Origin of the sequence: Pseudomonas sp. 09C 129, assembly GCF_002843625.1 — a bacterium.
In the GTDB taxonomy this organism is placed as follows: Bacteria; Pseudomonadota; Gammaproteobacteria; order Pseudomonadales; family Pseudomonadaceae; genus Aquipseudomonas; species Aquipseudomonas chlororaphis.
This window is the reverse complement of sequence record NZ_CP025261.1, coordinates 2,671,459-2,784,815: the sequence shown is the minus strand read 5'-3', so window position 1 is coordinate 2,784,815 and position 113,357 is coordinate 2,671,459. Positions and strand designations below refer to the sequence as shown.

Genomic DNA, 113,357 nt, shown 5'->3' with positions numbered 1-113,357 from the left:
CCGCCATGCCGGCGGCGCTTTCCGCGTGGCCGATATTGGACTTCACCGAGCCCAGCGCGCAGGTCTGGCCGGATGCCGTCAGCCCCGTATAGGCACCTACCAGCCCCTTGATTTCAATCGGGTCGCCCAGGGCGGTCCCGGTGCCATGGGCCTCGATGTAGCTGACATCCTGGGCCGCGATTCCCCCACGCTCGAGCGCTTTGACCATGAGCTGGGACTGGGATCGTGGACTCGGTACGGTGTAGCCCGACGTGCGTCCCCCGGCGCCGATCATGCTGCCCTTGATCACCCCGTAGATATGGTCGCCTTCTCGCCTGGCCTGCCCCAGGGATTTGAGCATCACCACGCCCACGCCTTCACTGGCGACGAAACCGTCCGCCCGATCGCCGAAGGCACGGCAGGCATCGCCGTGGGAGAGCATCTGCATGTAGGACAGGCTGGAGAGATGCACCGGGTCGGTAATCAGGTTGACCCCGCCCACCAGGGCGCTGGCGCAGCTGCCGCAACGGATGCTTTCGGCAGCCAGGTGCAGCGCACTCAGGGACGAAGAACAGGCCGTATCCAGCGCAATGCTGGGACCTCGAAAGTCAAAGACGTAGGACACGCGGTTGGCGATCGACCAATAGCGCGAAACCAGCGGATAGTCGCTGTTCATGACGCCGACAAACACCCCGACATCCCCTCCGTTCGAAAGCCCTTGGGGGGTGTAGCCGGCATCCTCGATGCAACTGTAGGCGTGCTGCAGAATCAGCCTTTCCTGCGGGTCCATCAACTCGGCCTCGGCCGGAGAAATATGGAAAAAGACTGGATCGAATTCGTCATGCCCCTCGATGAAACCGCCCCAGCGCGTATAGCAGCCGCCGATCAATTCGGGGTCGCTCGAAAAGCCGGTGCGCCAATCCCAACGCTGCGCGGGAATTTCTTCGATGCAGTGCACCCCCTTGAGCAGGTTGTGCCAGAACGCGGGGAGATCGAGCGCCTGGGGATAACGACCGGCCATGCCGACAATCGCGATATCGTCGTCACGGTTGATTGTCAGCATCGGCAACCGCGGTGCCGCAGACGAGGCCTGTACTGAAGTCGCTGCCCCCTGCTGCGGTGTCTCGAGCAATGGGCCTTGAACGCGGTTGGTGTCGCTAACGTCCGTCTCAGCCCCGAACAGCCTGGCGCAGGTATCGGGCTCGTGAGCCAGGAAATAGTCCGCCACTTCGTCGATGGTCTGGACATCGAACAGCAGGCTGCTGTCGACTTTACCGAACAACTCGCCCAGGGCATTGGTGATGTACACCGCCGAGATCGAGTCAACTCCATAGCGCACCAATGGCGTGCTGTCATCGAGTTGATCGAGCGGAACCTCCAGGGCATTGCTGACCAGGGCTCTCATGCGCAGCACCGTATTGCTGCGCAAATCCGCGCCAGACGACACCGCGGGCTGGCTGCTGGCGGAGGGAGGATCCTCGGCCGTCACACTGCCGAAAAGCCCTGCGTAGACCTGAGGCTGAACCGAAAGAAAATGGTCGGCCAGCTCTTCAATCGTCTGCAAGTCGAACAACAAGGTGCCATCGACCTTGCCGAACACCTCACCCAAGGCGTTGGTGATGTACACCGCCGAGATCGAGTCGACGCCATAACGCACCAGCGGCGTACCGAGATCCAACTCGTCAACAGGCACCTGTAGGGCCTCACTGACCAGAGTCTTCATATGAGCCAACGCCCTGTCGCGCAGATCACGCACCGGCTTTGCCGAGTCTCTCGCTGGCAACGGCGCCAGCCCCCCATTCGCTTCGGCGGGCAACGACGCAGCCAGGGCGGCGACCTGAGGTGCAACAGCCATGGCCGCGCCCAGGGGCTGCGGCAGCAGTGCCTGCATCTGCAGGTCCGCGCGGGCCAGTACCCCGGCCACATCGCTCACCGTGGCGTACCGATCGCCGATTTCCAGCGCACGATCCAGCAGCATGCCCGGCAAGATATTGAGCGCGTTGAAATCGAGCATGCGGATGAAGCCCAGTTGCGAAAGCGAACTGCGCAGCAGGAACTCGACGGCCGCGATGCCCTCGGCGGTATCAATGCAAGCAACGCCGATGTTCGCCATCCGCTGACGATAGTGCTCGGAAGCACCCGCGCCGAACTCGCCCCAGTAGCCCCAGTTCATGATCTTGACCGGGAACCGGCAAACGTTGCGCAAGTGATGGGCAAAGGCATCCTGGAATACCGACCCTGACGTGTAATTGCTCTGCCCCGCGGTCTTGAGGAAGGCCGCCAGAGAGGAGAAGAACAACATGAAGTCGAGCGGTTCATGGCCGAACACCTGCGCCATGTTCACACTGCTTGCGACCTTGGTGCCTAGCACCAGGGCGAACGTTCGCTCCTCCATGCTCAGGACACTCTGATCGTGGAGCACGATGGCCGAATTGATCACGCCATGAATGTGCGCAAAGCGTTGCTTGATCTGCCGATGGGCCTCGGCAAGCGCCGCCGGGTCGGTTGCATCAGCCTGAAAATAGATCGGCACATGAGACAGGTCGCGGAAACTGTCCAGTTCCGCGGTGATGCCTTGCTCCAGGCTGCGCCTGCCAAGCCAGATCACGTTGGCACTGTAGTGTTCGATCAGATAACGGCTCAGGGCCTTGCCGATGCCACCGGCGCCACCGAGGATCACATACACCCCATGCCGACGGAACGCCCAGGCCTCTTTCGCCAGCGGCTCATGGCACGCCATCAGGCATTGCCGGTACCAACGGCCTGCACGCAAGGCCCAGGTTTCCCCCTTCGAGTCGAAGGGCAGCGTCAGCAGTTGCTCCACTGGCCAGGGGCGAGTCCCGTCCAGGTCAATCATCCGGAAACGCCATTTACGCATTTCCTTGGCAAGCACCCCTACCAAGCCGTGGACGGAGGCATGGGCGGCAAAGACCGGCTCGGCCTCGTGCACCGATTGAGCCTGGGATGTGACCAGCGTCAATGACAACTGACGGGTATGGCAGTCTTGCGAAAGCAGCGCCTTGACCAGTCGGAACAGGTTCATCATGCCTGTTTCCTGTTCTTGTATCAGGTCGGCTCCAGGCGTTGGAGCAATCCACAGGATTTCATCGAACGCCCCTGCGCGGGCCAGCAGGCGATCACACGACTCGCGACTGGCCAGCTCCTGATGGTCGGCATAAACGCGCTGCGGCAACAGCCTGGACAGCTCGGCTTCGATTCCATCCTGCGTGCCGATCTGCAATACCTTGAGAGGCGCGGGTGCTGGCGTGGCAAGCCATTCACAAGGTTGCCACTCGACCGCCAAGGACACATTCCTACCCGGCGTGACAGCGACCGGGGCGACCTCGACCGGGACACGTTTCGCCGCAGAGAAATCCTTGATCGTCAATGCGCTGAACAGCGCGCAAAGCCGCCCGTCGACATCGAGCAGCTGGATATCGAAGACCTTGCCGTCCCCTTGCGCCGCATGCGAGACGATGCACCACATCTCGGATGAACAGGCACGATGCAGATCCGCCCGTTCCAGGGCAAAAGGCACCGGTAGCCAGTCGCTATGATCGGCCCCCAGATAAAACCCGATGATCGCCTGGAACGCCCCATCCGCCATTGAAGGATGGAGCTGGTAGCTTGTGTCGAATGGCGCCAGGTTCAGTCTGGCAACTACGTGGTGCACCCCGCGGTGCAGGTATTCAATGGTCTGGTGGCTGCGCCCGTAGTCCAGACCGATGCTCGCGAAGTGGCGATAGCACTCAGCCCCCTCATACCGCCGATGACAGTGCTGGCCAATGAATGCCGGTACATCGAGCGCTGGCGGCGCGGATTGCTGCAGCCTGCCGATCGTGCCCCTGGCGCATGTCAGGTAGTCACCCGAGGCGTCCGTGCTTTCAATGATGAATGACTGATGGGCGCTGTCTTGGACGCTCAGGGTAATACGTGTGTCGAGTACTGCGTCTGCCACTTGTGCCGGCCTGGACCAGAGCAGTTTGTGCAGGCTCAGTGGCGCCTTATCGGGCGTCAATGCCTCATGTGCCGCTCTGGCCATCTCCAGATAGGCAACGGCCGGCAGTATCGGGCTGCCGTTGACTTGATGATCGGCCAGGAAAGGCTCCTGACCGCTGAACACTGAAGAAAACATCAGTGTTCCAGACTGATGCTGTCCGAGCAGGGGATGGGCATGAGGTCCATCTACCACTGGCGACGGGTAAGGTGAAAGCCGGGTATCGGTTTTCAACCAGAGCTTGTTCCGGGAAAACGGATACGTCGGCAGGCTGACGCGAGCCGGACGAACCTTGCCGTACAGGTTCGCCCAGTCGATATCCGCGCCATCGATCCAGGCGCGCAGGCATTGCTGTGGGTCAGCGCCGCCATGGGTGTCCCCGGGCACCGCCGGACGGGCTGTCGATTCGTTTATCCTGCCGTGCAGAATATGGGCAACCTGCTCATGGGCCCCATCGAGGAACTGCTCCAGTGACGCAATCGCCGCATCCACATCCTGGGCCACGAATCCGAGGCGCCAATCAAAGGCCTCCCTGCCCACTTGCAAGGTGTAGGCACACTCAAGCAGCTCCTGGGAGGTAGCGGCACCGCCCGCCTGGAAGAACTGCAACAACTGCCTGGCCTGGAGCTGCAAGGCCACCTGGTTGGGTGCGGACAACACCAGGACTGGAGGCACCTGCTGGCCTTGCTGAGCGACCGCCTGCGACGGCAGATACTCCGCAATGATCAGGTGGGCATTCGAGCCTCCGGCGCCGTATGAAGACAGGCTGGCCATGCGCGGACGCCGACGGCCCTGCTCATCGACCGCACACGGCCATGCCTCCAGATTCCGCTGCACATAGAAGGGAGAGTCGGTGAAGTTGAGATCGGGATTGATTTCATCGGCATACAGCGAGGGTGCCAACTGCCCATGTTTCATCTGCAGCAGGATTTTGCTCAGCGCCGCAACACCGGCGGCGCTTTCGGAATGGCCAATGTTCGACTTGACCGATCCGATTGCACAGAACTGTTTATCCTGGGTATAGGCGCCAAAGGCGGTGCTCAGTCCTTGTAACTCGATCGGATCGCCTACCGGCGTGCCGGTGCCATGCGCTTCGACATACTGGATGTGCCGGGGATCGATACCTGCCTTGTCGATGGCCTCCCTGATCAACGCCGATTGCTGCTCGGCGTTGGGCACGTAGTAACCCGTGGAGTGCCCGCCGTGATTTATCACACTGGCCTTGATGACCCCATGGATTCGGTCACCATCGAGCACAGCCTTGGCCAGGGGCTTGAGCACCACGACACCGACACCTTCGCTGGGAATATAGCCATCCCCTCCCCTGGCGAAACTGCGACAGCGCCCCTTTTGCGAAAGGAACTTGTTGTCCTTGAGCAAGCGGTACTTGTTGGGGTGCAAAGAGAGATTGACACCACCGGCCAACGCCACTTCGCACTCTTGCAATTGCAGGCTCTGGCAAGCCAGGTGGATGGCGGTAATCGAGGACGAACACATGGTATCGAGCGTCAGGCTCGGGCCATTGAAACCGCAGAAAAAACTGACCCGGTTCGCAATGGATGCGGCCACACCATTCGCCGCCGTGCCATCGCTGACCAATGAAGCTTCAACTCCGTAGAGTTGATACTCCTGATACATGGCTCCCGCGAAGACCCCCACCCGGCTTTGCCTGGAATGCCGCTCGGCCACCGACTTGCCCAAGGTCCTTCGGGTGTAGCCGGCGTCCTCGATGGCAGCATAGGCACATTGCAGGAAAAGCCGTTCCTGCGGATCGAGCTTGGCGGCATCCCGCGGAGTGATGTTGAAGAACAGCGAATCGAAGCAATCGGCATCCTTCAGGAAACCGCCCCAGGTATCGCCAGAGCGCTCTCGTTGCGGGTGTCCCTGTTGCCAGCGATCTTCGGGCAGCCTGGATACACAGTCGCGACCTGAGGCCAGGTTGCGCCAGAACTCATCAAGGTTTTCAGCCATGGGATAACGACCGGAGACGCCGATGATCGCGATGTCCTGAAAGTCCGCCTGGGGACCGCCGACCTTCTCGTTATCTGGAAAAAATGCTGGTGTATTCATGATGCCACCCGAAAGTTATTCAAATAGTAGGAGGTTGAGGTTTCCATCGGGCACAGGCCGCCTATACCACCAGGACGGGCCACCGTCGGGCTTCATCCAGAGGCAGGGTTAATGCGACGTTGATTCCGGTTTTGGAACGACGACCTCTTGGCGTGAACTCAGTCAGCCATCAGCGGCTCGCGCGCCCAGTGGTCGAGCACCTTGAGTTCGCCGCTTTCCCAGGCCTGGCGACAGGCTTTGCGGCGGACTTTGCCGCTCGATGTCCGCGGTACCTGGCCGGGAGATACCAGCACCACGGCTTGCGGATTGATTTCGTGTTTCATCCAGACTTCCTTCTGGATATCCATCATCATGTCCTGCAAATTGCCATGACGTTGCGTGCGCTCGACTTCGGCGACAATCACCAGGCTTTCCTGAACGTCATGCTCGCTGACGAATGCAGCGCAGCCATTAGCGACCACCTTGGGCTGACTCGTCACGACCGACTGCTCGATGTCTTCCGAATAGAAGTTGCGCCCGGCGATGATGATCATGTCCTTCAAGCGACCGGTCACGTACAGCTCCCCTTCATGCAGAAATCCAAGATCACCGGAGCGAAGGTAAACCTCTCCCGCCTGATCGCTGACGGACTGGAACGCGTGGTTGCTGGCTTGCGCCTGCTGCCAATACCCACGGGCAACACTCGGCCCCGATACGCAGATCTCACCGACACAGCGCTCGGCGCACGGCGAGGCCGTCTCGGGATCGACAATCAGTAACTTCTGCTGGCCGATTACCGGTCCGACGCTGACCAACGAACGCCATACCGGACTGTCCTGGGCCTGTGGAGTCTCGAATTGCTGGTTGATGATTGCGTGCTTTTCATCCTGCAGAATCTGCCGGTCGACCAGCAGACTGGAAGGCTGTTTATCACCGGCATAGCCGGTAACGATCAATGTGCTCTCAGCCAGTCCGTAGCACGGTGCAAAAGCGAAGGGGTCGAAGCCGCTGGCAGCAAAACGCGAGGAGAACTCAGCCATGGTCCGGGCCCTGACAGGCTCCGCGCCATTAAAAGCATGCCGCCAACTGCCAAGATCCAACGTAGACAATTGCTCATTGCTGATGCGCTGACAGCACATGCTGTAGGCAAAGTTGGGAGCACCGCTGATCGTCGCTCGATACCGACTGATCGCGTCCAACCAGACAAACGGGCTATGGGCAAAGGTTTCCGGTGGCATCAACACGCACGGATAACCAGCCATGACCGGCGCCAACAGACCCGCGATCAACCCCATGTCGTGGTAAGGCGGAAGCCAGCTGACCATGACCTCGCCAGGCTTCCCCCCCAGCCATTCGTTGAGCATCCCCAGGTTGTGTTCAATATTCCGGTTGGAAACCATCACCCCTTTGGGGTTTCCCGTACTTCCTGAGGTGTATTGCAGGAATGCGGTGTTTTCAGGAAGTTGAACCGCAGGTTCGGGCAGCCCCTCGACGTATCGCTCACTTGCCTCAATAGTCAGCAAGGCGGAGTCGGGGACGCCCATTTCGGAAAAAAACTCACCGTAACGCCCCATCCCCTTGGCGTTGCAGAGCAACAAGGAGGCCTGGGCATCGTTCAAAATGCTGACGACGCGCGAGACATGCAAACGATTGCGCGGCGGAAATAAAGGAACGGCAACAGCACCCGCATAAAGACAGCCAAAAAACGCCGTGACGTACTCCGGCCCAGGTTGACAGAGAATCAGGACGCGTTCCCCAACACCCGCTCCGGCAGCCTTGAGCATGGCTGCCACTCGACTTGCGGAACGCTTCAGTTCCGCGTAATCCAGAACCTGCTCCGACACACCCTTCGACGACAAAAATTCGAATGCTCTCTGTGAGGAAGAAGTTCTGGCGCGCTCGCAAAGTTTATCAATGATCGAACTCATAAGTATCACCCCCTTCAGGCAACTATTAAGTAGGTACTCTCGGCACTCATCACTGCTATCGATTTTTTTGGGCAACGACAAACCGTCCATCGCTCATACCAAACGATGAATTAGGCCCAGCTCTATCTCCGTCGCAATGACAGTTAAAAATCACAAGATCATTTATTCACTACAACCAGGGCGCGCCGACTTCCAGATTCAATGAAGACAAGACATCAACAATGGAAGTTACCATTGCATGACATAGTCAATGCCAATGATGTTTTCAGACGAACCCCACCCGCCAGTCAAACTCAAGCGTTACTCGAGTTAAACTTTATAATCTTTATCGTGAAATCAATCGTCGTCCAAGAAGCGCTAATGAGATCACCCAGCGCAACACTGTCTCAATTACGGCGAGATACAGGTATAGAGGCATCCACTCCCAGAACCGGAATGAAAGACAAACCACTAGATACGTAAACTTATCGGATTTTACCGGAAGCGAACCGCTTCCAGCAGGCAGGAGGTAGCAAGGAGCGCTAAAGGGAGAGGCGTCGATGGCGAGCGGATCATTTGCATATTCATGATCTATCGTCACATTCATTGACAAGGCACTAATGGCCTTACGAGCAGGGCATTCCACTTTGCAGCAATACGTCGTTAATCCGCTCCCCATGAAGTAACGCTGAACCAACCCGCGCTGCCACTTCCATGCTACATGCGTCACAGTCAGGACAGCATTTCCATGGTTGATGAAAAGCACCTCAATACCCTGCCTACAACCGGAAAAACGCCTACGCTCAGCCATAACCACTCGAGCGAAGCCTGTATCATACAATGCGTGCAACTGCCCAGGCACCGCAACACGAACAAGAGTCCCACGATGCAACGGTTTAAAGCCCTCTACAGAAAGGCTGTAGATCCGATGTATCAAAGACAAGATCAAAGCCCCGTCTCGATAACCATCAGGCAGATGGGCTTTCATAGGAAACCCCTGAAATTACATCCCTGCATATTTCATGATTCCATACCAGTTAACCGTTGACAGGCATGACAGCGCGACTTCATCAATCTTAAGCCAGTCACATACTTTTCATACGCCATCGTTTTTCAAATCAACCACCAACGACCCAACTCTATCAAAGATACTCTTCAAGACCTTATATAAATCGGCGTTTTTTTATCATTTTTAATCAGTGCTCGCGTCGATACACTCTCATATCTAGACACATCCTCCAGACAGATGGATCGACATATTACGCCTCCGCACTCAACGCGGACTCCTTGCACTGCCGGGAGCGACTTGGGGTACAACCGAATCGACGCCGGTAGCTCTGGGTAAAGTACGACTGACTGGAAAAACCACTTGCCATCGCAATATCCACAATGCTCAGCTCGCTATTAAGGAGCAAATGATGGGCATGCAAAATTCGTCTCTCACTGATCCAGGCCCTGGGAGAGACGCCATACACAACTCCAAAAAGATCCTTGAACGTCGTCAAGCCCATGCCAAACTCCCTGGAAAACTGACTTATCCGCCATTCCTTCAGGAAGTACTGCTCCATAAAAAGCTGCAATCGCTCGACGTTCCTGTTGCTCTGCTGACGCAGTAATGACATCAACTCTGCGCCTTGAGGACCAAAGACAAACAGAATCAGCAACTCTTCCACCTTCAACGATGCCAGCATCGGTGGGTGCTCGTGCACAAGCAAATTCTTCAAACTTTTTACACAATCAGCGAGCAATGGATTGCTCTCAAAAGCGATAATATTTACACCTGATTTTTCCCTCCGCTCAACCTCACCCAGCAATGCGCCGAAGCGCTGGATAAAGCCTTGCAGGAACTGATCTGACAATGGAATCCATAACAAGTCACTTCGCTGCTCCCCAGTTCTCACCAGATAGCTACCCCGCCTGACAACCAATAGCTCGCCAGCTTCAATGTGCCTTGTTACGTTAACATCTCGAATTGTCAGCTCCCCCCTCATCAGAACATAAACACCTTCTACAGAGATGGATAGTGACTGAAACGCAGGAATACACCATCGACACGAAGATACTTTCTGATCAAGCGTGTTAGCACCTTGCATATCATTATAACCCCAACTTGTACAGCACCCCTATGCCGCCATGCTTAAACAGCATGCCAACATCACCCCTATATACTATTACAATTTTTTTGCAGCGCATCATCAACCTGGGCCGACTACGCGCATTCATGATTTAGTGCAATAGCTCTTATTACCCCAGCAGCCGGCAGCGGTGTATATCTTACGCACAAGCAACTATAGATTATTAACCTTTTGGGTAGTACAGACAGGAAGCAGACAGGAAGGCCTTGGACAAATATTTAAATTATTATTGACATTCAACCTGCTCGACATTATTACCAAACCAACAGATAGCATATAGCCATCATCGCCCTTGACCTTAACGGCTCCTCATAAAATGCCAAGCACCATCTAATCATTAAGCGCAGTCTCGCAAGCCACTCCTCTTTTGCCTCTCAGCCAACTAAATCCGGCAACCAAGAAACTACTGCGCCCACCTCTTGTCCATTGAATGCTAACACGCAAGGTACGAAGCACTTTGTCACTGACAGACTTATATTTTAAAAAAAAAGCCACATCTACTCGCAGCCTTTCTCATGAAGTAATCACAAAATCTTACAATGAATCCATCTTATAACTTCAAACTAGCGCTTGATGCATGCTTCATGCTTTACAAGCGTACAGGCTCCCTCTCCACCCAAGCCAAGTACCCCATTGGCAAAGACCCTCTCCCTGGACGGGTCTCCGAACACCCCATTTTTACCCCCAATAAAAGTGGTTTATCGATCACCCTACCCCTCTGCTATCGACAAGGAGAAAACCGGGGCTCGAGCGAATACCTGCCGATCATCCTGCTCTGGTTCTTCTGATCCGCGTCCTCCCCTCGTCTCATCGCCGCGCATGACATGATGCACCGCCCACCCGGGATCAGACCATGAGCCTCTCCCCCTCTTAAACTCCCCACAAGGCCCTACCTGCGCGCAACTTTCGGTTGGCAAGCGCAGCGCAGGATTCGACTGCGGGGACAGGCATAGACCTACGTCGAGGCGAGGGCAATTGATGAAAAATACAGTCGCCACCACAACGAACACCATAAAGGAGACGCACGATGGCGCGACAACCGACACCGGTATCTGCCAAATGACAAATCAACGATGAGGCGCAGAGACGCGTCACAGAGCGGTACCCCAGGAAAAGATCCAGCAGCAGGGGCCATGACGCCTGGATGTGCTGACGTCACGCAGCAGAAACCAACTCGGCGACCAACAAAGCCCACGAACCTCATGAAAACCTGTATTCCCGCCCTGGCGGAAGGATGAGAAAGAGAATCAAGTCATGATTCAGCGAATGCACACCACAACCAGGAAGAAGGTGAGGATTGCAGAGCAAAGGCCTGAAGAGAGAGGATCTTCACTCCTGCGCGAGCCCCCCCCCCCCGGAGAAGGCTACAGCTGTAGGCAGCTCCCGAACCACAAGGACAGAAGCGCAACCAGGCGCCAGCGAGGCCGGCCTGAAAAGTCGAGAAATAACGTAAAAGTCATGCGCATGAAAAAGCCCAACCTGTGAAGATTGGGCTCAGTCATTGAATTATATGGTCGGGACGGAGTGATTCGAACACTCGACCCCTAGCACCCCATGCTAGTGCGCTACCGGACTGCGCTACGCCCCGACTAGGCGTGTTACTGGGTTCGCTTCTTAACGAAGCGCTAAAGAATATATCGCAAGCTTTTGAAATTTGGAAGTATTTTAAAAGCCGAAAATCACTTCTTGAGCACCACCAGAACGTCCTCCAGTTCGGAGATCATCTGACGGATCAATTGCTTGTACTGGGTGGTGTCGTCTTTGGCTTCATCACCGGAAAGGCGCAGGCGTGCTCCACCGATGGTGAATCCCTGATCATACAGCAACGCGCGGATCTGCCGGATCATCAGCACATCCTGGCGCTGATAATACCGGCGATTTCCGCGGCGCTTGACGGGGTTGAGTTGAGGAAACTCCTGCTCCCAATAACGCAGCACATGCGGCTTGACCGCACAGAGCTCGCTGACTTCACCGATGGTGAAGTAGCGCTTGCCCGGAATGACCGGGAGCTCGTCGTTATGACTTGGTTCCAGCATAAGCCTCAACTCGGGCCTTCAACTTCTGCCCTGGACGAAAGGTGACCACACGGCGTGCCGTGATCGGGATTTCTTCACCCGTCTTCGGGTTACGGCCAGGTCGCTGGCGTTTATCCCGAAGATCGAAGTTACCGAAACCGGACAGTTTGACCTGTTCGTTATCTTCGAGAGCGTGCCTGATTTCCTCAAAAAACAGCTCGACCAATTCCTTGGCCTCACGTTTATTCAGGCCCAGCTCTTCGTAGAGACGTTCGGCCATTTCAGCTTTCGTCAGAGCCCCCATACGTCACTTCCTTAACGTGGCGTTCAACCTTTGTTCGAGCGAGGTGAGGATATTTTGCGTCGTGGAGTTCACCTCATCGTCATTAAGAGTGCGCGATGGATGCTGCCAGGTCAAGCCAACTGCAAGGCTTTTTCTATGAGGATCAATGCCTTTACCCTGGTACACGTCAAACAACCTGAGGTCTGTCAGCCATTCACCTGCATTCTCACGGATTACATCCAGTACCGCACTGGCAGCGACATCGCGATCAGCCAGCAAGGCCAAGTCACGACGCACTTCAGGAAAGCGCGACAACTCACGGAATTCAGGCATTTTTCCCGAGGCTACTTCGGCCAGAACCAGCTCGAAAACGAAGACCGGACGGTCGAGACCGAGGGTTTTCGACAACTCAGGGTGGATAGCGCCAATATAACCAACCAGACGACCTTCACGCTCGATGCGCGCGGTTTGACCCGGGTGCAACGCAGGGTGCTTGCCAGGCGCGAAAGTGAACGCATCGAGTGCACCGGCAAAACCCAGCACCGCTTCCACATCAGCCTTGACGTCGAAGAAGTCCACGACATCGCGGCCTTGTGCCCAGCCTTCCGGCAGACGGGTACCGCATACCACACCGGCCAGCATCGGCTCTTGCTTCAAGCCTTCCAGTTGACCGACGAAACGCAGACCGCTCTCAAACAGACGGACACGGTCCTGCTGGCGGTTCAGGTTGTGCTGAAGCGCCTTGACCAGCCCCGGCCACAGCGAGGAACGCATGGCAGCCATGTCGTTGGAAATCGGGTTGGCCAGCAACAGCGGCTCGACTCCCGGATTAAACAACTCGAACTGTTTCGGATCGATGAAGCTGTAAGTAATGGCTTCCTGATAACCGCGGGCCACCAGTAAACGACGCAGCTCTGGCAGATCGCTACGAGCTTCGGCCTTGGCTTGTGGAGCCAGACGTGCCTGAGGGTAGCGAACCGGTAGGCGGTTGTAGCCGTACAGGCGAGCCAGTTCTTCGATCAGATCGACTTCCAGGCTGATGTCGAAGCGATGACTTGGCACCTCAACGCGCCACTGCCCTGCTCCATCGGCGGAAATCTTCAGACCCAGAGCACCGAGCAGACGCTCGACTTCTGCCGCTTCGATTTCCATGCCCAGCATCTGTGTGATGCGCTCGGCACGCAGAGTGACCGGAGCGATCGAAGGCAGGTGCTGCTCGCTGACTGCTTCAATGATCGGGCCAGCTTCGCCACCAGCAATCTCCAGCAGCAAGCCGGTGGCGCGCTCCATGGCTTCACGGGCCAATTGCCAGTCCACACCACGCTCGTAGCGATGCGAGGCGTCGGTGTGCAGGCCATAGGAACGGGCTTTACCAGCGACAGCGATCTGGTCGAAAAAGGCACTTTCCAGGAAAATGTCGCGAGTAGTCGCGGTTACGCCACTGTGTTCGCCGCCCATGACACCGGCAATCGCCAGGGCACGGGTATGGTCGGCGATAACCAGGGTATCGCTGCGCAGGGCCACTTCCTGGCCGTCGAGCAAGACCAGCTTCTCGCCCTCTTCGGCCATCCGCACACGGATGCCTCCGTTGATTTCGGCGAGATCGAAAGCATGCAGCGGTTGCCCCAGCTCCAGCATCACGTAGTTGGTGATGTCCACGGCCGCATCGATGCTGCGTACCTCAGCGCGACGCAGACGCTCGACCATCCACAGTGGGGTCGGCTTGGACAGATCAACATTACGGATAACCCGGCCCAGATAACGCGGGCACGCTGCGGGCGCCAGCACTTCAACCGGACGCACTTCGTCGTGCGCAGGTGCCACAGATAGCACCACCGGACGGGCGACAGGCGCTGCGTAGAGCGCGCCGACTTCACGGGCGAGCCCCGCCAGCGACAGGCAATCACCACGATTCGGGGTCAGGTCGACCTCGATGCTGGCGTCGTCCAGCTCCAGGTACTCACGGAAATCCTTGCCTACCGGCGCATCCACCGGTAGCTCCATCAGACCGTCATTGCCCTCTCCCACCTGCAGTTCTGCCTGGGAGCACAGCATGCCGTTCGACTCGACGCCACGCAGCTTGGCCTTCTTGATCTTGAAGTCACCAGGCAGCTCAGCGCCGATCATGGCGAAAGGGATCTTCAGGCCCGGACGCACGTTTGGTGCACCGCACACGACCTGGAAGGTTTCCGCACCGTTGCTGACCTGGCAAACACGTAGTTTGTCGGCATCAGGGTGTTGCTCGGTGCTCAGCACCTCGCCCACCACCACGCCACTGAAAACACCGGCGGCCGGCGTTACGCTATCGACCTCAAGACCGGCCATCGACAGACGAGCAACCAGCTCGTCGCGACTTACCTGCGGGCTTACCCAGCCACGCAGCCATTGTTCACTGAATTTCATCCTGCTCTCCTGAAAGATTCGTTACGGGCGTGCGACCTAGCGAAATTGCGCGAGGAACCGCAAGTCGTTGTCGAAGAACAGGCGCAAGTCATTCACGCCGTAACGCAGCATGGCCAGACGCTCGGCGCCCATGCCGAAGGCAAAGCCCTGGAACTCTTCCGGATCGATCCCGGACATGCGCAGCACATTCGGGTGAACCATGCCGCAGCCCATGACTTCCAGCCAACCGGTCTGCTTGCAGACACGGCAGCCCTTACCGCTGCACATCACACATTCCATGTCGACTTCGGCGGACGGCTCGGTGAACGGGAAGTACGAAGGACGGAAACGCACTGCCAGTTCTTTTTCGAAGAACACCCGCAGGAACTCTTCGATGGTCCCTTTGAGGTCGGCGAAATTGATGTCGCGATCGATCAGCAGGCCTTCGACCTGGTGGAACATCGGCGAGTGGGTAATATCGGAGTCGCTACGGTACACACGGCCTGGGCAGACGATGCGGATAGGCGGCTGCTGCGATTCCATGGTGCGGACCTGTACCGGAGAGGTATGGGTGCGCAACAGCATGTTCGCATTGAAATAGAAGGTGTCATGCATCGAACGGGCCGGGTGGTGGCCTGGGATGTTGAGCGCCTCGAAGTTGTGATAGTCGTCTTCGACCTCAGGGCCTTCGGCGATGCCGTAGCCGATATGGGTGAAAAACTGTTCAATACGTTCCAGAGTCCGGGTCACAGGATGCAGACCGCCGGAGACCTGGCCACGGCCAGGCAGGGTCACATCGATGGACTCAGCGGACAGTTTGGCAGCCAGTTCGGCTTCTTCAAACAAAGCCTTACGCGTATTGAGAGCCTCTGTAACACGCTCCTTGGCAACGTTGATCAGAGCGCCGACCTGCGGACGCTCCTCTGCCGGCAAATTCCCCAGGGTCTTCATCACCTGAGTCAATTCACCCTTCTTGCCAAGGTACTGAACCCGGATTTGCTCCAGGGCATTGATATCTTCAGCGCTTTGCACAGCCTCTAGTGCTTGAGAGACCAGCGCATCCAGGTTTTCCATGTACAGACTCCAGATACAAAATAGGGGAAGAGCTTGTAGGCTCTTCCCCTATTTATGACGTTTAACACCCGAGCCCACAGAGGTGAGCCCGGGTGACTGTCGGGGGTACTTAAGCCAGAGTGGCTTTAGCTTTCTCGACAATCGCAGCAAACGCCGCTTTTTCGTTCACTGCCAGATCAGCCAGAACCTTACGGTCGATCTCGATGGACGCTTTTTTCAGGCCGGCGATGAAACGGCTGTAGGACAGACCGTTGATACGAGCACCAGCGTTGATACGAGCGATCCACAGAGCGCGGAACTGACGTTTTTTCTGACGACGGTCACGGTAGGCGTATTGGCCTGCCTTGATTACCGCTTGCTTGGCAACACGGAATACGCGGGAGCGCGCGCCGTAGTAGCCTTTAGCAAGTTTCAGAATTTTTTTGTGACGTTTACGGGCAATGACGCCACGCTTTACACGAGCCATGAGTTACTTCCTCTATTCTTGATCCAAAAATTAACGAAGGCGCAGCATGCGCTCGACTTTTGCCACGTCAGACGGATGCAGCAAGCTGCTACCGCGCAGTTGACGCTTACGCTTGGTCGACATTTTGGTCAGGATGTGGCTCTTGAAAGCGTGCTTGTGCTTGATACCGTTAGCAGTTTTCAGAAACCGCTTAGCAGCACCACTTTTGGTTTTCATCTTTGGCATGTTCGGATACTCCGCATTCAGTTGATAAACATAATCAGAAGGCCTGCCGTGCCCTGTTGATTACTTCTTCTTTTTCGGGGCGATGACCATGATCAGCTGGCGTCCTTCCATCTTAGGATGCTGTTCGACCGAACCGTACTCTTGAAGGTCAGCTTCAACCCGCTTGAGGAGTTCCATCCCCAGCTCCTGGTGGGCCATCTCACGGCCGCGGAATCGCAAGGATACCTTGGCCCTGTCCCCGTCACTCAGGAAACGTACCAGGTTGCGCAGTTTTACCTGGTAATCCCCTTCCTCCGTCCCTGGACGAAACTTGATTTCTTTTACCTGAATCTGCTTCTGGTTCTTCTTCGCCGCGGCAATCTGCTTCTTCTTCTCGAAGATCGACTTGCCGTAGTCCATCACACGGCAAACCGGCGGGACTGCGTCGGCGGAGATTTCCACCAGATCAAGCTTGGCTTCTTCAGCAATACGAAGCGCTTCATCAATCGAGACGATGCCAATCTGCTCGCCGTCAGCGCCAATTAACCGAACCTCGCGTGCCGAGATATTCTCGTTGATCGGGGCTTTCGGTGCAGCTCGTTTATCTTGTCTCATTTCACGCTTAATAATAATTACTCCGAATCTGGGCGACCACGCCGGGAAACCGCTTGTGCAAGGAACTCCGAGAATTGGGCGACGGGCATCGAGCCCAGGTCAGCACCTTCACGGGTACGCACAGCGACAGTCTGCGTCTCGACTTCCCGATCTCCAATAACCAAGAGATAGGGAACCTTGAGCAAAGTATGCTCGCGGATTTTAAAGCCGATCTTTTCATTTCTCAAGTCAGACTTGGCACGAAATCCGCTTTGGTTGAGGGTTTTTTCCACTTCGAGGGCAAAATCTGCCTGTTTATCAGTGATATTCATCACTACGGCCTGGGTCGGAGCCAGCCACGCAGGGAACGCCCCTTCGTAATGCTCGATCAGAATCCCGACGAAACGCTCGAAGGAGCCGAGGATCGCCCGGTGCAACATCACCGGATGTTTACGGCTGTTATCTTCGGAAACGTATTCGGCACCCAGACGGATCGGCAGGTTGAAATCGAGCTGCAAGGTACCACACTGCCAGACACGGCCCAGGCAGTCTTTCAGCGAGAACTCGATTTTCGGACCGTAGAACGCCCCTTCGCCCGGTTGCAGGTCATACGGCAGCCCAGCGCTATCAAGCGCGGCAGCCAAGGCATTTTCAGCGCGATCCCACAGCTCGTCGGAACCCACACGCTTTTCAGGGCGGGTAGAAAGCTTCATTTCGATGTCCTTGAAGCCGAAGTCGGCATAGACATCCATGGTCAGCTTGATGAACGCTGCGGATTCAGCCTGCATCTGCTCTTCGGTGCAGAAGATATGCGCATCGTCCTGGGTGAAGGCACGCACACGCATGATGCCGTGCAATGCACCGGACGGCTCGTTACGGTGGCAGGCACCGAACTCGGCCAGACGCATCGGCAACTCGCGGTAGCTCTTCAGGCCCTGATTGAATACCTGCACGTGACACGGGCAGTTCATCGGCTTGATGGCGTAGTCGCGGCTTTCCGACTCGGTGGTGAACATGTTTTCGGCGTAGTTGGCCCAGTGCCCGGATTTCTCCCACAGGCTGCGATCGACCACCTGCGGAGTCTTGATCTCCAGGTAGCCATTGTCGCGCTGCACCTTGCGCATGTACTGCTCGAGCACTTGGTACAGGGTCCAGCCGTTCGGATGCCAGAACACCATGCCCGGCGCTTCTTCCTGGGTATGGAACAGACCCAAACGCTTACCGATCTTGCGATGGTCGCGCTTCTCGGCTTCTTCGATACGCTGGATGTACGCCGCCAGTTGCTTCTTGTCCGCCCAGGCAGTGCCATAGACGCGCTGCAGTTGCTCGTTCTTGGCATCGCCGCGCCAGTAGGCGCCGGACAGCTTGGTCAGTTTGAAGGACTTGAGGAAACGAGTATTCGGCACATGCGGACCACGGCACATGTCGACGTATTCTTCGTGGAAGTACAGGCCCATGGCCTGTTCGTTCGGCATGTCCTCGACTAGGCGCAGCTTGTAGTCTTCGCCGCGAGCCTTGAACACTTCGATCACTTCGGCGCGCGGAGTGACCTTCTTGATGACGTCGTAATCTTTCTCGATCAGCTGCTGCATGCGCTGCTCGATGGCCGCCAGGTCGTCCGGGGTGAAAGGACGCTCGTAGGCGATATCGTAATAGAAGCCTTCATCGATCACCGGACCGATAACCATCTTCGCTGTCGGATACAGCTGTTTGACCGCATGGCCAACCAGGTGAGCGCAAGAGTGGCGAATGATCTCCAGCCCCTCTTCATCCTTTGGCGTGATGATTTGCAGGGTCGCGTCGCTGTCGATCAGATCGCAGGCGTCGACCAGTTTGCCATTGACCTTGCCGGCCACGGTGGCCTTGGCCAGACCTGCACCAATGGATGCGGCGACCTCGGCTACGGAAACCGGATGATCGAATGAACGTTGACTGCCGTCGGGAAGAGTAATAGTGGGCATGGCGCCTCCTCTCCTAGTGGTGACCCCTACCAAAGGTCACGTGGGTTGGGATGAGCCAGTACGCGGTTCGATCCAGGCCGTTCGTGACGAACGCCTGCCTCACAGTGGCAGGAGCCTTGCGGCCAACCGGTAAAACGAACCAGAGTGACTGGAGTTCAAATCAGAAAAAAATAGAGGCATAGACCGCGGTGGGATTGAAACTCGCCCAGAGCCTGAAAACACCCAAGCCGGGCATGCTAGCACAGATGAACGGTCATCGCGCCGTACTTCCCACCGGAACCAGCGTATCCGCGCTTTCTTTCGAGAAAGTGAACTTGGTGTGTACGCAAGGCCTCAAATACACCGAGAATCGCCATTCTTGTACCAATCCCAGGAGAGCTCGACTCATGCGCCTCACCCAACTATTCGCCCTTGCCGCCCCTTTCGCCCTGCTGCTGCCACTGAGCGCGCAGGCCGCCTGGCCAGCCGGGGTACGTGCCGAATACATGAAGGATTGCACGGCTGCCGCCAGCCAGAGCGTTGATGTGAAAAGTGCGGAAAAGCACTGCGCCTGTGGTGCGGACAAGCTCAATGAGAAATTCACTACAGACGAAATCAAACAGCTCATGAGCAAGCAGACTCAACCGGATCCGGCGCTGAGAACCAAGGCCCTGGACGCTATTGCCGCTTGCCGGGTGGTGAAATAAGTCTTTAATGCGCGAGAGACGGTCCTGCTTCAGGCTCGATGCGATCTGAAAACCGGCCTTTTTTCACAATTTACGCAGCTTTTACGGCTTTTTTTATCACCGAATATTTTCAGCGAAAGCCCCTTAAACCGGGGCCTTCAGCCGATCGGAGCAACAAAACGGACTCAACCACCTGGGAATCGGCACGTCCGGGGGGCTCCCAAGTCGAACATTTCGACTATGATAGCCCGGTGTGCCCAGTTGGCCTGAGCAGCACAGTACTACTGAAAATATATGTTTCTTGGAGATACACCATGTCTAATCGCCAAACCGGCACCGTAAAATGGTTCAACGATGAAAAAGGCTTCGGCTTCATCACTCCTCAAGGTGGCGGTGACGACCTGTTCGTACACTTCAAAGCTATTGAAAGCGACGGTTTCAAAAGCCTGAAAGAAGGCCAGACCGTTTCCTTCGTGGCTGAGAAAGGCCAAAAGGGTATGCAAGCTGCACAAGTTCGTCCTGAGTAATTTCTCAGCGAGCTAAAAAAACCCCGTCCATGTGACGGGGTTTTTTATGCAAGGTGCAAAAGCGCTGACGCTATCAGCCGCAGTTGACCCGGGTGACCACCAGATTGGTATCGGTGTTTAGGTTCAGCCGATCGGAACGGTATTCCAGGGTGATCATGTCGTTCGGCTTGAGAATACGGGCGTTCTGCGCACCTGCGCGAGTACGCGCCTGTTCCAGCAGCTCAGGCGAAGCTTTTTTGCCGATGGCGAATTCGACCTCCTTAGCCTCACAGCGGCTATGGCCGCTCTCGGTCGCTACCGGATCCTTATCCGGCGAAGAAGTGCTGCACCCCGTCAAAACGACTGCAGCCAACAAGGTACCGAATGACGCGAGCTTCCAAGGCATGAAGCCTCCTTTTCAAAAATAAGCAGAGATAGTGCGACAACCGCTCTGACTATTGGTTTCACAAACGGACTGGCCAATGGCCTCTTGGCCAGGCAGCGGGCAAGTCTGCATCAGGTACGGCCACGTTTTCATGCAGCAATCGTGACCGGATATGAACAGCCTCAGTAAATATCGATGTAATCGAATGGTGGCTTCGGCCAGTTCTGTTTCAACGCGTTAAAAATCTGCGTCACCCAGACCTCATCGCTGGCCGCTACCCGCCCGACATAACCGGAACCGGCGGCCCAGGTCTCCAGCCTGAACAGCAGGCCGTCGATGTCCGCGCCACCGACCACGCCCGACGAGATATAGGCAATGCCCGCCTTGGTCACTCGCAGCTGGGTATGCACATCGTCACTGGCCGACGCCAGCAACTGGCGCACCGCCTCGAAGGTCAAGGCATCAGGGTTGTTCAAATCGATCTGCACACTGGCACCCTTTGAAAACAGACAATGACCAAGTGTCGCACAGCCCTCCCCTCATGCCTAAGTCGGAGTGCGAAAAGCCCGCCAAGGTGTTTAACTCTACAAAACCGGAAGCCCTCGACAAGCGCCTGTCCGGCCCTATCCTTTCCGAGCTCGCGAGACTTCCATGGCCACCGTGACGATCGACGCCGACATCAAAGCCAAATGGCCCGAAGGCCACTGCTCCTACAGCCCCGGCAGCCCCGAAGAGCTGGCGATCATCGGCATCGACTTACTGATCAGGGAGCTGGGCACCGAAGCAGCCCAGACATTCATCGAGCAGATATTCGAGAAGTATCCCGGCGAGCACTCGGGCACGCCGGGTACAGAGAAGGCGTAACGCCCGACAGGCTGGCACCTGCCGGGAATATCACTTATTTCAGGCGAGCCAGACGCTCGGTCAGCAGATCGAAGAATCCCTGGGCATCGCCATTCTCCACCCAGAACACGTTCTTCTCCTGCTTCAGGCCGTCGTACCAATCGACGATGGTCTGGCCGAAGGTCGGCCCTTCACGGCTGTCGATCACCATGTTGGCCTGGCGCCCGCTGAACAGTTCGGGCTTGAGCAGGTAAGCAACGACGGTCGCGTCATGCACCGGGCCACCCGGGATGCCGTAGTGCTCCATGTCACCCTTGACGTATTCGTTGAGGATATCGCCCACCACCTTGCTGGCATTGTTGTTCAAGGCCGCGATTTTCTGCAGGCGCGCATCGCTGGTCAGCACCTTGTGGGTAACGTCCAGCGGCAGGTAAGTCAGCTTCACGCCGCTCTTGAGCACCACCTCGGCGGCCTGCGGGTCGGCGAACAGATTGAACTCCGCCACCGGGGTGATATTGCCGCCGTTGAAATGCGCCCCACCCATGACCACCACTTCCTTGATGCCTTGAGTGATATCCGGTGCCTGGATCAGCGCCAGCGCCAGGTTGGTCTGCGGCCCCAGCATGGCGATGGTGATGCTGTGGGGCTTGGCGGCGCGCAGGGTGTCGATCAGGTAATTGATCGCACTGCCCTCGGCCAGGCCCTTTTTCGGCTCATGCACCGTGACCCCGGAAATGCCTTCCTTGCCGTGAATATTCTCGGCATAGATCGGCGTGCGCAGCAGCGGCTTAGGCGCGCCGGCGTACACCGGCACCTCTTCGCGCCCCGCCCACTCACGGGCCAGGCGCGCATTACGCGAGGTCTTGTCCAGGCGCACGTTGCCGGCCACCGTGGTCAGCGCGCGGATCTGCAGTTCTTCCGGCGACGCCAGGGCAAACAGCAACGCAACCACATCATCGGCACCCGGATCGGTATCGATGATCAGATCGATTTTTTCTGCCGCATGGGCGCTGGTAGCAGTGAACAGGGACACGAGCAGAACACTCCGGATCAGGTGTTTCAGTAGCTGAGCATAGCGGTGCATGGCGCACTCCTTTGCGTGGTTGAACAGGGAGAGGCAACGCTCAGAACGTCACCCCGGCAATCAAAGCGATGTTGCAATAAGGCTGACACTCCCCCGTGCGAACGATTGCCCGCGCCTGGCGGCTGAGCACCTTGAACTCATCGTGGCTCAACAGCTTGCGCGCGCCCAGCGCCCCCTCGGCACTCAACGCCTCGAGCGCTTGCAGGGTCGGGGATTGTCGATCCAGGATCTCCCGCGCCAGCACATGGCCTTCCACTTGCATCTCGCAAAGCACCACCTGCAAGGTGCTGAGGAAATCCGGAATACCCTGGGTCAAGGCCAGGTCGATCAATTCGACGCCCGGCGGTACAGGCAGGCCGGCATCGCCGATAACCACGATATCGCCGTGCCCCAGGGAGGCAATCAGTCGCGACAGGGCGACATTGAGCAAGGGTGTTTTTTTCATGCGGGAGAGAACGCCTGTACGTCGGACAACGTGGGAATGGAAGGTTGCGCACCTGGGCGGGTCACCGACAGCGCTGCCGCGACCTGACCGAAACGAATCGCCTCGGCCTCGCTCTTGCCGGCGGCCAGCGCGGCGGCAAAACCACCGACAAAGGTATCGCCGGCGGCCGTGGTATCGACCGCCTTGACCTTGGGCGCCGGGAAATGCTCGAAGCTCGTGCCATTGGCGAACAGCGAGCCCTGTGCGCCGAGCGTGATGATGACCTTGCCGGCCCCCGCGGCGATCAAGCAGGCGGCCGCAGCTTCGGCGCTCGCCAGGGAATCCACCGGCAAGCCGCTGAGGGCCGCGGCCTCGCTTTCGTTGGGAATCAGATAGTCGATGGACGCGTACCAGTCCGCCGGCAACGGGCCACTGGCCGGTGCAGGGTTGAGGATCACTGTCTTGCCCAGTTCACGACCACGCTTGAGGCTATGCCCCACCGTGGGCAGCGGCACTTCGAGCTGGCAGATGATTACATCGGCCGCCTGCAGCACCTTGTCGAAGCCGCTGACCACTTCTGGCGTGAGCCGACCATTGCCACCGGCCACGATCACGATCGCGTTCTGACTGCTGTCGTCCACCACGATCAAGGCCACCCCACTGGAGCCCGAGACAACGGTGACGGCCTGGCAATCGATCCGTTCGGCGAGCAACGCCGAGCGCAATTGCTCGCCGTAGGCATCATCACCGACACAGCCGACCATCGATACCTGGGCACCCAGGCGGGCCGCCGCCACCGCCTGGTTCGCCCCCTTGCCACCGGAAACCGTGGCGAACGACTGGCCGATCAGGGTTTCACCGGCACGCGGCAGCCGCTCGGCCCGGGTGACCAGGTCCATATTGAGACTGCCTACTACCACTACTTTTGCTGGCATACATCGATACTCACAATTCGATTCAACGGTACTCGGCGAATGCGCCGGCCACGGGCGCCGTCGACTCGCGCAGGACAATGCTTGGGGTGACGATACGCTGGTCGGTCGGCAATCCAGGGGTGGCAATGCGGCGCAGCAACAGCTCCGCCGCCTGCTCGCCCAGTTGCAGGATCGACTGGCCAACTGTAGTCAGCGCCGGATACACATAACGACTCATCTGGATATCGTCGAAGCCGATCACCGACAGTTCGCTCGGCACCCGGATATTGCGCTCCGCCGCCGCACGCAGCACACCGATGCCCATCATGTCGTTGCTGGCAAAAATCGCACTGGGCCGGTTGCGCTCCAGCAATTGGGCCGCCGCGTGATAACCGCCGGTGCTGGTGAAGTCGCTCTGCAGGATGCGCTGCGCAGGCACCTCCACGCCGACCTCGCGCAACGCCCGCTGGAACCCCGCCAGACGCAATTGCGCCACGCTGGTGTAGTCCGGACCGCCGATGCAGGCGATATCGCGATGGCCCAACTCGAGCAGATGACGGGTCGCCAGGTACGCACCGTATTCGTGATCGATACGCACCAGGTCCGCATCCACCCCTTCCAGCCCGCGATCGACGATCACCATCGGCGTGCGCACGGCGGCCAGGCCCTTGGCCAGCCCGCCGTCGCCACCGGCCGAGGTCACGATCAGGCCGTCAATGCGTTTTTCCAGCAGCACCCGCAGGTAGCTGCGCTGTTTTTCCGGGTCGTCGTCGGAGTTGCAGAGAATCACGCAGTAGCCGTTGCGCTCGCAATAGTCCTCGATCCCTCGGGCCAGCTCAGCGAAATACGGGTTGAGGCTGTTGGGCACCAACAGGCCGATGGTCGCCGTGGTCTTGGCCTTCAGCGAGCGCGCCACGGCGCTGGGCACGTAGTCGAGCTGCTGGATCGCCGCCTCGACCTTGATCCGCACTTCCTCGCTGACCGGACGCGTCTTGTTCAGCACGTGGGAAACCGTGGTGTAGGAAATCCCTGCGAGCGCCGCCACATCTTTGATCGTTGCCATGACTCAGCTCCGCCGGCTTGCGCGCTGGCTGCGATAAGTATCCAGCACCACCGCAATCACGATGACCGCGCCGGTGATAATGCGTTTGGTCGGCTCGGTCGCGCCGATCTGCGCCAGCCCCGCGGCCAGCACCGAGATAATCAATACGCCGAAAAAGGTGCTGATCACCGACCCGCGTCCGCCCATCAGGCTGGTGCCGCCGATCACCACGGCCGCGATCACTTGCAGCTCCAGGCCGGAACCGGCATTCGGGTCCGCAGCTTCCAGGCGGGAAATCTGGAACAGCGCGGCGATGCCCGCCAGCAGCCCCATCAGGCTGAACACCAGGATCTTGTAGGGTTTGGGGTTGATGCCCGCCAGCCGCACCGCCTCCTCGTTGGTGCCGATGCCGATCAGGTAACGGCCGAACACCGTGCGCGTCAGCACTGCCTGGGCGATGAAGATGATCAGCAAGGCAATGATGAACGATGGCGAGATACCGAAGGCGATCGGGTTCGACAACCAGGCGAAGGCATCACCGATATAGGCGGTGCGCGAGCCGGTCATCTGGTAAGCCACGCCGCGGGCCATTTCCAGCACGCCGAGGGAGACGATGAACGAAGGAATACGCCAGGCGACAGTGATCGAACCGGTGATGGTCCCGGCCAATGCCGCGCAGCCCATGCCCAGCAATGCCGCCGGAACCACGCTCCAGCCCCAGCCGAGAATCGCCACGCTGACGGTGGAGGCCGCCAGGGCCAGCACCGAGCCGACGGACAAATCGATGCCGCCGATGATCAGGACAAAAGTCATGCCCACCGCCAGCACCATCAGGTCCGGGATCTGATTGGCCAGGGTGCTGAAGGTGTCGTAGGAAAGAAAGTGGCTGCTCAGTGTCGAGAACAGCGCAATCATTGCCAGCAAGGCACCGGCCAGCCCCAGATAGGTGCCGAGGCCGTAATAGTTGCCGCCACGTTTGCCGGCCGAAGATGCAGTTGTCATGGAAGATCCCTAGGCGCCGCTTCGTTGAGCAACGCATCACGTTTTTGATAGCCGGCGAAAGCGGCGGCAAGCAGTTCATCCTGGGTCCAGCTGTCGCGCTCGAAGGTATCGATCAGGCGCCCGGCGGACAGCACGCCAATCCGATCGCAGATCAGCATCAGCTCCCGCAGGTCGCTGGAGACCACCACCAGCGCCTTGCCCTGGCGGGTCAGTTCGCCAAGCAGGCCATAAATATCGAATTTGGCGCCGACATCGATGCCCCGGGTCGGCTCGTCGAACAGCAGCACCGCGCAATCGCGCTCCAGCCAGCGGCCGATGACTACCTTCTGCTGATTGCCCCCGGACAGTTCGGACACCAGCTGCGCAGGCCCCGAACTGCGAATGCGCATGGCATCGATCTGCCGCTGCGCCAATGCCGATTCGTCACGACCATTGACCAGGCCGCCACTGGAGATCTCCGGCATGTTGCCCAGGGCGATATTGGCGCTGATGGATTGCGTCAGCAACAGACCTTCACCCTTGCGGTCCTCGGTGATCAGGGCAATGCCGTGGGCCACTGCATCGACCGGTGAACGGATATTCGCCACCTGCGCCGGATAACCCAGGGCCACCGTGCCGCTGTCAGCCTTGTCGGCGCCGAAGATCAGTCGCAACAGTTCGGTGCGCCCCGCCCCGATCAACCCGGAAATACCGAAGATCTCACCGCTGCGCACCTCGAAAGACACGTCCAGAACCTTGTCGGAACGACTCAGGCCGCTGACCGTCAGGGCCGGCGCGCCAATCTTGCGCGGGCCGAGATCGATGTGTTCGCCCAGCTCGCGCCCTACCATCAGGTTGACCAGTTGCTCGCTGTTGTAATTGGCCATCGGCTCGACACAGACCAGGCAACCGTCGCGCAGCACCGCAATGCGCTGCGCAACCCGGGCCAGCTCTTCCAGGCGATGGGAGATATAGATGATGGCCACGCCACGGGCCTGTAGACGAGTGATCTGCTCGAAGAGCAACTCGACTTCGCGAGCCGTGAGCATCGCGGTCGGCTCGTCGAGGATCAGCACATGGCAGTCGCCGATCAGGTTGCGCGCGATCTCCACCATCTGCTGGTGGCCAATCCCCAGTTCGCCGACCAGAGTATCGGGGTCGATCGCCTCCAGGCCGACCTGGGCCATGGCTTCGATCGCCGCCTTGCGCAACTGCTTGCGACTGATCCAGCCGCCGAGGCTGGGCAGGTTATCGAGAAACAGGTTCTCGGCCACCGATAGCGTCGGCAACAGGTTGAGTTCCTGCATGACCATGCGGATGCCCAGCTCTTCGGCCTGGGTGCGACTGCCAGGACGGTAAGCTTGGCCGTTGAAGCGCATCTCGCCGGTGGTCGGGGTCACCAGGCCACCAATGATTTTCGACAGGGTGCTTTTGCCCGCGCCGTTTTCCCCGGTCAGCGCCAGCACCTCCCCGCGCATCAGCGTCAGGTCGATACCGGTCAATACCGGTTGCGCATAGGTCTTGCCGATACCGCTGACCGAAAGGACAGCGTTCACAGCGGAAACTGACATAAGAAACTCTCCATGCGCCCGCCTGTTCAGGCGGGCGCCGTTGCGCCGCCAGAAAGATTACTGGGTGACCAGCTCAACCGGAGTTTCGATCACGCCATTGGCGCCACCGTCCACCTTCTCGCCCTTGAGGATCTTCAGCGCCGTCTCGATACCGAAGACCGCCTGCTTGGCGGCGAACTGATCGGCGGTCGCCAGCACGCGACCGTCCTTGAGCATCGGTTTGATGGCATTGATGTTGTCGTAGCCGACCACCTTGACCTTGCCGGCCTTGCCCGCCGCGCGCACCGCCGAGACGGCACCGACGGCCATGCTGTCGTTGCCGGCCAGCAGCGCCTTGAGGTTCGGGTATTCGCTGAGCATGGCGGCGGCGACGCGGTTGCCGGCATCGATTTCCCAGTCGCCGGATTGCAGCGAGACCACCTTGATCTGCGCGGCCTCCATCGCATCCTTGAAGCCTGCGGTGCGCTGCTGGGCGTTGGTGGTGGTGGACACGCCTTCGATAATGCCGACTTCGTCACCGGCCTTCAGGTCCTTGGCCAGGTACTCGCCCACCAGGCGCGCGCCCTTGCGGTTGTCGGGGCCGACAAAAGGCACGCTGATGTTTTTGCTTTTGAGTACGACCGGATCCAACTGGTTGTCGATGTTGATCACGGTGATACCGGCGTCCACCGCCTTCTTGATTACCGGCACCATGGCCTTGGAGTCCGCCGGGGCGATCACCAGCGCGTTGACCTTGGAAACGATCATCTGCTCGACAATACGGATCTGGTTGGCAGTGTCGGTTTCATCCTTGATGCCGTTGGAAACCAGGTCGAAATCGGCGGCATGGTCTTTTTGATAAGCCTTGGCGCCGTCTTCCATGGTGAGGAAAAATTCGTTGGCCAGGGATTTCATGACCAGGGCGACCTTGGGTTTTTCCGGGGCCTCGGCGAATGCCGAAGAGAGGGGAAGCGTAGCGGATGCGGCAGCCAGAACAGCGACAGCGAGAAGACGTCCAGCGAATGGCAGCTTCATGGGTTCACTCCGATCTTATGATTATTGTGAGCAACGCTTGCGCCGGAGTACGCTCGACGACCTTCAGACCCCGATTAACGCGGCTTGAAGCGAACCTGAGAGGTGTATGACTTTTATCGCCCAGGGCCTGCGCAAACGTTTGCGTAAAACCAACTATGCGAACCCTGCCGCTATTTGTCAACGGGGGAGCCAAGCCCATGAGCCGCCCGGAACGCCAGGACAGACGCCCCGTACGACATCACACAATCATGCGGTGGTACTGACCAGTGTGCCTGACGAAGCGTCCTTGCTCAGTTCCTTGACCAGCTTCCCAGCCACTTCCTGCAGCGCGCCGTTGGTATCGACGATCTGGCCTTGAATCGCCATCACCACGGTCGCCTTGGCTTCAGGGGTCGGATAACTCGCCGCCTGGGCAGCGGCCAACTGCTGCTGTTGCTCCTGCAATTGGGCCTGCAGTTCTTTCATGCGCTTGAGCAGCATTTTCACCACCAGGCTTTGATTGTCCCCTTCAGAGCCTTGGGTCTCTGCCTTCTCGGCCTTGGAAGCGGATGCCACTCGCAGCTTGCCCTCTTCATCGACCCCCAGGGCTTGCGCAGCGCTATCGGCGGCGCCCTGGCTCAGAGCCTCGATAGTGGCCGGTGATTTACCGTTGATGGTGATGGCCCCGGCAGCGGGAAAACCGACAGAAATAGACATGTGAGCTCCATAAAGAAACGATCCTTGGAGGGCATCGGCTGCAAGGACCATCTCTTTAATTCAGCATTTTCCTCATGCCAACCAGAACTGTCGGACAACCGAACGCAAATCTTCCGAGCATTCGGAAAACCGGACAACGAAACGGCCATCGAATCCGATAACTAAAAATAAGTTGATATAAATCATTAAGTTAAAAGAGTTTTGCGACCACAGTCCGGCTGGTACAGATCCTGCTGTTCCCTTTCGCCCGCGGCATTCAGATCTGTCTCGGGTGTATCTAGATGAACCTGCACCAGCACCGTCTCACTACTAGAGAGAAAATAATGAAATCTGCTTTCAACACCCTTGTTCCGGGCGCTTTGGCCCTCCTCTTGCTCCTTCCGACTGCATTGCAGGCCAAGGAAGTCGAAACCAAACAGAAGCTGGCCAACGTGGTCGTGCTCGCTACCGGCGGCACCATTGCCGGCGCTGGCGCCAGTGCCGCCAACAGCGCCACCTACCAGGCCGCCAAAGTCGGCATCGAGCAGTTGATCGCCGGGATCCCCGAGCTGAGCCAGGTCGCCAATGTGCGCGGCGAACAGGTCATGCAGATCGCCTCTGAAAGCATCACCAACGAAAACCTGCTGCAACTGGGCCGTCGCGTCGCCGAACTGGCCGACAGCAAGGACGTCGACGGCATCGTCATCACCCACGGTACCGACACCCTGGAAGAAACCGCGTACTTCCTGAACCTGGTGGAAAAGACCGACAAGCCCATCGTAGTGGTCGGATCCATGCGTCCGGGCACCGCCATGTCCGCCGACGGCATGCTCAACCTGTACAACGCCGTCGCCGTCGCCGGCAGCAAGGAAGCCCATGGCAAGGGCGTGCTGGTCACCATGAACGACGAGATCCAGTCGGGTCGCGACGTCAGCAAAATGATCAATATCAAGACCGAAGCCTTCAAGAGCCCATGGGGTCCGCTGGGCATGGTAGTGGAAGGCAAATCCTACTGGTTCCGCCTGCCGGCCAAGCGTCACACCCTGGATTCGGAATTCGACATCAAGACCATCAAGAGCCTGCCTGACGTCGAAATCGCCTATGGCTATGGCAACGTCAGCGACACCGCCTACAAGGCCCTGGCCCAGTCCGGCGCCAAAGCCATCATCCATGCCGGTACCGGCAATGGCTCGGTGTCTTCCCGCGTAGTGCCGGCCCTGCAGGAGCTGCGCAAGAATGGCGTACAGATCATTCGTTCGTCCCACGTCAATGCCGGCGGCTTCGTACTGCGCAACGCGGAACAGCCTGACGACAAATACGACTGGGTCGTGGCCAACGACCTGAACCCGCAGAAAGCCCGCATCCTGGCCATGGTCGCCCTGACCAAGACCCAGGACAGCAAGGAACTGCAGCGGATGTTCTGGGAATACTGATTGGCCCGCCCGACCTGTTCTGGTCGGGCACCGCTCTACCCCGCACTCGCCCGCCCTGGGCGAGTACTCCGCCCCGGTTGGCCTGTCCTCTTCTTTATCCCGCAGATAAAAAACTCAATCGTTTTGCAGCAATCCGCGGATATCGCTGTCAGAAGAACCTCTTGAATTTTAAGCGGTTGCGAAATTTCCTACAGTAAAATACTGTACGCGCATACAGCTTAATAAGGAATGTTCCGTGCCCGCCGCAGCACCACCAAGCTCTTATGAACGCCTCGGTTTGCGCGTTCAGAAAATCATCAATTCGCCCAACGCACAAAAAGCCAAGGCCGCCCTGATCTTCCGTCAGCCCGACGAAGCGGTCGACGAGTGGGAGCGCCTGCTCGAAGAAATCGCCGAAAACGACAACGTCACCCTCGCCTATCGCGATGACGGCGGTGTGCAGATTTTCTGGGTTGTGCCGAAGGAAGACTGAGTCGATGATTGCCCGCTGTTTTGCTGTACTGCTGTTTTGCGTTGCCCTGAATGCCCACGCCGATGCGCCCCGTACCTTCAACGAAGCGAAGAAAATCGCCTGGAAGCTGTACGCCCCGCAATCCACCGAGTTCTACTGTGGCTGCAAGTACAGCGGCAATAGGGTCAACCTCGCCGCCTGCGGCTATGTCCCCCGCAAGAACGCCAATCGCGCCGAGCGCATCGAATGGGAGCACATCGTTCCCGCCTGGCAGATCGGCCATCAGCGTCAATGCTGGCAGCAAGGCGGGCGCAAGAACTGCACGCGCCACGACCCGATTTATCAACGCGCCGAAGCCGACCTGCACAACCTGGTGCCGAGCATCGGCGAGGTCAATGGCGACCGTAACAACTTCAGCTTCGGCTGGCTGCCGGCGCGGTCCGGCCAGTACGGTTCGTGCCTGACTCAGGTCGACTTCAAGGCCAAGAAGGTCATGCCGCGCCCATCCATTCGCGGCATGATCGCCCGGACCTACTTCTATATGAGCAAGCAGTACAACCTGCGCCTGTCGAAACAGGATCGTCAGTTGTACGAAGCCTGGAACAAAACCTATCCGGTACAACCCTGGGAGCGCCAGCGCAATCAGAGCGTGGCTTGTGTGATGGGGCGTGGCAACGAGTTCGTCGGCCCGGTCAACCTGAAGGCCTGCGGCTGATATCCGTCCGGGTTGCCGATAAACGTCCGGGGCATGGACAGCCCCCCCAAGGATGATTGAGCGCCGGCAAGACCGGCCTTGACCCGGCACCCAAAAGAACGGCTTATTGCGCGACGCGGTGCTCGATTACCTGCGGCTCGATATTGCGCTTCTTGGCCTTGGTCAGCTTCTCGACCAGCTCGGCTTTCTTGGCTTCGGCTTCGGCCTGGGAATCGAACGGGCCGATCAGCACCCGATCCTTGCCATCTTCGACGACGACATAGGAAATGATCCCGTGTTCGATCAGCCAGCCGGCCAGATCGCTCGTCGCCTGAGGCAGGGTGCCGGCGACCAGCACATCCCATTGCGGCGTCGTGGCGGTCTGCGGCGGCTGTGCCTGGACAACCGGCGCCACCTTCTTGTCCACCTCGGCATGCTTGCCTTCACCGCATCCCGCCAATGCCAGGACCGCCATCATCATCGCTACTGTGCGCACAACCTACCCCTTGAAAGTCTGAGGCGGCGATTTTAGCACCCCAATCCCCTGCACAAACGCCACAAAATCAGCGCAAAACAAGGAGAATGATATTTATCGCCTCTGTATAGTTGCACCTCGGGAATTAATACAGCGTCTGCGCGTCAGAAAGAGGCACCCACACAGTGGTACTTCGCAGTAATCTATACGCACTACTACCGACATCTGCACTGTCTGAATCAGGTGCCCTACTAAGCAATCAAGGAGAAGATCATGCTGATACTCACCCGCAAGGTCGGTGAAAGCATAAATATCGGTGACGACATCACGATCACCATTCTGGGCGTTAGCGGCCAGCAAGTCCGGATCGGCATCAATGCCCCGAAAGACGTCGCAGTCCATCGCGAAGAAATCTACCAACGGATCCAAGCCGGCCTCACCGCCCCGGACAAACGCGAAACACCTTGAGCGCCATGAGCGGCCAGCCCTTTGTCTCATCACAATGGCTGGCGCAGCGTCATCGTTGATTGATTCCCCGCAGCATCCTCCCCCTCTTCAAATGGCAGCGGCGCAGTTCAGGCCGCCAGCGCCAGCCCTGGCAAAAGTGCACTACCCAAGCCCTTCACTGATAGCGCTCCATCCCGGCAATCTGTCGATACGACTCGGCCGGGAGAAAGCCCTTCCTCGTTTTTGTATAAATACTCAGTAGCGTGGCAATGAGCAGGAGGAGTAATTTCAAGACCTACCGCCTCCGCGAACCCGCCGAGGCTCCCCCCCTTGCCATCGGCAGATGCTTTACGAACAAGGAGCGGTCATATGCAAGAGTTCGCTTACCTTCTGATCACCAACGACCTGAATGCGATGCGGACCATTGCCGCCTGCTCGACGGAGGGGCTCTACGAAGTCAAACGCGGAATATTCACCTTCCGCTCCGAGGCCAACGTCGACTACCTGCACCGCGTGCTGGCTATCGTCAGCGACGAGTTCGGCATCATTCCCGTGCAGCAGGCCGAGTTCAAAACCAACCGAGCCACCATCAGCAAGGCTTTCAGCCAACTCTGCTAGAGCGCGCGGCGCTCGATGACGCGCAACAGCCCGCAGCGAGCCCGAGGACACGCGACTCCTCACCTCATGACTGGCCGAGCATGACCCCACGTGCCATGCCACTGGCCGCCACTACTATCAGCACAATCAGCAGCGCCTGTAGGTGGCTGATGCGCGCAAACAGCGTGGCGCGACCGGTATCGATCGACGCCCCGCGCCCCAGGGCGATTCGCCATTTGATCAGCGCAACCATTGGCCATATTTCGAGCAACAGGATGATGGCGAACAAGGTCATCTTGATGTGAAACAGCGGCTGGTGCAGGTAGTAGTCCGTGCCTTTTTCGTAGCCAGCAAAGGCGCGCAGCAAGCCGGTGATCAACAACACCGCGGCGGCCAGCCCCCAGCCATTGTCGGCCAGCAGAGCCCGGCGCACATCCGCCCCTTCGGTGACCACGCGGCGCAACGCTGTACCGCGATTGAGCACCGCCGCAAAGGCGACAGCAAAGGCCAACAGGTGTACGGCCGCGAGAAACCAGTGCATGAGCATCGCTCCACTCTCCATTGACGGATGACAAAAAATGGCCTGTGAGTATTAGCCCATAACCCGCAGCTTTGCCTTGCCCGACACCCAATAAAAAAGGCGCCCGTCATCGGGGCGCCTCTGTACTACTCCTAGCCGCGCTCACGCACGACGCTGAACCGCCACCTTGGCCCAAAGGGTGAAGGCGACATCCGGAGTCCAGCCGGCGTTCGAGGTGTGCTCTTGAAAACACAGATACAGATTGCCCTGATAAGTCACACCATCATCTTTGCGATAGTGATGATTCAACTGCCATTCCGGGTATTGCGGGTCAGGCACCCCGCCAGCGGTCTTGATGTTCAGGTTGGTACTGGGCAGCGACTGATTACCCTGGGCGTCCGTGGCGCTGACAAAGTAGCTGTACAGCGTATCGGTTTTCAGCCCCTCGTCCGTCAAGGTCAGCGAGGCCGTCTGGGCCACCGGCTTGCCATCGCGAAACAGGGTGTAGAACTCGATCGGACGAACACCGTGGGCAGCACTCCAGCTCAAGGTCACGCTGTTTTCTGTCTGCGCGGGAGAAAACAGGTTGCCCGGCGCCGAAGGTCGCTCCTCGCCGCTGCCACCATGGATCAGCGGCGCATAACGATCACGGAACTCCCAGTTGTAACGGACACCGTACTTGTTGAGGCCGTCATCCCAATTGACCGACCAGGTCATCAGGCCCTTGATCGACAATCCGGCACGATCCAGACGCTTGAAGGCATTGCTCACCGCCGCTGGGTCAATGACATACCCGGTCGCTGCCGCGTCGACGTTGGCCGGCAGACCGATCACGAACTTGTCGGCAGGGATGGCGATATAGCCACGCGTACCGGTGACCAGGCTCTCGGTCAGATAAAACAGAAAGTCTTCCTTCAGCGCGTCGTTGTTCTGGGCAATCCAGGCACCCTGCCCGCCGTTGGCTTCCTGGACCCACAGACCGTCGCCGCCCTGGTTGTAGTATTGCGGCGCGATGAAATCGTAGTAGCCATCCAGCGCCTGGATATAACCGACGTATTTGCCGCCGGTGGCGAGGTAGGGAAACTCCGGCGCCATGCTGATGATGAAGTGCTTGCCCTCGCCTGCATAGTGATCCTTCACCAGCTTGAGCGCCGCCGGCAGCACGATCTTGTTGTCGGCAAAATCGATGGCGCTTTGCTCGAGGTCGATGTCCAGCCCGTCGAAACCATAGGTTTCCACCAGACGGATGATTTCGTGGGCCAGCGCTTGCTCGTTGCCCTTGTGCAACTCGATATGAGCGTCCGCACCGCCAAGGGAAATCAACACTGCCCGCCCCTGGCTGTTGAGCACGCCAACCTGACGCCGGAACTCCTCGTCCGACAGGTTGTAGGGCTTGAAGGTGGGAATGCCGTTGCCCTTCATGAAGGCTACCGCCACCACGTTGTATTCCCTGGGTACATCCACCAGGTCGAGGTTGGCGAACTGCCCCTGCTGGTAGCCGTCACTGGGGCCTGCCGGCCAGTTGTGCCAGAAGCCCATGAGGATCTTCTTGCCTGCGATCGACGGCATCAACGATGCCGAATCATTCGCCTGAGTCTTTACCGCTGCAAAGTTGATCTTGTTCACGTTCTAATCCTTCAGAACCATTTAAAGAGAATGACAACTTCTGCTGTTATTCAAAGTCGACTATTTGAAGTCGACGTCGAACGCCTGATAGAACGCATTGCCAGTGTTGGCGACAATCCACGCCAGAACAATCACGTGGTGGCCTTTCTTGTTCTTGGGCAGTGTCACTTGATGTTCGACCTTGGCCTTCATTTCATCGCCGTGCTGGTCATACGGAACTTGTGTGTAGAAGTCCTTGAAGAAAGCCTGCGGCTCCAGTTGCGCACGGCTGATACGCTGTCTCGTGTCCCAGCCATCTTTGGTGATGAACCAGCTGTAACCGCGGGTCACATGAGGAGCGGTGTACTCCCACTTGACCTGAAACACCTGCCCCGGATCGACGTTGAGCAACGGCCAGGAGAACGAACGCCCAAGCTTCCTCGACATTTCTTCATTGGTGAAGTTGAGGCAGTCACGCTCGTCGGTCTTGCCGCCGCTGAGGATATGCCCATCAGCCGGTGGCACAACGCTGGCGACGTCGCTCTCGTATGGTTTCTGAAAAGGTCCGCCCACCAGGGCCGGGAAATTTTTACCGCCTTCCATCTCATTGACCTGCCAGGTGCCGAGCAGCCCCAGCTCGACGGCGACAGCACCACGGCTGGAGGGGGATACGACACGCCCGTGTTTCGGTTGAACTAATGGCTTATTCATTATTTTTCACTCCTTTGATTAAATGAATCTCCTTCTTGAGGAGAACTTTAAACTAGTCCAAATCAGTGTTTTGTCTACTGATCTCCGCATACAAAATGCCGAGCAAATTGTTACACCTCAACAAAGCCGGGACATCAACGAATAATTACAGCGCAAACCTACAGGAAGAAAGGCAAATAACTTACACAAGCCAATAAATGAGTATTCAACTAGCCTCTTGTTAACCAACCCTTCAAGAAAAACAATGGAAATCTTCAATAAACCATAAACCCGGCAAGAGCCGGGTTCATGATCTGTTTACTGGATAACGTTCAAAAAGGAATTACAGGCAAGTCGCCAATGCGGCCAGTCTACGCTTGGCGACCCAGTTGTCCTGGACCGCGTAATAATTGACGGTGGTACCCGAAGCCTGCCCCCGAATATCGGCAAAGGACTCCGCCGAACGGGTATAGACCGTGTATCCACCCACCTTGGCAGACTCCAGATAGGCCGACGCATCCACACCGAACACCGCTTCGTCCTGCCAGGCAAACTGCACACACTGCGCCACGATTTGCTCCGCCTTGGCCGACGAGAGCACCTTGTAGGGACTCTTCGAACGCGCCTCATTCATCGCCGAGCCGGCACACCCCGCCAGCAGCGCCGCGACCATTACCGCCATCAACACCCGCATCATGCTACCTCGCCGTAAAAACGCGACAGTATCACTCACATGACAAGCCATTGGCATTCGGCTGCGAGAAACTGCTCGCAGACCATTTCGCGCACTGGCCGGAAAAACAAAACCCGCGCAAGGCGGGCTTCTTCATGAATCGATAACACCTCGGTTAAAGGCGGCGTAAAAACGAGCTCACAATACTCTTGGTGGCGGCCGTTGCATCCAGCTCACGGGCAGCCCCATAGGCATGCCAAGCGATGGCCGCAATTTCATTCAAGGGCCGGGCATCCTCGGCATTGGCCACGGCAACCTCGAATACGTGATGCCGTACATTACCGGCGTCGAACTCCAGGATGTAAAGAGGCTCACTGGCATCCAGCCCTGTCTCCTCACGCAACTCACGTATCGCGGCAGCAGCGAGAGACTCCCCAGGCTCGACCTTGCCGCCCGGTAAAGACCATTTTGCGCGATCCTTGCGGACAAAAAGAATTTGCCCTCCATGCGCACAAATCACCGTTGCTCTACTCTTCATACCTGCACCCTACCCGACCACATCCTGCCCGTATTGCGCAGGGAACGTGCATACAGACCGAAAACCGACTTAAAAGTGTCACAAAAATGTCATGAAATGCATAAGCATTAAGGATGCCAAAAAGACAACGGCATAGCCTGGAACAAAACCCTTCCATACAGACGGGCACATTCACTTCAAATAAAAACTGCATGCATCTCTATAGGTATCCGTACATTCCAGGATTGTTGATGAGGAGAAGTCTCGAGACTCTTTCCATGACAACGAGTTTCCAATCCACATGACCTGTTTGTAATGACCGCCGAGATCAAGATGCATATTCAAATATCGGCCACCGGAGGTCACATAGATACAGCTATTTATAAAACCAACTTTATCGACACCTTGGTGAGTCAATACAAAATAGCTTTTCTCGAAGTTGGTAACAGCTTCCATGGCACCGTCAACCAGCACACCTACCCATTCAGCACCCTCACTTTTAGCTGGCGCGCTAAAAATGCCCATCATGCCCTTGATATCTCGCGGCGAAGGACATGATTCCTGATCACCCGGCCAGTCAGGGATATTGAGGTAATTGCTAGCATGCACGAATGTAAATAGCTGCGAACACAGCAACACCCAACCCAACAATCTAGACACGTTCCATTCCTTCGCAAATATCAGAAGGAAGGTTCTATCAACTAGAACAACTTTAGAATGTAGGACGATTCCTAAAATATTAGATTTTTCTCTTAAGACCAGCAGTCTCTACATCGAAGCGCCCGCTCTTGGTGGTCAGTTGCAAAGTGCAGTCACAACGACGCCCCTGACTAAAGCGTGCTATCCACCTGGACCAGGCCAGCCTCCAACGCCGCGAAGATCGCCAGCCTGAAGTCATCGGTGGACCTTGAAAGAACACTATCAGGAAGGGCACGCCGAAAAAGGAGATCGTGTACCTGGAGGCAGGTGCCGACTTGGCCTTTTGAGTGGTGGCTTTACAAAGGTTTTTAAAACCGCGGACAACAAAAAAGGGCCCACCTTTCGGTGGGCCCTTCCAGACCGCCCAGCAGAGCGGATTTTGTTTGGTAGGCGCGATTGGACTCGAACCAACGACCCCCACCATGTCAAGGTCTGCTTGAGCAAGCTGCAAGCGTTGGTGCTCAAGGGTTTCACAGAACGCCCATTCACATTATGAGGCGTCGATAATGGCCACTTTCCGCTTACTTTCATCCGGCAACTGGAACGCTCAGGTACGGATAAAGGGCAAATCTCCCCAGTCGAAAACCTTCAGCACCAAAACTGAAGCAGAGTCATGGGCGAACCACATCGAAGCAGTGACGATGGATCGAAAGCACCACACCATCTATACGCTGGGCATGACGTACTGCGAAACGATGCTCAAGGGCAAAGGTAGCTACGACCACGCACTGAAAATCGTGGAGCATCTGGGCAGACACTTCACGCAACCAATCCAAGACATCACGCCGCAGATGATCAATGACTTCAAGATCATGCGATTGAAGAAGGCGAAGCCGTCAACGTGCAGGACGCAGCTTGCATTTATGTCCCGCTTCTATCGTTTTGCTAAACGCGGATTGCTGATCGACATTCACAACCCTGTGAGCGATATCGCACTACCAAAGCCAGACCGGTCTTCTGACAAAGTGATCCGTGCATGTGAACTTGAGCGGCTTCTGGAGAAACTGTCTCCAACCATGAAGCTCATCGTTGACCTCGCATACGAAACCGCCATGCGGCGATCTGAAATTCTGAAACTGACGAAAGGCTGCCTTCACCTCAAAGAACGCATTGCCGATGTAATCGATGGAAAGAACGGCACTCGATCAGTTCCCCTTACTCATCGAGCTGTTGAGATTCTTCAACTCGCCCAGCTATGGGCCACTGTGGAACGTTATCCACATGGCATGATCTTCACTGTCACACCACATGCTGTATCTCAGGCAGTCCGTCTAGCACGCGTAAAGGCAGGTTTGGACAGTAGCGTCAGACTGCACCAACTCAGGCATACGAGAATCACCAACGTGGCGAAGAAGGGATTCAACAACGCTCAAATCATGATCGTCTCAGGGCACAGGGATACGCGATCCGTCGCACGTTACTCCCACCTAAATGTCAGGGACGTGCTGCACCTCATCGACTGATCAAATGAAACGAGCTGCCACCCGAGATACTAATGGGTGGCAGTTTTCCATTCAAAGACAAGCGGTTAACGGAAACCGCAGGAAGTATCAATGAGTATGACCTTTCTACCTGCGTCGGAAACTCGTTGGAAACCATCGATAAACCTCATCAAAACCCGCATCACTCTCGCCATGCTCCAAGCCCCCCCTTCCGTTCTGCCCAGTGTTTACTGGCTCACATGGCTGTCTGGATTAAGCAGGGCGCTTTCTCTCCGATGGAAACTGGTTTATGCAAAATGGCACGGTGCTATAGGGCTCAGAATGATTAGCGCTCCAAGCCAAACGCGATCACATCTAAATTCAGATCGCAACAACTTCTTGACAAGCGGCCAAAAATCAGTAGAATGCGCTACCTACCCAGCAGGTAGACAGACAAATTAGAAGCCTCTACGCGACCACAGTGCGAACAAATCGCCCAGAAATCGCAGGAGGTTTTTTAATGCCCAAGTTTTGGCTGACCACCACCTGACGGTCAATGCAGATCATGAGAAGAACCCATGAAATACGCAATTGAAGCAACACCAACATTGAGGTCGACGACATCGAATAGCTGAGTTCCTGCTCCTCCGTAGCGAGAAGAATGACGAGCCCGATGCCGACCAATGTGTCGGTATTTTTACGCCCATTTTTAACTACATAGGAGGATTTTATGAGCAGCACTTTTACTGAAAACGACAAGACCATTGGTGAAACGCCGCGACTCGTAGGCAATCACCTCATCTGCCAGATCGCAGCTACAACGACAATCCCCGGACACACAATTCCGTCCGCCAACGACAGTGTTAGCGGGAAGCTTGTGTGTGGAGTTGGGATTAACGATCTCCCCGGACATTCGTCCTACCGTGATCCTAAGACCGGTAAGCTCGTGCTTCAACCAGCGTACTCAACATGGAACGCGGTGATTCATCGCGCCTATGACGAGAAAATCCATGCTCGCTACCCCACTTACATTGGGTGCTCTGTACACCCTGAGTGGCTCAAACTTTCTGGGTTCAAAGCTTGGTTTGATCAAAACCATGTTGAGGGCTGGTGCTTGGACAAAGACCTGATTTGCCCCGGCAATAAAGTGTACGGGCCGGAGCACTGTCGATACGTGCCCCCGTACCTAAACCTCATCGTGACTGATTCCTCAGCAACGCGAGGCGAATGGCCGCTGGGCGTCACCAAGCAGAACAGAGCCGGGAAATTCAGTGCCTATTGCAGAACAGGTGGCAAGCAAATTCGCCTCGGCAGCTTTGACTGCCCCCAAGCAGCACACAAAGCTTGGCAGATGAAGAAGGCAGACGTCATTGATGATGCTTTACGGCGGTACATGATTGAACGAGTGGTGCATCTAGAGGTTGTACGAGCGTTGATTCACTACGCAGACCGGCTTCGAGCTGACGCGACCACAGGCAGGGAAACCACTGGATTCCCTGCTTAAAAGTTTCACTGAATATGGCCGCTGGCGTTCGCTTGCGGCTAACACCACCCAACGAGGCACACGCCTATGAAATAAACTTAAATACAGGAGAACAATCCATGTCGCACCCATTCGTTTTAAATTTGATTCCCACCACCCACGCTGCAAATGATGACGCACCCTCCAGGGCGTCAGCCCTCCTTGATCCTCGCGAAGAAAGAGTTCTCGCACTCCATAAAGCTGGTGTCTCCCGCCGAAAGATTGTTGAAGCAACAGGTGAAACCGAACACTACGTTCGTCGAGTCACCAAAGATGTGCCTGTAACCGAGAAACTTCCAACGACCCCCTCTGAGCGTGCAGTCGCTCGCTGTTACCCGATGGCGATTGGTCGCACTGGAATCAAGGACTACCAGCTTCGATCAGTGATGAGCGAATGCTACGGTGTTGAATGGGACGCTGAAAAAGGTCGGTACAAGGGGCGTTACACTGTCGACCAACTCAAGCGAGTGAAGGAAAGGATTCGTGAGCGCGCTACAGCAGAAGGGCATTCGGCCATCTTCGTTATGGACTGGATCAATGCTGACGCACCACTTGAGTCAAGCACGAGAATCACACAATGCGCTTCCAATCTACAGGATGCCATCCAAGAGGCCGTAGATGAGTTCATGCAGGCATCTGGAATACAGCATGTCGAAGAGGGTCTCGACCTTACACTGGCGAGAAAGAAGCAGGAGTTTGCTGCGCGTCGGCACATCCTGAAGCTGGCGGTCAAAGGGGTATCCAAGGAGCCAGTTGCACGTCTACAGGAGCGAACCATGGATCAGGTCAACCAGTTAGCAGGTACTCCAGACGCTCCCGGCGTGACTGTTGCAGTGACCAAACTCCACCATCCCGAGCCAAAAGGGGATGATGCGTTCTTGGATTACTGCGAGGGGCAAGGTTGGTTGCACCCTGATCATTATCCAGAGGTTGAGAGCGCCATATCAACAGCAGGGTACTGACAGGTAGGATCACCCAGTCACGCCCACCATATATAGAGAGTGGGTGGTGGGTGCTCCGCCCCCACGATATTCCTCCCAGACGGTGACGTCTGAGTGGGATAACTCGCCTTGAAGACAATAGTCGTATCGTCCCGATTCTGGATCAGCACACCAACAAATAAAATGAAATCAACACACATCCAAGCTCTTGATCTGCTCTACCGCAGGTGACGTGTAAAACTGTCAGCATCCGCAGATGGGATACTACCGAATACGTCCCGATTCGTTTTTGCACTGAAAAACAAGATCACAAGCGAAGAGCTGGATTTGTGTAACTTGTTTTTTGTTGGAGTACATCTGAAGGATTTGTCGGCGATCACGCCGGTGCTGACCACTGTTGAAAACTGACGTTTTCAGTGCAAACACTCACTTCAGCGGAGCGAGGAGGTTATCCCAACGAACTCCGCTTTCGGTGCGGGACAACTAGCGCAAGTAGAAGTACAGAAAGACTACAACCAGAATCACGAATATCACCCGACCTTGAAGCACCTGAGAGTTCAATTCGTCATTCTTTATCTGTTTGTAAGTGTCGGTGTCGCTGAGTCCTTGCATCTTATAATCAAGCACCTGGCCCATCTGCTTTTCCAGTCGTGAATTGTGTTTACTGTTACTACCTGCAATGAGCAGCCATACGATCAACCACAGTCCAAACGTCGGAATGCAGAGCAGTAGGTGCAACACATGGTTTGTCGTCTTCTTTTGGCTTGCCAGCACAAAGAGCTTTTCATTCATGGGAAACCTCCATCCGTAAAAGCCTGCAATGGCAGGAAAGAGGACATTTTATCCCAAATTCAGATATCTGAAAACCAGATATAGGTTGGAAGGCCTCCCTTATGTAGCCACCCAACAATGGCCAAAACGATCTACAGACCCGAACACGCTACGCTTTTGTCGCTGCTAAAGAAGCACAGGAAAGCTGCTGGCCTAACTCAAGTCCAGTGCTCAAAGGCCCTGAATCGCCCTCAGTCGTTCATGAGTGACGTTGAAAGCGGTACACGTCGCTTGGATATCGTACAGCTTCGCGACTTGTGCAAAGTTCTGGGAGTTGGTCTTGCAGAGTTGGTGATTGAGTTTGAGACGTCGCTGGAGAAACACTGATCCCATACCTTTTGCCATGGCCCGCTGTTGCGTTCGACTACGCAGCCTTTGGTGCTGAAAAAATCCGATCTTTGCACTCAGGAAAAACCACTCTGCTCCAACCTTCTGAGCAGCAGAGAGGCAAACGCAAGGTGATCCAAGCAGGTGTCGGGATCATCACTCAGGTCGATTTCATGACCTCGGGGATTTCTGATGGCCATTACCGCCCCACTGAAAAGGAAGCTGTAGCCTTTCTGTTCGTCTCGACCACTGGCAGACGATAAGTCAGCAAGAGTGAGTATTGGCTTCGCCTCGTTGAACGCACTCATCATGAGCCTAAACCCCGACTCATCCACTTGGCATAACCGCTGCACCAGCTTGTCTATCAGCTTAAACGCCTCGAAGGTAGCTTCTGCACAGTGCCCATCGTCGAATAGCCCTTTCACTTTTCCGAAAAGGCCTTGATGGATATTTCTGAGATCAAATGGGTGCACAGAATCGACTTTGGCATCCTCTCCGCCATCAAATGCTCCTGTCCTGCGAACTATTCCTTCAAAGACATTAAGGGACATTGCCATTCAGCAGATTCTCTCTGATGCTCTTGAAGATGCGGTCGTAAGTCTCCTGGTCGCCGCCAGCAGGCAAGTTGATCTCTACCCTGACAGTGAGCGCCATAGAGGAAGATTGAGCTACCGGTTGAGTCGATTGAATAGGCAGAGGAATCTCGGCCTTGGGCTGCTGCGGAGTTGTTTTGGCACGTAAAGAGCGCGCTGCACGAACAGAAGTCGATGCGTCAGCAGCCTTGGGTTTGGGTGATCGCGCTGCACCGTCCACTTTGCCGGAAAGTATGCCGAGCGCCTGAAAGGTTGCAGCCTGCTTCTTTCCGACAACGTCACTTGTGCTGTCGGTGTGCCTGAAATACGCAATCAACTTGGTTAACGGAAGCGTCCAAGCATTCTCACCGTGCAACTCAAAAAGCTCGCTGTACGCCGAAGAGACTATTTCCGCGAAGCCTTGCTGAAACTCACTATCTTCATGCTGACTGAAGACGGTGCCGACCTTTTGGCCTTTTTTCCCATCTTCATCTAGCACCCCGAGAAATCGCAGCGTGCTCAATACATAGCTTTCGTTGTTAGGCGCTATTCCAAGCTTTTTCATCGTATCCGAGCCGAACTGGGCAGGGAACGATTTTCTGAGCTGGGAAACGGTCTGTGTCAGCCCTGCAATTCCGGAGTACGGGTGCTTATCTGCCATGATTTTATCCTTGTCATCTCGACCTAGCTGCTGAAGCTACCGAGAACCACATCCGGTGTCTAGCGCGCTAGCAAGAGGCCAGCATTGTAGCTCCGCCTGCACAAAGCCACACCGCAACGCCTGCCCAAACCAGCAGCAAAAAGCGAGGAACTCACTCTTCAAAGGTTCGCTGCTACGCTTTTCTGACCTCAAGCCAAATCGGGACAAGAGCAATGGAACTGAAGGATTTCATCAAGAATAGCCTCTGTCAGATCGCCGAAGCGATTCTTGATGCAAACGAGGAGCTAAAAGGGACAGACGCCGTAGTCAACCCCACGCGGATGCAGACCAACTCAAACAACTCACAAGCCTATGGACGCACCGTAAAGGCGGATGACAATACCTACTTGTCGAAAACTCGAATTGTCGAAAAGGTCGAGTTCGACGTATCTGTCACTACCGATGCAGAGAGCCAGGTAAACGGCGGAATAAAGATTTCAATTGCGTCCGTGAGCGTGAAAGGTGGCGGAGAATCCAGTGACAAAGCGGGCTCAGAGTCGCGAATCAAGTTCTCGATTCCTATGGTCTTCCCTTCTCAAAGAAACTGAAACGCGTAATGGATCGAGGAAGGAGTCGATACCACAGAACTCTCGACCTCAACAGCCGTGAGAGCAGCAACTTCCTTGAGAGGGTACGGGTAGAACGAAGCGTCAGTGATTCGATAAAGAAAATGACAAACCGATAGACTAGTGATAAACGGTTTGTCATAAAACGCCAACGCACGTAAAATGACTTCATTGAAGCGCGTTAGCGGAGCCAGTCAGATGGATGTTGTAGCGTACACACGAGTATCAACAGGCAAGCAAGAAAAGTCTGGTCTTGGCCTTGAGGCACAACTTGACTACATCCGCAAGGCAGCAGCTCAACAAGGCTGGAACATCGTAGCCACATACACCGAGACAGTATCGGGCTCTATTAAGCCAGAGGATCGCCCCGAGATGTCCAAGGCTCTTGCCCACAGGATGCCTATAGTGACTGCCAAGATCGACCGTATCAGTCGTGACGTTGAACACATGGCATCCCTGATGAAGCGTGTACAACTCAAGATTGCAACGATGCCAACAGCCGACAACTTCCAACTTCATTTGTTTGCAGCTCTCGCAGAACAGGAACGTGTGTTCATTCGTGGTCGTATCAAAGACGCTCTAAAGGCCCTCAAGCAACGTGCTGATGATGGTGATCTGGTAAGTCAGGGGAAGATTGCAAGACGTACAGCAGCGCTCGTAAAGGCCAGGGCGAACACTGACACATCAGCTGCTACAGACGCCCTCACGGCGAAGGTGGAAGACCACAGGAAAGAGATTGAGCCACATGTACAAGCATGCCTCTATCGTGGCTGTACCACACTACAGAGCCTTGCAGATTGCTTAAACGAAAAGAGACAACTCACAAGTCGTGGCAACCAATGGACACCAACAACAGTACGTCGCCTGATGACTTCTCTACAGCTCTCGTTCTGATGTGTTGATGGTTTGTTCCCGCAATCAACACACCCCCTCTCATCTTGAGGGGAGCGAGGGTTATTTCTGAAAATCCCAGCTTTTAAAATGGCCACCTCGCATCTCGCTTAGCAGATCAGGTAAGACTTATTTTTCCAGCTAGAAAACCAAACGAGTATCGAAGTGCACTCAATTTCTGGCGGCGGGCCAGCTCAGGTTAGACTTGACCTTGACTGTTGAGATATTGAGCCGCCCCGAAGTACGCCGGGCTAATGTCATCTATATTGACATTGCCGACAATGGAATCAATCAAGTCGACTTCATCACGACCCCAGCTCGTAAATTTGTAAACGATGTACACAGAGTGCTTCTCAAGTCGGTGAGATGGTCGGTTGCTGACGTAGTTATCCCAATTCGGGCCGCTGAAATAGTTAGGTTGCATTGTCTCTGGATTGGAAATTGGATCAAGCCTTGATTGAAATCTTGACCGGATTAGCTTCTCCGACGCACTATAAGTCGTACACATGCTAACGCTGATGATCTTGTCGGACAGTTCTTTGGCTGTGAGGATCAGTCTTGCTGATTGAAGCCATGCAACTCTATCTCTGCGGACTCGGCCATCTTCAGAATCATTAAGTGTTGCGAGTGCCTCCTCAAGACACTGAAGGGCTTGTCTGTAATAGATTTCATCGTCTCTTGTCTCTTTGTCCAGTTCGATACTTGCAAGCTGAGCTTTGATGCTGTCACCCTGCTTTTTAATAGTGACGATCACTGCTATAAAGCCAAAGATTGAAATTATCGTAGACAACACGCCTCCAAAGTAATCTCCGAAGACCCCCCAAGAAGCAGGGTCTTGGCTGAATGTGGAGTGGTAAAAAGTGTAAACCCACGGCACGATGACAACTGCCATACTTACAGCGACTGCTGCAAAAACCCCTATGATGAACTTCTTGTCCATTATCTGTTTTCTCTACTTCAACTGACGCTTTATTTAGATGCACTTTTGTGCGGGATATTGAGAGTATGAGGTTGTCATTTTGAGCCTGGCATCAGCTTATGAGATTCAACTCTACCCGCCAACTCAATCCACCAATCCTGATCGAATTGCTTCAACACCCCACCCACAAAGATTGTATCGTTGAACGACTTGATGTCACGGGGACTAGCTTCTGTGTCCTTCGCCAAACACATTACCAAGTAGCAGGGAGCGCCCTTGCGAATCATTTCAACGTGGGCTCGTCGTTCGCTGTACCCAAAGTTGCTGCTGTCGCTGCCATACTTCTCCAGATGGGTTAGCTGGACGTATCTCACACCATCGTGCGTCTCGCACCGATCCTGCCACACTCTCAGGAACACAGCCCCGTCTTCCCGCACGGCTCCCCAAGACTGCCTCACGATGCGGGGTGGAGCCTTCAAGGCAGAAAAGAACTGTGTGATTGACCTTTCGCTCATACACCACTCCCATTGATCATTTGTTGTACCTGAAACTCTGGTAGATGAATTCTAGGTTCTTGAAGCCGCAGTCGATTAGAAGTCGAGTACATTGCATGTGCTTTGTGCTGGACAAGCCGCAGTTCAACAGCAAGCATCATCCGAAAAACCATTAGATTACTTTTCCTGCCATCGAGCCAAACCGATATCAAAGCGCACCGGGAATTTTGGTGGGGGGCTGCGAGCACCCTCAGCAACAAGGTGGCGGACACACCCCGATCATCGAATACTACGCCAGCAAAACCTCCCGACTGATGCCGATGCTGAATGACGTAGGAGGTCCGCCCGAGTCCACGCGAGCGGTTTTTGAAGCAAAGATCAGGAATGAATAGCCCGCCAATGGGTGCCGTGACTGTGGCTGAGACGCTAGAAACCCAAGCTCGGGCGTGTGGTTTGTACAGTCAGTAATCCACCACAATATCCAGATCATCAGAGAAGTTGCAGCAGTCGAAAGGCTGATCACAACCCCCACCCTCGCCTATCCTCGAACCACGTTCGATGGCGCGTTAATATCCGCCAACCAATTGAGTAAAGGATGAGAAAAGTGAATTCAACGCTAGATGATGGTGGAGACTTCAAGAAGGCCCGAGGATTTTTGCTGACATATTCAGCAGTGGTTTTGGCGCTATGGTTCTTCGGTGCAAATCTAACCGCCTTCAAGCTCATGGGCACCGAGATACATCTTGAGCACCGCACAAATAGCGTTTGGCTCGTGCTTGCCTGCCTCAACGCGTACTTCTGGTTCCGATTTGTTCAACACATACCAAGCGGAGGCTTTCGTTTTGACGAGGCCATGAACCAGCTATACGACCGCTCATTAGCAAGAGCCGCCGTATGGAGAAAGCATTTCGAACTGAGAAAAAGCGTTCAAACCATCCAAAATGAAAAGCACCCAACTCACGAGAAGACAAAATTCAATCGCGGACATGCCTACCTTACATGCTACGAAAGACTGAAAGAGGATCGTAGACAGCAACCGGAGGAAGAAATTGAACTGCACGATTACAGCAGGGAGAAGCGAACTGAGATGCGAGTTTCAGCCCACTACAACTACACCAGAGCCGGAGAGTGGATAAAATTCGGAGATAACGTCCACCTTGATCCGTATATCCCCAGCAGGAGCTTCACCTGGACGGTGAAAACCTACGTGATGCTGAAAGGTGCTTTCATTACGCCTTGGTTTACCAACCACATTGCTCCGCTGCTACTGGGCGCCTTGAGTACACTCATCGCCCTATGGAGTTGGTGGCAGATCAATCATCCCAATATTGCAGGGTAACCTCCACCGCCAAACGTAGCTCTATCGGCGTTCACATTGCCCAGTGTGAACGAACCCGATATTTTGTGAACGTTCTGCATGAAACCCAAGACAACAAAAAAGGGCCCACCTTTCGGTGGGCCCTTCCAGACCGCCCAGCAGAGCGGATTTTGTTTGGTAGGCGCGATTGGACTCGAACCAACGACCCCCACCATGTCAAGGTGGTGCTCTAACCAACTGAGCTACGTGCCTGCTGTGAGGCGGCATTCTACGGAATTCCGGAGGGGTGTCAACACCTTTTTTGCAGCTAACCCTCTGAATATGCGAATTTTTATTTTTTGAGCCTGCCAAGAAGATTTTTCGATGGCTGGTAGGCGTTTTTCAACTCAGGTAGGATCCACGCAATCGTCAAGAATATTAAACAGAGGTTGCAGGATGGCGAACACACCTTACCCACAGTCGTATTACGCGGCGTCAGCCAACGCTGCTCCAGCCCGCCCGCTGCTGCAAGATGATGTGGAAACCGATGTCTGCGTGATCGGTGCCGGCTACACCGGCCTTTCCAGCGCCCTGTTCCTGCTTGAGAATGGCTTTAAAGTCACCGTCCTGGAAGCGGCCAAGGTTGGCTTCGGCGCTTCCGGGCGTAACGGTGGACAGATCGTCAATAGCTATAGCCGCGACATTGATGTGATTGAACGCAGTGTCGGCCCCAAGCAAGCTCAACTGCTTGGCCAGATGGCCTTCGAAGGCGGCAGGATCATCCGTGAGCGGGTCGCCAAGTATCAAATCCAGTGCGACCTGAAAGATGGCGGAGTGTTCGCCGCCATCACCAGCAAGCAGATGGGTCACCTGGAGTCGCAGAAGCGCCTGTGGGAGCGCTACGGCCACACCCGACTGGAATTGCTGGATCAGCGCCGCATTCGCGAAGTCGTCGCTTGTGACCTGTACCAGGGCGGCATGCTCGACATGAGCGGCGGGCATATCCACCCACTCAATCTGGCACTGGGTGAAGCGGCAGCCGTGGAATCCCTGGGTGGCGTTATCTACGAACAGTCCCCGGCGGTACGCATCGAACGCGGTGCCAATCCGGTGATACATACCCCACAAGGCAAGGTCAGGGCCAAGTTCGTCATAGTCGCGGGCAACGCCTACCTGGGCAACCTGGTGCCGGAACTGGCCGCCAAATCGATGCCATGCGGCACCCAGGTCATCACCACTGAACCATTGAGCGATGAGCTAGCAAAAAGTCTGCTTCCCCAAGACTACTGCGTCGAGGACTGCAACTATCTGCTGGATTACTACCGTCTTTCCGCCGACAAGCGCCTTATCTTTGGCGGCGGCGTAGTCTACGGCGCTCGCGACCCGGCGAACATCGAGGCGATCATCCGACCGAAGATGCTCAAGGCCTTCCCACAACTCAAGGATGTGAAGATCGACTACGCCTGGACCGGCAACTTCTTGCTGACCCTGTCGCGCCTGCCGCAAGTCGGACGCCTGGGCGATAACATCTACTATTCCCAGGGCTGCAGCGGCCATGGCGTCACCTACACCCATCTGGCGGGCAAGGTACTGGCAGAGGCCCTGCGCGGCCAGGCAGAACGTTTTGACGCCTTTGCCGAGCTGCCGCACTACCCCTTCCCTGGCGGCCAGCTGTTGCGCACCCCATTTACTGCAATGGGCGCCTGGTATTACAGCCTGCGGGACAAGCTGGGGTTCTGATAACCTGCCCCTCTGCAAATAAAAAACCGCCTATAAGGCGGTTTTTTATTTGCAGAGGGGCAATATCGACTGCCTGAGCAGTATCGAAAACGCCGGATTCCAAAAACAAAAAACCCCGGTCTTTCGACCAGGGTCTTTGCTATCGATCCGAAGAGCTTGCGGCTCCCTCGTCACTTGAAGGCGTTCAGTGCTCCTTCAAGTAGATATGGCGCAGCGGACGGGACTCGAACCCGCGACCCCCGGCGTGACAGGCCGGTATTCTAACCGACTGAACTACCGCTGCGTATCGCTTGGACTTGCGTCCATGTGAACCGTTTAAATCATCTGACTGAAAAACTTCGAGGCTTTTCAATCTCAGAGCAGGAACACCTGATCTGTAAAATATGGCGCAGCGGACGGGACTCGAACCCGCGACCCCCGGCGTGACAGGCCGGTATTCTAACCGACTGAACTACCGCTGCGCGTCGGTTGGATGCTTCTATGGAAGCCTCCGTCTTTCTTTCGAAAGGCACTCAAGAAGTGGTGGGTGATGACGGGATCGAACCGCCGACCCTCTGCTTGTAAGGCAGATGCTCTCCCGGCTGAGCTAATCACCCTTTGCTTCGTTGAGGCCGCGAAATTTACGCAGATACCGATGCTAAGTCAATACCCTGCTTGAAGTTTTTCTGAAAAAGACAAAATCACGACAACGCCTGAAAAAGGAATCAACAACACCGACGACCTAAAGCCGTGCTCGTTGCGCCCTCCACACGCCATCAGTCGCGATAAATCATTTTTTTGCTCATACCGCCGTCGACCACGAACTCCTGACCAGTGACAAAACCGGAGTTCTTCGACAACAGCCACGCCACCATCGCCGCCACATCCTCGACCGTCCCTACCCTGCCCGCCGGATGCTGGGCATGATCGGCATCGCTCAGGGGCTCCGCCCGCCGCGCCGCTGGATCCCGGGCATCGATCCAGCCGGGACTGACCGCATTGACCCGGATCTCCGGCCCCAGGCTCATGGCCAATGCATGGGTCAAGGCCAGCAGACCGCCCTTGCTCGCCGCATAGGCTTCGGTGTCCGGTTCCGATTGCCGGGCACGGGTAGACGCCAGGTTGACGATGGCTCCGCCATGAGCGCGCAGATATGGCGCACAGTGCTTGGCCAGGAGCATCGGACCGCTGAGGTTCACCGCCAGCACCCGATTCCAGTAAGCCAGATCGAGGCTTTCCAGGGTGATGTTGCGCGGGTCAGCGACTGCTGCGTTACACACCAGCGCATCGAGGCGCCCGAACTGCCCCAGCACTTCGGCGACCCCCAGGGCGACCTGCGCTTCATCCGCCACATCCATGCCAATGAACCAGGCACTGTCACCCAGGACCTTGGCCACCTGGGAGCCGCGCACGCGGTCCAGATCGGTCAACACCACCTGCCAGCCCTCGCTGATCAGCCAGGCAGCGATGCCCAGGCCGATACCGCGTGCCGCGCCAGTCACCAGCGCGACGCGGCCGTTGGCAACGCTCTGCTGTTCGGACAACTCGATCACAAGGCTGCCAACCCGCGCGCCAGGTCGGCTTGCAGGTCCACCACATCCTCAAGGCCGACAGCGATACGAATCAGGCTGTCACGAATGCCCGCCGCTTCACGCTCTTGCGGCGCCAGACGGCCGTGAGAGGTGGTGCTCGGATGAGTGATGGTGGTCTTGCTATCGCCCAGGTTGGCGGTAATGGAAATCAGGCGAGTGGCGTCGATAAAACGCCAGGCCCCGTCCTTGCCGCCCTTGACCTCGAAGCTCACCACCGCGCCGAAACCACGTTGCTGACGCTTGGCCAGTTCGTATTGCGGATGGCTTGGCAGACCGGCGTAGTGCACCTTCTCGATGCCGTCCTGCTGCTCCAGCCATTCGGCCAGGGCCTGGGCATTGGCACAATGGGCGCGCATCCGCAGGTTGAGGGTTTCGAGGCCCTTGAGGAAGATCCAGGCGTTGAACGGACTCAGGGTCGGTCCCGCGGTACGCAGGAAACCCACCACTTCTTTCATCTGTTCGCTGCGGCCAGCCACCACACCGCCCATGCAACGACCCTGGCCATCGATGAACTTGGTCGCCGAGTGCACCACCACGTCCGCGCCCAGCTTCAGCGGCTGCTGCAACGCCGGAGTACAGAAACAGTTGTCGACCACCAGCATCGCGCCCTTGGCGTGAGCGATTTCGGACAATGCAGCGATATCCACCAGCTCGGCGAGCGGGTTGGACGGCGATTCAACGAACAGCAACTTGGTATTGGCCTTGATCGCCGCATCCCAGCCGGACAGGTCCGCCAAGGGCACGTAATCGACCTCGATACCGAAGCGCTTGAAATACTTTTCGAACAGGCTGATGGTCGAGCCAAACACACTGCGCGAAACCAATACATGGTCGCCCGCGCTGCACAAACTCATGACCACCGAGAGAATCGCCGCCATGCCAGTGGCCGTGGCCACCGCCTGCTCGGCGCCTTCCAGGGCGGCGATGCGCTCTTCGAACGCCCGCACGGTCGGGTTGGTGTAGCGGGAATAGACATTGCCCGGCACTTCGCCGGCGAACCGCGCGGCCGCATCGGCGGCCGTGCGGAACACGTAGCTGGAAGTGAAGAACATCGGATCACCGTGCTCCCCTTCCGGGGTACGGTGTTGGCCGGCGCGCACGGCCAGGGTGTCGAAAGCTACGCCATCAAGGTCGCTGTCCAGCCGACCGGCATCCCAATCCTGACTCATGCCGCCTACTCCTTATGTCTTCTAATGCTCTAGATCAGTTGTTGTACAGATCGATGATCGCACTGACCGCCTGGGTCTTGGCCTTGGAGGCATCGTTACGTGCGTTTTCGATCTTGTTCAGGTAGGCCTCGTCGACGTCGCCAGTGACATATTTGCCGTCGAACACCGCGCAGTCGAAGTTCTCGATCTTGATCTTGCCGCCACCGACCGCCTCGATCAGATCAGGCAGATCCTGGTAGATCAGCCAGTCGGCGCCGATCAGATCAGCCACATCCTGAGTCGAACGATTGTGTGCGATCAGTTCGTGAGCGCTCGGCATGTCGATGCCGTACACGTTCGGGAAACGCACGGCAGGCGCCGCGGAGCAGAAGTAGACGTTCTTCGCGCCGGCTTCACGGGCCATCTGGATGATCTGCTTGCAGGTGGTGCCGCGAACGATCGAGTCATCCACCAGCATCACGTTCTTGCCGCGGAACTCCAGTTCGATGGCATTGAGTTTCTGGCGCACGGATTTTTTCCGTGCGGCCTGGCCCGGCATGATGAAGGTCCGGCCGATGTAGCGGTTCTTCACGAAGCCTTCGCGGAACTTGACGCCCAGGTGGTTCGCCAGCTCCAGCGCCGCGGTACGGCTGGTATCCGGAATCGGGATGACCACATCGATATCGTGATCCGGACGCTCGCGCAGGATCTTCTCGGCCAGCTTCTCGCCCATGCGCAGGCGCGCCTTGTACACCGACACGCCGTCGATGATCGAGTCCGGACGCGCCAGGTAGACATGTTCGAAAATGCACGGAGTCAGTTTCGGATTGGTCGCGCACTGACGGGTGTGCAGCTTGCCGTCTTCGGTGATGTAGACCGCTTCGCCCGGCGCCAGGTCGCGAATCAGGGTGAAGCCCAGCACATCCAGGGACACGCTTTCGGAGGCGATCATGTATTCGACGCCTTCGTCGGTGTGACGCTGACCGAAAACGATCGGGCGAATACCGTGAGGGTCGCGGAAGCCAACGATGCCATAACCGGTGACCATGGCGACTACCGCATAACCGCCAACGCAACGGTTGTGCACGTCGGTCACGGCGGCGAATACGTCTTCTTCGGTCGGTTGCAGCTTGCCGCGCTGGGCCAGCTCGTGAGCGAAGACGTTGAGCAGGACTTCCGAATCGGAATTGGTGTTGACATGGCGCAAGTCAGACTCGTAGATCTCCTTGGCCAGCTGTTCAACATTGGTCAGGTTACCGTTATGCGCCAGGGTGATGCCGTAAGGCGAGTTGACGTAAAACGGTTGAGCTTCGGCCGAAGTCGAGCTGCCAGCGGTCGGATACCGTACATGGCCGATACCCATGTGACCGACCAGGCGCTGCATGTGCCGTTGATGGAAAACGTCACGGACCAGGCCGTTGTCCTTGCGCAGGAATAACCGGCCATCATGGCTGGTCACGATACCGGCAGCGTCCTGGCCGCGGTGCTGGAGGACGGTTAGCGCGTCATACAGCGCCTGATTGACGTTCGACTTACCGACGATACCGACGATGCCACACATGCGACGCAACCCCTACTTAATGAAACTGAACTGAACACATCTTACTGAGGCGTTTTGGCCGGTAAGAGTTGTTCCTTGAACGGTATTTCAGCGGGTACGCTGATACCGCTGGCCAGCCACTGACTGCTCCACCCCAATATGAGGTTTTTTGACCAGTCTGCAACCAATAGAAATTGTGGCACCAGTCGCGACTGCTGCCACCAGGAATCCTGTTGTACCGGCCCCAGGCTCAACAGCCCGACGGCCACGACCACCAGCAACGCGCCACGCGCCGCGCCGAAGGCCATGCCGAGGAATCGATCGGTCCCGGATAGCCCGGTGACGCGAACCAATTCGCCGATAAGATAATTGATCATTGCGCCCACGATTAAAGTGGCGACAAACATGATGGCACAGCCCGCGATCACGCGAGCCGAGGGAGTCTCGATGTATCCGCTGAGGTATTCGGACAGAGAGCCACCAAACATCCAGGCAACGACTCCTGCGACGATCCAGGTAAGCAGCGACAGCGCTTCTTTGACGAAGCCGCGGCTCAAACTGATCAAAGCGGAGATGGCGATGATTGCAACGATCGCCCAGTCAACCCAGGTAAATGGCACAGTGCAGCCTACAGACGGATAAGGCGGCGCATTTTAACAGAGCGCATGGCCGTCGGTAAGCTGCGATTCACTGTGCTTTGCAAATCAAGGCGATAGCCTTAACCGCGCTCAGGCTGGAAGCGCACGACAAAACCCTTGAGGTTCTGCTGACGGCTCAGCAAATCGCGCAGGCGGTCTGCCTCGGCCCGCTCGATCAATGGACCGACGAATACCCGGTTCTTGCCATCGGCGGAACGGATATAAGCGTTGTACCCCTGGCTGCGCAGGGTTTTCTGCAGGTTCTCGGCGCTTTCCCGACTGGACAGGCTGGCCAGTTGCACCGACCAACTGACCGACAGGCCGTTTGCATCGACACGGCTTGGGGTCGCATCGGGCTTGGCTGGCGCTGCGGCAATCGGCTGGGCCGGAGCCGGCTTGGGGGCTGGCGCCGGAGGTGGAGTCACGGGCTTGCTCGCGGCGACTGGCGGTGCCACCGGGACTGGAGCCGGAGCAACCGGAGCGCTTGGCGCAATCGGCATCGAAGGCGCGGCCTGCTGGGCCACTTCTTCATCGCTGGGTACCGGCTCCTGTGGCAGCGCCTGCGGCTCTGGCACCACCACAGGCTCGACTTGCACCTGGGTTACAGCAGGCGCCTGAGGCACTGCTGGCGCCTCGACATTGATATGCCGCTGCTCATCTTCGCGGGAAAACAGCATCGGCAGGAAAATCACCGCCAACGCCACCAGAACCAAGGCCCCAACCATTCGCTGCTTGTAGACGTTATCCAGCATAGCCATGTGCAGCTTCCTCCGTGGAGCGCCGAGCGAGCCACTCGAGCGCCTCGGCAACACAATAAAAAGATCCGAACAGCAGAATCTCGTCTTCGCCCGTAGCCTGCGCACACTGCCCTTCCAAGGCTGCGGCGACACTCTCATAAGACGCTACCGAAGCCCCAAGGTTCTGCAGTGCCGCCTGCAAGTCCGCAACGGGACGCGCACGGGCAGAATCCAGCGGCGCCACCGCCCAATGCTCGACACAGGCATCCAGGCGGGCAACCACGCCCTCCAGGTCCTTGTCCGCCAACAGGCCGAATACCGCCAGGCGCTTGCCCGCCACTGGTCGGCGCATCAGGCGCTCGGCCAGATACTCCGCGGCATGGGGGTTGTGCCCGACATCCAGCAACAGGTTCAGGCGCTTGCCCTGCCATTCGAACTGACGGCGATCCAGGCGCCCGACCACTCGCGTCTGCTGCAAGGCTTCGGCGATGCGTTCGGCCTGCCAAGGCAGCCCCAGCAACAAATAGGCCTGCAAGGCCAGCGCGGCGTTCTCCATGGGCAGATCGAGCAGCGGCAAGTCGCGCAGCTCGACAGCATTGCCCCGCGCATCGAGACCCCGCCACTGCCAGTTCGCCTCGGTGATCCCCAGGTCGAAATCACGACCGCGCAGGAAGAACGGGCAGTTCAATTCACGCGCCTTATCCAGCAGGGGCTGAGGGGGATTCAGGTCACCGCAGAGCGCAGGCGCGCCCTGGCGGAAAACCCCGGCCTTCTCGAAGGCCACAGACTCACGGGTGTCACCCAGATAATCGGCATGGTCGACGCCGATACTGGTGACCAGCGCCAGATCCGCATCCACCAGGTTGACCGCATCCAGGCGCCCACCCAGGCCGACTTCCAGCACCACGGCATCGAGACCGGCCCGCTGGAACAGCCAGAAGGCCGCCAGGGTACCCATCTCGAAATAGGTCAGGGAAATTTCACCGCGCCCGGCTTCGACCGCGACAAAGGCCTCGCACAGCTCGGCATCGCTGGCTTCGACGCCATCGATCTGCACGCGCTCGTTGTAGCGCAACAGATGGGGGGAATTGTAGACACCGACCTTCAGCCCCTGGGCTCGCAGCAAGGACGCCACGAACGCGCAGGTAGAACCCTTGCCGTTGGTACCGGTCACCGTGACGACCCGAGGCGCCAGCCTGCCCAATCCCATGCGGGACGCTACTTCTTGCGAGCGCTCCAGCCCCATGTCGATGGCTGACGGATGCAACTGCTCAAGGTAGGCAAGCCAGTCGCCAAGGGTACGCTCGGTCATATGTTTGCAGGCACCGGTGGCACCACGATCGCCTCGACGGGCGCGGCCACGAACTCAGGCGTCGGCAAGCCCATCAGTTGAGCCAGCAGGTTACCCAGGCGCGGACGCAGCTCCTGGCGCGGGATAATCATGTCGATAGCGCCATGCTCCAGCAGGAACTCGCTGCGCTGGAAACCTTCCGGCAGTTTTTCACGCACGGTCTGCTCGATCACGCGAGGACCGGCGAAACCGACCAGGGCCTTGGGTTCGGCGACAATCACGTCACCCAGCATCGCCAGGCTGGCGGAAACGCCACCGTAGACCGGGTCGGTCAACACGGAAATGAATGGCAGGCCTTCTTCACGCAGACGCGCCAGCACCGCGGAGGTCTTGGCCATCTGCATCAGGGAGATCAGCGCTTCCTGCATCCGCGCACCGCCGGAAGCGGAGAAGCAGACCATCGGGCAACGCTTTTCCAGCGCGTAGTTGGCAGCACGCACAAAACGCTCGCCAACGATGGCGCCCATGGAGCCGCCCATGAAGGAGAACTCGAACGCCGATACCACCACCGGCATCCCCAGCAGGGTACCGCTCATGGAAATCAGCGCGTCCTTTTCACCGGTCTGCTTCTGGGCCGCGGTCAGGCGATCCTTGTACTTCTTGCCGTCGCGGAATTTCAGACGGTCTACCGGCTCCAGGTCGGCGCCCAGTTCGGCACGGCCTTCAGCGTCGAGGAAAATGTCGATACGGGCGCGAGCACCGATACGCATGTGGTGGTTGCACTTGGGGCAGACGTCCAGGGTCTTTTCCAGCTCCGGACGATACAGCACCGCCTCGCAGGACGGACACTTGTGCCACAGACCTTCAGGCACCGAGCTTTTCTTCACCTCGGAACGCATGATCGAAGGGATCAGTTTGTCTACTAACCAGTTGCTCATGCTTTCTTTCTCCAGTACCGGCGGCCCGAACGCTCTGGTTCGCGGCCCCGCGTATGCCCTTGAGCTAAATTCATGTGTGCGGCGATGATCTGTTCGCTACCGCGGTCAGCGCGAGCTTGACCTGCCTGTACCGAACGGCTCCTCAGCCATCCTGACAACCCCCGGATAGAGCGGCTGCCACTTCGATTTACGGCCCGCCCAGCGACGGTGCCGGCCTGTTTTGTACAGTGGTGTTATGGACGGCGGCAGACTGCCAGCCGTCACATCGACTAACAGCTGCCGCGAACGGCCTGCATAAATGCGCGAATCTTTGCGTGATCCTTGATGCCCTTGCTCTGCTCCACCCCGCCGCTGACATCCACGGCGTACGGGCGAACCTGCGCTATCGCCTGGCCGACATTCTCGGCAGTCAAGCCACCGGCCAGGATAATCGGCTTGCTCAAGCCTTGCGGTACCAGTGACCAATCGAAGGCTTCGCCAGTTCCACCCGGCACGCCCTCGACGTAGGTATCGAGCAGGATGCCGCTGGCCCGCGCATAAGCCGCGCAACGGCTGGCAATATCGTCGCCGGCCTTGACCCGCAGCGCCTTGATGTAGGGCCGGTTATAGCCCTCGCAGTCCGCCGGTGCTTCATCGCCGTGAAACTGCAACAGGTCCAGCGGCACCGCATCGAGGATCTCGCCCAGCTCGCAGCGACTGGCATTGACGAACAGGCCCACGGTGGTCACGAACGGCGGCAGCGCGGCAACGATCGCCCGCGCCTGCTGGACGTTCACAGCCCGCGGACTCTTGGCGTAGAACACCAGCCCGATGGCATCGGCCCCGGCCTCGACCGCCGCCAACGCATCCTCAATGCGGGTAATCCCACAAATTTTGCTGCGAACGGCTGACATGTCGTTTAAACCTCAGGGCAAATCCGGGGAAAGTCCCGGATGGTAGCAAATGCTTTTCCGGGCGTCAGCCGTCAAGTTCCGAGAAGCCGGTGAGGAAATGTGGCCCGATGTATCGCTCGGGCAGCTCGAACTCATCGTGATACTCGACCTGCACCAGATACAGTCCGAAAGGATGCGCCGTCACCCCGCCCGTGCGGCGAATCCGGCTCTCCAGCACTTCCCTGGCCCACTCGACCGGACGCTCGCCCGCGCCGATGGTCATCAGCACTCCGGCGATATTGCGCACCATGTGATGCAGGAACGCGCTGGCACGGATATCCAGGACAATCATCTTGCCGTGCCGGGTGACCCGCAGATGGTGGATTTCCTTGATCGGCGACTTGGCCTGGCACTGCCCTGCACGGAATGCACTGAAATCATGGGTGCCCACCAGATGCTGGGCAGCCTCGGCCATCCGCTCGACATCCAGCGGGCGATGATTCCAGGTGATCTCCTCATTCAAGTGCGCCGGACGGATCTGGTCGTTGTAGATCACGTAGCGATAGCGGCGGGCAATCGCCTTGAAGCGCGCATGAAAATGCGCCGGCATGACCTTGGCCCAGCTCACGCTGATGTCGTGGGGCAGGTTGATATTGGCCCCCATCACCCACGCCTTCATCGACCGCTCGGCCTGGGTATCGAAGTGCACCACCTGCCCGCAGGCGTGCACGCCGGCGTCGGTACGCCCGGCGCAAGACAGCAGCACCGGCGAGTCCGCCACCCGGGACAACGCCTTCTCGAGGGTTTCCTGGACACTCGGGACACCGGAAGCCTGACGCTGCCAGCCGCGATAACGCGAGCCCTTGTATTCGACACCCAACGCAATTCTGAAAAAGCCTGCGGCCGCCATTTCGGCGGCCGCGTTATCTATATTTGCCAAGAACTTACAGCCTGCTGATATGCGCAAAGGCGGCCATTATAAGGCGCGCGCAAGCAGACGCCATGCGCGACCCGCTTTTAGTTGATGTTTGCCCACTAAGCGCCAGCGAGCGTAAACAGGATTGCGTGAAAACCAGGACAAACGCTATATAGATGAATATATAACGAAACCCATAAATCCACTCGACCGGGACCTGAGACCAATGACCGCCATCAACAAGGAGGCCGTGGGCCTCGCCTACAGCCTGCAAGGCATGCTCCACGCCAAACGCAAGACCTGGGCAGCCATCGCGCAGATAGCCGCGCGCATCCAGCCAGGCATGCTCGAATCCCAGGCTCGCGCCTTGGGGCTGGAGGTGCTTGCGGAATTGGGCATGGACCGGATCTGGCACCCGGCGCTGGTGCGCTTTGGCGAAAACACCCTGAAGACCTTCAAGCAACGCTCCGAAGGCGATCCGATATTGGGCGACAACGACATCTTCTTTATCGACCTGGGGGTGGTCTGGGACCGCCACGAAGGCGATTGCGGCGCCACCTTCGTCACCGGCAACGATCCCGAGATGCAAGCCTGTGCCACGGCGGCCCAAACCCTGTTCGAACGGGTTCGTGATCACTGGAGCGAGCACAAGGTCGCCGGCCCCGCTCTGTATCGCTATGCCGAAGAACAGGCGAGCAACATGGGCTGGGTGCTGAACCTGGAGATCAAGGGGCACCGGGTCAGCGACTTCCCCCATGCCATTTATCGAGCGGGTGACCTGGGCAACTTCGAGGCATGCCCCAACGTTGGCCTGTGGATTCTGGAAATCCAGATCGCCCACCCTACCCGGCCGTTCGGCGCCTTCTACGAAGACCTGCTGGCCTAACCGCGCAAGCGCTGCCATGGGCCCAGAAACAAAAACGGCAGCCTCGATGGCTGCCGTTTTTTTGCTGCTAGCGTCGACTCAGGCCAGACGCGCGAGCATTTCCTTGGCTTCGCTTTTCTGACCGTCGTTACCTTCGCTGATGACTTCGCCGAGAATATCCCGCGCGCCATCGTTATCGCCCATGTCGATGTAGGCCTGGGCCAGATCGAGCTTGGTCGCCACTTCATCGGCGCCGGAAAGGAAATCGAAATCCCCTTCGTCGGCACTGCCCGCGGCGTCTTCCGCGGTAAAGGTCGGCTCGGCCAGGTCCGGCTGCTCGAGGCTCTGCGACAAGCGATCCAGCTCGGCATTGACATCGTCCAGCTCGGAAGCGAAAGCATCCTTGGCAGCGGGCTGCGCATCCATCTCGTCAGCCAGGGACAAGTCGAAGTCCGCAGGCAGCTCAAGATCGTCGAGCGCGGCTTCGGTCACCGTAGGCACTTCGGCAGCCGGCAGATCCTTCAGGTCGTCATCCAGGCTGAGCAGGAAATCCTCATCGGCTTGCGCCGCTGCAGGAAGGTCCTCACCCAGGTCCAGGTCGAAATCCGACAGATCGTCCAGGCTTTCCTTGGCTTCGGTTTGCTGCTGCAGCACCGACTCGAAGCTCAGGTCGTCATCCAGCGGGAAGTCGTCCAGCTCGGGCTCAACTTGAGCAGGAACAGTCGGAGCAACTGGCGCCGCTGGAGAGGCTGCCTCCAGATCGTCCAGGCTCAGATCGAAGTCGGTATCCAGATCGTCGACAGCCGGTGCCGGCGCTGGCTCCTGCGGCTCGTCGAGCAACAGTTCCTTGACGTACTGAGCATCCAGCGCCGCCGCCGCGGCTGCTGCGCCGAGACCCGCGGCCGCCACAGCGGCCATTGCCGGGAAGCGACTTTTCAGCTGTTCGACTTCAGCGTGATTCTTGCCATTGGCCACCAGCTGACGCTCCTGGGCCACAAAGGCGCTGCGATCGCCCTGATGACCATAGACTTCCATCAGCTTCAAGCGCACCTCGCTACGCTGCGGCTCCAGCTTGACGGCCTCCTCCAGGATCGCCGCCGCCTGGTTCAGGCGACCGCCATCGATATGGGACTGGGCCTGATCCAGCACATCGACCGGATGCTCGACTGCGGCAGCCACCGGTGCCGCGTCCACCACTGGCGCCACGACCGGGGCTGGAGCTGGAGCTGGAGCTGGAGCTGGAGCTGGAGCTGGAGCGAGCTTGACGCTCGGCGGTGGAACTTCAAGGCCTTCAAAGCTGCTTTCCGGCAGATCCAGGTCCTTGGACAGCTCAGTCTCTTCGGACAGGGCGCGCGCCATGCGCAGATGCTTTTCCGCCTCCTGCCGAGCCTTGCGACGGCGAGCCAGCAACAGCAGCAACAACAGCACCAGCACTGCCCCGCCACCCGCCAACCCCAGGAGGATCGGATTGGTCAGCAGGTCGTTGAATTTGTCCTCATCGGACGCCGGTGTTTGCGCCTGGGCCGGTGCCGCTTCAGCCGGGGCCTCGCCCGACGTTGCCGCAGGATCGGTCACTGGCGCCGCCGGGGTCGCAGGTTGCTCGGCCAGTTGTGCCGGCATGGCCGCGGTCGGTTGTGCTGGCGCCACAGCACCCGCCCCTTGCGCCTGCAATTTGGCCAACTGGTCGTTCTTCAATTCGATCAGGCGTTGCAGCTTGTCCAGCTGGCTTTGCAGGTCCGTCAGACGGCTTTTCAGTTCGGCGTTGTCACGCCGGGCCGTATCGAGGCTTTCCTGAGTCACCGCCAGCTTGTTGCTCAGCGCCTGGCTGTCGCCAGCCGCGCCCTTGCCCCGCGCCTTGCCCGACTCGGCAGACACCAGGCTCAGATTATCCTTGGCCGCGCCTTGTGCAGGCGCCTTGTCCGCGCCCGCGCGCCGGGTGCCATCCAGTTGCTGCTGAGCGCCACGCGGCGCCAGGCGGCGCCCCTGACGCCACGCCGTATTCTGCGCGGCGACCTCGGCGATCGCTTGCGGCTGCGGCAGGCTGGTGCTCTGCACCGCATCGGGCAGGCGCAATACCTGCCCGGTTTTCAGCCGGTTGATGTTGCCGTCGATAAAGGCATCCGGATTCAGCGCCTGGATAGCCAGCATGGTTTGCTGGACCGAACCGCCATTGCGGGCCTTGGCCGCAATTTCCCAGAGGGTGTCGCGGGCCGAGGTGGTGTATTGAGCAGGCTTGCCGGCACCGGTGACCGGCGCGGCAACCGCTGGAGCCTGTGCCGCGGATTGCGCGGCCGCTTCAGCGGTTTGCGGGGAAAACTTGGAAGGGTCGAGCAGGACGCTGTAGTCGCGCAGCAGACGGCCATTGGGCCACATCACCTGCACCAGGAACTTGACCATCGGCTCGGAGAGCGGCTGGCTCGACGTGACCCGCAGCACGCTCTTGCCGCTGGCATTGAGCACCGGCGTAAAGCTCAGGTCGTTGAGAAAGGCCTGGCGATCGACGCCCGCCTTGGCGAAATCTTCAGGCGAGGCCAGGCTCGGCACCACCTCGGCGGCGGTGAGATCCTTGACGTCCAGCAACTCGATTTCTGCAACCAGTGGCTGGTTCAGAGTCGACTTCAGGGTCAGCTCCCCGAGCCCAAGCGCCTGCGCCATACCGGAGGACAGCGCCGACGCGGCCGCTATTGCTAACACCAGTTTGCGAACTTGAACCATAGCCTCATCCTTTGTTTGAACATTCCTCGGCCAGCGAGAAGGTGTTGTAGCGCTGCCGTAAGGCATTGCGTGCGGCCTGAAGGGCCGCTTCGCGCGATATATGTCTGCATGCCTTGGAAGCCCGCGACAGCAGCTCACCTCCAGCAACCAGCCAAGCATAGCGCCCAGCTAGAATCATTCTGCAAATTGTTGCCAAGTATCTTTTACAGAAGGTCTTTTATCAACAACTCAGCCAGTTGCACGGCGTTGAGCGCAGCCCCTTTGCGTACGTTATCTGACGTCAGCCAGAGATTAAGTTCCGCCGGGTCGTCGATCCCCGCGCGCACCCGACCAACGTAGACCACATCCTGCCCCACCGCATCGCCCACCGCGGTCGGGTAGTCGCCCGCCTCCACCAACTCGATGCCGGGCGCCGCTTCGAGCGCGGCATTGACCGCGTCCAGGTCGATCGCCGTGGCTGACTGCAGGGTCACGCTATAGCTATCGCCAAAAAACACCGGGGCTTGAACACAAGTGACAGAAATCTTTAATAAAGGCTGCGCCAGCACCTCGCGCAACTCCCGGACCAGGCGTTTTTCCAACAAGGTGTGACCTTGCTCGTCGGGCGTGCCGACCTGCGCCAACAGGTTGAATGCCATCTGCCGGTCGAAGAATCGCGGCTCCAACGGACGCGCATTGAGCAGTTCGGCGGTCTGCCGCGCCAGCTCGGTTACCGCTTCACGGCCCTGGGTGGACACCGCGAGGCTGGCGGTCAGGTTGACCCGCTGGATCTCGAACAGGGCCTGCAACGGCGCCAGGACCACCGCCAGCGACGTGGCTGCGGCGCTGGGGCTGCTCAGTTGAACGGGCTTTTCCAGGCTGCTCAGCACCCGCTCGTTGGCTTCCGGCACCAGATTCGGTGCCTGGGCCGAAGGCAATGCGCCCGACAGGTCGATCACCGCGCAATTGGCCGCCGTGGCCCGAGGGGCGAAGCTCAGGGTCACCGCAGGGCCGGCAGCGAAAAACGCCAGCTGCACCTTGCTGAAATCGAACTCGTCGACCTCACGCACGCGCACATTTTTTCCACGAAACGGCACCGAGTGCCCCGCCGACTCGCTGCTGGCCAACAGGTGCAGGTTGGCGATCGGAAAATCGCGCTCTTCGAGAATCTGGACGAGGGTTTCGCCGACAGTACCGGTGGCACCGATCACGGCGATATCGAAGGACTGGTTCATGGTGCTACCTCTGGCGAAACGGGGGGAGCGGCACTTTACCCGGCGCTTGGGGGCGAGGCAATTTATCAGATCTGGCACATCAGACTTTTCGCAAACATGCTCATAGCCAGCAATCAGAGCTGCTCCGATATGAAAAAAGCCCGCGCCTCTTGCAAGGCGCGGGCTCTTTCAACGGATCAGAGCATCAACGCTCAAGCAGGATCCGCAGCATGCGGCGCAGCGGTTCGGCGGCGCCCCACAGCAGTTGGTCGCCGACGGTGAACGCGCCGAGGAACTGCGAGCCCATGTTCAGCTTGCGCAGACGGCCTACCGGGATGTTCAGGGTGCCGGTGACCTTGGTCGGGCTCAGCTCCTGCATGCTGATGTCGCGCTGGTTCGATACCAGCTTGACCCAAGGGTTGTGCTGGCTGATCAACCCTTCGATATCGGCGATCGGCACGTCCTTGTTCAGCTTGATGGTCAGCGCCTGGCTGTGGCAGCGCATGGCGCCGATCCGCACGCAGATGCCGTCGACCGGGATCGGGCTCTTGAAGCGGCCGAGAATCTTGTTGGTCTCGGCCTGGGCCTTCCACTCTTCGCGGCTCTGGCCGTTCGGCAGTTCCTTGTCGATCCACGGGATCAGGCTGCCGGCCAGCGGCACACCGAAGTTCTCGGTTGGGTAGGCATCGCTGCGCATGGCTTCGGCGACCTTGCGGTCGATGTCGAGAATGGCGCTGGCCGGATTGGCCAGGTCATCCGCCACGGCGGCGTGGGTCGCACCCATCTGCTTGATCAGTTCGCGCATGTTCTGCGCGCCGGCACCGGAGGCCGCCTGATAGGTCATGGCGCTCATCCACTCCACCAGACCGGCTTCGAACAGGCCGCCCAGCCCCATCAGCATCAGGCTGACGGTGCAGTTGCCGCCGATGTAGTTCTTGGTGCCGGAATCCAGCTGCTGGTCGATGACCTTGCGGTTCACCGGGTCGAGGATGATCACCGCATCGTCCTGCATGCGCAGGCTGGAAGCGGCATCGATCCAGTAGCCCTGCCAGCCGGCTTCGCGCAGCTTGGGGAAGACTTCGCTGGTGTAGTCGCCACCCTGGCAGGTCAGAATCACGTCGAGGGTCTTCAGCTCTTCAATGCTGTAAGCGTCCTTGAGCGGAGCAATGTCCTTGCCCACGGACGGGCCTTGGCCACCGACATTGGAAGTGGTGAAAAACACCGGCTCGATAAGATCGAAGTCTTGCTCTTCCAGCATCCGCTGCATGAGCACGGAACCGACCATACCGCGCCAACCGATCAGACCTACACGTTTCATCGCAACTACACCTATACAAAAGTGGGCCACCGTCTGAGCGGTGGGCCCGAAAGATTACAGATTCCGCAGCGCGGCGACTACTGCATCGCCCATTTCCTGCGTACCCACCTTGGTGCAACCGGCCGACCAGATGTCGCCGGTGCGCAATCCCTGGTCCAGTACCAGGCTCACGGCCTGCTCGATGGCATCCGCCGCGTCGTTCAGGTTGAAGCTGTAACGCAGCATCATCGACACCGACAGAATGGTCGCCAGCGGGTTGGCGATGCCCTGCCCGGCGATGTCCGGCGCCGAACCGTGGCATGGCTCATACATACCCTTGTTGTTGGCATCCAGCGACGCCGACGGCAGCATGCCGATGGAGCCGGTGAGCATCGACGCTTCGTCGGAAAGGATGTCGCCGAACATGTTGTCGGTGACCATCACGTCGAACTGCTTCGGCGCACGCACCAACTGCATGGCGGCGTTGTCGACGTACATGTGGCTCAGTTCGACATCCGGGTAATCCTTGGCCACCTGCTCGACCACTTCGCGCCACAGCTGGCTGGACGCCAGGACGTTGGCCTTGTCCACCGAGCAGAGCTTCTTGCCGCGCACACGGGCCATGTCGAAGCCGACCCGGGCGATGCGGCGGATTTCACTCTCGCTGTACGGCAGGGTGTCGTAGGACTGACGCTCGCCGTTTTCCAGCTCGCGGGTGCCACGTGGCGCGCCGAAGTAGATGCCGCCAGTCAGCTCGCGAACGATGAGGATGTCCAGGCCGGAGACGATTTCCGGCTTGAGGCTGGAAGCGTCGGCCAGTTGCGGATAAAGGATCGCCGGACGCAGGTTGCCGAACAGGCCCAACTGCGCGCGAATTTTCAGCAGGCCGCGCTCAGGGCGGATATCACGCTCGATCTTGTCCCATTTCGGGCCGCCCACGGCGCCCAGCAGGACCGCGTCGGCAGCCCGCGCACGATCCAGGGTCTCGTCGGCCAGCGGCACGCCGTGCTTGTCGATGGCCGCGCCACCGATCACGTCATGGCTCAGTTCGAAGCCCAGGCTGTACTTGTCGTTGGCCAGCTCCAGCACCTTGACCGCCTCGGCCATGATTTCCGGGCCGATACCGTCGCCTGGGAGAATCAGAATCTGCTTGCTCATGCTTTCCTCATTTGCTCTGTCGGTGTGCTGGTTGGCACGCCCGGAAAAATGCTGTTGCCTGGCCTGCGGCGTCCGTTCACCCGTAGAGAACGAAGCGCTGGCCCGAATATCAAGCCGTCACGGCTTTTTTGGGCGGTTGCGGCGAACAAAAAGCTCGCTCCTACAGGTTTTGTGTCCTCTCCTGCCGGAGCGAGCTGGCTCGCCATCAATGCATCACTTTAACGCCGATCAGGCGTCGCGAAACAACCACGGCTGGCTGGCACGATGCTTGGCCTCGAAGGCGGCAATTGCGTCGCCGTCCTGCAAGGTCAGGCCGATATCGTCCAGGCCGTTGAGCAGGCAGTGCTTGCGGAACGCATCGATCTCGAATTTCAACACCTTGCCATCGGGACGGGTCACGGTCTGGGCCTGCAGGTCGATCTGCAACTGGTAGCCCGGATTGGCCTCGACCTGCTGGAACAATTCATCGACTTCAGCATCGCTGAGGATGATCGGCAGCAAGCCGTTCTTGAAGCTGTTGTTGAAGAAGATGTCAGCGTAGCTCGGGGCAATGATGCTGCGAAAACCATATTCTTCCAACGCCCAAGGCGCGTGCTCACGGCTGGAGCCGCAGCCGAAGTTTTCCCGGGCCAGCAATACACTGGCGCCCTGGTAGCGCTCGGCGTTGAGCACGAAATCCTTGTTCAACGGACGCTTGGAGTTGTCCTGGTACGGCTGGCCGACATCCAGGTAGCGCCACTCGTCGAACAGGTTCGGGCCGAAGCCGGTGCGTTTGATCGACTTGAGGAACTGCTTGGGAATGATCTGATCGGTGTCGACGTTGGCACGATCCAAAGGCGCGACAAGACCGGTGTGCTGGGTGAAAGCTTTCATGCTGCGCTCCTTAGATCAATTCACGGACGTCGACGAAACGACCGTTGACGGCGGCGGCCGCGGCCATGGCCGGGCTGACCAGGTGAGTACGGCCACCGGCGCCCTGGCGACCTTCGAAGTTGCGGTTCGAGGTCGAAGCGCAATGCTCGCCGGACTCCAAACGGTCCGGGTTCATCGCCAGGCACATCGAGCAGCCCGGCTCACGCCATTCGAAGCCCGCTTCGAGGAAGATCTTATCCAGGCCTTCCGACTCCGCCTGGGCCTTCACCAGGCCCGAACCCGGGACCACGATCGCCTGCTTGATGGTCGAAGCCACCTTGCGGCCCTTGGCGATGACCGCCGCGGCGCGCAGGTCTTCGATCCGCGAGTTGGTGCAGGAACCGATGAATACCCGGTCCAGCTGGATGTCGGTGATCGCCTGGTTGGCGGTCAAACCCATGTATTTCAAGGCACGGACGATGGAATCGCGCTTGACCAGGTCCATTTCCTTGGCCGGGTCCGGCACGTTCTGATCGACGGCCAGGACCATCTCGGGCGAAGTGCCCCAGCTGACTTGCGGCTTGATCTGCGCGGCATCCAGCTCGACCACGGTGTCGAACTTGGCGTCGGCGTCGGACACCAGGTCCTTCCAGGCTTCGACGGCGAGGTCCCATTCCGCGCCCTTGGGGGCGAATGGACGGCCCTTGACGTATTCCACGGTCTTTTCGTCCGCGGCCACCAGGCCCACACGGGCGCCGGCTTCGATGGACATGTTACAGATGGTCATGCGGCCTTCGACGGACAGGTCGCGAATCGCGCTGCCGGCGAACTCGATGGCATGGCCGTTACCGCCAGCGGTGCCGATCTTGCCGATCACGGCCAGGACGATGTCCTTGGCGGTCACGCCAAATGGCAACTTGCCCTCGACCCGCACCAGCATGTTTTTCATTTTCTTGGCGACCAGGCACTGGGTGGCGAGCACGTGCTCGACCTCGGAGGTGCCGATACCGTGCGCCAGGGCGCCAAAGGCACCGTGGGTCGAGGTGTGGGAGTCGCCGCAGACCACGGTCATGCCGGGCAAGGTGGCGCCCTGCTCCGGGCCGATGACGTGAACGATGCCCTGACGCACGTCGTTCATCTTGAATTCGACGATGCCGTATTCGTCACAGTTGTCGTCGAGGGTCTGAACCTGCAAACGCGAGACCTGGTCGGCGATGGCGCTGATGCCGCCCTTGCGCTCCGGCGTGGTCGGTACGTTGTGGTCCGGGGTCGCGATGTTGGCATCGATGCGCCAAGGCTTGCGCCCGGCCAGACGCAGGCCTTCGAAGGCTTGCGGCGAGGTCACTTCGTGGATGATGTGACGATCGATATAGATCAGCGCCGAGCCATCGTCGCGCTGCTTGACCAAATGCGAATCCCAGAGCTTGTCGTAGAGCGTTTTGCCGGCCATCAGACGGTTCCTCATCATTTTCTATGCCGCGGGTCTCTGACACCGGTCAATAACCCCTTGGCTTGTGAGGCTGATGCTATGGCGTTACATTAAATAACTCAAATTCATATTTTTTATACTTTGGATAACCAACTGGAATACGACCATGGACCTGGCCAACCTCAATGCCTTTATCGCGATTGCCGAAACCGGCAGCTTCTCCGGAGCCGGCGAGCGCCTGCACCTGACCCAGCCGGCCATCAGCAAGCGCATCGCCGGCCTTGAGCAACAGCTCAATGTCCGGTTGTTCGATCGCCTGGGCCGCGAAGTGAGCCTGACCGAGGCCGGGCGCGCCCTGCTGCCGCGGGCTTATCAGATCCTCAACGTGCTGGACGACACCCGCCGGGCGCTGACCAACCTGACCGGAGAAGTCAGCGGCCGCCTGACCCTGGCGACCAGCCACCATATCGGCCTGCACCGCCTGCCGCCCCTGCTGCGCGCCTTTACCCGTCGATACCCGGAAGTGGCCCTGGACATCCAGTTTCTCGACTCGGAAGTGGCCTATGAAGAGATCCTCCATGGTCGCGCCGAGCTGGCGGTGATCACCCTGGCCCCCGAGCCCCATACGCTGGTCAAGGCCACGCCGGTGTGGAACGACCCGCTGGACTTCGTCGCCGCCCCCGAGCATCCGCTGGTGAGCAACGGCACGGTCAGCCTGGCCGATATCGCCCTGCATCCGGCGGTATTTCCCGGCGGCAACACCTTCACTCACCATATTGTCCAGCGCCTGTTCGAGGCCCAGGGCCTGACACCGAACATCGCCATGAGCACTAACTATCTGGAAACCATCAAGATGATGGTGTCCATCGGCCTGGCCTGGAGCGTACTGCCGCGCACCATGCTCGACGATCAGGTGGCGCGCATTCCTTTACCGGGCATACAGCTCACTCGCCAGCTAGGCTATATCCTGCATACCGAACGGACGTTGTCGAATGCTGCGCGGGCTTTCATGGCCTTACTGGATGCACAAGTCGATTGGCCAGGGACCCAGGCGTAAGCGTCCCGGCATGACTTATGCCACCTCTTTGCTTGCCTGAACCTGCGCCTAACGCTCTTTTCAGCCCAAGGCCCGCTGCTCATGCCAAAACCCGCTGACCGTCTACCGCCCATGCCGCGCGTTCACGCGCTCGACCCGAAACAGTCGGAGCAAAGCTGGGAGAGCGCCCCGCAGTTGCTTGCCGCACTCAATGGCGCACGGCTGGGCGCCTGGTACTGGGACATCGAAAGCGGGCAAATCAGCTGGTCGCGGGGCACCCAGGCGCTGTTTGGCTTCGATCCGCGCCAGCCGCTGCCCAAAGACCTGGAATACCTCGACCTGCTGCCCGAGGAAGACCGCGCCAAAACCATTCGCGCCTTCCATTCGGTGCTGGCCGGCGCGCCGCTGGAACAGGCGATGCATCACCGCATCCGCTGGCCCGACGGCAGCCTGCACTGGCTGGAAATCAATGGCAGCGTGCTGCCGGACAAACATGGCAAGCCCCGAATGATCGGGGTGATTCGCGAAATCACCCACCAACGCCAGCGGGAACAAGCCCTCAGCAGTTCGGAAAAACGCTTTGCCACGCTGTTTCACCTGTGCCCGAACATGGTGCTGCTGACCCGCCTGGAAGACGGCCTGATCAGCGAAGCCAACCAGTACTTCGAAAGCCTCTTCGGCTGGCCGGTGCAGCATGTCATCGGCCGCACCACCCTCGAACTGGGCCTGTGGGTCGACCCGGAACAACGCGCGCAAATGGTCAAGGCGGTACAAAAGCGCGGCCAGGCCGCCACCCTCGAGGTGCAACTGCGCGCCAGCAACGGGCAGATTCACGACGGTATTCTCAGTGCCCAGAAAGTCGAGCTGGAAGGCCAGGCCTACCTGCTCAGCACCTTTCTCGACACCAGCGAACGCAAGCTCGCCGAACAGGCCCTCAAGGACAGCCAGGAGCGCCTCGACCTGGCGCTGGACTCGGCCCAGCTCGGCACCTGGGACTGGCACATTCCCAGCGGCATGCTCTACGGCTCGGCCCGCGCCGCGCAATTGCATGGCCTGGAGCCGATGCCGTTCCATGAGTCCTTCGATGCATTTTTCGAGGGCGTGCCCGACGAAGAGCGCAACAGCATGCGCGATGCCTACCGCAGCCTGCGCGAAGGCCCGGCCGGCAATTATCAACTGACCTACCGCGTGCAACTGGCCGATGGCTCGTCACGCTTTCTGGAAAGCCGCGCCCGCCTCTACCGCGATGAGCAGGGCCATCCGCTGCGCATGGCCGGGACCTTGCTGGACATTACCGAACAGGTCGAGCGCGAGCAGCGCCTGGCGACGTCCGAGGAAAAGTTCGCCAGCCTGTTCCAGGTCAGCCCGGACCCGATCTGCGTCACGCTCCAGGAAACCGGGCAGCTCATCGAGATCAACTCCAGCTTCACCCAGACCTTCGGCTGGACCGCCGACGAAGTGCTCAACCGCAGCGCCGATGAAATCGGTCTGTGGGACGACTCCGCCCAGCGCCTGCAACGGGTCGAACAGGTAATCCGCGAACAGGCGCTGAACAATGTCGCGGTGGTGGTCCGGCACAAGGACGGGCACCCCCTGGCCTGCATCATTTCCAGCCGGCAGATCACCGTCGACAAACAGCCGTGCATTGTCACCACGCTGCGCGACATCACCCAGCAACAACGCTCCGAGGCCGCGCTCAAGGCCAGCGAGGAGAAGTTCGCCAAGGCGTTCCACTCCAGCCCCGACGCCATCACCATCACCGAACGCGACACCGGGCGTTACCTGGAGGTCAACGACGGCTTCTGCCGGCTGACCGGCTACCGCGCCGAAGAAGTGATCGGCCGTACCGTGTATCAGGTCGGTATCTGGGCCGAGGAAAAACAGCGCTCGATCCTGCTCGCCGAGCTGCAGCTCAAAGGTCGGGTCAATCACCTGGAAATGCTCGGCCGCAACAAGCGTGGCGATATCCTGACAGTCGAGGTCTCGATCGAACCCATTACCCTCAATGAAACCCCCTGCCTGCTGCTCACCGCGCGGGACGTCAGCCTGCTGAAAAATGCCCAGGCACAGATTCGCCACCTGGCCTACCACGACCCGCTGACCAACCTGCCCAACCGCGCGCTGTTGATGGACCGCCTGAGCCAGCAGATCGCCCTGCTCAAGCGCCACAACCTGCGCGGCGCCCTGCTGTTTCTCGACCTGGACCATTTCAAGCACATCAACGATTCCCTCGGCCATCCGGTGGGCGACACCGTGCTGAAGATCGTCACCGCGCGGCTCGAAGCCAGCGTGCGCATGGAAGACACCGTGGCACGCCTGGGCGGCGATGAGTTCGTGGTCCTGCTCAGCGGCCTGGAAGGCAGCCGCAGCGAAGTCAGCGAGCAGGTGCGTGAACTGGCCGATACCCTGCGCGAGCTGCTCTCCGAACCGATGTTCCTCGATGGCCAGCGCCTGCAGGTGACCCCGAGCATCGGCGTGGCGCTGATTCCCGATCACGGCTCGACCCCCACCGACCTGCTCAAGCGCGCCGACATCGCGCTGTACCGGGCCAAGGACTCCGGGCGCAACACCACCCAGATGTTCCACAACACCATGCAGAAAGCCGCCAGCGAGCGCATGCGCATGGAAACCGACCTGCGCCTGGCGCTGTCCCGGGGCGAGTTCAGCCTGCACTTCCAGCCCCAGGTCGATGCCCGCGACAACCGCATCGTCGGCGCCGAGGCCCTGGTGCGCTGGCACCACCCCGAACTGGGGGCGCAATCGCCCACCGAGTTCATCAAGGTCCTGGAAGACAGCGGCCTGATCCTCGAGGTCGGCACCTGGATTCTCGACGAAGCCTGCCAGGCCTTCAGCCAGCTGATCGCCGAAGGCCTGGTGGACCCGCTCGACTTCAGCCTGTGTGTGAACATCAGCCCGCGACAGTTCCGCCAGAACGACTTCGTCGAGCGTATAGAGCACAGCCTGAGCCATTACCAGCTGCCGCCTTCGCTGCTGAAGCTGGAGATCACCGAAGGCATCGTGATCCAGAACCTGGAAGACACCATCGGCAAGATGCGTCGCCTGAAAAAACTCGGCGTGAGTTTCGCCATGGACGACTTCGGCACCGGTTATTCGTCGCTGACCTACCTCAAGCGCTTGCCGGTGGATGCACTGAAGATCGATCAGTCCTTCGTCCGCGATGCGACCCACGACCCCAACGACGCGGAGATCGTGCGCGCCATCGTCGCCATGGCCCGCAGCCTGGACCTGAAGGTGATCGCCGAAGGCGTGGAAACCGCGGAGCAGCTCGAGTTCCTGCAAGGCCTGGGCTGCCATTTGTATCAGGGCTACCTGCACAGCCGACCGCTGCCGCTGGAGGGTTTGAAAGCCCTGCTGGTCTGAGCGGGCGACATGCAATCGCCGGCCTGACAGATCAACGGGGCAGCAATTGCCAGTGTTTGGCACAACCTGTAGGGTCGCGTTTTTTGTGACGCCCACGAGATCGATCATGCAGGATGCAACCCTCCCCCGCCCGGCCCTTCTGGGCATTGACCTTGGCACCACCAACAGCCTGATCGCCGTCTGGCAGGACGGCCGCGCCCAGTTGATCCCCAACGCCCTCGGCGATGTCCTGACCCCGTCGGTGGTCAGCCTCGATGAAGACGACAGCATCCTGGTGGGCAAGGCTGCGCGGGCCCGCCTGACGACCCACCCGGAACGCACGGCCGCGGCCTTCAAGCGCTTCATGGGCAGCGACAAGCGCCTCGAACTGGGCGGCCGGCCGTTCAGCCCGGAAGAACTCTCGGCGCTGGTGATCGGCTCGCTCAAACAGGATGCCGAAGCCTTTCTCGGCCATCCGGTACAGGAAGCGGTGATTTCGGTGCCCGCCTACTTCAGCGACGAACAACGCAAGCGCACGCTGTTCGCCGCCGAACTGGCGGGCCTGACGGTGTCGCGGCTGATCAACGAGCCGACCGCGGCCGCCATGGCCTACGGACTGCATGAACAGAAGTTCGAACGCACGCTGATCTTCGACCTGGGCGGCGGCACCTTCGACGTCACGGTGCTGGAATACGCACTGCCGCTGATTGAGGTGCATGCCTCCACCGGCGACAACTTCCTGGGCGGCGAGGACTTTACCGAGGCCTTGTTGCAGGCCTGCCTCAAGGACTGGCAACTCACCCCGGCGCAGATCGACGCCCAGGGCATGGCCAGCCTGGGCGACGCCCTGGAGCAGCTCAAGTGCGCACTCGCCGAAGGCACTCAGTCACTGAGCTGGCGCCATGGGGACACCTCGCATGAATGGACGCTGGACGAAGCGCTGGCACTGAAGATCTGGGAACCGCTGCTGGCCCGCTTGCGAGCGCCCATCGAACAGGCCCTGCGCGATGCCCGCCTCAAGCCTCGCGACCTCGACAGCCTGGTGCTGGTGGGTGGCGCCACCCGGATGCCGGCGGTGCAGCAGATGGTCGCCACCCTGTTCGGCCGCCTGCCTTACCGCCATCTCGACCCGGATACGATCGTCGCGCTGGGCGCCGCCACCCAGGCCGCCTGCAAGGCCCGAGACGGGGCCATCGAAGAACTGATCCTGACTGACGTCTGCCCCTACACCCTGGGGATTTCCACCCGTCGCGGCGAACAGGTCAGCGGGGCCTTTTCGCCGATCATCGAACGCAACACGGTAATCCCGACCTCACGGGTGCAGCAGTTCTACACCACACATCCGCATCAGGCGTTTATCCGCATCGAGGTGTACCAGGGCGAACGGCCCTGGGTACGGGACAATATTTTCATCGACGCCTTCGACGTGCCCCTGACACCCAGCGAACAGATCCAGTCCCTGGACGTGCGCTTCAGCTATGACATCAATGGCCTGCTCGAAGTCGACGTCACCCTGCTGGCCAGCGGCGAACGCCATAGCCACAGCATTGACCGCAGCCCCACCGGGCTCGATGCGCAATCCCGGCAAACCAGCCATGAGCGGCTGACCGCGCTGAAAATCCATCCTCGCGACGCCCTGCCCAACCGCACCCTGCTGGCACGCCTGGAACGGGCGTGGATGCAAAGCCTGGGCGACGAGCGCGAGCGCATCGCCGACTGGCTGGACACCTTCACCACCGTGCTCGGCGACCAGCAACCAGCGCAAATCGCCAGCCATCGAACCCAGCTGAACAAGGCGCTGGACCAGCTGCGTCTCTAGCCGTTGAGCCGCCGCAAACAGGCCTGCAAACCACCGGGCAGCGCGTCTTCACCCGCGCTGTCCGGCGGTACGCCATAGCGGTTGGGCAGCTTGTCGCCGGGAAAGGCGAACAGGATCAGCGACAGAAATGGAAAGAACACCGACAGGCCGCCCAGCACCAGCAAGGTCGGGATACCACGCCCCATGTCATGCAGGCGGCGCAGAATCACCCCGAGCAAAAACAGGCTGCCCAGCAATGACACAACGATCGCGGACAGCGACGTACCGCTGAACAACGCGGCCAGCGGGGTGACCAGCACAGCGCCCAGCACCTGCCAGAAAAACGCCCCGCGTCCCAGCCGTGTGCCCAGACGCCAGAAAGCCGTGGCGGGCGTCGGACGGCTGTCGCCCTTGGCCAGCAGCAGACGCTCGCTCCAGGACAGCAGCGCACTGAAGGCAAACCGCAGGCCGAGTCCGTGTTCCGGGTTGTCCTTGGCCCGCTGCATGCGCAGCAGCACTTTCTGCCGAGGCACCCCGGCACTGCCGTAACGCACCAGCCCCTTGAGCACATCGAGGGCCAGGTAAAAAGCCTCGCTGTCGATCCCTTCGTCTTCGACCAGCGTCTGCTGCGGCGGCCGTGGCGGCTCGCCCTTGATCAAACCGTGGCGGAAGCCGTCGAACCAGTCCTGGGGATTGGTGATTTCGGTAATCCGGTCGAGCAGGTATCGACGCTGCTGCGCATCGATCACCGGGTCGTGATACAGCACACCGCTCAAGAGCATGCGCCCGAGCAAATCGTCCGCGAAGGCGTGCAGGTCGCTGCGCAGGCATGCGAACAAGCGCTCATTGCTCAACAACCGCGCACTGTCGAGCGCTTCCTGAACGCCAAGCAATTGCCGGTCGAGCAAGGCATGCAGCGGATCCGCCAATTGCAGCCAGCCGAGCAAACCGCTCAGGTCGCCCTGTTCGCGCTGCAAGTGGGCAAGCTGCGGCTGCAGCCGGCTGAGCGGATGGGACGGATTGAGCGTCAGGCGCTCCAGGCACCGCGAGTCGATCAATTGCCACCAACGCTCCGGCTGCTCCAGCAACGCCATCAGGAACCGCGTATGGGCGTACCAGTGCCAGACCGCCTCTCCCGTCCCTGGCGGCGGCAACACTACGCCATGCTGGCTCAGTTGCAGCAGCAGGTTCAGTTCCGACAAATCGCTAGCGGCATCCGTATCGCTCAATTCGAAAGACTCGGCGATACGCTCCAGGGCAGCGTGACCGTAAGGACGCAATCGGCGCAGCCACACACGGCAGATCTTATGCGGCTCACCGGTTGTCAGCGCAGCGGCCAGTTGTGCCGAAGCCGCGCCCTCATCGATGAAGGCATTCATCGCCAACGGAATCGGCGCCTGGCTCAACCAGCGCAGGTGCTGCCCGGCCTGATCCTTGAACCCGCTCAGCACCAGGCCTTCGAGGGCATCCAGCGGCTGCGGCTCGTCCAGCACCTGTTGCAACAGGTCTGCTGCGCCACGGTGCAAGGCCCAGGCATGCCGGTACAGGCGCAACAACCGGGTGTCGGTGTGCTGGCCCAGCAACTGCGCTAGCAAGGGCAACTCGTCGCCGGTCATCCGCCAATCGATAAAGGCCTGCGCCAACCCCTGCAGCTCGAGCCGGCCAACGCCGAGCCAGCGGATCAGCGTCTCGGGACGTTGTGAAGGGCTGCCGTATTCCTGGGTGACATGGGCGAGATCGGTGGACCAGCCGCTGAAATGCTCCAGACGATCAAATGCCTGGATCAGCAGCGGCAAAAAGTCCGGCTGACGTTTGGCACACAACGCCAGCAATTGGCTCTCGGCCTTGGGATGACGATGCTCCTGCCAAAGCCGGCCCCAGCAAGGCAACGCCTGATCGTCCAGCCCCAGCAGGCTGTTCTGGCACGCCAGCAGGTAAAGCCAGTCCACATCATCCGGGGCTTCGCGCTGCTGCTCGATGCACAACTGCAGCAGCCCCTGGCCACCGATGCCCGCCTGGGTGAATTGCACCAGCAAGCGCTTGATGAAGAGCGCATCGTTCGGCAACGGTAGGCAGGTGTGTTGGCTGGCGAAGCCTTCGTATTCGTGGAGCGGTCGCCGGTCGAAGATGAAGTCGAGACTGCGCGCGTACCACAGGCTTTCGGTCTGCGCCGGTTCCGACCAATTCCCCATCAGCACCGTGTCGAATGGGTCTGGGGTCTTGATCCGGTTCAGATAGTCCTCGACATGACGGGCCTGATCGAACCCCAGCTCCAGCAACTGATGCTCCCAGCCCATGCGCTGGGCCAGCAGGCCCGCGCAACGATGGGACAGCGGCCCGGCGTTGGCCGTCCGCCCGAACAACTCCCAGCGCAGGTCATCGAGCATACCGAGCGGCAGTTGATCCAGTGTCTTGATAAAGGCCTGCCAGGCCTCAGGATTGAAGCGCCGCGCCGGATCACTCAGCAGCGCATCAAAATCGAGGATGGCCTGTGCAGGCTCAGGCTCGTTCTCCCGCGCCGCTTCAGGTTCCTGCTCGTTGTCACGCACCAGCCGCAGGGCACTCTCGTAGGCCTGGCGCAGTGCCTGGAAGCCTTCGGGATCGGTCTCCGGGTGATGCTCCGGCAGACGGGCACGATAGGCATTGCGAATCAGCGTTTCATCGGTGGTAGGGTCGATCCCCAACTGTATCCAGCAACTCATGACCAGGCGAACTCCTCAAGCGACGCCGGACGCTGCGGCAAATCGAGATCCAGGTGCCATGGCAAGTCCGCTAGACAATCCGCCATGTTTTGCGCAAGCCCCTGGGCGATCATCAGGCTGTTGGGGTTCTCCCCCTGTCGATCCAGCTCGTAAGCCAGTTCGTCGTCGCTATTGCCCAGGCAACCCCAAAACGCGCGGCCAACCAGGAAACCATTGAAATAGGCGAACCAGCTGCCGTAGTGGTATTGCGCCCTGACCGCCAGCCGGCCGTGCAGCCACAGGCTCTCGGCCAGATCGATCCACTGGTTACGCACGCCGCAACGCAAGAGAAAACCCATTCGCCCGTAATCCCAGGCCAGGATCCCGCCCGGGCCGCAAGCACCAAAGGTACGGCTGGCGAACTCATGCAGGATGCGTTCACGGGGCTCGAGGGTCTCGAGCAGGGCCTGCCACTCGCTCGGCAGGCAGCGCTGCCAGGCGCGATAGGCGTCGTCGAGGCGGGCGGCATGACCGTGGTCAGTCATCTTTTCCAGCATGTCCAGCAACTGCCGTCGGTCACCAATGCCCCAACTGCCTTGCAGGTCGATGGAGTCCGGGCCGGGGTAGAACGCGGGGTTGTCGTATCCGGCGCGAGGGTTGAGCGCAACCATCGGCGCAGAGAGGCTCCACAGCCAGCGCTGGTGTATCTCGTCCATGAAAAAGGCTCCAAGCCGACCAGTGAGGAATGGGGGGTCGGCAAAACTGCGGCGGATTGTAGAGAAAGCGCCGCAACGCGGCAAAGGCGAACGATGATTTTCCCAGGCATAAAAAAGGCCCCGACTTGTCGGGGCCTTTTTCAGCGACTCAGCGCTCGATCAAACGCCTGTGTGGCGGCGCATGGATCAATGCTGCAGGGCTGGCTTCTGCGTCCCGTTGATCGGGATGCGTTTGGCTTTCGCCTCTTCCGGGATCACTCGCAGCAGGTCGATGCTCAACAGACCGTTGCTCAGGCTGGCGGCCTTGATCTCGATGTGATCGGCCAGACGGAAGGACAGCTTGAAGGCACGCTGGGCGATGCCCTGGTGCAGGAAGGTGACGCCTTCGTTCGCGTCGCGTTTGCCGCCACTGATGGTCAGCACGCCCTTCTCGACTTGCAGCTCCAGGTCTTCTTCCTGGAACCCGGCGGCGGCCACGACGATGCGGTACTGGTCGTCGCCGTGCTTTTCGACGTTGTAGGGCGGATAGGTGCTGCCTGGCTCATTGCGCAGGGCGGTTTCGAACAGGTCGTTGAAACGGTCGAAACCCACCGAGGAACGGAACAGTGGTGCGAGGGAAAATGCAGTACTCATGGTTCAAATCTCCTGAAAACAATCAGCAAGTTTTTTGTCTCCGCGACCCGAATTCGGCATCGCGTAACCCTTAGATAGGGACCGCCGATTGCATTTCAAGAGACTTTTCGCAGATTTTTTTCAGGCCGCCTCGGCCACCGGCAAGCCCAGCAAACGCGAGACTTGATCCGGTTCGGTTTCGCGACGCAGGACGGTGAACAGCGCCACCGCCTCGGGATAATTGCGGGTCAGCATCGCCAGCCACTGCTTCAGGCGACCCGGCGATTGGCGAGCCGTCATCTGCGCCTTGGCTTGCAGCCAGAAGTCCTGGATCAGCGGCATCAGCTCGGCCCAGGTCATCTCGACCACCTCTTCCCCGGCCCGCGCGGCGGCGATTTGCCGGGCCAGGTCCGGACGCGACACCAGGCCACGGCCGAGCATGATGTCTTCCACGCCGCTGATTTCGCGGCAGCGGCGCCAGTCTTCGACGCTCCAGATATCACCGTTGGCGAACACCGGCACCTTGACCACGTCCTGCACCCGCGGAATCCACTCCCAGTGCGCCGGCGGCTTGTAGCCGTCGACCTTGGTCCGCGCATGCACCACGATATGTTCCGCGCCGCCTTCGGCCAGCGCCGTGGCGCACACCAGCGAGCCATCCGGGCTGTCGAAGCCGAGGCGCATCTTGGCGGTCACCGGGATGTGCGCAGGCACGGCACGCCGCACCTGCTCGACGATCTGGTTGAGCAGCTCTGGCTCCTTAAGCAGCACCGCACCGCCACGGGATTTGTTGACGGTCTTGGCCGGGCAGCCGAAGTTCAGGTCGATGACTTCGGAACCGAGCTCGCAGGCCAGGGCGGCGTTTTCCGCCAGGCACACCGGATCGGAACCCAGCAGTTGCACCCGCAGCGGCACGCCGGACGCGGTCCGGGCGCCGTTCAACAACTCGGGGCCGAACTTGTGGAAATAGGCCGGTGTGAGCAACTGATCGTTGACCCGGATGAACTCGGTCACGCACCAGTCGATACCACCGACCCGGGTCAGTACATCCCGCAGGATGTCATCGACCAACCCTTCCATGGGCGCCAAAGCAATTTGCATGAATCACACTCAACGTAAAACGCGGTAAAAAAACGTGCGGCAGTTTACTGGGTTTCGCTGGGAAGCAGGTATTTCAACGGGTGGATGGTCGCGGGCCGGTTCAGCTCGCCCCTTGCAACGCCGGCCCATAACCCTCGAGAAACTCCGCCGGCATGCGCTTGGGCTTGCCGCTGGACAGCTCGATGCAGACAAAGGTGGTCTGGGCCCGCAGCAAGGTAGTGCCATCGCTCGGACGCACCAGTTGGAAGCGTCGCGACATCTTCAGGCGCTGGTCCCAGTCGACGATCCAGGTCGCCAGTTGCAGCTCGTCGCCTTCATAGGCCGCCGCCAGGTAGTCGATCTCGTGGCGTACCACCGCCATGGCCCGATCCAGGCGGCGGTATTCGCTCAGGTCCAGGCCCAGGCGCTGGGAATGACGCCAGGCGCAACGCTCCAGCCAAGTGACGTACACCGCATTGTTGGCGTGCCCCAAGCCGTCGATGTCTTCGGCACCTACCTGCAGATCGATGATAAATGGCGTTGCCAGATCCCAGCCCATGCCCCACTCCCGGTCAGATTATTCGACCGGGGCAGTGTAACGGATTGCTCAGGCGGATTGGCGCGCTTGCAGGCTGCGGCCGGCCAACAGCGTCAGCACACCCTCGATCAGCCGCGGATCGGCCAATACGCGCTGATGCCCGCCCTCCTTCAGGCGCAACAAGCGGCTGTCGAACCAGGCGTCGTGGATCAGTTCGGACTCCTTGACCGGGACAAAGCAATCATCTTCGGCATGCACGATCAACCCGGGCATGTCCAACTGGTAATGCGCGACATCCAGGGCCGCGGCGCGCATGCCGACATCCTGCTCCACCTGGCGGATAAAGGCCGAGCGTGCCTTGGGTGGCAGGCGCACATAACGGGCGAAGCCGCGCAGGACGCCGAGTATCCGCGCCGGGGCGGCGATGCTGACCAGGGTCTCGGTACGCAAGCCCAGCTGCACCGCCAGCATGGCGCTGGCGCCCCCCATGGAATGGCCGATGACCGCGCGCAGCGGCGGTAACTCCGCGGCGGCTTCGAGCATCGCCCGGGCAAACAGCATCACATTGGCCTCGCGACCGGGAGAACGCCCGTGGGCGGGACCGTCCAGCGCCACGACGCTGTAGCCGGCGCCCACCAGCGCATCGATCAGGCTGGCAAATTGCGTGGGGCGGCCTTCCCAACCGTGCATCAGCAGCACCGCCGGCCCCTGGCCCCAGCGCAATGCCGAGAGCCCGAAGCGCAGGGTAATGCGCTCCGAACGCGCCAGCAGCGGCAGCTCCCAGTCACGCGGCAGCCGCTCGCGCGGCGTCATGAAGGCCAGTCGCATCTTGCTGGCGACCAGCTTCGGTGCAACCCAGCCCAAGGTGCCGTTAACGCCACGAACCCAACTTAACGTGCTCATCGCTTCTCTCCTCAGGCCAGCGCCTCAGGTCATAGCACCGCCGACTTGGCAGCGCGCAGTAAACGGTCCGACAGCTCACCGGCTCCCAGCGCCCGGGCCAGGGACAAGCCGCCCACCATCAGGGCCAGATCGGCCAGGGCCTTGTCGGTGTCTTCGGGGGTGGTCGCCAACTGAGCCAGCATCAGCTCGATGTGTTCATTCAGGACTTTGCGGAAATCGTCCGGCAGGCGCCCCATTTCACCGACCGACGCAGGGATCGGGCAGGCCTGCTCGGTGGAATCGCGGTGCTTGCGCGACAGATAGAACGCTGCCACCAGCGCTCGCCGCTCTTCGCCGGTCAACGATGCGTCCATATCGGCAATCAGGCCCCGGCGCTGGGCCAGCAATTGACTGAACGCTTCCAGCATCAGGGCGTCCTTGCTTTCGAAATGCGCGTAGAAACCACCGACCGTCAGGCCCGCGGCACCCATCACTTCGCCCACGCTCGGCTCGGCCGGGCCACGCTGCACCAGCGCGGTGCTGGCGGCCTGGAGAATGCGCTCGCGGGTTTGAGCTTTTTTATCGTTCATCGTTGCCTCCGAATATTACGATCAAAATATTATTCTCATAATAAATTTTCGCAAGTCGTTAGTGTGACCGTCGGTCAGGAGAACAGTGTGAGGAGAAAGGGAGAATTGGCCAAACGCCAGACAAACAAAAGGGCCATTCAATAATTGAATGACCCTTATAAATCCCGCAGAGCGGGTAAACGTGGCGTCCCCTAGGGGACTCGAACCCCTGTTACCGCCGTGAAAGGGCGGTGTCCTAGGCCACTAGACGAAGGGGACACAAACCCTTCTATACAACTGATCAGTGCTGAGAGCTGATCGATTCAAGGCCGGTGTGGCCAGACCTTGAACTGTAAAATTGGTGGAGCTAGACGGGATCGAACCGTCGACCTCTTGCATGCCATGCAAGCGCTCTCCCAGCTGAGCTATAGCCCCAGATTTTTCGCCTCGCGGCGGAGCGACATCTTGCAACATCGCTTCTGTAAAACTGGCGTCCCCTAGGGGACTCGAACCCCTGTTACCGCCGTGAAAGGGCGGTGTCCTAGGCCACTAGACGAAGGGGACGCAAACCCTTCTAACAACTGATCAGCGCTGAGAACTGATCGATTCAAGGCCGGTGTGGCCAGACCTTGAACTGTAAATTGGTGGAGCTAGACGGGATCGAACCGTCGACCTCTTGCATGCCATGCAAGCGCTCTCCCAGCTGAGCTATAGCCCCTCGTCGGTGAGGACGGGGCGAATCTTAAGGGCGTATCGGAAGGCTGTCAATTTTTTTTTCAGCTTTTTTTAAAAAAATTTGCCGGCATAACAATCACTTACCGCCCTCCCCCGTAAATCCGGGGCTTTTTCCGACCGTTGTGCCCTCCAGCAACGGTCGCGATCTCACTTCTTGCGCAGGTCCGTGGGAGCCAGCATGCCGGCTCCCGCGAATCAGCAGGCTGAATCAGGCGATCGCGCCCAGCAGCTTTTCCCACTCTTTGTTTTCTTTCTTCGACACGCCACCCAGCAGGTCGATGGCCTGGCGCAGACGGAAACGGGTCAGGTCCGGGCCCAGAATTTCCATGGCATCGAGCACCGAGACCGAGCTGGCCTGACCGGTGATAGCGGCGAACATCAGCGGCATGGCATCACGCAGCTTCAGTTCCAGGGATTCGACCACGGCCTGGATGGTCGCGGTGATGCTGTCCTTTTCCCACTGGCGCAGGCTTTCCAGCTTCCACAGGATCAGTTGCATCAGTTGCCGCACCTGATCGCCCGAAAGCTTCTTCGACTCGAACAGCTTGGCATCCGGGGTCACGCCACCGGCGAAGAAGAACCCGGCCAGCGGTGCGATCTGGCTGAAGGTTTCCACCCGGCCTTGCACGTGCGGCGCGATCTTCCTCAGGTATTCGGGGTTCAACGCCCAGGTCTGCACGCGGCTGGCAAACTCTTCCACCGGCAGGTCGCGCAACCACTGGCCATTGAGCCAGGACAGTTTCTCGATATCGAAAATCGGTCCACCCAGGGAGACGCGCGACAGGTCGAAGTTGTCGACCATTTCCTGCAGCGAGAACTTCTCGCGCTCGTCCGGCATCGACCAGCCCATGCGGCCCAGGTAATTGAGCATGGCTTCCGGCATGAAGCCCATGCGCTCGTAGAAAGTCACGGAGGTCGGGTTCTTGCGTTTGGACAGCTTGCTCTTGTCCGGGTTGCGCAGCAGCGGCATGTAGCACAGCTGCGGCTGCTCCCAGCCGAAATACTCGTAGAGCAGAATCAGTTTCGGCGCCGAAGGCAGCCATTCTTCGCCACGCAATACGTGGGTGATGCCCATCAGGTGGTCGTCGACCACGTTGGCCAGGAAGTAGGTCGGCAGGCCATCGGTCTTCATCAGCACCTGCATGTCCATGCGATCCCACGGGATCTCGACATCGCCACGCAGCATGTCCGGCACCACGCAGACGCCTTCGCTCGGCACCTTCATGCGGATCACGTGCGGTTCGCCAGCGGCCAGGCGCCGCGCGACCTCTTCCTTGGACAGCAGCAGCGCGCGACCGTCGTAGCGCGGCGTCTCGCCACGGGCCATCTGCTCGGCGCGCATCTGGTCCAGTTCTTCGGCGGTGCAGAAGCACGGGAAGGCATGGCCCATGTCGACCAACTGCTGGGTGTACTTCTGGTAGATCTCGCTACGTTCGCTCTGCCGGTAAGGGCCGTGCGGGCCGCCCACGTCCGGGCCTTCGCTCCAGTTGATGCCCAACCAGCGCAAGGCGTCGAAAATCTGCTGCTCGGACTCGCGGGTCGAACGCAGTTGATCGGTGTCTTCGATGCGCAGGATGAACTCACCGCCATGCTGCTTGGCGAAGCAGTAGTTGAACAAGGCGATGTAAGCGGTACCTACGTGGGGGTCCCCGGTAGGCGATGGCGCGATGCGCGTGCGGACGGTGGTCATGGCATGTCTCGGAAAGAATATGAAAAGCGAAGATCAAACAAGAGGCGAATGGTAACAGGCGATGCCGGCCCCGCTCCAGTGAGCAGGGCATTTAAGCCAAGGTTGAGGCCACTCGAGTCGCCCGGGCCGCCGAACCGTCGATTGTCCGCCCGTGGCATTTACCACTGGTCGGCCGTATGCCAGATTCGCCCTCTGACAAATTTCCTTACATTTACCTGAGCTCAGCCTGCCGCCCCATGCCAGTTCAACTCAAGCGTCGCCTGTTTATTTTCCTGTTCCTGGTCCTGCTGATTGCCCTGGGCTTTCTGGCGCAGTGGTTTTTCCATGGACGCTTTTATGAAAGCACCGATAACGCCTATGTCCAGGGTGAAATCACCCGCGTTTCCAGCCAGCTTGGCGCGCGCATCGACGAGGTGCTGGTGCAGGACAACCAGCACGTCGAAAAAGGCCAGTTGCTGATCAGGCTCGAAGGCGATGATTTCCACCTCGCCGTGGATCGCGCCAATGCCACCCTGGCCACCCGCGAGGCCGAACGCCTGCAAGCCCAGAGCAGACTCACGCAACAGGCCAGCCTGATCGCCGCCGGCGAGGCCCAGGTGGCCTCCAGCCAGGCCAGCCTCGGGCGCTCGCAGATCGACCTGTCCCGCGCGCAAACCCTGCGCAAACCGGGTTATGTCTCCGAAGAGCGGGTCACCACCCTGTCCGCCGACAACCATATCGCCCGCTCGCAAGTGGCCAAGGCCCAGGCCGACCTGCAAGGCCAGCGCCAGCAGGTCAATGCCCTGAGCGCCGAGATCAAGCGCCTCGACGCGCAGATCGCCAATGCCCGCACCGACCTGGCCCAGGCCGAGCTGAACCTGACCCGCAGCGAAATCCACGCCCCCATCAGCGGCCTGATCGGCCAGCGCGCGGCGCGTAATGGCCAGTACGTACAGGCTGGGGCCTATCTGCTGTCGATCGTGCCGGACCAGGACTGGGTTCAGGCCAACTTCAAGGAAACCCAGATCGGCCATATGCAACCGGGACAAAAGGCCGAGCTGCTGTTCGACGCCTACGGCGACACGCCGATCGAAGCCCGCGTCGACAGCCTGTTCGCCGCCTCGGGCGCGCAGTTCAGCCTGCTGCCGCCGGACAACGCCACCGGCAACTTCACCAAGGTGGTGCAGCGCATTCCGGTGAAACTGACCTTTGCCGCCGACAACCCGCTGCACGGCAAGATCCGCCCGGGCATGTCAGTCACCGTCAAAGTGAATATCCAGCCCCTGAACCCAGACCCCTCGAACGATGGCCGGTGACCAACTGTTGCGCCCGGTCGGCGAACCGACCCGGCGCGACTGGATCGCGGTGATGAGCGTGATGCTCGGCGCCTTCATGGCGGTGCTGGACATCCAGATCACCAACGCCTCGCTCAAGGACATCCAGGGCGCGCTGTCGGCAACCCTCGAAGAAGGCTCGTGGATCTCCACTTCCTATCTGGTGGCGGAGATCATCATGATCCCCCTCACCGCCTGGCTGGTGCAGCTGCTGTCGGCGCGGCGCCTGGCGGTCTGGGTCTCGGCGGGCTTCCTGATCGCCTCCCTGCTCTGCTCCATGGCCTGGAGCCTGGAAAGCATGATCGTGTTCCGCGCCCTGCAGGGCTTTACCGGCGGCGCACTGATCCCGCTGGCGTTCACCCTGACCCTGATCAAGCTCCCCGAGCACCATCGCGCCAAGGGCATGGCCATGTTCGCCATGACCGCCACCTTCGCCCCGTCCATCGGCCCGACCCTGGGGGGCTGGCTCACGGAGCACTGGGGCTGGGAATACATCTTCTATATCAACATCCCGCCCGGCCTGATCATGATCGCCGGCCTGCTCTATGGCCTGGAGAAGAAGGAAGCCCATTGGGAGCTGCTGAAAAGCACCGACTACGCCGGCATTCTCACTCTGGGTGTCGGCCTCGGTTGCCTGCAGGTGTTTCTCGAGGAAGGTCACCGCAAGGACTGGCTGGAATCGAACCTGATCGTCAGCCTGGGCAGCATCGCCCTGCTGAGCCTGATCACCTTTGTCATTGTCCAGGTGTCCAAGCCCAACCCGCTGATCAACCTGGGCATCCTGCGCAACCGCAACTTCGGCCTGTCGAGCATTTCCAGCCTGGGCATGGGCGTCGGGCTGTACGGCTCCATCTATCTGTTGCCGCTGTACCTGGCGCAGATCCAGAGCTACAACGCCTTGCAGATCGGCGAAGTGATCATGTGGATGGGGGTGCCGCAGCTGTTCCTGATTCCGCTGGTGCCGAAGCTGATGCAGTTCATCTCGCCCAAATGGCTGTGCACCTTGGGCTTTGGCCTGTTCGGCCTGGCGAGTTTTTCTTCGGGGGTGCTCAACCCGGACTTCGCCGGACCGCAGTTCAACCAGATCCAGATCATCCGCGCCCTGGGGCAGCCGTTGATCATGGTCACCATTTCTTTGATCGCCACCGCCTACATCCTGCCGCAGGACGCCGGCTCGGCCTCCAGCCTGTTCAACATCCTGCGCAACTTAGGCGGTGCAATCGGCATCGCCCTGCTCGCGACCCTGCTGGATGCGCGGACCAAGACTTACTTCGACTACCTGCGCGAATCCATAGTGCCGAGCAACCCGCAAGTGGCCGAACGCCTGGCGACCCTGGCCGAGAAGTTCGGCAGCGATACCGCCGCCCTCGGCAAACTCAGCGAAATTACCCACCAGCAGGCGCTGATCATGGCCTACAACGACGCCTTCCATTTTGTCGGGATCGCCCTGGGCGTCAGCATGCTGGCGACTCTGCTGACCAAGGCGTTACCGGCCGGGATCAAGGCCGGGGAAGCACACTGACTTGCCAAGGTAACCGCTGTAGCCGCTGCCGCAGGCTGCGATAGGTCCGAAGGCCCTTCAGCGGTAGTGATACCGCCTCGGCCGTACCGGCCAATCGCAGCCTGCGGCAGCGGCTACAAGATCAGACCGTCAGCAAACGCTCGCGCAGCTTGCCGATTTCGTCGCGCATCTGCGCCGCGGCTTCGAACTCCAGGTCGCGGGCCAACTGGTACATCTTCTCTTCGAGCTGGCGAATGCGCTTGGTGATCTCGCTGGGCGAGCGCAGTTCGTTTTCGTAGCGGGCGTTTTCCTCGGCAGCCTTGGCCATGCCTTTGCGCCTCTTGCTGCGCGAACCGGGCACGGTGGCGCCTTCCATGATGTCGGCGACGTCCTTGAACACGCCTTTGGGGGTGATGCCATTGGCCAGGTTGAAGGCGATCTGCTTGTCGCGACGGCGCTCGGTCTCGCCAATCGCCCGCTCCATGGAGCCGGTAATGCGGTCGGCGTAGAGAATCGCCCGGCCGTTGAGGTTACGCGCGGCACGGCCAATGGTCTGGATCAGCGAGCGCTCGGAGCGCAGGAAACCTTCCTTGTCCGCATCGAGAATCGCCACCAGCGACACTTCCGGCATGTCCAGGCCTTCGCGCAGCAGGTTGATCCCTACCAGCACATCGAAGGTGCCCAGGCGCAGGTCGCGGATGATCTCGACCCGCTCCACGGTGTCGATGTCCGAGTGCAGATAACGCACCCGCACACCGTGATCAGCGAGGTAATCGGTCAGGTCCTCGGCCATGCGCTTGGTCAGGGTGGTCACCAGGACCCGCTCTTCCACGGCCACGCGCTTAGTGATTTCCGACAGCAGGTCATCGACCTGGGTCAGCGCCGGACGTACTTCCACCTGCGGGTCGACCAGGCCGGTCGGGCGCACCACCTGCTCGACCACGCGGCCGGCATGCTCGGCTTCATAGTTGCCCGGCGTGGCCGAGACGAAGATGGTCTGCGGGCTGACCCCTTCCCACTCGTCGAAGCGCATCGGCCGGTTGTCCAATGCCGAGGGCAGGCGGAAACCGTACTCCACCAGGGTTTCCTTGCGGGAGCGGTCGCCTTTGTACATGGCGCCGACCTGCGGCACGCTGACGTGGGATTCGTCGATCACCAGCAAGGCGTCCGCCGGCAGGTAATCGTACAGGGTCGGCGGCGCGGCCCCGGCAGGCCGCCCGGACAGGTAGCGCGAGTAGTTTTCGATGCCGTTGCAGTAACCCAGCTCGAGGATCATCTCCAGGTCGAAACGGGTGCGCTGCTCCAGGCGCTGGGCTTCCACCAACTTGTTGTTGCTGCGCAGGTACTCCAGGCGTTCCTGCAACTCGACCTTGATCCCCTCGATGGCATCCAGCAGGGTTTCCCGCGGCGTCACGTAGTGGCTCTTGGGATAGAAGGTGAAACGCGGCAGCTTGCGGATCACTTCGCCGGTCAGCGGGTCGAAAGCGGAGATGCTTTCCACCTCGTCATCGAACAGCTCGATGCGGATCGCCTCCAGGTCGGATTCCGCCGGGTAGATATCGATCACATCGCCGCGCACGCGGAAGGTGGCGCGGGCAAAATCCATGTCGTTGCGGGTGTATTGCAGGTCGGCCAGGCGGCGCAGCAAGGCGCGCTGGTCGAGCTTGTCGCCGCGATCGACGTGCAACACCATCTTCAGATAGGTTTCCGGGCTGCCCAGGCCGTAGATGCACGACACCGTGGTGACGATGATCGCGTCCTTGCGTTCCAGCAGCGCCTTGGTCGCCGACAGGCGCATCTGCTCGATATGGTCGTTGATCGAGGCATCTTTCTCGATAAAGGTGTCGGACGAAGGTACATAGGCTTCCGGCTGGTAGTAGTCGTAGTAGGAAACGAAGTACTCCACCGCGTTGTTCGGGAAGAACGCCTTGAACTCGCCGTACAACTGCGCGGCCAGGGTCTTGTTCGGCGCCAGCACCAGGGTCGGGCGCTGTACCTGGGCGATCACGTTGGCGATGCTGAAGGTCTTGCCCGAGCCGGTCACACCGAGCAGCGTCTGGTGCGCCAGCCCGGCCTCGATGCCCTCGACCATCAGCCGGATGGCCTCCGGCTGGTCGCCGGCGGGCTGGAAGCGGGTGACTAGCTGGAATTCAGACATAACGTACCTCTGGGTTCACTCCAGCACGACGCCGCCGCACAGGAACGAGAAAGGCCACAAACGACGAGTGTCGCCGGGAAAATACTGGATTGTGCTGGATGTGGAGGCAAATTCCACAGCTTTCAAGGCAAAGGTCCCTGGGCCCTGTACGATTTTGACGTTGCAATAAGACTAACGGTCGAAAAATAAACCGAAAAACTTGCCGGAAAAGCCCTTTCAGCTGTCGCCGCGCGCAGTGATGTGCCTCTATACTAGCTCCCCGTTTGTGCACCGCTCTAGTGCATTCGGCTGGAGCGCGACACGTCCCTCCACACTCCATTCAGAGCCGCCGTAATAATGAGCCTGTTCTCCGCTGTCGAAATGGCACCACGCGATCCTATCCTGGGCCTCAACGAAGCATTCAACGCCGATACCCGTACCAACAAGGTCAACCTGGGGGTCGGTGTTTACTGCAACGAGGAGGGGCGAATTCCACTCCTGCGCGCCGTTGTCGAAGCCGAGACGATCCGCGCCGCTCAACATGCCTCCCGTGGCTACCTGCCGATCGACGGTATCGCCGCCTACGACCAGGCCGTGCAGAAGCTGCTGTTCGGCAACGACTCGCCGCTGCTGGCCGCCGGTCGCGTGGTCACCACCCAGGCCGTCGGCGGTACCGGCGCGCTGAAGATCGGCGCCGACTTCCTCAAGCAGCTGCTGCCTGACGCGGTCGTGGCCATCAGCGACCCAAGCTGGGAGAACCACCGCGCGCTGTTCGAAACCGCCGGTTTCCCGGTGCAGAACTACCGCTACTACGACGCCGCCACCCACGACGTGAACCGCGTCGGCCTGCTGGAAGACCTGAATGCCCTGCCAGCCCAGTCGATCGTGGTCCTGCATGCCTGCTGCCACAACCCGACCGGCGTCGACCTGAGCCCGGAAGACTGGAAAAACGTGCTGCAGGTGATCAAGGCGAAAAACCTGGTGCCGTTCCTCGACATGGCCTACCAGGGCTTCGGTGACGGCATCGCCGAAGACGCCGCCGCCGTGCGCCTGTTCGCCGAATCGGGCCTGACCTTCTTCGTCTCCAGCTCGTTCTCCAAGTCGTTCTCGCTGTACGGCGAGCGCGTTGGCGCCCTGTCGATCGTCAGCGAATCGAAAGAAGAAAGCGCGCGCGTGCTGTCGCAGGTCAAGCGCGTGATCCGCACCAACTACTCCAACCCGCCGACCCACGGTGCAAGCATCGTCGCCGCCGTGCTCAACAGCCCGGAACTGCGCGCCCAGTGGGAAGCCGAACTGGCCGAAATGCGCCTGCGGATCCGCGGCATGCGCCTGCAGATGGTCGACCTGCTGGCCAAGGGCGCGCCACAGCGCGACTTCAGCTTCGTGGCCCGTCAGCGCGGCATGTTCTCCTACTCCGGCCTGACCGTCGAACAAGTGACACGCCTGCGCAACGAGTTCGGCATCTACGCCCTGGACACCGGCCGTATCTGCGTGGCCGCGCTGAACCAGAACAACATCGACGTCGTGACCAAGGCCATCATCCAGGTGATCTGAGCCACGCGCGGTGAGTGAAAGGGGGAAGCCTTTGGGCTTCCCCCTTTTTTGTGGGCCACCCTCGCCGACCCGATGCCCACTAGACTGAATTCAGCTTGCCTTCTTCCCTATCGCTTCCCTATCGAGAACGCCCCATGAGACACGACGACCTGCGAGCCAACCGCGACGAACTGGACCACTTCCCCCGCCCGCAGAAACGCGAAAGGAACCTGGTCCTGCAAATTGCCCTGGGGGTATTTCTCGGTGGCCTGGCGCTGTGGCTGGTGCAACTGGCGGCCACATCGCTGGCCGCGAAGTTCATGCTGGGCACCTTCACTTTCGGCGGTTGAGAACGCTCAACCGGCCAGTTCAGCGCTGCGCTGGCTGGCGGCATCATCGAAGGCCACGTACAGCGACTCGGCGACCTGGCTCTTGATGGCCTTGGCGCTTTCCAGCCCGAGGACAAAACCTTCGGCCTTGCCACCCGCGCGGTTCAATTCAGCGGCCGATCCGGCCTGGGTAATGGCATCCCACAGTTTCATGGCCTGGGGACCGACGCCTTTGGGCAGGCTGATCTGCTCGATGCTCATAAAACCTCCTCAGGCAGAGGCGACAGGGCAAGCAGTGTGGCGGGTAAAAACTTGAACAGGGTCATGAGCGTTACCTTTTCGGCTGGAAGCCGGGAGCGCGTGAAACCACTGCCGGGGCGCCATGGTAGACCTGTGCCACGATTCCGGTAACCGCCAACGGCCAAATAGCCGCGGATTGGCACAATGGCCAGGGTCGACCAGGCTCACTCAAGCGAAAAATTATTTGGGGATGCTTGACTTCTCCTTCTTAATCAGTAAGATACGCCGCATTCCGCGATAGCTCAGTTGGTAGAGCAAGTGACTGTTAATCACTGGGTCCCTGGTTCGAGTCCAGGTCGTGGAGCCATCTTCCTACACTGATTGGCCAGCAACACTTCAAGGAGCGCCCTGCTCCTGCGGCGAATCAGTTCAGCGTCACCCTCCCCCAAGATCGATTCAGCGCATGCCAGACCGGCATGCGGATACGCGTTTGCGCTGCAGCCGATTGCCTGTCTCCGATTGCCTGGCGCCAGCGCCTGAAGTAGGCTGTGCCCCTTCTCACGTCAGCCGTCACGACTCATGTTTTTCCCCGCACAGCCCCATCACAGCTTTCTCTCGATGAGCCCATCGCAGACCTTCGCGGTGTCGCAATCCGACTGCGCGATCAATCGACGCCGCCGCAGCGTGCTGTTCGCCTTCACTTTCTCCCCTCACGCCTGAACCCCACCGTTGCGCCTGAAGCCGGCGCGGACCTGATACAGCTGCAGCGCTTGTTCGCCGCGCACCGCCCCATCCGCCGCTTTGCACCGCAGAAACCCGGCCCGACCTACGCCCGCGTATGCCGAACCGCAACCCTGCCCGAGCAAAAGCGCCGCGCCACAACAAACCGTTTTTAAGCACCCGCCCCGTCGGGTGCAGGTGTATTCCATGAATAAAACCCTGCTGGCCGCGCTGATCCTCGGCATCTCGATTGTCGGCCTGAGCATCGGCTCCACCGTGCCGGTCATTGCCTTGCGCCTGTATCAGGCCGGCGCCTCGAACACCCAGATCGGCATCATGTCGGCCCTTCCCGCCGCCGGCATGATGCTGTCGGCGTTCCTGGTGAACGGCCTGTGCCGGAAACTCAGCCGCCGGCAGATCTACCTGCTGTGTTTCAGCCTGTGCGCCCTCAGCATCGGTGCCCTGGAACTCCCCGGGATCAGCCTGACCGGCCTGGGGCTGGCACGGATCGTCATGGGCTTCGGCGCCGGGCTGATCATCATCCTGGGAGAAACCTGGGTCAACGAGATGGCCGCGGACGCCGTGCGCGGCCGAGTGATCGCGGTCTACACCACCTGTTTCACCGTGTTCCAGATGATCGGCCCCGGCCTGGTGGCCCTGCTCGGCACCGAGGGGCCGGCGGTGATCGCCACGGTCAGCACCGGTTACCTGCTGGCCATTGCGGTGATCTGGCTGACCCTGCCACGCCAGCGCCCCGTTGCCGGACACGCCACAAACAAAAGCTTCTCGGTGCTGGGCTTTATCCGGGTGGCGCCGGCACTGTGCGTGGGCATCCTGTTCTTCGCCTTCTTCGATACGGTGATTCTCTCGCTGTTTCCGGTCTACGCCGCGACCCACGGCTACGCCATCAAGCTCGCGGCGCTGATGGTCAGCATCATTCTGCTGGGGGATGCGGCGTTCCAGTTTCCTCTGGGCTGGCTGTCGGACAAGGCCGGACGCGCCGCCATCTACCTGGGCTGCGGCGTGGTGTCGTTGGTGATCGGCCTGGGGCTGCCATTGTTGATGAACTACCCGGCGCTGCTCTGGCCGAGCCTGGTGATACTCGGCGCGGCGGCCGGCGGGGTGTACACCCTGGCGATCATCCTGATCGGCCAGGAGTTCAGCGGCCCCGACCTGGTCACGGCCAACGCCAGCGCGGGCTTGTTGTGGGGTATCGGCAGCCTGCTGGGGCCGCTGCTCAGCGGTGCAGCCATGAGCGGTGGCGCCCACGGCCTGCCCTTGACGCTGTCGGCGGCAGCCGCCGTGGTGGTGCTGTTCGCCTTGGCGCTGGTCCGGCAAGGGCTGCCGGAGCGGGTCGCGGAGTAGCTAGCCGGCCAGGACTGGACTGATTGCGTCCAGCCTGGCGATTCGGCCGGCCCTAGACCTTGCTGGTTTCGACCGCGCCCGAGGCATGGGACGACGCCTGATGAGCAGCCGGAGCATGCTCGCCATGGGACGTATCCACCACCGGAATCTCGTTGCCCTCGGCATCGTGCAGCTTGCCGCCGCTGAAATAATCGCCCTCACGCAACGCTGCCAGGTCCTGGTAGCGCAGGGTGCGCTCGGACGCCACGGCAAACACCGATTGCTGGTCCGAGTTGCCCAGGGTGAAGTGGTTGAAGGTGAGGTTCAGCACAATGGCCATGATCGCCGAGGAGCTGATGCCGGAATGGAAGATGGTGGCGAACCAGCTCGGGAAATGGTCGTAGAAGTTCGGCGCGGCGATGGGAATCATGCCGAAGCCGATCGAGGTGGCAACGATGATCAGGTTGACGTTGTTGCGGTAGTCGACCTTGGACAGGGTCCGGATACCGCTGGCCGCCACGGTGCCGAACAGCACGATACCGGCCCCGCCGAGCACCGAAGTCGGTACGGCGGCAATCACCCGCCCCATGAACGGCAGCAGGCCGAGGATCACCAGGAACACCCCGCCGGTGGCCACCACATAACGGCTCTTGATCCCGGTCACCGCCACCAGCCCGACGTTCTGCGCGAAGGCGCTCTGGGTGAAGGAGCCGAAGATCGGCGCGATCATGCTCGACAGCATGTCGGCGCGCAGGCCGTTGCCCAGGCGCTTGGAGTCAACCTTGGTGTCGATGATTTCACCCACCGCGAGGATGTCGGCCGAGGTTTCCACCAGGGTCACCATGACCACGATGCACATCGACAGGATGGCGGCGAAATGGAAAGTCGGCATGCCGAAATGAAAGGGTGTCGGGAAGCCGAACATCGGCCCCTGGGTGACCATGGAGAAATCGGCCATGCCCAGGAACACCGCGATGATCGTGCCCACCACCATGGCCAGCAGGATCGACAGCCGCGAAATGGTCGCGCTACCAATCTTGCTTAGCAGCAACACCAGGACCAGGGTGATCGCCGCCAGGCCGATATTGGCCATGCTGCCGAAGTTTTCCGCATGGCTGTTGCCCCCCATGGCCCAGCGCGCCGCCACTGGCATCAGGGTCAGGCCGATGGTGGTAATCACGATGCCCGTGACCAGCGGTGGAAAGAACTTGGTGATGCGTGAAAACACCGGAGTGATCAGCAGACCGATCAACGAGGCGGCGATCACCGCCCCGAGAATCGACTGGAAGCCCCCTTCGCCACCGCTGCTGACAATCGCCACCATGGTCGCCACGCCCGAGAAGGACACGCCCTGGACCAGCGGCAGCTGACAGCCGAAAAACGGCAGGCCGAGGGTTTGCAGGAGAGTTGCCAGACCGCCGGCGAACAGCGACGCCGCGATCAGCAGACCGATGTCCGCCGGCGCCAGGCCCGCGGCCTGGCCAACGATCAAAGGCACCGCAACGATACCGCCGTACATGGTCAGGACATGTTGCAGGCCGTAAGCCATATTCGCGCCAAGACCCAGGTTTTCATCTTCAGGCCGTTGCGGTGAAACAGAGGGCGTTTTCATGGTTGGGGGGTTCCCTGGTTTTTGTTATGGGCACACTGTATTCAACAGTCGGGACAAATGTCTATAGAGTTGTATACACTTTATTCAGCGCCGCCCAACCTCAAAAACCAGCGAAACCTGATCGCCAGCCCCTGCCTTTTTCCCGCCGAACCCCGTCCCAGACAGCCACCCTGATAGAATCCCAGCCCCCGCGGCGCCCACATAAGTGACGCCCTCCGTCCGCGCATGGAAGCGATCGAATGAATCATCTCTGGCATACCTTCCGCCTCGCCTATGGCAGCTTCCGCACGGTGCTGGCCTTGCAAGGCTTTGTGCTGGCCGTGTTCAGCGCCAGCTTCGCCGACAGCCTGTGGCAAGGGTTCTGGGCTGGCCTGGGGACCTTTGCCCTGTTCGTCGCCGGCGGTGCGATATTCGGCTTTCTGCCCATGGCGCTGGCGTTTACCCCGCTGTACGCCCTGCTCTGCGCCAAAGGCCTCGCCAATTGGTTCAGCAGCCTACTGCTGGGGTTGTCGATCGCCGGTGTACTTTGCCTTCACCCGGCCTTGCGCCTGCTGATGCCGCTCTGGCTGCTGGACAGTGCGTTGATTGCGCTGCTGACTCACTGGACGTATCGCCGCCAGCTGAAGGATGGTTATGAGCAGATGCCTTTATGGCGCTGCCCCTGAGCTGCCTGGGGGCTTTGCTCAGCAAAAGGGTGCTCAGCCTGGAAGGAATCGCCACGTGAACAGATGCCTCTCGATCCTGATCAGCCCTGCATTGTTGATACTGGCGTCCAGTGCCCAGGCCGCGCCGGTCTGCGGCGATTTCCTGGCACGGATCGGCAACAAACCCGCCTATATCGAGTTCCTCGAATGTCACGCCGAACCCGAGTTGCAGACCAAGCCGCTGCGCGCCACCTACCGCCTGGCGGGGCGTGATGCCCAGGCCGCCGAACGCTACCTGGGCGAGCAGTTCCGGATGCCGCCCCTGCGGCGCTCCTGCTGTGTCTGGGATGCGCCGCCTGGCTTCTACCGCGACCCGCGCAGCCAGTTGGGCTACAGCCTGTTCATGGGGTCGGCGGAAACCTTCGTCGATCGACGCGAAGCCTGGGGGGATATCGACTATTTCTATCTGACTATCGACCTCGACACCGAGGAACCCTGAAGCCCGGACCGATCAGGCCGGTTGCGGCAGCGCGAGCAATTCGCCAAGGACCTCTCGCAGCCGCGGATGCTGCGGCACCCGAATGGCGAACTCGTTCTGCAACAGGGCAATCAACTCGTCGGGGTCGGTGATCTGCCGCCGCTCGCTGTCCTGACCCAGGCGATGCACGGCGTAGCTGCCGTTATTCAGGGTCCGGCGCAGGCCTTCGCCCATCAGCGCGACTTTCAGCTGACCGAGAAACGGCGAGTTCTTGTGGGTCGAGACGAACCAGTTACCCATTTCGTAATCCACGGCCTCCTGGCGCTGCAGGTCGAATACATACATCGCCCGCCACTCGCCGGCGACCTTGGCGCGCAGGGTGTAACTGCCATCACGTTCGGTGATTCGATAGGGCTCGTGGGGCGTGGCCTGCTCGTCCTCGGTATCGAGCAGCAGCGGCGCGGTGGGCACCATGCCGCCAAAGCCGACATCCGAAACATAACGCACACCGTCCAGGGTCAGCAGCACCAGGCGGTGAGCGCGCGCGGACCAGGCATCTTCCGGCCCGCCCATCACCACTCGCCCGGTAATGCCCCGCGCCTCATAGCCCAGGTGCTGCAACAGCACCTGGTACATCTGGTTGAGTTCGTAGCAGTAGCCACCACGGCCCTCATGCAGGACCTTGTGCTCCACCGAAGCCAGGTCGATCGGCACCGGCACGCGCAACAGGGTCGACAGGCTTTCAAAAGCGAAGGTGCTGGTGTGGCGCAACTGCAGCTCGCGCAAGGTCGTCAGGGTCGGTGGCGGTGCGCTGTCGTAGCCTAGCCGTTGCAGGTAAAGCGCGAAGTTCATCAGGTGGGGCTGGCTCATGGAGTTGTCCTTATGCATGAGGTGTCGCGTATCGGCGCTATGTATAAGCCATAAAAGCCCCGAACCGACAATTGATTTGGCCAATATCCCTGCTCGAAACAGCCCATGAATGGACCTTGCCAAGGCTTAGGTGTCTGCCTGTAATAGACGGCCGAAGCCCACTCCTTTACTGCTGGAAAAAACCTGCCATGGACATACTGGAAGGCCCGCGAATCCTCCTGCGACCGCTGCAACTCTCCGACGCCGACGCCCTGGTCAAGGCCGCCGAGGATGGCCAGTTGTGGAACCTGCCGTTCACCGTGGTGCCGTCCAGCGCGACGGTGGACGACTATTTGCAGATCGCCCTCAGCGGTCGCGACGCCGGTACTGTCCTGCCCTTCGCCACGGTCCTCAAGGCCAGAAACGAGGTGATCGGCTGCACCCGCTTCTGGAAGATCGACCGCAAGAACCGCAAGCTGGAAATCGGCAGCACCTGGATCGCCACGCGCTGGCAGAAAACCTTCGTCAACACCGAAGCCAAGTACCTGATGCTGCGCCATGCCTTCGAGATGCTCGACTGTGTGCGGGTGCAGTTCACCACCGACGAAATCAATGAAAAGTCGCGCAACGCCATTCTGCGCCTGGGAGCAAAACAGGAAGGCATCGTGCGTCATGAACGGATCATGCCCGATGGCCGCAAGCGCAACTCGGTGCGTTTCAGCATCATCGACGATGAATGGCCTGGCGTGAGGCAACATCTCGAACACAAGCTGGGCTAACCGGATCAGGACTGAGCGCCCAAAGGCACAGGCAACGAGCTGTCAGCGATCCGAGCGGGCCAACGGTTGGCTGACGCTCTCGATCGCCACCTGATTGCGCCCGGATTTCTTGGCCTGGTACAGCGCGGCATCGGCGTGCTCGAGGAACGCTTCGATGCTGTCGTGCCCGTTCGGCACGAAGCAGTAGCAACCCAGGCTGAGGGTGACTCGTGCAAAGGGCGAGCCGGTATGCGGGATGTTTTTCTCCATGACGCCGCAGCGAATCTGCTCGGCCATGGCCAGCGCCCCGTGCATCTCGGTATCGGGCAACAGGATCACGAATTCCTCCCCGCCATACCGCACCGCCAGGTCGGCCTTGCGCTGACAGCAATCCCTCAGCACCTGCGCCACCTCGGCCAGGCACTGATCCCCGGCGACATGGCCGTAGGTGTCGTTGTAGCGCTTGAAGAAATCGATATCGAGCATGATCAGGCTCAGCGGGCTCGCCTGCCGCCCGCCGCGCCCGAACTCGGTTTCCAGCGCCCGCTCGAGCAGCCGACGATTGGCCAGGCCGGTCAGGCTGTCATGGGTCGCGATCACCTCCAGCGCTGCCTGTGCGGTCCGCAGGTCGGCCTCGATACGCTCGCCGTTGCGTACCTGGTGCACGAAGACCCAGCCGAACAGGCCGATCCCCAATACCACCAGGGCGACAATGGTGCTGGACTGGTAGGCGCTGGCGTACCAGTCCTTGAGGACCGCATCCTTCGAACTCGCCGCGCTCACCACCAGCGGGTAGGCGTCCAGTTGCCGATAGCCGTAGAGCCGCATCTTTCTGTCGACCAGCGAACGAATCATCGCAGTGCCCGAAGAAGACTCAGGCAAGTACTTGCTGAAAATTTCCCCGCGCGCCAGGGATGCGCCGATCTGCCGCTCCTCCAGCGGACGCCGCGCCAGCAGGGTGCCATCGGACAGGGCGAGGAACATGCTGCCGTTGTCATCGATGTCGAAGCTTTTGAAGAACTGGTCGAAATAGGCCAGCCGGATACCAGCCAGCAGCACGCCTTCGAAATTGCCCTGCTTGTCGTTCAGGCGCCGCGTCAGCGGAATGATCCACTCGCCGTTTTCCCGACTGCGGATCGCAGGCCCGACGTGGGCCAGCAAGGAAGCGTTCTGCTGATGAAAGCGGAAGTAATCGCGATGGGCCACGCCTGCGCTGCGTGGCAAGCGCTCGAACGAGGTGACCACCCAATGCCCCGCCCGGTCGAACAGGAACAGGCCATGCAGCTGTTTGAGCGCTTGCGCCCTCTGCGCAAAGATCTTCTGCAGGAAAGGCTTCTGCTCAGGGCCATAACCATCCTTCTGAATCCAGTCGGCCAGGCTGGCCAGCACCAGGTCGGCCTCGATGAAGGTGTCCTCGGCCTGTTGCGCCATGGCCCGGGTCAGGTTCGACGAGGCGACCTGCGCCCGCGCCATATCGTAGTGATAGGACTGCGCCAGCTGCAGATAAAGCAGGACGCACAGGCACAGGCAAACCATCGAAATGAATACCACCGCGGCCTTGAGCAGCGGAAGCCGTTTCAAGGTTCGATCGGAGGCATGGTGAGGATCGTGAATCGGGATAGGCAAAGCATCATCCTGGCAGGGTAAGGCATCCAATGCAGCCGGGCCGGCCAATCCTAAGAGGTAATAGCGGACAGTTCAGGGTGGCGACGTCTGAAAATGTAGAGCATTTTTCTGATGCTCATCAGGGATATATAAAAAACACCCTGCCACAATACAAACATCGGCATCCAACAGATGGTCATGAATCGCTGGCCACCCTCCGCCAAGGTAAAGTACCTTCCGAGACTACACTTACCCTCACATCACGATAGGAAGTCGGAATGAGTAAGGTCGATGAACTCGCCGCAAGGCTGAAACAAAAACAGGACAGCTGGGCCAAGGAAGACATCTCGGCAGACAAGGCCATCGAGCTGTGGCCTGCACAGGTCTATGAGATGTACCACCAGGTCGAGACCTGGCTGACTCCACTTTCAGAGGTCGGCCTGAATATCCGGCGCGTCCCCACTCGCGTGTTCGAGAGCCACCCCTCTGGTGCGACCTTCAACTATGCCATCGATCAACTGCTGATCGAGGGCAACCACCAGAGCATCCTCCTCGACCCTATCGCCCGCTTCACCACAGGTGGCGCCGGGCGTGTCGAAATCCACGGCAAAGGCCCTGAACGCTACCTGCTGCGCAACGGCAGCGAACATGGAGAGGGGCACTGGCTGATCCAGACGGTTCCCGGCTCCGGTAAATCCAGGCCGGACCCGTTCGAACTCAATGAAGACACCTTGTTGTCCGTGATCCAGGAAGGCCTGGACCTCTGAACTCCGCTCAAGCGACTGCCCCTCGGGCAGTCGCGCCGCTGAAGCCGACGGCTAGAGCCGCCGCGCCGCACAATACGCCACTATCACCTGGGACAACGCAGCCACTATGCCCTGATCGGCATCCTTGGCCGTGAACAGCCGAAACTCCGCGTCAGGCAGTACCGGCAAGCCATGCTCAGCCCCCAATACCGCAAGCCCTTGCCCCAGCTGGCTGGTGGCTATCGGCGCCACCGCGAACCCGGACAGGGCCGCCGTGCGCAACGCCGCGGTGCTCGGGCAAAGCATTGCCGTGCGCTGGGCGATTCCCGCTTGCGCCAGACGCTGCAGGGCTACCGCCCGATAAGGGCATGGCTCGGGAAACAGCGCCAGTGGCAGCGGAGTCGGCAAGCGACCCACCAGATACGCGGAACTGGCCCATACCAGCGGCTCCTGCCACAACAGCAGGCCCGGCTCACGGGTTTCACACAGCGAACCTATGACCACCTCCAGGCCGCCCTGCTGCATGCGCTCCAGCAGCGTGCCGGGAATATTCACCTGTATATCGATTTCCATGCCCGGATACTGCGCCGCGAACTCCTGCAAAAGGCGCAGCAGGCGGGGCTCGACAAAGTCCTCGGACATGCCGATCCGCACCCGGCCGTGAAATGGCGAACGCGTCAGCTCGGCCCAGGCATCGCGGTTCAAGGCGAGGATGGCTCGCGCATAGGCCATCAGGCGCTCGCCATCGGCAGTCAAGTGCTGGGAACGCGTGGTACGGGTCAGCAGCGGCTTGCCGACCTGCTCTTCCAGGCGTCGCAGATGCCCGCTGACCGCCGACTGCGTCAGGTGCAGCCGTTCGGCGGCACGGCTGAAGCCTTCCTCGTCCACCACCGTTACAAAGGTCTTGAGCAACAGAACATCGAACATATAAAGATACGTGATCAATCAGCCATTTATTTACAATTTATATTCCGTAAATCGCTATGTTGCAATGTCGGCATTCCTCATCCGAGATGCCGTCATGACCCGCCTGCTGCATATCCAATGCTCCCCCCGCAAAGAGCGCTCCGCCTCGCAACAAATCGCCCGAGGTTTTATCGACCGCTATCAGACCCACCATCCACACACCGAAGTCAGCACCCTGGACCTGTGGAGCCTGGACCTGCCGGAATTCGACCAGCACGCCATGGACGCCAAGTACGCCGGCCTGCAAGGCATGGCCCTGTCCCCCGACCAGCAAGACGCCTGGAACACCCTCGAAACTCTCGCCGCCCACCTGCACCACGCCGATCTGCTGGTACTTTCCGTACCCCTGTGGAACTACAGCATCCCCTACAAGCTCAAGCACTTCATCGACCTGGTCACGCAGAAAGACATCCTCTTCAGCTTCACCGCCGAACACGGCCTGCGCGGCCTGCTGCACAACAAAACCGCGGTCGTCGCCTACGCCCGCGGCCTCGACTTCTCGCCGCTATCCGACACGCCTGCGGAACGCTTCGACTTCCAGAAGCCCTACGTCGAGGCCTGGTTGAAGTTCGTCGGCGTCACCCAGGTCCACGCGCTGATCGTGGAAAAGACCATCCTGGGGCATGAGGTGGATCAGGTGGCGCGGCGAGAGGCCGGGAATCGGGCCAGGGAACTGGCGGACAGCTTCAAGTGATTCAAATGCAGCGAACATTCGCCTAGCCATGCGGCTATCGAATCACACAAAAAAAGCGGGCGACCTTAAGATCGCCCGCTTTTTATTAGCCTGCCGTTGTTCATACAACCGACCGGAATATAGGAACCGAAGACCATTCAACTTCCTGGTACGCGCGCCCTTGCAACCCCGGAACTCCATTCCTGATAAACTTCCCCTCCTTCGCCTCACCCATCCAGATTGCCCAATGCTCTTATCTCCTGCTCCAACTGCCTCACTAGCCCTCTCCCGCCGCTTCTCCGTGGCGCCGATGATGGATTGGACTGACCGCCACTGCCGCTTCTTCCTGCGCCTGCTGTCCAAGCACGCCCTGCTCTACACCGAGATGGTCACCACCGGTGCGTTGCTCAATGGCGATCATGAGCGTTTTCTGCGTCACGACGAGTCCGAGCATCCCCTGGCGTTGCAGTTGGGTGGCAGTACGCCGGCGGATCTGGCGGCTTGCGCGCGGATGGCTCAGGAGCATGGTTACGATGAGGTGAACCTCAACGTCGGCTGTCCGAGCGATCGGGTGCAGAACAATATGATCGGCGCGTGCCTGATGGGGCATCCGGGCCTGGTGGCCGATTGCGTGAAGGCGATGCGCGATGCGGTGAGCATTCCGGTGACGGTCAAGCACCGGATCGGCATCAATGGCCGCGACAGTTATGAACAACTGTGCGATTTCGTCGGCCAGGTGCGCGAAGCTGGGTGCACCAGCTTTACCGTACATGCGCGGATCGCGATTCTTGAGGGGCTGTCGCCGAAGGAAAACCGTGACATTCCTCCCCTGCGTTATGACGTGGCAGCACGCTTGAAAGCGGATTTCCCCGAGCTGGAAATCATCCTCAACGGCGGCATCAAGACCCTGGAAGCCTGCCATGAGCATCTACAGACTTTCGACGGGGTGATGCTGGGCCGCGAGGCCTATCACAACCCCTACTTGCTGGCCGAGGTGGATCAGCAGCTGTTCGGCAGCACCGCACCGGTGATTTCCCGGGCCGAAGCGTTGGCGCAGTTGCGGCCTTATATCGCCAGGCACCTGGCCACGGGCGGCGCCATGCACCACATCACTCGCCATGTATTGGGGCTGGGCACCGGTTTTCCGGGGGCGCGCAAGTTCCGCCAGTTGCTCTCGGTGGACATTCACAAGGCCAAGGATCCGCTGGCGCTGCTGGATCAGGCCGGGCAGTTGCTCGAAGGTCGCTAACGATCACTCGGGTTGAACCTGATGGGTGTTTTGGCATCGTAGTAAACGGATAGCGCCCCAGCATTCAAACACCTGTTTTTCAGGTTGTTGCCCTTGGGGCTCGTTTAGGCATCCGGTTACGCATTCGCACCCTTGAGCGGCTGTCAGCGCTCGGGTAATGTCAACAGACCCACAGGACAGAGCACTCTCATGACTTCCAAGCTGGAACAACTCAAGCAGTTCACCACCGTGGTTGCCGACACCGGCGACTTCGACGCTATCGCCCGGGTCAAACCGGTAGACGCCACCACCAATCCTTCCCTGTTGCTCAAGGCCGCGGCCATTCCGGGTTACGCCGAGCTGCTGAACGCCTGCGTCAGTGACGTCAAGGGCGATGTCGGCCTGGCCAGCGACCGTTTTGGCGTCGCCGTGGGCAAAGAAATCCTGAAAGTGATCCCCGGCCGCATTTCCACCGAAGTGGATGCCCGCCTGTCGTTCGACACCGATGCCATGCTCAAGCGCGCCCATCGCCTGATCGAGCTGTACGACAAGGCCGGCATCGGCCGCGAGCGTGTACTGATCAAGATCGCCTCCACCTGGGAAGGCATCCGCGCCGCCGAGCAGCTGGAACGCGAAGGCATCCAGACCAACCTCACCCTGCTGTTTTCCTTCGCCCAGGCGATCGCCTGCGCCGAGGCCGGGGTGTTCCTGATCTCGCCGTTCGTGGGCCGCATCTATGACTGGTACAAGAAGGCCAGCGGCAACGACTACACCGGCGCCGACGATCCGGGCGTGCAGTCGGTGACCCGCATCTACAACTACTACAAGGCCAATGACTACAAGACCGTAGTCATGGGCGCCAGCTTCCGTAACCTGAACCAGATCGAGCAACTGGCCGGCTGCGACCGTCTGACCATCAGCCCGGACCTGATCGAGAAACTGGCCGCCGACACTGGCAAGCTGGAGCGCAAACTGGCGCCGGGCCACGCTGGCGAAGCTCGCCAGAGCCTGAACGAAGCGCAGTTCCGCTGGGCCTCCAACGAAGACGCCATGGCCACCGAAAAACTGGCCGAAGGCATCCGTCAGTTCGCCCGCGACCAGGAAAAACTCGAGGCACTGCTGGCCGCCAAGCTCTGACCGAGCGAGCGCCAACGCAAAAAGGGCGGACCCTCACGGGTTCGCCCTTTTTTATGTGCTGCCGCTTTATAGGATCAGTTGCGTTCCAGGGCATTCACCAGATCGTGGAAAGCCTCGCGGTTGGAGTCGTTCAAGCCCATGAGGATCTTGTGCGCCTCCAGCACCTTGAGCCGCACCACCTCTTCCGACTGGTCCTGGGATGGCAGGTCGGTCAGGCATTCCGGGCATGGGATCGGACGATCAACGATGTTGAACACCTGATCGAAGCCCATGGACTGCAGCAGTCGAGTGATGTCTTCGTGGGTGGTGACGACGGTCGGCAACAGGCCGACCTTCTGCCGCGACAGGATCGACAGCTTGGCCAGCAGGCCCAGGGTGGTGCTGTCGATGCTGCGGGTTTCGGTCAGGTCGATCACGATCGCCGAGAAGTTCAGCGCCGTGAAGATTCGCTCAATAGTCGCATCCAGCGCCGAACACAGGGTCAGGCGCACTTCACCGATAAACTTCAGGACAAAGGTGCCGTCCTGCTCGGCGAACTGGATTCTACCGGTACTCATTAAAGATTCCTGCTCAACACCAACAGGGCGATATCATCCGGCATCTCCCCTAGCGTGGCCAATCCAAAAACCTGCCGCAGACCATCCAGGCTGCCGCCGGCCGTTCTCACCCGTTCAGGTAAGGCGGCCTCTTTCTCTTTGAGTGTGGGTTCCGGCAAAAGGTCCAGAATGCCATCAGACATCAGCGTCAAGCTGAAGCTCGGAGGCAGTTCCAGAATGTGGTCTTCATAGGTGGCTTCATTGAACAAGCCTACCGGCAGACCCCGCCCTTCCAGGTAACGCACACTGTCTGGCGTGTACAACACAGGCAATGGCAGGTGTCCGCCAATGCTATAGGTCAACAAGCCCGTCTCCTCGTCGATGACGCCACCGACCATTGTCACGTGTTTGCCCAGCTTACAGCTGATCAGGCCACGGTTGATATGGCCCAGGACTTCCGACGGCTTGAATTCCGGCAAAGTGCCGTTGCGCTTGGACTCGAACAGCAAGCGCGTGGTCATGAACTTGAGCAGCACCGTGACAAAGGCCGAAGACGCGCCATGCCCGGAAACATCCGCCAGGTAAAAGGCTACGCGGCGCTCGTCGACACGAAAGTAGTCGACAAAATCGCCGGACAGGTACAACGACGGAATGATCTGGTGCGCGAACTTGAACTCATCGATGGTCCATGGGCTCACCGGCAGCATGTTCATCTGCACCTGGCGCCCGGCGTTCTGATCTTCCTGCAGCAGGCTCAGGCTGGCTTCGAGCTCGCGGTTGGCGGCTTCCAGCTTCTCCCGGTAGCGCTGGTTTTCCAGCAGCAGGCGCGCACGATCCAGGGCCCGGCGCACCGAGTGCTCCAGCACCGCGAGGTCTTCCAGCGGCTTGATCAGGTAGTCCGCCGCGCCCAGGCGCAAGGCCTCGACGGCATCGTTCATCACACCGGCACCGGAAACCACGATGACCGGGGTTTGCGGTTCGATGTCGGTTACCTGACGGATAAGTTCGAGGCCGCCCATCTGCGGCATGCGCAGATCGCAGATCACCAAGTCGGGCTTTTCCTGCTCGAACACCTGAAGTCCCTGCTGACCGTTACTGGCCTGCAGGACGCTGAAGCCACTGTCTTCCAAATAGGCCGCGAGGCTCGCGCGCACTACTTCGTCGTCATCGATTATCAGCAGCGTGGCACTGGTTTTTGGCATGTGGGCAAACGGCGCCAGAATTAGGTTGGCGTAGGTGGCTGGGCACGAGGCCTGGACACACACTACTGGATTCGCTTTCTAGCCACTCTGGAAATGGAGTCAGGGCCCGTAGCCCTGCACGCTCGACCATCAGAGGTGCCCTTCTAAGGCGCAGACGGTACTCCCATCCGCGGGGCGTTTCAAGCTCATGCCGATGGTCGCCGGACGTCTTTACACCTCAAATCACCGGGAGTTATAAGAACAGGCAAATCCGCAACTTAAACGCAGGTTGGAGCCTATGAGCCCAAACGATCGTGACTACAGTGAAAAGCGCGATTACATCCGCATGCGAGTGGATGCAGAGGTCACGCTGATCCACCAGGGCCAGGTGATTGCGGCCGTCTGCATCGACCTTTCCAGCAGTGGCATGCAGGTTCAGGCTCCGCGCTCATTCAAGGTCGGCGACCTGCTCAGCGTGCGTATCGATTCCGAGCACGCCGCCCTCAGGGGACTGGAAGCGGACACCGAAGTGGTCTGGGTCACCGAGCTGGAAGGCAAGGGCCAGAAACTTGGCCTTACAATCCTGAAGATGAGCTGATTCTAAGATCAACAAAAAAGGCGGCCCCAAGGGTCGCCTTTTTCATGGACAGGTCGCTTAAAAATCGTCTTCGACCTTGCCGTCCTTGACCTTGAATTCGCGGTTCTGCAGGTACGCATTGCGAATGAAGGTGTACTTGTCGCCACTGATCAGCTTCTCGCTCGACAGCAGGCTCGCGCGGGTGTCGACGACCTCCAGGGCAAACACGCTGTTACGCACCGGCACGTCGTTCACATAACGGTAACCGTCGGTGAAGCTGTCGACATACTTGGCCGGCGCATCGCGCAGGGTGCTCGGACCGAAGAACGGCAGCATCACGTAAGGACCACTGCCGACGCCCCAGTAACCCAGGGTCTGGCCGAAGTCTTCATCGTTACGTTGCAAGCCCATCTTGGTGCCCACATCGAAGAAACCCGCCACGCCGATGGTGGTGTTCATCAACAGCCGCGCGGTGTCGACGGCAGCGGCATGGGGCTTGGCTTGCAGGATATCGTTGGCCAGGTTGCCGACATCACCGATATTACGGAAGAAGTTGTGAATGCCGTCTTCGAGAAATTGCGGCGTTACTGCCTGATAACCTTGCGCCAGAGGTTTCAGCGCATAGGTGTCGATGGTGTCGTTGAACGTGAAGATCGGGCGGTTGATGCTTTCCCACGGATCGTCTTCCGCAGCGTGGGTCAAAACCGGCACCAGCAGCATGCCGGCACACATAAGCTGAGCGAGACGATTGCTCCAGCGCATAGCAGAAACTCCTTGGATTGTACTGTCGCGGGCGCTATGCCCTGGCGGTAAGCGCGCTAGTATAAGTCGGATATATCCATTTATGCAGCACTGGTGCAGTGCTTCGCCCTCTCCCCCTCATTTGCATGGCCTGTTCACAGGGATGTCATCCAACGGTCATCTGTCGTCGATACTCTTGCAAGGTATTTCAGGGACGTCACGATGCCTCACGCCGAAGCCTTGCCTGTATCCGCCCCCACCTTGACCGCCGTGCTCTTTGGCCTCAGCGGTTGCCTGGTGGATTTCGGCGCGCGGATGCGCCTGCACAGCGCCGACCACCCGGTCCTGGAACAGGCCCACGCCACTCACGGCGCCCTGGACATCCTGCACAGCCTGCAACATCAAGGCGTGCCTTGCGCCTGGCTTGACGAGTTGCCCGCCACCCTCAGCCAGCACCTGGCAAGCTCACTACCCGACTGGGTCACCCCGTCCCCCAACACAGGCTCCCGCTGGCCGGCTCCCGATGCCTGCTGGCAGGCGCTGATGGCCCTGAATGTCAGCCGCCTGGACGGCTGCGTGCTGGTCAGCGGCGAACCGCGCCTGCTGCAATCGGGCCTCAACGCCGGCCTGTGGACCATCGGCCTGGCGTCCTGCGGTTCGCTCTGCGGGATGAGCCCGACACAATGGCAGGCACTGAGCCAGCAGGAGCGCGAACTCAAGCGCGGCAAGGCCACCCTGCATCTATTCAGCCTCGGCGTGCACTCGGTGATCGACCATCTGGGCGAGCTGCCAACCTGCCTGGCCGATATCGGCCAGCGTCGCCAGAAAGGTGAAAAACCCTGACTTGATCAAGATCATGCACATTGCCCGCGAGTGGATTACGCTAAGGCTCAGACATGGACCTTTAGCGAATCGGCGCGGTCCATGGCTGTGCCTATCAATGAAGGGAGAACGCCATGCCTGCCCGCGAACTGCAAGAACAGCTCAATACCCTGCGCGAGCAATTGGAGCAGAACCCACCGCTTTCGGAAGCAGAACGCGCCAATCTGCAGGAATTGATGCAACAGATCGAGCTCGAGCTCAAACTGGAAAACGCCACTCAGGACACCAGCCTGGCCGACGGGGTCAACCTCGCCGTCGAACGCTTCGAGCTTGAACACCCCGCCATTGCCGGCACCTTGCGCAACATCGTGCAAACTCTCGGCAACATGGGGATTTAACCCCTTACAGACAAAAAAGCCCCGCTACCAGAGCGGGGCTTTTCATTACTGGCGAACCAGTCGGAAGTTGGCGAAACTCGCGGTTTCGGTGCTGCGGTACGGGTTGATGTCCAGGCCACCACGACGCACATAACGCGCATACACCGTCAGCTTCTCCGGCTGCAGCAAACGCTGCAGGTCGAGGAAGATCCGCTCCACGCATTGCTCATGGAAGTCCGAGTGCTGGCGGAAGCTCACCAGGTAGGCCAGCAGGCTGGCGTGGTCCAGCGCCGGGCCACGGTACTCCACCACCACGCTGCCCCAGTCCGGCTGGCTGGTGACCGGGCAATTGGATTTGAGCAGATGGCTGTGCACGCTCTCCTCGACGATCCGCGACCTGTCGCACTGCAGCAGTTCCGGACGCGGGTGTTCATAGCTGCTGACGCTGATATCCAGCTCGTCGATGCAGGCACCCGGCAAGGCCACCACTCCTTCCGCCTCCACTTCGCCCAGGCTGCGGATGCGCACGCCCACCGGCTTGCCGGCCGCCGCAGAGAGGTCGGCACGCAAGGTTTCCTCCAGGCTCTGGCGATCCGCGAAAGGGGTCTGGTTCAGTGAGTTGAGGTACAGCTTGAACGACTTCGACTCGATGATGTTCGGTGAATCCGCCGGAATGCTGAACTCGGCGATGGCCACCACCGGCTTGCCGGAGGGCAACAGCCAGGACAGCTCGAAGCAGTTCCAGAAGTCCACGCCTTTATAAGGCAGGGTGTCGGCGCTCAGGCCCAGCTCGGCCCATTTTGCCGCCCGCGGGATCGGGAACAGCAAGGATGGCGTGTAGGTAGAGACGTATTCACTGGACTTGCCCAGCGGCGAATGTTCGGCTGCGGGATGCATGGCGGAAACCTGACTGAAGAATCAGGCGATTCTATCAGTCTTTGCCTCCGCCTTTGAGCCCCAGGCGCTTACTGGCTGACCGTCAGCTTGCCGACCATGCCTGCCTGATAGTGCCCCGGGATATTGCAGGCGAACTCCAGGCTGCCGGCCTTGCTGAAGGTCCAGGTCAGCTCAGCGGTCTTGCCCGGCTCCACCAGCACGCTGTTCGGGTCGTCGTGCTTCATGCCGGGCATCGCGCCATGGCCCATGGCGGCGTGATCCATGGCCCCAGCGGGCATGTTCTTCATCGCGGTGGGCGTGAGCATGCCGCTCTGCTGCATCTTCAGCATTTCCTGCTGGTGCTCGGCATGCATGGTCGCGGTACCGATATTGAGCTCATGCAGCAACTGGCCCTTGTTGATCAAGACAAAACGCACGGTTTCGCCAGCCTTGATGTCCAGGCTCTTGGGGGTGTAGGACATGTCGTTCATGACCACTTCCACCGTACGCGTGGCCTTGGCCGCCGAGGCCGCCTGACCGAAATCGTAGGTCTGCGCCGGCGATGCCCAGGCCGGCGCACCCAATGCCAGCAAACACGCGGCCAGCGTCAACGAACGAGGTAAAACACCCTTGGACAAAAACATAATCGCACTCCAACAAGATGAGGTTCAGCTTGTGTGAAACTCTAAGGCCGCAGCGCTGCCAGCCAGCTGACTGCTAGATTACAACTTTGTCAGCTTGTGCCCTGCGGCCGTCACCCAGGGTATAAAGCCCGCGTTCCATTTGCCATGAGCCGCCCATGAAACTGCTGATCGTCGAAGACCAACCGAAAACCGGCCACTACCTGCGCCAGGGCCTGAGCGAGGCAGGCTTCAACGCCGAACTGGTGGCCGATGGCACCACCGGCCAACACCTGGCGTTGACCGGCGACTATTCCCTGTTGATTCTCGACGTGATGCTGCCGGGCCGCGATGGCTGGCAGATCCTGCAAGCCGTGCGCGGCGCCGGGCTGGAGATACCGGTGCTGTTCCTGACCGCGCGCGATGCCGTGGAAGACCGGGTCCACGGCCTGGAGCTGGGCGCCGACGATTACCTGGTCAAGCCTTTCGCCTTCTCCGAACTGCTGGCCCGGGTCCGCAGCCTGCTGCGTCGCGGCAGCTCCACGCCCCAGGAAACCACCCTGCAACTGGCGGACCTGCGCCTGGACCTGATTCGCCGACGGGTCGAACGCAACGGCCAGCGCATCGACCTCACCGCCAAGGAATTCTCGTTGCTGGAAATGCTCCTGCGGCGCCAGGGTGAAGTGCTGCCCAAGACGCTGATCGCCTCCCAGGTCTGGGACATGAACTTCGACAGCGACACCAACGTCATCGAGGTGGCGATCCGCCGCTTGCGCCTGAAGATCGATGACGATTACCCGAACAAACTGATCCACACCGTGCGTGGCATGGGCTACGTGCTCGAAGAGCGCCAGGCCTGATGCGCCGCTTGACCCTGAGTGGGCGCCTGGCCCTGTTGTTCGCCGGCTGCACCGCGGTGGTTTCGCTGCTGGCCGGGGTGCTGTTCAGCCGCGCCAGCGAAGCGCACTTCATCGAACTCGACCAGCAACTGCTGGAAGGCAAACTGATCGCCATGCGCAGCGCGCTGCTGGGCGCCGACGACCCGCAACGCTTTGCCGAACGCAAGGCGCAGCTGCAGGATGAACTCAGCCATCAACCGGACCTGACGCTGCGGGTCACAGGCGCGGATGGCGCCCTCTGGTTTGACAGCGCCAAGGGGTTGCCGGCCGCTCCGGCCCAGCCGACCGGGCTGCACAGCCTGCAACACGACGGTACCGCCTACCGCATCTACAGTGCGGCCCTGGAACCTGGCCAGGCCGGCTCGCCAGAGCTGACCCTGATGCTCGACATCACCCACCACCAGCACTTTCTGCAGCGTATGCAGCACCTGATCTGGCTGACCGTCGGCCTCTCGGCCCTGGCCACCGCGCTGCTCGGGGCCTGGGCCGCGCGCAGCGGCTTGCGTCCGCTGCGGCGGATGAGCGAGGTCGCCGCGGGCGTGTCCGCCAGCTCCCTGACCCAGCGCCTGCCGGAGCAGCAGATGCCCGGCGAACTGGCCGAACTGGCCCAGGCCTTCAATGCCATGCTCGGGCGCCTGGACGACTCCTTCCAGCGCCTCTCCGCGTTCTCGGCGGACATCGCCCATGAGCTGCGCACCCCGCTGTCGAACCTGCTGACCCACACCCAGGTCACCCTCACCCGCCCACGGGCGCTGGAAGACTATCGCGAAGCCCTGCACAGCAACCTCGAAGAGCTGCAATGGATGGCCCAGCTGGTCAACGACATGCTCTACCTGGCCAAGGCCGACCACGGCCTGCTGACGCCGAAACGCGAAGCCCTGGAGCTGGGTGAGGAAACCGACATGCTGCTGGAGTTCTATACGCCGCTGGCCGAAGACGCCGGTATCGCCCTCGGGCGCGAAGGCAGCGCGAAGATCCAGGGCGACCGCAGCATGTTGCGCCGCGCCCTTTCCAACCTGCTGGACAATGCCCTGCGCTTCACCCCGGCCGGCGGCGAAGTGCGGGTGCGGCTTGGCGAGACCGCCAAGGGTTCATTCCTGCGGGTGGAAAACACCGGCGAAGGCATTGCGCCTGAACGCTTGCCACGGCTGTTCGACCGCTTCTACCGCGCCGACCCGGCGCGCCATGAAGGCAGCAGTGAACATGCAGGCTTGGGACTGGCCATCACCCAATCGATCATCCGTGCCCATGGTGGGCAGATTCGTTGCCAATCGGCGCAAGGCCGGACGAGCTTTGTGATTGAGTTGCCGAGGCAGGAATAACGCAGGGTTGGCGAGCAAGCTCCCTCGTAGGAGCGAGCTTGCTCGCGATAGCGAGATTACGAATAACGCAATGCAGTCGCCGGCTCGACCTTCGCCGCGCGCCAGGCTGGATACAGGGTCGCCAGGAAGCTCAGGACAAAACCCGCGGTGCAGATCAGGGCCACGTCGCCGCCCTGCAGCTCGGAAGGCAGGTTGCTGACGAAGTACACGTCGGAACTGAAGATGTGCTGGCCGCTGACCCGCTCCAGCCAACCCACCAGCGCACTGACGTTCAACGCCGCGATTACCCCCAGCACGCCGCCGATCAAGGTGCCGACGATACCGATCACCGTACCCTGGACCATGAAGATCGCCATGATCTGCCGTGGCGTGGCGCCGATGGTGCGCAGGATCGCGATGTCCGCACCCTTGTCGTTCACCACCATGATCAGCGTGGCGATGATGTTGAACGCGGCCACGGCCACGATCATCAACAGCAACAGGCCGATCATGGTCTTTTCCATCTTCATCGCACTGAACAGGCTGCCCTGGGTGTGGGTCCAGTCATCGGCCTTGAAGCCAGCG

The 113,357-nt window shown here is 59.6% G+C and carries 105 protein-coding genes and 10 tRNA genes (2 of these 115 only partly in view); 38 read left to right on the top strand and 77 right to left on the bottom strand.

The window, feature by feature from the left end:
* The 13 genes from CXQ81_RS12805 to thrS all read right to left on the bottom strand — a co-directional run.
* Window positions 1-6,046 carry the 5' portion of an SDR family NAD(P)-dependent oxidoreductase gene (locus tag CXQ81_RS12805; RefSeq protein WP_101337367.1) on the bottom strand. 4,691 nt of this gene lie to the left of the window's left edge, so 6,046 of the gene's 10,737 nt are visible here — the first part of the coding sequence; its start codon is at window positions 6,044-6,046; the stop codon falls past the left edge of the window.
* A 158-nt stretch (window positions 6,047-6,204) separates the two neighbouring features.
* Window positions 6,205-7,953: a fatty acyl-AMP ligase gene (locus tag CXQ81_RS12800; RefSeq protein WP_157832246.1), complete on the bottom strand. Its 1,749-nt coding sequence runs from the start codon at window positions 7,951-7,953 to the stop codon at window positions 6,205-6,207.
* 325 nt (window positions 7,954-8,278) lie between these two features.
* The gene (locus CXQ81_RS31040; RefSeq protein ID WP_157832245.1) at window positions 8,279-8,920 is read right to left on the bottom strand and encodes a hypothetical protein; all 642 of its coding nucleotides are present in this window, start codon (window positions 8,918-8,920) and stop codon (window positions 8,279-8,281) included.
* A gap of 271 nt (window positions 8,921-9,191) precedes the next feature.
* Window positions 9,192-10,025: an AraC family transcriptional regulator gene (locus CXQ81_RS12795; RefSeq protein WP_037033539.1), complete on the bottom strand. Its 834-nt coding sequence runs from the start codon at window positions 10,023-10,025 to the stop codon at window positions 9,192-9,194.
* 1,553 nt (window positions 10,026-11,578) lie between these two features.
* Window positions 11,579-11,655, bottom strand: a tRNA-Pro gene (locus CXQ81_RS12790).
* Window positions 11,656-11,746: 91 nt separating this feature from the next.
* Window positions 11,747-12,103: a MerR family transcriptional regulator gene (locus CXQ81_RS12785; RefSeq protein WP_007920509.1), complete on the bottom strand. Its 357-nt coding sequence runs from the start codon at window positions 12,101-12,103 to the stop codon at window positions 11,747-11,749.
* Window positions 12,084-12,386 (bottom strand): integration host factor subunit alpha, encoded by a 303-nt coding sequence (gene ihfA / locus CXQ81_RS12780; RefSeq protein ID WP_002553164.1) that lies wholly within the window; start codon window positions 12,384-12,386, stop codon window positions 12,084-12,086. The genes CXQ81_RS12785 and ihfA overlap by 20 nt, the downstream gene beginning before the upstream one ends.
* Window positions 12,387-12,389: 3 nt before the next feature.
* Window positions 12,390-14,768, bottom strand: a complete 2,379-nt coding sequence (gene pheT, locus CXQ81_RS12775; RefSeq protein ID WP_101337365.1) for a phenylalanine--tRNA ligase subunit beta — start codon at window positions 14,766-14,768, stop codon at window positions 12,390-12,392.
* Window positions 14,769-14,804: 36 nt separating this feature from the next.
* Window positions 14,805-15,821: a phenylalanine--tRNA ligase subunit alpha gene (pheS, locus tag CXQ81_RS12770; RefSeq protein ID WP_007920512.1), complete on the bottom strand. Its 1,017-nt coding sequence runs from the start codon at window positions 15,819-15,821 to the stop codon at window positions 14,805-14,807.
* A gap of 109 nt (window positions 15,822-15,930) precedes the next feature.
* A complete protein-coding gene (gene rplT / locus CXQ81_RS12765; RefSeq protein ID WP_007905879.1) occupies window positions 15,931-16,287 on the bottom strand; it encodes a 50S ribosomal protein L20 in 357 nt (118 codons plus the stop codon).
* Between the two features lie 30 nt (window positions 16,288-16,317).
* The gene (gene rpmI / locus CXQ81_RS12760; protein WP_002553160.1) at window positions 16,318-16,512 is read right to left on the bottom strand and encodes a 50S ribosomal protein L35; all 195 of its coding nucleotides are present in this window, start codon (window positions 16,510-16,512) and stop codon (window positions 16,318-16,320) included.
* Window positions 16,513-16,572: 60 nt separating this feature from the next.
* Window positions 16,573-17,124, bottom strand: coding sequence for a translation initiation factor IF-3 (infC, locus tag CXQ81_RS12755; RefSeq protein WP_169914426.1), 552 nt, complete (start codon window positions 17,122-17,124; stop codon window positions 16,573-16,575).
* Window positions 17,124-19,046, bottom strand: a complete 1,923-nt coding sequence (thrS, locus tag CXQ81_RS12750) for a threonine--tRNA ligase (protein WP_053260360.1) — start codon at window positions 19,044-19,046, stop codon at window positions 17,124-17,126. Before thrS ends, infC begins: the two co-directional genes overlap by 1 nt.
* 386 nt (window positions 19,047-19,432) lie before the next feature.
* Between thrS and CXQ81_RS12745 the strand changes: the two genes are divergently transcribed.
* Together CXQ81_RS12745 and CXQ81_RS12740 are read left to right on the top strand one after the other, a co-directional pair.
* On the top strand, window positions 19,433-19,732 hold the full coding sequence (locus tag CXQ81_RS12745) for a hypothetical protein (protein WP_009043058.1): 300 nt from the start codon (window positions 19,433-19,435) through the stop codon (window positions 19,730-19,732).
* A gap of 293 nt (window positions 19,733-20,025) precedes the next feature.
* Window positions 20,026-20,238 (top strand): cold-shock protein, encoded by a 213-nt coding sequence (locus CXQ81_RS12740; protein WP_003179963.1) that lies wholly within the window; start codon window positions 20,026-20,028, stop codon window positions 20,236-20,238.
* A gap of 73 nt (window positions 20,239-20,311) precedes the next feature.
* On the opposite strand, the gene CXQ81_RS12735 is transcribed toward CXQ81_RS12740, so the two are convergent.
* Together CXQ81_RS12735 and CXQ81_RS12730 are read right to left on the bottom strand one after the other, a co-directional pair.
* Window positions 20,312-20,623 (bottom strand): I78 family peptidase inhibitor, encoded by a 312-nt coding sequence (locus CXQ81_RS12735; RefSeq protein ID WP_101337364.1) that lies wholly within the window; start codon window positions 20,621-20,623, stop codon window positions 20,312-20,314.
* 161 nt (window positions 20,624-20,784) lie between these two features.
* Window positions 20,785-21,090: a hypothetical protein gene (locus tag CXQ81_RS12730; protein ID WP_007920522.1), complete on the bottom strand. Its 306-nt coding sequence runs from the start codon at window positions 21,088-21,090 to the stop codon at window positions 20,785-20,787.
* Window positions 21,091-21,253: 163 nt separating this feature from the next.
* Here CXQ81_RS12730 and CXQ81_RS12725 point away from each other — a divergent pair, with 163 nt between their 5' ends.
* Window positions 21,254-21,466: a hypothetical protein gene (locus tag CXQ81_RS12725; protein WP_101337363.1), complete on the top strand. Its 213-nt coding sequence runs from the start codon at window positions 21,254-21,256 to the stop codon at window positions 21,464-21,466.
* A 34-nt stretch (window positions 21,467-21,500) separates the two neighbouring features.
* Here CXQ81_RS12725 and CXQ81_RS12720 read toward each other — a convergent pair whose 3' ends face one another.
* The 8 genes from CXQ81_RS12720 to CXQ81_RS12685 form a co-directional block, all read right to left on the bottom strand.
* Window positions 21,501-22,529 (bottom strand): nucleoside hydrolase, encoded by a 1,029-nt coding sequence (locus CXQ81_RS12720; RefSeq protein WP_007920524.1) that lies wholly within the window; start codon window positions 22,527-22,529, stop codon window positions 21,501-21,503.
* A 40-nt stretch (window positions 22,530-22,569) separates the two neighbouring features.
* The gene (gene rbsD, locus CXQ81_RS12715) at window positions 22,570-22,974 is read right to left on the bottom strand and encodes a D-ribose pyranase (RefSeq protein ID WP_101337362.1); all 405 of its coding nucleotides are present in this window, start codon (window positions 22,972-22,974) and stop codon (window positions 22,570-22,572) included.
* The gene (gene rbsK / locus CXQ81_RS12710) at window positions 22,971-23,888 is read right to left on the bottom strand and encodes a ribokinase (protein WP_101337361.1); all 918 of its coding nucleotides are present in this window, start codon (window positions 23,886-23,888) and stop codon (window positions 22,971-22,973) included. Before rbsK ends, rbsD begins: the two co-directional genes overlap by 4 nt.
* Before the next feature lie 22 nt (window positions 23,889-23,910).
* Entirely contained in the window at window positions 23,911-24,930 is a 1,020-nt protein-coding gene (locus CXQ81_RS12705) for a LacI family DNA-binding transcriptional regulator (RefSeq protein WP_101337360.1), read from the bottom strand.
* A gap of 3 nt (window positions 24,931-24,933) precedes the next feature.
* The gene (locus CXQ81_RS12700) at window positions 24,934-25,911 is read right to left on the bottom strand and encodes an ABC transporter permease (RefSeq protein WP_053278214.1); all 978 of its coding nucleotides are present in this window, start codon (window positions 25,909-25,911) and stop codon (window positions 24,934-24,936) included.
* The gene (locus CXQ81_RS12695; protein ID WP_101337359.1) at window positions 25,908-27,461 is read right to left on the bottom strand and encodes a sugar ABC transporter ATP-binding protein; all 1,554 of its coding nucleotides are present in this window, start codon (window positions 27,459-27,461) and stop codon (window positions 25,908-25,910) included. The genes CXQ81_RS12700 and CXQ81_RS12695 overlap by 4 nt, the downstream gene beginning before the upstream one ends.
* 57 nt (window positions 27,462-27,518) lie before the next feature.
* Window positions 27,519-28,475 carry a sugar ABC transporter substrate-binding protein gene (locus CXQ81_RS12690; protein WP_101337358.1) on the bottom strand — a complete coding sequence of 319 codons (957 nt, stop codon included), beginning with the start codon at window positions 28,473-28,475 and terminating at the stop codon, window positions 27,519-27,521.
* A gap of 246 nt (window positions 28,476-28,721) precedes the next feature.
* Window positions 28,722-29,171 (bottom strand): hypothetical protein, encoded by a 450-nt coding sequence (locus CXQ81_RS12685; protein ID WP_101337357.1) that lies wholly within the window; start codon window positions 29,169-29,171, stop codon window positions 28,722-28,724.
* Window positions 29,172-29,494: 323 nt separating this feature from the next.
* Here CXQ81_RS12685 and CXQ81_RS12680 point away from each other — a divergent pair, with 323 nt between their 5' ends.
* The 3 genes from CXQ81_RS12680 to CXQ81_RS12670 all read left to right on the top strand — a co-directional run bounded on the left by CXQ81_RS12680 (window position 29,495) and on the right by CXQ81_RS12670 (window position 31,749).
* Window positions 29,495-30,583 carry an asparaginase gene (locus CXQ81_RS12680; protein WP_007920539.1) on the top strand — a complete coding sequence of 363 codons (1,089 nt, stop codon included), beginning with the start codon at window positions 29,495-29,497 and terminating at the stop codon, window positions 30,581-30,583.
* 235 nt (window positions 30,584-30,818) lie between these two features.
* Complete coding sequence (locus tag CXQ81_RS12675; protein WP_007920547.1) at window positions 30,819-31,055, top strand: DUF1654 domain-containing protein; 237 nt, start codon at window positions 30,819-30,821, stop codon at window positions 31,053-31,055.
* Window positions 31,056-31,059: 4 nt separating this feature from the next.
* The gene (locus tag CXQ81_RS12670) at window positions 31,060-31,749 is read left to right on the top strand and encodes an endonuclease (protein WP_101337356.1); all 690 of its coding nucleotides are present in this window, start codon (window positions 31,060-31,062) and stop codon (window positions 31,747-31,749) included.
* Between the two features lie 103 nt (window positions 31,750-31,852).
* Here the strand turns inward: CXQ81_RS12670 and CXQ81_RS12665 are convergent, their stop codons facing one another.
* A complete protein-coding gene (locus tag CXQ81_RS12665; RefSeq protein WP_101337355.1) occupies window positions 31,853-32,209 on the bottom strand; it encodes an SPOR domain-containing protein in 357 nt (118 codons plus the stop codon).
* 267 nt (window positions 32,210-32,476) lie between these two features.
* On the opposite strand from CXQ81_RS12665, the gene csrA reads away from it, so the two are divergent.
* The gene (gene csrA / locus CXQ81_RS12660) at window positions 32,477-32,671 is read left to right on the top strand and encodes a carbon storage regulator CsrA (RefSeq protein ID WP_007920550.1); all 195 of its coding nucleotides are present in this window, start codon (window positions 32,477-32,479) and stop codon (window positions 32,669-32,671) included.
* A 348-nt stretch (window positions 32,672-33,019) separates the two neighbouring features.
* Window positions 33,020-33,268: a hypothetical protein gene (locus CXQ81_RS12655; RefSeq protein ID WP_007920551.1), complete on the top strand. Its 249-nt coding sequence runs from the start codon at window positions 33,020-33,022 to the stop codon at window positions 33,266-33,268.
* A gap of 64 nt (window positions 33,269-33,332) precedes the next feature.
* On the opposite strand, the gene CXQ81_RS12650 is transcribed toward CXQ81_RS12655, so the two are convergent.
* From CXQ81_RS12650 to CXQ81_RS12625, 6 genes are all read right to left on the bottom strand, one after another.
* Complete coding sequence (locus tag CXQ81_RS12650; protein WP_101337354.1) at window positions 33,333-33,794, bottom strand: DUF2214 family protein; 462 nt, start codon at window positions 33,792-33,794, stop codon at window positions 33,333-33,335.
* A gap of 135 nt (window positions 33,795-33,929) precedes the next feature.
* Window positions 33,930-35,336, bottom strand: coding sequence for a carbohydrate-binding protein (locus CXQ81_RS12645; RefSeq protein WP_371860902.1), 1,407 nt, complete (start codon window positions 35,334-35,336; stop codon window positions 33,930-33,932).
* Between the two features lie 117 nt (window positions 35,337-35,453).
* A complete protein-coding gene (locus CXQ81_RS12640; protein ID WP_101337352.1) occupies window positions 35,454-36,083 on the bottom strand; it encodes a lytic polysaccharide monooxygenase auxiliary activity family 9 protein in 630 nt (209 codons plus the stop codon).
* Between the two features lie 322 nt (window positions 36,084-36,405).
* Window positions 36,406-36,756, bottom strand: a complete 351-nt coding sequence (locus tag CXQ81_RS12635; RefSeq protein ID WP_101339404.1) for a hypothetical protein — start codon at window positions 36,754-36,756, stop codon at window positions 36,406-36,408.
* A 154-nt stretch (window positions 36,757-36,910) separates the two neighbouring features.
* Window positions 36,911-37,273: an NUDIX hydrolase gene (locus CXQ81_RS12630; RefSeq protein WP_007920559.1), complete on the bottom strand. Its 363-nt coding sequence runs from the start codon at window positions 37,271-37,273 to the stop codon at window positions 36,911-36,913.
* A 171-nt stretch (window positions 37,274-37,444) separates the two neighbouring features.
* Window positions 37,445-37,912 (bottom strand): DUF3757 domain-containing protein, encoded by a 468-nt coding sequence (locus tag CXQ81_RS12625; protein ID WP_178081055.1) that lies wholly within the window; start codon window positions 37,910-37,912, stop codon window positions 37,445-37,447.
* 545 nt (window positions 37,913-38,457) lie between these two features.
* Here CXQ81_RS12625 and CXQ81_RS12620 point away from each other — a divergent pair.
* The 3 genes from CXQ81_RS12620 (at window position 38,458) to CXQ81_RS12610 (ending at window position 41,856) form a co-directional block, all read left to right on the top strand.
* Window positions 38,458-39,414 (top strand): site-specific integrase, encoded by a 957-nt coding sequence (locus CXQ81_RS12620; RefSeq protein WP_101337350.1) that lies wholly within the window; start codon window positions 38,458-38,460, stop codon window positions 39,412-39,414.
* A 688-nt stretch (window positions 39,415-40,102) separates the two neighbouring features.
* The gene (locus CXQ81_RS31035) at window positions 40,103-40,876 is read left to right on the top strand and encodes a hypothetical protein (RefSeq protein ID WP_157832244.1); all 774 of its coding nucleotides are present in this window, start codon (window positions 40,103-40,105) and stop codon (window positions 40,874-40,876) included.
* Between the two features lie 98 nt (window positions 40,877-40,974).
* Window positions 40,975-41,856, top strand: coding sequence for a hypothetical protein (locus tag CXQ81_RS12610; protein WP_157832243.1), 882 nt, complete (start codon window positions 40,975-40,977; stop codon window positions 41,854-41,856).
* Window positions 41,857-42,318: 462 nt separating this feature from the next.
* Here CXQ81_RS12610 and CXQ81_RS12605 read toward each other — a convergent pair whose 3' ends face one another.
* On the bottom strand, window positions 42,319-42,627 hold the full coding sequence (locus CXQ81_RS12605) for a hypothetical protein (RefSeq protein ID WP_101337348.1): 309 nt from the start codon (window positions 42,625-42,627) through the stop codon (window positions 42,319-42,321).
* Window positions 42,628-42,744: 117 nt separating this feature from the next.
* On the opposite strand from CXQ81_RS12605, the gene CXQ81_RS12600 reads away from it, so the two are divergent.
* Window positions 42,745-42,993, top strand: coding sequence for a helix-turn-helix domain-containing protein (locus CXQ81_RS12600; protein ID WP_101337347.1), 249 nt, complete (start codon window positions 42,745-42,747; stop codon window positions 42,991-42,993).
* Between the two features lie 77 nt (window positions 42,994-43,070).
* Here CXQ81_RS12600 and CXQ81_RS12595 read toward each other — a convergent pair whose 3' ends face one another.
* Together CXQ81_RS12595 and CXQ81_RS12590 are read right to left on the bottom strand one after the other, a co-directional pair.
* Window positions 43,071-43,550, bottom strand: coding sequence for a TIGR02391 family protein (locus CXQ81_RS12595; protein ID WP_101337346.1), 480 nt, complete (start codon window positions 43,548-43,550; stop codon window positions 43,071-43,073).
* Window positions 43,534-44,226, bottom strand: a complete 693-nt coding sequence (locus tag CXQ81_RS12590; protein ID WP_101337345.1) for a DUF5343 domain-containing protein — start codon at window positions 44,224-44,226, stop codon at window positions 43,534-43,536. Before CXQ81_RS12590 ends, CXQ81_RS12595 begins: the two co-directional genes overlap by 17 nt.
* A gap of 212 nt (window positions 44,227-44,438) precedes the next feature.
* Here CXQ81_RS12590 and CXQ81_RS12585 point away from each other — a divergent pair, with 212 nt between their 5' ends.
* Both CXQ81_RS12585 and CXQ81_RS12580 read left to right on the top strand, forming a co-directional pair.
* Window positions 44,439-44,813: a hypothetical protein gene (locus tag CXQ81_RS12585; protein ID WP_101337344.1), complete on the top strand. Its 375-nt coding sequence runs from the start codon at window positions 44,439-44,441 to the stop codon at window positions 44,811-44,813.
* A gap of 216 nt (window positions 44,814-45,029) precedes the next feature.
* On the top strand, window positions 45,030-45,725 hold the full coding sequence (locus tag CXQ81_RS12580) for a recombinase family protein (protein ID WP_101337343.1): 696 nt from the start codon (window positions 45,030-45,032) through the stop codon (window positions 45,723-45,725).
* A 196-nt stretch (window positions 45,726-45,921) separates the two neighbouring features.
* Here CXQ81_RS12580 and CXQ81_RS12575 read toward each other — a convergent pair whose 3' ends face one another.
* Window positions 45,922-46,662, bottom strand: a complete 741-nt coding sequence (locus CXQ81_RS12575) for a hypothetical protein (RefSeq protein ID WP_101337342.1) — start codon at window positions 46,660-46,662, stop codon at window positions 45,922-45,924.
* 1,068 nt (window positions 46,663-47,730) lie between these two features.
* Between CXQ81_RS12575 and CXQ81_RS12565 the strand changes: the two genes are divergently transcribed.
* A complete protein-coding gene (locus tag CXQ81_RS12565) occupies window positions 47,731-48,474 on the top strand; it encodes a hypothetical protein (RefSeq protein ID WP_101337340.1) in 744 nt (247 codons plus the stop codon).
* Window positions 48,475-48,628: 154 nt separating this feature from the next.
* Here the strand turns inward: CXQ81_RS12565 and CXQ81_RS12560 are convergent.
* Window positions 48,629-48,705: transfer RNA gene (locus CXQ81_RS12560), tRNA-Val, on the bottom strand.
* Between the two features lie 183 nt (window positions 48,706-48,888).
* Here CXQ81_RS12560 and CXQ81_RS12555 point away from each other — a divergent pair.
* Window positions 48,889-50,172 (top strand): FAD-binding oxidoreductase, encoded by a 1,284-nt coding sequence (locus tag CXQ81_RS12555; RefSeq protein ID WP_101337339.1) that lies wholly within the window; start codon window positions 48,889-48,891, stop codon window positions 50,170-50,172.
* Window positions 50,173-50,378: 206 nt separating this feature from the next.
* On the opposite strand, the gene CXQ81_RS12550 is transcribed toward CXQ81_RS12555, so the two are convergent.
* From CXQ81_RS12550 to truA, 12 genes are all read right to left on the bottom strand, one after another.
* A tRNA-Asp gene (locus CXQ81_RS12550) sits at window positions 50,379-50,455 on the bottom strand.
* 101 nt (window positions 50,456-50,556) lie between these two features.
* A tRNA-Asp gene (locus CXQ81_RS12545) sits at window positions 50,557-50,633 on the bottom strand.
* Window positions 50,634-50,692: 59 nt separating this feature from the next.
* Window positions 50,693-50,768: transfer RNA gene (locus tag CXQ81_RS12540), tRNA-Val, on the bottom strand.
* Between the two features lie 159 nt (window positions 50,769-50,927).
* Window positions 50,928-51,695 (bottom strand): SDR family oxidoreductase, encoded by a 768-nt coding sequence (locus CXQ81_RS12535; protein ID WP_219734949.1) that lies wholly within the window; start codon window positions 51,693-51,695, stop codon window positions 50,928-50,930.
* A 5-nt stretch (window positions 51,696-51,700) separates the two neighbouring features.
* Window positions 51,701-52,912, bottom strand: coding sequence for an O-succinylhomoserine sulfhydrylase (locus tag CXQ81_RS12530; protein ID WP_007921971.1), 1,212 nt, complete (start codon window positions 52,910-52,912; stop codon window positions 51,701-51,703).
* 34 nt (window positions 52,913-52,946) lie between these two features.
* Window positions 52,947-54,452: an amidophosphoribosyltransferase gene (purF, locus tag CXQ81_RS12525; RefSeq protein ID WP_007921973.1), complete on the bottom strand. Its 1,506-nt coding sequence runs from the start codon at window positions 54,450-54,452 to the stop codon at window positions 52,947-52,949.
* A 41-nt stretch (window positions 54,453-54,493) separates the two neighbouring features.
* On the bottom strand, window positions 54,494-55,051 hold the full coding sequence (locus CXQ81_RS12520) for a CvpA family protein (RefSeq protein ID WP_007921975.1): 558 nt from the start codon (window positions 55,049-55,051) through the stop codon (window positions 54,494-54,496).
* A gap of 98 nt (window positions 55,052-55,149) precedes the next feature.
* Window positions 55,150-55,827, bottom strand: a complete 678-nt coding sequence (locus CXQ81_RS12515) for an SPOR domain-containing protein (RefSeq protein ID WP_087088522.1) — start codon at window positions 55,825-55,827, stop codon at window positions 55,150-55,152.
* A complete protein-coding gene (gene folC / locus CXQ81_RS12510) occupies window positions 55,811-57,118 on the bottom strand; it encodes a bifunctional tetrahydrofolate synthase/dihydrofolate synthase (RefSeq protein ID WP_101337338.1) in 1,308 nt (435 codons plus the stop codon). The genes CXQ81_RS12515 and folC overlap by 17 nt, the downstream gene beginning before the upstream one ends.
* A complete protein-coding gene (gene accD, locus CXQ81_RS12505) occupies window positions 57,115-58,035 on the bottom strand; it encodes an acetyl-CoA carboxylase, carboxyltransferase subunit beta (protein ID WP_007921980.1) in 921 nt (306 codons plus the stop codon). The genes folC and accD overlap by 4 nt, the downstream gene beginning before the upstream one ends.
* Window positions 58,036-58,304: 269 nt before the next feature.
* Window positions 58,305-58,928: a phosphoribosylanthranilate isomerase gene (locus CXQ81_RS12500; RefSeq protein ID WP_101337337.1), complete on the bottom strand. Its 624-nt coding sequence runs from the start codon at window positions 58,926-58,928 to the stop codon at window positions 58,305-58,307.
* Between the two features lie 64 nt (window positions 58,929-58,992).
* A complete protein-coding gene (gene truA, locus CXQ81_RS12495) occupies window positions 58,993-59,817 on the bottom strand; it encodes a tRNA pseudouridine(38-40) synthase TruA (RefSeq protein WP_016704910.1) in 825 nt (274 codons plus the stop codon).
* A gap of 232 nt (window positions 59,818-60,049) precedes the next feature.
* Between truA and CXQ81_RS12490 the strand changes: the two genes are divergently transcribed.
* Complete coding sequence (locus CXQ81_RS12490) at window positions 60,050-60,709, top strand: M24 family metallopeptidase (protein WP_101337336.1); 660 nt, start codon at window positions 60,050-60,052, stop codon at window positions 60,707-60,709.
* A gap of 78 nt (window positions 60,710-60,787) precedes the next feature.
* Here the strand turns inward: CXQ81_RS12490 and CXQ81_RS12485 are convergent, their stop codons facing one another.
* The 6 genes from CXQ81_RS12485 to leuC form a co-directional block, all read right to left on the bottom strand.
* Window positions 60,788-63,403, bottom strand: a complete 2,616-nt coding sequence (locus tag CXQ81_RS12485; protein WP_101337335.1) for a FimV/HubP family polar landmark protein — start codon at window positions 63,401-63,403, stop codon at window positions 60,788-60,790.
* Between the two features lie 203 nt (window positions 63,404-63,606).
* Complete coding sequence (locus CXQ81_RS12480) at window positions 63,607-64,617, bottom strand: aspartate-semialdehyde dehydrogenase (RefSeq protein WP_087088530.1); 1,011 nt, start codon at window positions 64,615-64,617, stop codon at window positions 63,607-63,609.
* Between the two features lie 184 nt (window positions 64,618-64,801).
* Window positions 64,802-65,914, bottom strand: a complete 1,113-nt coding sequence (gene asd / locus CXQ81_RS12475; protein WP_101337334.1) for an aspartate-semialdehyde dehydrogenase — start codon at window positions 65,912-65,914, stop codon at window positions 64,802-64,804.
* A 54-nt stretch (window positions 65,915-65,968) separates the two neighbouring features.
* The gene (gene leuB / locus CXQ81_RS12470) at window positions 65,969-67,051 is read right to left on the bottom strand and encodes a 3-isopropylmalate dehydrogenase (protein WP_009043028.1); all 1,083 of its coding nucleotides are present in this window, start codon (window positions 67,049-67,051) and stop codon (window positions 65,969-65,971) included.
* Between the two features lie 228 nt (window positions 67,052-67,279).
* A complete protein-coding gene (gene leuD, locus CXQ81_RS12465) occupies window positions 67,280-67,924 on the bottom strand; it encodes a 3-isopropylmalate dehydratase small subunit (RefSeq protein ID WP_007921993.1) in 645 nt (214 codons plus the stop codon).
* 10 nt (window positions 67,925-67,934) lie between these two features.
* A complete protein-coding gene (gene leuC / locus CXQ81_RS12460; RefSeq protein ID WP_009043027.1) occupies window positions 67,935-69,353 on the bottom strand; it encodes a 3-isopropylmalate dehydratase large subunit in 1,419 nt (472 codons plus the stop codon).
* A 145-nt stretch (window positions 69,354-69,498) separates the two neighbouring features.
* On the opposite strand from leuC, the gene CXQ81_RS12455 reads away from it, so the two are divergent.
* The 3 genes from CXQ81_RS12455 (at window position 69,499) to CXQ81_RS12445 (ending at window position 75,547) form a co-directional block, all read left to right on the top strand.
* On the top strand, window positions 69,499-70,389 hold the full coding sequence (locus tag CXQ81_RS12455; RefSeq protein ID WP_101337333.1) for a LysR family transcriptional regulator: 891 nt from the start codon (window positions 69,499-69,501) through the stop codon (window positions 70,387-70,389).
* An 81-nt stretch (window positions 70,390-70,470) separates the two neighbouring features.
* Window positions 70,471-73,749 carry an EAL domain-containing protein gene (locus CXQ81_RS12450; RefSeq protein ID WP_101337332.1) on the top strand — a complete coding sequence of 1,093 codons (3,279 nt, stop codon included), beginning with the start codon at window positions 70,471-70,473 and terminating at the stop codon, window positions 73,747-73,749.
* A gap of 106 nt (window positions 73,750-73,855) precedes the next feature.
* Window positions 73,856-75,547: a molecular chaperone HscC gene (locus tag CXQ81_RS12445; RefSeq protein ID WP_101337331.1), complete on the top strand. Its 1,692-nt coding sequence runs from the start codon at window positions 73,856-73,858 to the stop codon at window positions 75,545-75,547.
* Here the strand turns inward: CXQ81_RS12445 and CXQ81_RS12440 are convergent.
* From CXQ81_RS12440 to gltX, 12 genes are all read right to left on the bottom strand, one after another.
* A complete protein-coding gene (locus CXQ81_RS12440; protein ID WP_101337330.1) occupies window positions 75,544-78,228 on the bottom strand; it encodes a DUF805 domain-containing protein in 2,685 nt (894 codons plus the stop codon). The genes CXQ81_RS12445 and CXQ81_RS12440 overlap by 4 nt on opposite strands.
* Window positions 78,225-78,923: a DUF1266 domain-containing protein gene (locus CXQ81_RS12435; protein WP_101337329.1), complete on the bottom strand. Its 699-nt coding sequence runs from the start codon at window positions 78,921-78,923 to the stop codon at window positions 78,225-78,227. The genes CXQ81_RS12440 and CXQ81_RS12435 overlap by 4 nt, the downstream gene beginning before the upstream one ends.
* Window positions 78,924-79,109: 186 nt before the next feature.
* The gene (locus CXQ81_RS12430; RefSeq protein WP_101337328.1) at window positions 79,110-79,556 is read right to left on the bottom strand and encodes an Hsp20 family protein; all 447 of its coding nucleotides are present in this window, start codon (window positions 79,554-79,556) and stop codon (window positions 79,110-79,112) included.
* 120 nt (window positions 79,557-79,676) lie between these two features.
* Window positions 79,677-80,636: a tRNA-dihydrouridine synthase gene (locus CXQ81_RS12425; RefSeq protein WP_085530322.1), complete on the bottom strand. Its 960-nt coding sequence runs from the start codon at window positions 80,634-80,636 to the stop codon at window positions 79,677-79,679.
* A 100-nt stretch (window positions 80,637-80,736) separates the two neighbouring features.
* Window positions 80,737-81,174 (bottom strand): thioesterase family protein, encoded by a 438-nt coding sequence (locus tag CXQ81_RS12420; protein ID WP_009048091.1) that lies wholly within the window; start codon window positions 81,172-81,174, stop codon window positions 80,737-80,739.
* 48 nt (window positions 81,175-81,222) lie between these two features.
* Complete coding sequence (locus tag CXQ81_RS12415; protein WP_053260331.1) at window positions 81,223-82,056, bottom strand: alpha/beta fold hydrolase; 834 nt, start codon at window positions 82,054-82,056, stop codon at window positions 81,223-81,225.
* Window positions 82,057-82,085: 29 nt separating this feature from the next.
* Entirely contained in the window at window positions 82,086-82,625 is a 540-nt protein-coding gene (locus CXQ81_RS12410; protein WP_007922012.1) for a TetR/AcrR family transcriptional regulator, read from the bottom strand.
* Window positions 82,626-82,807: 182 nt separating this feature from the next.
* A tRNA-Glu gene (locus tag CXQ81_RS12405) sits at window positions 82,808-82,883 on the bottom strand.
* A gap of 80 nt (window positions 82,884-82,963) precedes the next feature.
* Window positions 82,964-83,039, bottom strand: a tRNA-Ala gene (locus tag CXQ81_RS12400).
* Between the two features lie 53 nt (window positions 83,040-83,092).
* Window positions 83,093-83,168, bottom strand: a tRNA-Glu gene (locus CXQ81_RS12395).
* Window positions 83,169-83,246: 78 nt separating this feature from the next.
* Window positions 83,247-83,322: transfer RNA gene (locus CXQ81_RS12390), tRNA-Ala, on the bottom strand.
* Window positions 83,323-83,547: 225 nt separating this feature from the next.
* Entirely contained in the window at window positions 83,548-85,029 is a 1,482-nt protein-coding gene (gltX, locus tag CXQ81_RS12385; RefSeq protein WP_101337327.1) for a glutamate--tRNA ligase, read from the bottom strand.
* 236 nt (window positions 85,030-85,265) lie between these two features.
* Between gltX and CXQ81_RS12380 the strand changes: the two genes are divergently transcribed.
* Together CXQ81_RS12380 and CXQ81_RS12375 are read left to right on the top strand one after the other, a co-directional pair.
* A complete protein-coding gene (locus tag CXQ81_RS12380) occupies window positions 85,266-86,324 on the top strand; it encodes an HlyD family secretion protein (RefSeq protein ID WP_101337326.1) in 1,059 nt (352 codons plus the stop codon).
* A 49-nt stretch (window positions 86,325-86,373) separates the two neighbouring features.
* Entirely contained in the window at window positions 86,374-87,864 is a 1,491-nt protein-coding gene (locus CXQ81_RS12375) for an MDR family MFS transporter (RefSeq protein ID WP_178081099.1), read from the top strand.
* Window positions 87,865-87,985: 121 nt separating this feature from the next.
* Here the strand turns inward: CXQ81_RS12375 and uvrB are convergent, their stop codons facing one another.
* A complete protein-coding gene (uvrB, locus tag CXQ81_RS12370; RefSeq protein ID WP_101337324.1) occupies window positions 87,986-90,001 on the bottom strand; it encodes an excinuclease ABC subunit UvrB in 2,016 nt (671 codons plus the stop codon).
* Between the two features lie 336 nt (window positions 90,002-90,337).
* Here uvrB and CXQ81_RS12365 point away from each other — a divergent pair, with 336 nt between their 5' ends.
* Window positions 90,338-91,534: an amino acid aminotransferase gene (locus tag CXQ81_RS12365; RefSeq protein WP_007923727.1), complete on the top strand. Its 1,197-nt coding sequence runs from the start codon at window positions 90,338-90,340 to the stop codon at window positions 91,532-91,534.
* Window positions 91,535-91,668: 134 nt separating this feature from the next.
* Window positions 91,669-91,863, top strand: coding sequence for a hypothetical protein (locus CXQ81_RS12360; RefSeq protein WP_101337323.1), 195 nt, complete (start codon window positions 91,669-91,671; stop codon window positions 91,861-91,863).
* Between the two features lie 6 nt (window positions 91,864-91,869).
* On the opposite strand, the gene CXQ81_RS12355 is transcribed toward CXQ81_RS12360, so the two are convergent.
* Entirely contained in the window at window positions 91,870-92,103 is a 234-nt protein-coding gene (locus tag CXQ81_RS12355) for a hypothetical protein (RefSeq protein WP_007923734.1), read from the bottom strand.
* A gap of 270 nt (window positions 92,104-92,373) precedes the next feature.
* On the opposite strand from CXQ81_RS12355, the gene CXQ81_RS12350 reads away from it, so the two are divergent.
* Window positions 92,374-92,449, top strand: a tRNA-Asn gene (locus CXQ81_RS12350).
* 560 nt (window positions 92,450-93,009) lie between these two features.
* Complete coding sequence (locus tag CXQ81_RS12345) at window positions 93,010-94,167, top strand: MFS transporter (protein WP_101337322.1); 1,158 nt, start codon at window positions 93,010-93,012, stop codon at window positions 94,165-94,167.
* Window positions 94,168-94,219: 52 nt separating this feature from the next.
* Here the strand turns inward: CXQ81_RS12345 and CXQ81_RS12340 are convergent, their stop codons facing one another.
* The gene (locus tag CXQ81_RS12340; protein ID WP_101337321.1) at window positions 94,220-95,758 is read right to left on the bottom strand and encodes a nucleobase:cation symporter-2 family protein; all 1,539 of its coding nucleotides are present in this window, start codon (window positions 95,756-95,758) and stop codon (window positions 94,220-94,222) included.
* 239 nt (window positions 95,759-95,997) lie between these two features.
* Between CXQ81_RS12340 and CXQ81_RS12335 the strand changes: the two genes are divergently transcribed.
* On the top strand, window positions 95,998-96,423 hold the full coding sequence (locus CXQ81_RS12335) for a hypothetical protein (RefSeq protein ID WP_101337320.1): 426 nt from the start codon (window positions 95,998-96,000) through the stop codon (window positions 96,421-96,423).
* 55 nt (window positions 96,424-96,478) lie between these two features.
* Window positions 96,479-96,901 (top strand): DUF4952 domain-containing protein, encoded by a 423-nt coding sequence (locus CXQ81_RS12330; RefSeq protein WP_101337319.1) that lies wholly within the window; start codon window positions 96,479-96,481, stop codon window positions 96,899-96,901.
* 12 nt (window positions 96,902-96,913) lie between these two features.
* On the opposite strand, the gene CXQ81_RS12325 is transcribed toward CXQ81_RS12330, so the two are convergent.
* Complete coding sequence (locus CXQ81_RS12325) at window positions 96,914-97,750, bottom strand: arylamine N-acetyltransferase (RefSeq protein ID WP_101337318.1); 837 nt, start codon at window positions 97,748-97,750, stop codon at window positions 96,914-96,916.
* 188 nt (window positions 97,751-97,938) lie between these two features.
* On the opposite strand from CXQ81_RS12325, the gene CXQ81_RS12320 reads away from it, so the two are divergent.
* The gene (locus CXQ81_RS12320; RefSeq protein ID WP_101337317.1) at window positions 97,939-98,508 is read left to right on the top strand and encodes a GNAT family N-acetyltransferase; all 570 of its coding nucleotides are present in this window, start codon (window positions 97,939-97,941) and stop codon (window positions 98,506-98,508) included.
* 42 nt (window positions 98,509-98,550) lie between these two features.
* Here CXQ81_RS12320 and CXQ81_RS12315 read toward each other — a convergent pair whose 3' ends face one another.
* Window positions 98,551-100,113, bottom strand: coding sequence for a sensor domain-containing diguanylate cyclase (locus tag CXQ81_RS12315; RefSeq protein ID WP_101337316.1), 1,563 nt, complete (start codon window positions 100,111-100,113; stop codon window positions 98,551-98,553).
* Between the two features lie 257 nt (window positions 100,114-100,370).
* Here CXQ81_RS12315 and CXQ81_RS12310 point away from each other — a divergent pair, with 257 nt between their 5' ends.
* The gene (locus CXQ81_RS12310; RefSeq protein ID WP_101337315.1) at window positions 100,371-100,859 is read left to right on the top strand and encodes a hypothetical protein; all 489 of its coding nucleotides are present in this window, start codon (window positions 100,371-100,373) and stop codon (window positions 100,857-100,859) included.
* 51 nt (window positions 100,860-100,910) lie between these two features.
* Here the strand turns inward: CXQ81_RS12310 and CXQ81_RS12305 are convergent, their stop codons facing one another.
* Window positions 100,911-101,765, bottom strand: a complete 855-nt coding sequence (locus CXQ81_RS12305) for a LysR family transcriptional regulator (RefSeq protein WP_101337314.1) — start codon at window positions 101,763-101,765, stop codon at window positions 100,911-100,913.
* 94 nt (window positions 101,766-101,859) lie between these two features.
* Between CXQ81_RS12305 and CXQ81_RS12300 the strand changes: the two genes are divergently transcribed.
* The 3 genes from CXQ81_RS12300 (at window position 101,860) to tal (ending at window position 104,842) form a co-directional block, all read left to right on the top strand.
* Window positions 101,860-102,498 carry an FMN-dependent NADH-azoreductase gene (locus CXQ81_RS12300; protein WP_101337313.1) on the top strand — a complete coding sequence of 213 codons (639 nt, stop codon included), beginning with the start codon at window positions 101,860-101,862 and terminating at the stop codon, window positions 102,496-102,498.
* Window positions 102,499-102,724: 226 nt separating this feature from the next.
* Window positions 102,725-103,726 carry a tRNA dihydrouridine(20/20a) synthase DusA gene (gene dusA, locus CXQ81_RS12295; protein WP_101337312.1) on the top strand — a complete coding sequence of 334 codons (1,002 nt, stop codon included), beginning with the start codon at window positions 102,725-102,727 and terminating at the stop codon, window positions 103,724-103,726.
* A 189-nt stretch (window positions 103,727-103,915) separates the two neighbouring features.
* A complete protein-coding gene (gene tal, locus CXQ81_RS12290; RefSeq protein ID WP_007926971.1) occupies window positions 103,916-104,842 on the top strand; it encodes a transaldolase in 927 nt (308 codons plus the stop codon).
* Between the two features lie 74 nt (window positions 104,843-104,916).
* Here tal and rssC read toward each other — a convergent pair whose 3' ends face one another.
* Together rssC and rssB are read right to left on the bottom strand one after the other, a co-directional pair.
* Window positions 104,917-105,399, bottom strand: coding sequence for an anti-sigma factor antagonist RssC (gene rssC, locus CXQ81_RS12285; RefSeq protein WP_007926970.1), 483 nt, complete (start codon window positions 105,397-105,399; stop codon window positions 104,917-104,919).
* Window positions 105,399-106,580, bottom strand: a complete 1,182-nt coding sequence (gene rssB / locus CXQ81_RS12280; protein WP_007926968.1) for a two-component system response regulator RssB — start codon at window positions 106,578-106,580, stop codon at window positions 105,399-105,401. The genes rssC and rssB overlap by 1 nt, the downstream gene beginning before the upstream one ends.
* Before the next feature lie 277 nt (window positions 106,581-106,857).
* Here rssB and CXQ81_RS12275 point away from each other — a divergent pair, with 277 nt between their 5' ends.
* Window positions 106,858-107,157 carry a PilZ domain-containing protein gene (locus CXQ81_RS12275; protein WP_101337311.1) on the top strand — a complete coding sequence of 100 codons (300 nt, stop codon included), beginning with the start codon at window positions 106,858-106,860 and terminating at the stop codon, window positions 107,155-107,157.
* A 57-nt stretch (window positions 107,158-107,214) separates the two neighbouring features.
* On the opposite strand, the gene CXQ81_RS12270 is transcribed toward CXQ81_RS12275, so the two are convergent.
* Window positions 107,215-107,898 (bottom strand): VacJ family lipoprotein, encoded by a 684-nt coding sequence (locus CXQ81_RS12270; protein WP_101337310.1) that lies wholly within the window; start codon window positions 107,896-107,898, stop codon window positions 107,215-107,217.
* A gap of 201 nt (window positions 107,899-108,099) precedes the next feature.
* Between CXQ81_RS12270 and CXQ81_RS12265 the strand changes: the two genes are divergently transcribed.
* Together CXQ81_RS12265 and CXQ81_RS12260 are read left to right on the top strand one after the other, a co-directional pair.
* Window positions 108,100-108,720, top strand: a complete 621-nt coding sequence (locus CXQ81_RS12265; RefSeq protein ID WP_101337309.1) for a phosphatase — start codon at window positions 108,100-108,102, stop codon at window positions 108,718-108,720.
* A gap of 113 nt (window positions 108,721-108,833) precedes the next feature.
* The gene (locus CXQ81_RS12260; protein ID WP_007926964.1) at window positions 108,834-109,097 is read left to right on the top strand and encodes a DUF4404 family protein; all 264 of its coding nucleotides are present in this window, start codon (window positions 108,834-108,836) and stop codon (window positions 109,095-109,097) included.
* 45 nt (window positions 109,098-109,142) lie between these two features.
* Here the strand turns inward: CXQ81_RS12260 and queF are convergent, their stop codons facing one another.
* Together queF and CXQ81_RS12250 are read right to left on the bottom strand one after the other, a co-directional pair.
* The gene (queF, locus tag CXQ81_RS12255) at window positions 109,143-109,973 is read right to left on the bottom strand and encodes an NADPH-dependent 7-cyano-7-deazaguanine reductase QueF (protein WP_007926963.1); all 831 of its coding nucleotides are present in this window, start codon (window positions 109,971-109,973) and stop codon (window positions 109,143-109,145) included.
* A 68-nt stretch (window positions 109,974-110,041) separates the two neighbouring features.
* Window positions 110,042-110,596 (bottom strand): plastocyanin/azurin family copper-binding protein, encoded by a 555-nt coding sequence (locus CXQ81_RS12250; protein ID WP_101337308.1) that lies wholly within the window; start codon window positions 110,594-110,596, stop codon window positions 110,042-110,044.
* Between the two features lie 155 nt (window positions 110,597-110,751).
* Here CXQ81_RS12250 and CXQ81_RS12245 point away from each other — a divergent pair, with 155 nt between their 5' ends.
* Both CXQ81_RS12245 and CXQ81_RS12240 read left to right on the top strand, forming a co-directional pair.
* Window positions 110,752-111,432, top strand: coding sequence for a heavy metal response regulator transcription factor (locus CXQ81_RS12245; protein WP_007926961.1), 681 nt, complete (start codon window positions 110,752-110,754; stop codon window positions 111,430-111,432).
* Window positions 111,432-112,793, top strand: coding sequence for a heavy metal sensor histidine kinase (locus CXQ81_RS12240; protein ID WP_101337307.1), 1,362 nt, complete (start codon window positions 111,432-111,434; stop codon window positions 112,791-112,793). The genes CXQ81_RS12245 and CXQ81_RS12240 overlap by 1 nt, the downstream gene beginning before the upstream one ends.
* Before the next feature lie 56 nt (window positions 112,794-112,849).
* Here the strand turns inward: CXQ81_RS12240 and CXQ81_RS12235 are convergent, their stop codons facing one another.
* On the bottom strand, window positions 112,850-113,357 hold the 3' portion of the coding sequence (locus tag CXQ81_RS12235) for a lipoprotein-releasing ABC transporter permease subunit (RefSeq protein ID WP_009047979.1). It continues 737 nt past the right edge of the window; only the last 508 of its 1,245 coding nucleotides appear in the window; its start codon lies off the right edge, out of view — the gene reads right to left on this strand; its stop codon occupies window positions 112,850-112,852.

Excerpts from the sequence above, each read along its gene's own strand:
- CXQ81_RS12605 (WP_101337348.1), bottom strand. The coding sequence starts at position 42,627 with ATGAATGAAAAGCTCTTTGTGCTGGCAAGCCAAAAGAAGACGACAAAC.
- rbsK (WP_101337361.1), bottom strand. The coding sequence starts at position 23,888 with ATGCCAGCAAAAGTAGTGGTAGTAGGCAGTCTCAATATGGACCTGGTC.
- thrS (WP_053260360.1), bottom strand. The coding sequence starts at position 19,046 with ATGCCCACTATTACTCTTCCCGACGGCAGTCAACGTTCATTCGATCAT.
- CXQ81_RS12645 (WP_371860902.1), bottom strand. The coding sequence starts at position 35,336 with ATGCCGTCGATCGCAGGCAAGAAGATCCTCATGGGCTTCTGGCACAAC.
- asd (WP_101337334.1), bottom strand. The coding sequence starts at position 65,914 with ATGAAACGTGTAGGTCTGATCGGTTGGCGCGGTATGGTCGGTTCCGTG.
- CXQ81_RS12320 (WP_101337317.1), top strand. The coding sequence starts at position 97,939 with ATGGACATACTGGAAGGCCCGCGAATCCTCCTGCGACCGCTGCAACTC.
- CXQ81_RS12335 (WP_101337320.1), top strand. The coding sequence starts at position 95,998 with ATGAATCATCTCTGGCATACCTTCCGCCTCGCCTATGGCAGCTTCCGC.
- CXQ81_RS12635 (WP_101339404.1), bottom strand. The coding sequence starts at position 36,756 with ATGCGGGTGTTGATGGCGGTAATGGTCGCGGCGCTGCTGGCGGGGTGT.
- CXQ81_RS12245 (WP_007926961.1), top strand. The coding sequence starts at position 110,752 with ATGAAACTGCTGATCGTCGAAGACCAACCGAAAACCGGCCACTACCTG.
- CXQ81_RS12745 (WP_009043058.1), top strand. The coding sequence starts at position 19,433 with ATGCGCCTCACCCAACTATTCGCCCTTGCCGCCCCTTTCGCCCTGCTG.
- CXQ81_RS12555 (WP_101337339.1), top strand. The coding sequence starts at position 48,889 with ATGGCGAACACACCTTACCCACAGTCGTATTACGCGGCGTCAGCCAAC.
- CXQ81_RS12705 (WP_101337360.1), bottom strand. The coding sequence starts at position 24,930 with ATGGCAACGATCAAAGATGTGGCGGCGCTCGCAGGGATTTCCTACACC.
- CXQ81_RS12500 (WP_101337337.1), bottom strand. The coding sequence starts at position 58,928 with ATGTCAGCCGTTCGCAGCAAAATTTGTGGGATTACCCGCATTGAGGAT.
- CXQ81_RS12700 (WP_053278214.1), bottom strand. The coding sequence starts at position 25,911 with ATGACAACTGCATCTTCGGCCGGCAAACGTGGCGGCAACTATTACGGC.
- CXQ81_RS12685 (WP_101337357.1), bottom strand. The coding sequence starts at position 29,171 with ATGTCTATTTCTGTCGGTTTTCCCGCTGCCGGGGCCATCACCATCAAC.
- CXQ81_RS12640 (WP_101337352.1), bottom strand. The coding sequence starts at position 36,083 with ATGAATAAGCCATTAGTTCAACCGAAACACGGGCGTGTCGTATCCCCC.
- CXQ81_RS31040 (WP_157832245.1), bottom strand. The coding sequence starts at position 8,920 with ATGAAAGCCCATCTGCCTGATGGTTATCGAGACGGGGCTTTGATCTTG.
- rssC (WP_007926970.1), bottom strand. The coding sequence starts at position 105,399 with ATGAGTACCGGTAGAATCCAGTTCGCCGAGCAGGACGGCACCTTTGTC.
- CXQ81_RS12455 (WP_101337333.1), top strand. The coding sequence starts at position 69,499 with ATGGACCTGGCCAACCTCAATGCCTTTATCGCGATTGCCGAAACCGGC.
- CXQ81_RS12310 (WP_101337315.1), top strand. The coding sequence starts at position 100,371 with ATGAGTAAGGTCGATGAACTCGCCGCAAGGCTGAAACAAAAACAGGAC.
- ihfA (WP_002553164.1), bottom strand. The coding sequence starts at position 12,386 with ATGGGGGCTCTGACGAAAGCTGAAATGGCCGAACGTCTCTACGAAGAG.
- CXQ81_RS12365 (WP_007923727.1), top strand. The coding sequence starts at position 90,338 with ATGAGCCTGTTCTCCGCTGTCGAAATGGCACCACGCGATCCTATCCTG.
- CXQ81_RS12690 (WP_101337358.1), bottom strand. The coding sequence starts at position 28,475 with ATGAAGCTGCCATTCGCTGGACGTCTTCTCGCTGTCGCTGTTCTGGCT.
- CXQ81_RS12490 (WP_101337336.1), top strand. The coding sequence starts at position 60,050 with ATGACCGCCATCAACAAGGAGGCCGTGGGCCTCGCCTACAGCCTGCAA.
- leuB (WP_009043028.1), bottom strand. The coding sequence starts at position 67,051 with ATGAGCAAGCAGATTCTGATTCTCCCAGGCGACGGTATCGGCCCGGAA.
- rpmI (WP_002553160.1), bottom strand. The coding sequence starts at position 16,512 with ATGCCAAAGATGAAAACCAAAAGTGGTGCTGCTAAGCGGTTTCTGAAA.
- CXQ81_RS12795 (WP_037033539.1), bottom strand. The coding sequence starts at position 10,025 with ATGCAAGGTGCTAACACGCTTGATCAGAAAGTATCTTCGTGTCGATGG.
- folC (WP_101337338.1), bottom strand. The coding sequence starts at position 57,118 with ATGACCGAGCGTACCCTTGGCGACTGGCTTGCCTACCTTGAGCAGTTG.
- CXQ81_RS12650 (WP_101337354.1), bottom strand. The coding sequence starts at position 33,794 with ATGCTCATGCACTGGTTTCTCGCGGCCGTACACCTGTTGGCCTTTGCT.
- CXQ81_RS12680 (WP_007920539.1), top strand. The coding sequence starts at position 29,495 with ATGAAATCTGCTTTCAACACCCTTGTTCCGGGCGCTTTGGCCCTCCTC.
- rplT (WP_007905879.1), bottom strand. The coding sequence starts at position 16,287 with ATGGCTCGTGTAAAGCGTGGCGTCATTGCCCGTAAACGTCACAAAAAA.
- rssB (WP_007926968.1), bottom strand. The coding sequence starts at position 106,580 with ATGCCAAAAACCAGTGCCACGCTGCTGATAATCGATGACGACGAAGTA.
- CXQ81_RS12800 (WP_157832246.1), bottom strand. The coding sequence starts at position 7,953 with ATGAGTTCGATCATTGATAAACTTTGCGAGCGCGCCAGAACTTCTTCC.
- CXQ81_RS12665 (WP_101337355.1), bottom strand. The coding sequence starts at position 32,209 with ATGATGATGGCGGTCCTGGCATTGGCGGGATGCGGTGAAGGCAAGCAT.
- CXQ81_RS12565 (WP_101337340.1), top strand. The coding sequence starts at position 47,731 with ATGAGAAAAGTGAATTCAACGCTAGATGATGGTGGAGACTTCAAGAAG.
- CXQ81_RS12435 (WP_101337329.1), bottom strand. The coding sequence starts at position 78,923 with ATGGACGAGATACACCAGCGCTGGCTGTGGAGCCTCTCTGCGCCGATG.
- dusA (WP_101337312.1), top strand. The coding sequence starts at position 102,725 with ATGCTCTTATCTCCTGCTCCAACTGCCTCACTAGCCCTCTCCCGCCGC.
- purF (WP_007921973.1), bottom strand. The coding sequence starts at position 54,452 with ATGTGTGGCATCGTCGGTATCGTCGGTAAGTCGAACGTCAATCAGGCG.
- CXQ81_RS12785 (WP_007920509.1), bottom strand. The coding sequence starts at position 12,103 with ATGCTGGAACCAAGTCATAACGACGAGCTCCCGGTCATTCCGGGCAAG.
- CXQ81_RS12480 (WP_087088530.1), bottom strand. The coding sequence starts at position 64,617 with ATGAACCAGTCCTTCGATATCGCCGTGATCGGTGCCACCGGTACTGTC.
- tal (WP_007926971.1), top strand. The coding sequence starts at position 103,916 with ATGACTTCCAAGCTGGAACAACTCAAGCAGTTCACCACCGTGGTTGCC.
- CXQ81_RS12345 (WP_101337322.1), top strand. The coding sequence starts at position 93,010 with ATGAATAAAACCCTGCTGGCCGCGCTGATCCTCGGCATCTCGATTGTC.
- queF (WP_007926963.1), bottom strand. The coding sequence starts at position 109,973 with ATGCATCCCGCAGCCGAACATTCGCCGCTGGGCAAGTCCAGTGAATAC.
- CXQ81_RS12240 (WP_101337307.1), top strand. The coding sequence starts at position 111,432 with ATGCGCCGCTTGACCCTGAGTGGGCGCCTGGCCCTGTTGTTCGCCGGC.
- CXQ81_RS12415 (WP_053260331.1), bottom strand. The coding sequence starts at position 82,056 with ATGAGCACGTTAAGTTGGGTTCGTGGCGTTAACGGCACCTTGGGCTGG.
- leuC (WP_009043027.1), bottom strand. The coding sequence starts at position 69,353 with ATGGCCGGCAAAACGCTCTACGACAAGCTCTGGGATTCGCATTTGGTC.
- CXQ81_RS12655 (WP_007920551.1), top strand. The coding sequence starts at position 33,020 with ATGCAAGAGTTCGCTTACCTTCTGATCACCAACGACCTGAATGCGATG.
- gltX (WP_101337327.1), bottom strand. The coding sequence starts at position 85,029 with ATGACCACCGTCCGCACGCGCATCGCGCCATCGCCTACCGGGGACCCC.
- CXQ81_RS12725 (WP_101337363.1), top strand. The coding sequence starts at position 21,254 with ATGGCCACCGTGACGATCGACGCCGACATCAAAGCCAAATGGCCCGAA.
- csrA (WP_007920550.1), top strand. The coding sequence starts at position 32,477 with ATGCTGATACTCACCCGCAAGGTCGGTGAAAGCATAAATATCGGTGAC.
- CXQ81_RS12580 (WP_101337343.1), top strand. The coding sequence starts at position 45,030 with ATGGATGTTGTAGCGTACACACGAGTATCAACAGGCAAGCAAGAAAAG.
- CXQ81_RS12325 (WP_101337318.1), bottom strand. The coding sequence starts at position 97,750 with ATGAGCCAGCCCCACCTGATGAACTTCGCGCTTTACCTGCAACGGCTA.
- CXQ81_RS12590 (WP_101337345.1), bottom strand. The coding sequence starts at position 44,226 with ATGGCAGATAAGCACCCGTACTCCGGAATTGCAGGGCTGACACAGACC.
- CXQ81_RS12420 (WP_009048091.1), bottom strand. The coding sequence starts at position 81,174 with ATGGGCTGGGATCTGGCAACGCCATTTATCATCGATCTGCAGGTAGGT.
- CXQ81_RS12445 (WP_101337331.1), top strand. The coding sequence starts at position 73,856 with ATGCAGGATGCAACCCTCCCCCGCCCGGCCCTTCTGGGCATTGACCTT.
- rbsD (WP_101337362.1), bottom strand. The coding sequence starts at position 22,974 with ATGAAAAAAACACCCTTGCTCAATGTCGCCCTGTCGCGACTGATTGCC.
- pheT (WP_101337365.1), bottom strand. The coding sequence starts at position 14,768 with ATGAAATTCAGTGAACAATGGCTGCGTGGCTGGGTAAGCCCGCAGGTA.
- CXQ81_RS31035 (WP_157832244.1), top strand. The coding sequence starts at position 40,103 with ATGAGCAGCACTTTTACTGAAAACGACAAGACCATTGGTGAAACGCCG.
- CXQ81_RS12610 (WP_157832243.1), top strand. The coding sequence starts at position 40,975 with ATGTCGCACCCATTCGTTTTAAATTTGATTCCCACCACCCACGCTGCA.
- CXQ81_RS12305 (WP_101337314.1), bottom strand. The coding sequence starts at position 101,765 with ATGTTCGATGTTCTGTTGCTCAAGACCTTTGTAACGGTGGTGGACGAG.
- CXQ81_RS12450 (WP_101337332.1), top strand. The coding sequence starts at position 70,471 with ATGCCAAAACCCGCTGACCGTCTACCGCCCATGCCGCGCGTTCACGCG.
- CXQ81_RS12425 (WP_085530322.1), bottom strand. The coding sequence starts at position 80,636 with ATGCAAATTGCTTTGGCGCCCATGGAAGGGTTGGTCGATGACATCCTG.
- CXQ81_RS12300 (WP_101337313.1), top strand. The coding sequence starts at position 101,860 with ATGACCCGCCTGCTGCATATCCAATGCTCCCCCCGCAAAGAGCGCTCC.
- CXQ81_RS12355 (WP_007923734.1), bottom strand. The coding sequence starts at position 92,103 with ATGAGCATCGAGCAGATCAGCCTGCCCAAAGGCGTCGGTCCCCAGGCC.
- CXQ81_RS12595 (WP_101337346.1), bottom strand. The coding sequence starts at position 43,550 with ATGGCAATGTCCCTTAATGTCTTTGAAGGAATAGTTCGCAGGACAGGA.
- CXQ81_RS12670 (WP_101337356.1), top strand. The coding sequence starts at position 31,060 with ATGATTGCCCGCTGTTTTGCTGTACTGCTGTTTTGCGTTGCCCTGAAT.
- CXQ81_RS12275 (WP_101337311.1), top strand. The coding sequence starts at position 106,858 with ATGAGCCCAAACGATCGTGACTACAGTGAAAAGCGCGATTACATCCGC.
- CXQ81_RS12340 (WP_101337321.1), bottom strand. The coding sequence starts at position 95,758 with ATGAAAACGCCCTCTGTTTCACCGCAACGGCCTGAAGATGAAAACCTG.
- CXQ81_RS12515 (WP_087088522.1), bottom strand. The coding sequence starts at position 55,827 with ATGGCTATGCTGGATAACGTCTACAAGCAGCGAATGGTTGGGGCCTTG.
- pheS (WP_007920512.1), bottom strand. The coding sequence starts at position 15,821 with ATGGAAAACCTGGATGCGCTGGTCTCTCAAGCACTAGAGGCTGTGCAA.
- CXQ81_RS12360 (WP_101337323.1), top strand. The coding sequence starts at position 91,669 with ATGAGACACGACGACCTGCGAGCCAACCGCGACGAACTGGACCACTTC.
- CXQ81_RS12380 (WP_101337326.1), top strand. The coding sequence starts at position 85,266 with ATGCCAGTTCAACTCAAGCGTCGCCTGTTTATTTTCCTGTTCCTGGTC.
- CXQ81_RS12735 (WP_101337364.1), bottom strand. The coding sequence starts at position 20,623 with ATGCCTTGGAAGCTCGCGTCATTCGGTACCTTGTTGGCTGCAGTCGTT.
- CXQ81_RS12585 (WP_101337344.1), top strand. The coding sequence starts at position 44,439 with ATGGAACTGAAGGATTTCATCAAGAATAGCCTCTGTCAGATCGCCGAA.
- CXQ81_RS12720 (WP_007920524.1), bottom strand. The coding sequence starts at position 22,529 with ATGCACCGCTATGCTCAGCTACTGAAACACCTGATCCGGAGTGTTCTG.
- CXQ81_RS12695 (WP_101337359.1), bottom strand. The coding sequence starts at position 27,461 with ATGTCAGTTTCCGCTGTGAACGCTGTCCTTTCGGTCAGCGGTATCGGC.
- CXQ81_RS12575 (WP_101337342.1), bottom strand. The coding sequence starts at position 46,662 with ATGGACAAGAAGTTCATCATAGGGGTTTTTGCAGCAGTCGCTGTAAGT.
- CXQ81_RS12265 (WP_101337309.1), top strand. The coding sequence starts at position 108,100 with ATGCCTCACGCCGAAGCCTTGCCTGTATCCGCCCCCACCTTGACCGCC.
- CXQ81_RS12430 (WP_101337328.1), bottom strand. The coding sequence starts at position 79,556 with ATGAGTACTGCATTTTCCCTCGCACCACTGTTCCGTTCCTCGGTGGGT.
- CXQ81_RS12410 (WP_007922012.1), bottom strand. The coding sequence starts at position 82,625 with ATGAACGATAAAAAAGCTCAAACCCGCGAGCGCATTCTCCAGGCCGCC.
- truA (WP_016704910.1), bottom strand. The coding sequence starts at position 59,817 with ATGGCGGCCGCAGGCTTTTTCAGAATTGCGTTGGGTGTCGAATACAAG.
- accD (WP_007921980.1), bottom strand. The coding sequence starts at position 58,035 with ATGAGCAACTGGTTAGTAGACAAACTGATCCCTTCGATCATGCGTTCC.
- CXQ81_RS12630 (WP_007920559.1), bottom strand. The coding sequence starts at position 37,273 with ATGAAGAGTAGAGCAACGGTGATTTGTGCGCATGGAGGGCAAATTCTT.
- CXQ81_RS12270 (WP_101337310.1), bottom strand. The coding sequence starts at position 107,898 with ATGCGCTGGAGCAATCGTCTCGCTCAGCTTATGTGTGCCGGCATGCTG.
- CXQ81_RS12600 (WP_101337347.1), top strand. The coding sequence starts at position 42,745 with ATGGCCAAAACGATCTACAGACCCGAACACGCTACGCTTTTGTCGCTG.
- leuD (WP_007921993.1), bottom strand. The coding sequence starts at position 67,924 with ATGAAAGCTTTCACCCAGCACACCGGTCTTGTCGCGCCTTTGGATCGT.
- CXQ81_RS12485 (WP_101337335.1), bottom strand. The coding sequence starts at position 63,403 with ATGGTTCAAGTTCGCAAACTGGTGTTAGCAATAGCGGCCGCGTCGGCG.
- uvrB (WP_101337324.1), bottom strand. The coding sequence starts at position 90,001 with ATGTCTGAATTCCAGCTAGTCACCCGCTTCCAGCCCGCCGGCGACCAG.
- CXQ81_RS12440 (WP_101337330.1), bottom strand. The coding sequence starts at position 78,228 with ATGAGTTGCTGGATACAGTTGGGGATCGACCCTACCACCGATGAAACG.
- CXQ81_RS12260 (WP_007926964.1), top strand. The coding sequence starts at position 108,834 with ATGCCTGCCCGCGAACTGCAAGAACAGCTCAATACCCTGCGCGAGCAA.
- CXQ81_RS12620 (WP_101337350.1), top strand. The coding sequence starts at position 38,458 with ATGGCCACTTTCCGCTTACTTTCATCCGGCAACTGGAACGCTCAGGTA.
- CXQ81_RS12740 (WP_003179963.1), top strand. The coding sequence starts at position 20,026 with ATGTCTAATCGCCAAACCGGCACCGTAAAATGGTTCAACGATGAAAAA.
- CXQ81_RS12530 (WP_007921971.1), bottom strand. The coding sequence starts at position 52,912 with ATGAGTCAGGATTGGGATGCCGGTCGGCTGGACAGCGACCTTGATGGC.
- CXQ81_RS12250 (WP_101337308.1), bottom strand. The coding sequence starts at position 110,596 with ATGTTTTTGTCCAAGGGTGTTTTACCTCGTTCGTTGACGCTGGCCGCG.